Genomic DNA, 90,531 nt, shown 5'->3' on the forward strand with positions numbered 1-90,531 from the left:
CCACCTTGACGACGGTGTCGGAGAGGGTCTTGCCGGCCAGTTCCTCGGGGTTGAAGGCCTCGGCCGTGGGCACGCCCGCCCCGGCCCAGCCGTAGAACGCCGGGTACTCCCAGGCGGCGATCGCGTTGATGGTCCCGCCGACGGCCCGCGCGTAGTCCACCGCCCAACGCAGCGCCTGCTCCGAGGCGGGCGAGCCGTCCACGCCGACGACGATCCGGGGGTTGGCACTCATGGCGTCACTCCTTAGCGCTCTGTTCCTGCTCGGACTCCTACTCGGTCCCGACACCCCGAACATAGATCAAATCGGCTGTGCAGCCGGTATTTGCCACGCCGCGATCGCATTTCACATTCGGATCGAGCGCAGCAGGCCCGTTCGGTCTGAGGTTCTTCGAGAATGCAGGTTCTTCGAGAATGCCCGGATGCCGGGCAAGCCGCGCCGCCGTACCGGCGGATTCGCCGACCTCCTCGCCGCCCGCCACCCCGGGAGCGCGCGGGCGACGGCCGGGTGCTGCGCCACGTCGACACCTTCTGCTGACTCAACTCCGGTACGCGGCCCAGGAGTCGGACATCCGCTGGACCTGCCCGGGGGTGAACTGGGTCATGCAGGAGTCATAGCTGTAGTCCATGAAGTTGTGGATCGGGTCCAGTCCGGGACCGGTGCAGGTGTGGCGGCCCTCGGGGCAGCCGAAGGCGGCGGTGCGCTCGGGCGTGGTGTCGTCCACGTAGTCCCCCGGGGGCAGGCAGCCGCCCTGGAAGGTGTGGAAGAGGCCGAGCCAGTGGCCGATCTCGTGGGTGGCGGTGTTGCCCTCGTTGTAGTGGGTGGCGGAGCCGCCCGGCAGCGAGGCGTCGAGGAGGACCACGCCGTCGTCCGCGGGGTTCGAACGGTAGGCGCTCGGGAAGGTCGACCAGCCGAGCAAGGACTGGCCGAGCTTGGCGGTGTAGAGGTTGAGGGTGCCCGCCGCGCCCCTGCGCAGCACGCTCTTCATCGCCTGCTCGGCCGAGGAACCGGGGGTGATGCCGTTGTACCAGGAGGCGTTGTCGGTGTAGTCGGTGCCGGCCAGCTCGAAGTGGAACCGGCTGGGGGTGTTGCCGTCGCCCTGGCCCCCGTAGGCGGCGTTGAGACGGCCGATCTGGGCGGCGACGACGCCCCCGTCGAGCCGGCCGGTGTCTCCGGCGTGGATCACGTGGACGAAGACCGGGACGGTCGTCGGGGCACCGATCCGGGCGTGGGCGGAGGAGAGCTGGGCGAGCCGGTGGTCGAGGTCCGCCTGCATCGCGCGGGCCTCGGCGGCGGTGACGGCGTTCGGGTCCCGCCCGGCCTGGCTGCCGGCCGGCTTGCGGGCGGCGGCGTCGGAGCCGGCGTCGGAGTCGGACCCTGCGCAGGCCGCGGTGGCGGCGGCGGTCGCGGCGGCGGAGTGCGGGGGCGGGGCGGCGAGCTGGCCGAGGCCTGCGGCCGCGACCAGCGCGGCGGCACAGGGGAACAGGCGGGGGGCACGCGAACGCGCCCGGGCAGTACGGCGCATCTGCGCTCCTGACAGGGGAGTTGAGGGAGTGTCGGCCGCGCCCCGCCCGAGGACGTCCGCCGGGCCCGCCCGGCTCGGCGCGGATTCGCCGAGACTACGACGCGACGAAGACGATCTCCCGTAGGGCGCGCGCGGCGGCCCGGTCGAGTACCACCGCCGACGCACACCCGTCCGGCGGCCCCTCCGCCGCCGTGAGCCCGCGCCGCAGCCGGTCGACGGCGGCCCGGTGCCGGGCGAAGGCGTAGCCGGAGACGCTCTGGCCCCGGCTCTGCTGGCCCTCCCGCGCCTCGGCCGGGTCGACGTCCAGCAGCAGCAGGTGGACCCGGCGGCCCTGCCGGGCGGCGGTACGGGTCAGCCAGGCCCGCACCCAGGGCAGCGAGCCGCAGTCGTGCACCGCGAGCGGCCCGCCGGCCAGCACCGCGCGCCGCAGCCGCCGGTAGTGCGCGATCCGCGCCAGCGGGCGGTACCAGGCGTACGGGAGGCGGCCGGGCAGTCTGGCCGCGTACTCCTCGCGGACCAGCTGGGAGTCGACCAGCGGGGCGCGCACACAGCGGCGCATCAGGGTGCTCTTGCCGCCGCCGGGGAGCCCGGAGACGATCAGCAGGTCGCCGGCCGGGTAGTGCAGCGCCGCCGGGGCGGGGCCGGGCCGCAGGTCGTGCAGGCCGGGCTGCACCCGCACGGCCCGCTCCACCGGCTCGATCCGTGCGGCCCGCTCAACACGCTCGGCCCGTACCGCCTGCTCGGCCTGCTCGGCGGCGGCGCGAGGCGGCGGCACCCGTGGTGCCGCCGCCTCCACCGTTCTCGTCCTGGCCACCGGTCCTCCCCCCGTCGTTCCTCCCCTTGGAGCATTACGCATTCCCAAGGGCGAGTAAAGACCGCTGGTCGCCGGGTACGGACCGCCGCGGCGGGAACCCGGTCGGTCAGCCGAGCTGCGGGGCGACCCGGGAGGCGATGAGCTCCAGGTGGTCGAGGTCGTCCAGGTCCAGGATCTGCAGGTAGATCCGCTCGCTGCCGACCGCCGCGTACCGGCCGATCCTCTCGGCGACCTCCTCCGGGGTGCCGGCCAGGCCGTTGGCCTTCAGCTCGTCGACGTCCCGGCCGATCACGGCCGCCCGGCGGGCCACCTCGGCGTCGTCCCGGCCGACGCAGGCGACCAGCGCGTTGGAGTACACCAGGTCCTCGGCCGAACGCCCGGCCTGCTCGACAGCGGCCCTGACGCGGCCGAACTGGGCGGCGCTGTCCTCGACCGAGGCGAACGGCAGGTTGAACTCGTCGGCGAAGCGGGCGGCCAGCGCCGGGGTCCGCTTCGGGCCGAGCCCGCCGACCAGCACCGGGATCCGGTCCTGGGCCGGCTTGGGCAGCGCGGGCGAGTCGGTCAGCGTGTAGTACTCCCCGGCGAAGTCGAAGGTCTCGCCGAACTTGGTGTTCCACAGGCCGGTGATGATCGCCAGCTGCTCCTCCAGCCGACCGAACTTCTCCTTCGGGAAGGGGATGCCGTAGGCGGCGTGCTCGGCCTCGTACCAGCCGGCGCCGAGGCCGAACTCGACCCGGCCGCCGCTCATCGCGTCCACCTGGGCGACCTGGATCGCGGTGACGCCGGGGAGGCGGAAGGTGGCGGCGGTCATCAGGGTACCGAGGCGGATGGTGCGGGTTTCGCGGGCGAGGCCGGCCAGGGTGATCCAGGCGTCGGTCGGCCCGGGCAGGCCGTCGGCGTCGCCCATCTTCAGGTAGTGGTCGGAGCGGAAGAACGCGCTGAAGGCACCCAGGTCCTCGGCGGCGCGGGCGACCGTCAGAAGGGTGTCGTAGCTCGCGCCCTGCTGCGGTTCGGTGAAGATGCGGAGATCCATACGGGCCATTCTGGTACAGACCACCCGGTGATCGGCGCAGAGATCCGGCCAAGCCGCCGAACCTGCCGAAGGTGGCCAAGGTCTCAGCACGGAACCGTCACAGCCCGCCGGTCCCGCCGCCCTGCTCGCCTACGGTGGACGGATGTTCGCCACCCCCGACGAGTCCTTCCGGCGCTCCCCCGACGAGCCGGCCGGCTGCCCGCTGCCCGGCATCGTCGCCGCGTTCACGCCCCGGCTGGCCGAGTTCGCCTTCGAACCCGGCTTCGTCGCGGCGGTCGACCAGCACGCCGCGATGCTGCGGGAACTGCTGTACGCGCAGGGGCCGGAGCTGACGCCCCGGCCCCTGGACCGTGAGGAACTGTCGGACTACGCGCTGGGCTTCCTCGACGCGCTCACCGAGATCGGCTGGCGGGAGCCGGTGGGGTACGACTACGCGGTGATCCGGCTGACCGCGGTCTGCTGGCTGGTGCGCGAGGACGGCCTGCTGCGGGCCTGACCCGCCGGGCCGCCGGGTCGGTCAGCTCGGCTGGTCGCCCGGGCGACCCGGATCGATGCCCGGCGCGGGCGGGGTGGCCTGGGTGGTCGGCCGAACCGGCTGGTTGGCCAGGGCGTCCGCCCGGCCCGCCTGGTAGGCGCTGCCGCGCAGCTTGGCGCTCTCCTGCTCGGCGTTGTCCAGCCAGCGCTCCCAGCGCTGGCGCATCGGCATGATCAGACCGCCGCCGACGCCGACCACCAGCACGCCGGTGATCGTGGCGAGCGCCGCGATCAGCACCGGACCGGTGATCGCGGTGGCGATCCCGGCCTGGCCGAGCGCCGCGATGACACCGAGCGCGACGATGAACGCCCAGGCGATCCGGGAGACCGCCCGGCCGTACGAGGCGCCGGAGAGCGCGTTGCCCACGATGTCCCGCACGCCGTTGGCGATGGCCATCGCGACCACCACGATCACGACCGCCACGATGCCCTTGGGCAGCCAGGCCACGATGCTGTGGATCATCACGCTGATCGGGTTGGGACCGAAGACCCCGAACGCCAGCTGCAACGCCATCAGCAGGACCACGTAGTAGACGATCTTGCAGATGATGCCGGTCATGTCGTACTTCGACCCGCTCAGATAGCGAGTCATCCCGGCCCGCTCGGCGACCTTCTCCGAGCCGACCCGGCGCAGCACCCGGTCCAGCACCTTGGCGACGGCCTTCGCCACGAACCAGCCGATGACCAGGATCGCCAGGAAGGCGATGAACTGCGGGATGAATTTCGCGATCTTGGACCAGGCGTCGGTGAAACCCGACCCGAAGTCCACGGAGAGTGCGAGCTGCTGAGCCACGGAGTCCTCCACTCGGTGACACGGCGCCACGAGCGGCGCGCGCTGCCCCCCACCCTTCGTGGATAGCAGCCCCCCGCCCGGCCCGCGCGCGCCTGGTCCCCGGGCTGCTCCCCTCGGGCGAACGGCCCCGTCGACACCACGCGTAAAGTGGCGGTCAAGGGGGCGGGACGGGGTGGGACAGGACGGTGCGGGTGTGAGCGGCGAAACGGTGGACGGCGGTACGGCGACCGGCAGCGCGGCGACCGCGCACCCGGCCCTGCGCTGGCGGGTGCGGCCCGAGGCGCCGCGCGCCGCCGTCCTGGTGCTGCACGGCGGCGAGGAGCACAATTTCTCCCGGCCCGGGCCGATCAACCTGCCGCTGCTGCGGATGCACGGCTTCCTGCGCTCCCTGTCCAGGGACACCGCCGGCGCCGACGTGGCCGTCGGTACCGTCCGCTACCGCCACCGGGGCTGGAACGGGCAGCGCGCCGACGCCGCCCAGGACGCCCTCGCCGCACTCGACGAGCTGGCCCGGGAGCTGGGCGGGGTGCCGACCGTCCTGGTCGGGCACTCGATGGGCGGGCGCGCGGCCCTGCGGGCCGGCGGGCACCCGGCCGTCACCGGCCTGGTCGCGCTCGCCCCCTGGTGCCCGCCCGAGGACCCCTGCGAGCACCTGGCCGACCGGGACGTCCTGCTGCTGCACGGCGACCGCGACAAGGTCACCCCGCCCGCCGAGACCCGCGCCTTCGCCGCCCGCAGCCGGGCCGCCGGCGCTCGCGTCTGCGGCTACACCGTCACCGGCAGCGGCCACGCCATGCTCCAGCGCATCCCCGACTGGCACCGCGCCACCACCCACCTCGCCACCGCCCTCCTCGGCCTGCGCCCCCTCCCCGCCGAGACCGCCTCCGCGCTCGCCCTCCCGCCCACCTCCCCCGAGGCCCTCACCCTCCCCCTCCCCCGCCAGCCGCGCAGCTGACGTGCGGTCGCGGGGGCCGAGACGGGGTGGACGGGGTGGGGGTCAGCGGGCGAGGCGGGCGAGGAGAGCGGAGGCTGCGGTGATGCCGAGGACGGTGGCCCCGGTGAGAACGGCGAAGTCCAGCGGGAGGTTGGCGCGGGTGCCGATCAGGAGGCCGCGGAGGGCGTCGACCTGGTAGCTGAGGGGGTTGGCGCGGCTGACGGCCTGGAGCCAGCCGGGCATCAGGTCCACCGGGTAGAGGGCGTTGGAACCGAAGAAGAGCGGCATGGTGATGGCCTGGCCGATGCCCATCAGGCGGTCGCGGGTGAGCACGATGCCGGCGATGGTCATCGAGAGGCAGGAGAAGAAGGCCGAGCCGAGCAGCACCGCGACCACGACGCCGAGCAGCCGCAGCGGGTTCCAGGTCATCGCGACCCCGAGCAGGGCGGCGATCACCACCACGACGACGGCCTGGATCACCGCCTTCACCCCGGCGGCGAAGGCCTTGCCGGTCACCAGTGCGGCGCGCGGGGTCGGGGTGACCAGCAGTTTGGTGAGCACCCCGGAGTCCCGCTCCCAGATGATCATGATGCCGTAGAAGATCGCGATGAACATCGCGGACTGGGCGATGATCCCGGGGGCCAGGTAGTCCAGGTAGGGGATGCCGCCGGTCGGGATGGCCTTGAGCCGGGTGAAGGTCTCGCCGAAGATCAGCAGCCACAGCGCCGGCTGCACGGCCCGGGTGTAGAGCTCGGTGCGGTCGTGGCGCAGCTTCTGCAGCTCGACCGTGCACATCGCCAGCACCCGGGCCGGCACCAGCCGCCAGCCGGTGCGGGCGCGCGGCGGGACGAGCAGCAGGCCGAGGTCGGGGCGGACGGCGGTCGCGGTCGCGGCACCGGCACCGGTGCCGGTGCCGGTGCCGGTGCGGACGGCGGGGCCCGGGGGCTCAGCGGACGCGGGAGGCGGTGCGGCGGGTGCGGCGGACATCGCTGAACTCTCCTTCCGAGGACTCGTTGCGGGCCAGGTCGCGGCCCGCGAAGTGGCGGAACACATCGTCCAGGCTGGGGGCGGTCTGCTGCGGGTCCTGCTCGCGGACCTGGGCCTTGAGCTCCTCCGGGGTGCCGAGCGCGCGGATCCGGCCGTGGTCCATGAGGGCGAGCCGGTCGCAGTACCAGTCGGCCTCGTCCATGTAGTGGGTGGTGACCAGTACGGTCATCCCGGTCGCCCGCCGGACCGCGTCGACGCACTCCCACACGCCGGTGCGGGCGATCGGGTCCAGGCCGATGGTGGGCTCGTCCATGACCAGCAGGCGCGGGGCGCTGACCAGGGCCTGGGCGAGTTCCAGGCGGCGCACCATGCCGCCGGAGTAGGTGCCGGCCATCCGGTCGGCCGCGTCGGTGAGGTCCACGGCGGCCAGCGCCTGGGAGACCCGCTCGCGGCGCTCGGCGTGCGGCACGTCGAAGACGCGGGCGAACAGCGCGACGTTCTCGCGGCCGGTCAGTCCGGAGTCCGCGGAGAGCTGCTGCGGCACGTAGCCGAGCAGTCGTCGGACCTCCATGCGCTGCCGGGCCGGGTCGTGGCCGAAGACCCGCACCATGCCGGCGCGGACCGGGAGCAGCGTGGTGATCGCGCGGATCGCGGTGGTCTTGCCCGCGCCGTTGGGGCCCAGCAGGCCGAAGACCTCGCCGGTGTGCACGGTCAGGTCGACGCCGTCGACGGCCCTGGTGCTCGCGCCCTTTCCGCGCCCGTGGTGGAAGGTGTACTCCAGACCCCGGCAGACCACCGCCTCGCCGACGCCGTTCTCGGCGGACGTCATCGTTTCTCCTCTCCCGGCGGGTTGCGCAGGCCCGCCGCCACCCCACGCAGGGCGGGCAGCGCGGCCGCCAGCGCCGCCCGGTCCTCGGCGGGCAGCCCGGCCACCACCTCCCCGACCAGTGCGGTGCGGCGGGCCCGCCAGACGTCGAGGCGTTCGACGGCCTCACCGGTCGCGTACAGCAGGGCGGCCCGGCGGTCGGCCGGGTCCACCTCGCGGCGCAGCAGCCCCAGCGAGACCAGCTGGTTGACCAGCGTGGAGACGGAGTTGCCGGCCAGGCACAGTTCCTCGGCCGCGTCGGACACCCGCAGCCCCGGCGCGTCGATGACCAGGCGCAGCAGTTCGACCTGCGCCCCGCGCAGCCTCGGCTCGGTCAGGCCCTGTCGCAGCCGGCGCCGGACCAGGCGCTGGATCCCGACCAGCAGGGCGGAGAGTTCGTCGGTCGCACCGGGGTCGTCGACCGGGCGGAGGTCGGGGGCCGGTGCAGAAGTGAGCGTTTCCGGTGTCGCACCCATACCTCCGATGTTAGCTCTCAGTGAGAGCTATTCGTCCAGGGGTCGGACGGGACGGATCGGCGGACTGCCGGGCCGGGCGCGGCTGTGCGGATCTCGGGTGACCGCGTACAGACCGGCCGCCGGCCACCACCGGCTCCGACTCGGCGGCCAGCGACTGGGCGCCCGGCTCCGACAAGGGGCAGTGCGCCTCGAACGAGTACGTCGCGGGTGTCGCCTTCACCTGGCGCCGGCTGCACGCCGGAGTCCCGGACGCGCTGCTCTGCCGCCCGTCGTCCTGACCTCCCGCCGCCGGGGCCTGCCGCCTCTGGGGCCTCCCCCGCAGGCCCCAGCGGCGGCGGCGGTTCAGCCCAGCGAGGCCTGCGACTCCACGACCACGCCGTACAGGTCGCCGATCGTCGCGAGGGCGCCGGCGTGGAGCTGGGCGGCGCTCACCTGGGCGTCCGTCGAGGGGAGCGGGCGGGTCGCGCAGGCGTCGGCGACGACGGTCGGACGGTTGCCGCGCAGGAAGGCGCCCGCCGTGGTGAAGGCCACGCACATGTGGGTCATGAAGCCGGCGACCACGACGTCCTTGTGGCCGGCCTCGTCGAGCAGGGCGCCCAGGTCGGTGCCGACGAAGGCGTCCGGGGCCTGCTTGACGACGACGGGCTCGCCCTCGGCCGCCGCCACGGCGGGGTGGATCTGCCCGATCTCGGCACGGATGTCGTACGGGGTGCCCGCGCCGCCGTCGTTGATCACGTGGATGACCTCGGCGCCCGCCTCGCGTGCCCGGGCCAGCAGGGCCGCGGCCGCGTCGAGCGCCTCCCGCCAACCCTCCAGCTCCATCACGCCGCGCGTGTAGGTGTTCTGGTAGTCGATCAGGATCAGCGTGGACGCGGCGAGCACGGCGGGCGTCTCGTCGAGGCCGTTCAGGGCGCGCAGGGTCGTCGCGGGCATGGGGGCACCACCTTCGGTTCGGTACGGGGAACGGGGCGGGCGGCGGCTGCGAGGGCTGCGGCGGCCCGCCTCCGGAACGCTACGGCCGCTCGCCGGATGTCGGCAATGCCGTCTAACATGCAGATTCCGACATCGAGGGCCGACGGGGGTCGGCCAGAGCTGGTGGGGGCCGTGGACGCCGCGCAACGCCTGATCGTCATCGTCCTGTTCGAGGGCGTCGACCTGCTCGACGTCACCGGGCCGCCCGAGGTGTTCTCCCTGGTCCGGCGGGAGACCGACGACGCGACCGGCTACCGCGTCGTCCTCGCCGCCGCGACGGCGGACCCGGTCACCACCGCCGCCGGCGTGCGGATCCTGCCCGACCTCACCTTCGACGAGGCCGCCGCGGGCGGCATCGACACCCTGCTGGTGCCCGGCGCCGTCGAGGTGGACGACCTGCGCCGCGTCCACCCGCTCACCGACCCGGCCGTGGTCGACTGGGTGCGCACGCTCGCCGGGCGCTCACGCCGGGTCGCCTCGGTCTGCGTCGGCGCGCACCTGCTCGCCGCCGCCGGACTCCTCGACGGCAAGCGCGCCACCACCCACTGGTCGACCGCGGCGCAACTCGCCGCCGAGTACCCGGAGATCCAGGTCGACGCCGACCCGATCTTCATCCGCGAGGGCGACGTCTGGACGGGCGCGGGCATCAGCTCCTGCCTCGACCTCTCCCTCGCCCTGGTCACCGAGGACTTCGGCGAGGCCCTCGCCCTGCGCGTCGCCCGCCAGCTCGTGATGTACCTCAAACGCCCCAGCGGCCAGAGCCAGTTCAGCGTCCCGCTGGAACCCGTCTCCACCACCCGGCGGGTCGAGGAGCTGCGCCACCACATCCTGCGCAACCTCACCGGCCGGCTCACCGTCCCCGACCTCGCCGCCCACGCCCACGTCAGCGAGCGGCAGTTGACCCGGATCTTCAAGACCGAGCTGGGCGCCACCCCGAGCGCCTACATCGAGTCGGCGCGGGTCGAACTCGCCCGCCACCAGCTCGAATCCACCGACGCCACGCTCGACCGCATCGCCACCGACTGCGGGTTCGGCACCCCGGACACCCTGGTCCGCGCCTTCCGCCGCCGCCTCGACACCACCCCGACCGAGTACCGCCACCGCTTCCGCACCACCGCGCCCGAAGCGCCGCGGCCCGGGGTCAGATCGGCAGCCGGACCGTGAACACGGTGCGACCCGGCCGGCTGGCCGCGTCCACCTCGCCGCCGTGCGCCCGGACCACCGCCCGCACGATCGACAGGCCGAGTCCGGTCGACCCGGTCGAGCGCGAGCGCGCCCGGTCCCCCCGGACGAACCGCTCGAACATCCGCTCCGCCAGCTCCGGCGCGATCCCCGGGCCGTCGTCGGCGACGGCCAGTCGCACCTCCTGCCCCGCGCGCTCCAGGCTCAGCTCGACCTCGGTACCGGGCGGGGTGTGGGTACGGGCGTTCGCCAGCAGGTTGACCACCACCTGGCTCAGCCGGTGCTCGTCCCCGCGGACCAGCACCGGCTCCTCGGGCAGTGCCAGGCGCCACCGGTGCTCGGGCCCGGCCGCCCGCGCGTCGGCCACCGCGCTCAGCGCGATCCGGGTCAGGTCCACCTCTGCGGCGGCCAGCGGCCGACCGGCGTCCAAGCGGGCGAGCAGCAGCAGGTCCTCGACGATCGCCCCCATCCGCACCGCCTCGGCGTCGATCCGCTCCAGCGAGTGCCGCACCGGCCCGGGCACCGCACCGGGGTGGCGCAGCGCGAGTTCGGCGTGGCCGCGGACCGCCGCGACGGGGGTGCGCAACTCGTGGCTGGCGTCGGCGGCGAACGCCCGCAGCCGCTCCTCGACCGCGTGCCGACGGGCCAGGGCGTCGCCGACGTGGCCGAGCATCCGGTTGAGCGCCGCGCCGACCCGGCCGACCTCTGTGCGCGGGTCGTCGTCCGGCACCCGCTCGATCAGCGTGACGGCGCCGCTGGCGAGCGGCAGCGCGGCGACCCGCTCGGCCGTACCCACCACCCGCCCCAGCGGGCGCAGCGACCAGCGGACCCAGATCGCGCCGGCCGCCCAGGCGCCGGCCACGGCGATCGCGAAGACGGTCAGCTCCAGGGTCGCCAGCCGTTCCACGGTGTCCTCGGCCGGGCGCAGCGGCAGACCGCTGACCAGCACGTCACCGTCCCGGCCGGCCACCGCGCGCACCCGGTAGTGGCCCTGTACCCGGCCCAGGTCGACGCTGCGGGCCGGCCCGCCGACCGGCAGTGCGGCCAGCGCCTGCTGCGCGGCCGGTGAGAGCGTCACCCGGTCGTCGGCGTTGGGCCAGTCCGCATCGTCGGCGTCCCCGTCGACCACGCCCGCCGCGGTGGCCCGGCCGTCGAGCAGCCGGACGCCCAGGGTGCCCGGGGTCTGCGCCCGGGTGTCGGTGCCGCCGCCCTGGCCGGCGTGTTCCAGGCTGGCGGCGTAGCGGCCGCCGGAGTCGGCGAGCTGCTGGTCCAGGCGGTCCACCAGGAAGTGGTGCAGCGCCGCCGTGGTGGCGAGGCCGACCGCGGCGCAGGTGACCACCAGCAGCACCAGCAGGCCGGCGATCAGCCGGGCCCGCAGCGTACGCGGCAGCAGCCGGGCGGCCCGGGCCCGCGGCGTGCGCGCGACCGGGCCGCCGCTCACGGGGCCGCCGTTCACGGGGCCGCCTTGATCAGGTAGCCGGCACCGCGCACCGTGTGGATCATCGGCGTCCGGCCCGCGTCCAGCTTCTTGCGCAGATAGCTGATGTACAGCTCGACCACGTGCGCCTGCCCGCCGAAGTCGTACGACCAGACGGCGTCCAGGATCTGCGCCTTGCTGAGCACCTGCCGCGGGTGGTGCATGAGGTGGGCGAGCAGCGCGTACTCGGTCGGGCTGAGGTCGATCACCTCGCCGCCCCGGGTGACCTCGCGGGCCTGGTCGTCGAGGACGAGGTCGCCGAGCACCAGGGCGTGCGCGGGCGGCTGCCGCGACGCCCCCGGCGGGGCGGCGCGGCGCAGCAGTCCGCGCAGCCGGACCACCACCTCGGCCAGGCTGAACGGCTTGGTCACGTAGTCGTCGCCGCCCGCCGCGATGCCTGCGATCCGGTCCTCGACGGCGTCCCGGGCGGTGAGGAAGAGCACCCGGACCTCGGGCTGCTCGGCATGGATGCGGCGCAGCACCTCCATGCCGTCGAGGTCGGGAAGCATCATGTCGAGCACCACGGCGTGCGGGCGCCAGGCCGCCGCGGCCCGTACGGCGGCCAGGCCGGTGGTCTCGCCCACCGCCTGCCAGCCCTCGTAGCGGACCGCGCCGCAGACCACCTCCACCAGGTCCGGTTCGTCATCGACGACGAGGACCCGCCAGTCCCGCCGGTCGGCGCTGTCGTCCATGGTGCTCCCTCGGTGCGCGTGGTCGGCCGGGTTCATCCTGCCCGTCCCTGATGAGAAGGCCGTGAGACCCCGGGCCGCCCGTGGCGGCCGTCACAGCCACGCTGACCTGCGACGACGTGCCCGAGAGGGGTGAAGGCGGCGGGCCCGGTTCAGAGCCGGTTCAGAGGTTCGGCTGCGATCGTGGTGCGCCCCGGCGGTGCTCGCCCGCCGGGCCCGAAGGAGGATACCGATGGCCACCGCCGCCCCGCCGAGACCCGCCGCCCGCACGCACCGGGCGGCTCCCCGCCGCCCGGCCGCCGCCCGGCCGGCCGCAGTGCTGTGCCTGATCGTCGCCGGCGCGCTCGGCGTCCTCGCGCTGTGGTGGTCCGACACCCCGGTGGTCGCCGGCGCGGCCGCCTGGCTGACCGGGGCGGGCCGGATCACCGGTCTGCTCGCCGGGTACGCGGCGCCGGTGCTGCTCCTGCTGATGGCGCGGCTCCCGCTGCTGGAGCGCGGCGTCGGCGCCGACCGGCTGGCCCGCTGGCACGCCTTCGGCGGACGCTGGCTGGTGGCCCTGGTGACGGTGCACGTGCTGTCGATCGTCTGGGGGTACGCGCTGACGGACGGTCGCGGCCTGCTCGGCGAGGGCGTCGAGCTCGTCTTCCACTACCCCGAGATGCTCAAGGCCTCGCTGGCCACCCTGCTGATGCTGGGCACCGGCGCGGTGTCCGCCCGGGCCGCCCGGCGCCGCTTCTCGTACGAGGCCTGGTACTACCTGCACCTGGCCACCTACCTCGCGGTGGCGCTGGCCTTCGGCCACCAGCTGGCCACCGGCGCCGACCTCGGCGACGGCCCGGCCCGCGCCGCCTGGTACGCCCTCTACCTCGGCACCGCCGCCCTGCTCGGCTGGTACCGGCTGGCGCGGCCGTGGCTGCTCGACCGCCGGCACCGCCTGCGGGTGGCCGAGGTCCGTCCGGAGGGGCCGGGCGTGGTGTCGCTCTTCCTGACCGGCCGGCGGCTGGACGAACTCCGGGCCGAGCCGGGCCAGTTCTTCCGCCTGCAGTTCCAGGCGCCCGGCCTGCGGTGGGCCGCCAACCCGTACTCGCTGTCCGCGCCGCCGCGCCCGGACTTCCTGCGCTTCACGGTCAAGGACCTCGGCGGACACAGCGCCGCCGTGGCAGCGCTGCGCCCTGGCACCCCGGTGCGCGCCGAGGGCCCGTACGGGGCGTTCACCGGGCGGCTGCAGCGGCGGCGCCGGGTGCTGCTGCTCGGGGCGGGGGTGGGGATCACCCCGCTGCGGGCGCTGTTCGAGACGCTGCCGGGCGAGCTGACCCTGGTCCAGCGGGCCGGGCGCCCGGAGGACGTGCTGTTCCGGGCCGAGCTGGCGGAGGTCGCCCGGCGGCGGGGCGCCGTGGTGCACGAACTGGTCGGCCCGCGGGAGCGGATCGGCGACCTCGGCACCGCGCTCGCCCGGCTCGTCCCCGACCTCGCCGAGCACGAGGTCTACCTGTGCGGGCCGGACCCGCTGGCCGAGGAGGCCGTCCGCTCGCTGCGGGCCGCCGGAGTACGGGCGGGGCGCATCCACCGCGAGTCCTTCGTGCTCTGAACCCGCCGGGACCGCCCAATCCGCCCGCCCGATCCGCCCGCCTGATCCGCCCGCCCCTCCGGACCCCGAGGAGTCCCCCATGCGCCGAGCCGTCGTCACCAGCGCCGCCACCGCTGCCGGAGTCGTCCTGCTGCTCTCCCTCAAACCGCACGACGCCGCCGGGCCCGCGCCGGTGATCAGCTCCACCGGCGGGTCCGGCAGTTCGTCAGGCGCTGTCACAGGCTCCTCCGGGGCCGCCTCGGGAGCCTCCGACGCCTCCGCGGCGCCGTCGGGCTCCGCCTCCGCACCCGCCGCGTCCGGTGCGGGCGGTGCGTCCGGTGCGGGCGGCACCCGGAAGGTCGCCGGCGACGCCGTGAACACCCGCTACGGGCCGGTCCAGGTCGAGGTCACCCTCGCCGGCAGCCGGATCACCGCCGTCGACGTCGTCAAGTACCCCACCGAGGACCGCCGGGACCGCGCGATCAACAGCACCGCGCTGCCGCTGCTCAACCAGGAGGCGATAGCCGCGCAGAGCGCCCAGGTCGACGTGGTCAGCGGCGCGACCTTCACCAGCGACGGCTACGTCCGGTCCCTGCAGAGCGCGCTCGACCGCGCCGGGCGGTGAGGCGTGGTGCTCCGCCACGCCGAGCCCGTCATGGGCACCGTCTTCTCGATCGCCGTCCGCGATCCCGGCCCGGACACGCCGGCCGTCCTGCGCCGGATCGCCGACCGGCTGCACCGGATCGACGCGGTGTTCTCGCCCTACCGGCCGGACAGCGACATCAGCCGCCTCGACCGCGGCGAACTCGCCCTCTCCGCCTGCGATCCCGAGGTCCACACCGTCCTGGCGGCCTGTCGCGAGGTCGCCGCGCAGACCGACGGCTACTTCACCGCGCGGCCCGGCGACCGGCTCGACCCCAGCGGCTGGGTGAAGGGCTGGGCGGTCGAGGAAGCGGCCGCTCTGCTGCGCGCCGCCGGGGCGCGGCAGTACTGCGTCAGCGGCGGCGGGGACGTGCAGACCGCCGGCGGGCCCTGGCGGATCGGCGTCGCCCACCCGCTGCGGCCGGACTCGCTCGCCGCCGTCCTGGGCGGCGACGACCTCGCGGTGGCCACCTCCGGCACCGCCGAGCGCGGTGCGCACATCCTCGACCCGCACACCGGCCGCCCGGCGCTCGGCCTCGCCTCGCTGACCCTGGTCGGCGCCCCCGGCACCGGCATCGCCCACACCGACGCCTGGGCCACCGCCGCCTTCGCCATGGGCCCCGACCGCGCGCTCGCATGGGCCGCCCGACGCCCCGGCGTCGAGGCCCTCGCCGTCCTGCCCGACGGCTCCAAGCGCTGGACGCCCGGTCTGCCCCGGCACCTCCCACCGGCCGGCCCCGCCGACTGGCAGCCGACCGCCCCGGCGTCCTGACCTGGGCCCTTACGCCAACTGCCGTCTAAGCCCCGTCAGTTCACTCCATCAGGTGAAGAACGCGATCATGACTCGTCCGCCCCGACCCCGGTGACCGATAGTGGGACACCGATCGGACGCGGACCATCCGCTCCCACCCGAACGCGTGAACGCACGGAAAGAGGCAGTGGCGCATGCTCATTGAGGCCACCCGGCGGATCGACCTCGTCTTCGCCCTGTTCGACGCCAACCGCAACGGCGTCATCGAGGCCGACGACTTCGACCTGATGACGGACCGCGTGGTCGCGGCCGCCGCCGACTCGGACGAGGCCGCGAAGACCGCGATCCGCGCCGCCTTCCAGCGCTACTGGGTCACCCTGGCCACCGAGTTGGACACCAACGGCGACGGCGTGATCAGCCGCGAGGAGTTCAGCGGCTTCGTGCTCTCGCCCGAGCGCTTCGCCCCCACCGCCGGCGAGTTCGCCGACGCGCTCGCCGCACTCGGCGACCCTGACGGCGACGGCCTCATCGAGCGCCCCCGGTTCGTGGCACTGATGACCGCGATCGGCTTCGAACGCGCCAACATCGACGCCCTCTTCGACGCCTTCGGCCCCACCCCCGAGGACCGCGTCACGGTCGCCGCCTGGGCCGCCGAGATCCGTGACTTCTACGCCCCGGACAAGGGCGGCATCCCCGCCGACCTCCTGGTCGGCATCCCCGCCGCCTGACCCGGGCCTCGCCCGCAACCGCAACCGCGGACCGGACGCACCAGCGAAGGAGCAAGGTGAAACCTGTTGTCGCACTCGCCGTGGGCAGGGGAACGGGCGCGGAACTCTCGACCGTCTTCGAACGGACCCTGAGCCGGATCGCGGGCCTGTACGACACCGGGATCGAGCTCGTCCGCTCCCCTCGGACCTACCACTCCTACGTGTCGCTCAAGGAGGAGGTGACGGACACCGAGCAGATCCGGCGACTCACCGAGGAGGACGCCGCGCACTACGAACGGTTCTGCCGGGAGCAGGCCCGGCGCGGCACACCGGCCGTCTTCCGCACGGCCATGAACGCCCAGTCGCTCTACCTGGTGCGCCAACGCCTGCAGGCCGTCAAGGTCGAGCCGATCGCCGCCGGCGACGCCGCCCTGCTGCTGATCCGGGACGAGGCCCAGGGCTTCTACACCGGGGAGAACCTGCACTCCCCCGGCGTGGTCACCCGCACCATGGAGTTCAGCCGGGAGATCACCGCGAAGGTCCTCGAATTCGCCCTCCGGCGCGCCCGGCGGGAGTGGCCCGACGACGGACCGGCCCAGATCGTCATGGCCTACAAGTTCCACCTGCTGGACGGCGCCCTGGACCGCTGGGTCTCCGAGATCTCCCGCCGACTCGGCATGGAGGTACGGCTGTTCCAGCCCGACACGGTGAACCGCAACCTGATCACGCACGGCCTCGCCGACCGCACGGTGATCGTGGCGGGCAACGAGTGGGCCGACATCATGCACGTCGTCCTGCTCGACCGGTTCGGCGCCGAGCGGCAGGAGAACCGCTGCACGGAGAACGTCCATCTCCACCCGGAGCTACGGGAGTTGGTCGAGTACCAGACCGTGCACGGATCCGCCGACGACCTCGCCGGGAAGGACACCGTCAACCCCACCGCCACCCTGCGCGCCGCCGCTCTGATCGCCCAACGACACGCGGGCTGCCCGGGTGCCGTGGCCGCCGTCGAGCAGGCACTGCACGCCGCCGAGGAGAAGGGCATCCGCACGCCCGACCTCGGCGGACGGCACTCCACCACCGCCGTGGTCGACGCGGTGCTCGCCGCACTCGACGGCCGGGCCCCCGACACCGCGCCGACGGCCCGGCCGTGAGCGCCACGACGGACCGGCCGGCAACGGACCAGCAGGGAACGGACCAGCAGGCAACGGACCAGCCGGCAACGGACCAGCCGGCGACGAACCGCGACGCGACGGCCGGCGCCGCCACGGACCGCACCGCGACGGACCGGACCGCGCTGGTCGTCGTCGACCTGCAGAACGACTTCTGCGCCGGCCCTGTCGCCGCCGCCCGCTACCCCGGCGACCCGGCGCGGCTCGCCACCGTGGCGGCGAACACCGCCCGCGCCGTCAAGGCCGCCCGGGCACACGGCATCGAGGTCCTCCACGTCCGCTTCCTCGGCGACCCCGAGCACCAGGGCGCCAGTTGGCGCCACCGCGACGCGGCCCTCGGCAAGCGCCCCAAGTGCCTGGACGGCAGCTGGGGCGCCCAGTTCCACGCCGTGGCGCCCGTGCCCGGCGAGGCCGTCTTCACCAAGCTCGCCTGCTTCGACGCCTTCCTCAGCGACGGCTTCGAGGCCCACCTCGCCCGCCGCGACGTCCACCACCTGGTGTTCACGGGCGTGTTCGCCGACGTCTGCGTCGACAGCTCCGCGCGCACCGCCTTCCAGAAGGGCTTCCACGTGACGGTGCTCAGCGACTGCACCGCCGCCCTGCACCTGTCCGACGACACCGTCCTGCGGTTCATGCGCCGGGTCTACGGCGCCCGCGTCACCACCCACGACCGATCCGCCGTCTGGTCACGGCTTCCCGAAGTCTCCGAACAGCAGGAGGGACCATGGCCGCCGCGGCCCGAACCCGTACCGGCGTCGACGAGGGCGTCGGACTGACCGCCCTGATGGTCGCCGCCGCCCGGGCGATCGAGACCCACCGTTCCGACGCCCTCACCCGGGACGACTACGCCGAGCACTTCGTCCGCGCCGTCCCGGCGACCGCGGACTGGCCGCTCCACCCCCGGGACGTCCCGGACGGCGAGGCCGACCCGCTCTGGGGGCGGCTCGGCCGCTACCTCGCCCTGCGGACCAGGGCGTTGGACGACCAGCTGCTCTGGTCCGCCCACCTCGGCGCCCGCCAGGTGGTCCTGCTCGGCGCCGGCCTGGACTCCCGGGCCTTCCGGCTCGACTGGCCGCCCGGCCTGGCCGTCTTCGAACTCGACCGGCCCGAGGTCCTCGCGTTCAAGCAGCGCGTCCTCGACCGGCTCGACGCCCGGCCCACGGCGCGCCGCGTACCCGTGGCCGTCGACCTGCGCCTCGACTGGGCCGACGCCCTCACCTCGGCCGGCTTCGACCCCGCCGAGTCGACCGCCTGGCTCGCCGAGGGCCTGCTGCGCTACCTGCCCGGCGCCGCCGAGCGGCGGCTCGTCGCCACCCTCGACCGCCTCAGTGCCGCCACCAGCACCCTGGCGTACGAGGCCGTGATCGGGCCGGAGCCCGCGGCGGTCCGCGACAACCCCGTCTACACCGCCGCCCGTGAGCGGATCGGCGTCGACCTGCTCGCCCTGTTCGACGCCGACCCCCGCCCCGACACCGCCGCCGATCTCACCGCCCGCGGCTGGTCCACCACCGCCCACACCCCGTTCGAGTTCACCCGCCACTACGGTCGCGGCCCCCGCCCCGAACCCCACGACGCCCTCGCCGCCAACCGCTGGGTCTTCGCCACCAGGTGACGCCCCGCCCGACGGGGCCACACCTACTTTTCGTCATCTTGACGAGATCCGATCGGCACCTTTATCGTCTTCATGACGAGAAGAGGTGCCGATCCCATGGCCGACATCACCCGACGCTTCGGACTGCGCCACCTGCGCGCCGCCCCCACCGCCCACATCCGCCACCTGCACCGCGGCAAGGCCGCCCACGACGGCACCGGACTGGCCTTCTGGTTCCGCCCGCTCCCCGCCGCCCTCTCCGAGGTGCCGGTGGACGACCGCGAGCTCGCCATGCTCTTCCACGCCCGCACCTCCGACTTCCAGGACGTCACCGTCCAGGCCACGCTCACCTACCGGATCACCGAGCCCGCCATCGCGGCGAACCGGGTGGACTTCGGCATCGACCCGGACACCGGCGCCTGGCGCTCGGCCCCGCTGGACCAGCTCGCCACCCTGCTCACCGAGACCGCCCAGCAGCACGCGCTCGGCCTGCTCGCCCGCACCCCGCTGGCCACCGCCCTGGTCGACGGCGTCAGCGCCGTGCGCGAGCGGATGGCCACCGGTCTCGCCGCCGAAGCCCGGATCACCGAGACCGGGCTCGCGGTGATCGCCGCGCGGGTCGTCGCGCTGCGCCCCGAGCCCGAGGTGGAGCGGGCGCTGCGCACGCCCGCCCGGGAACTGGTCCAGCAGGAGGCGGACCGGGCCACCTTCGAGCGGCGCGCCGTCGCCGTCGAGCACGAACGCGGGATCGCCGAGAACGAGCTCGCCAACCGGATCGAACTCGCGCGCCGGGAAGAGCAGTTGCTCGCCCAGCAGGGTGCCAACAGCCGGCTCCAGGCCGAGGAGCAGGCGGTCGCCGACCGGGTCCGCACCGAGGCCGAAGCCGAGCGCCGCACCCGGCTGGCCGCCGCCGAGGCGGACGCCGCCCGCGCCCTCGGCGACGCCCGCGCCGCCGCCGAGGCGGCCTGGCTCACCGCCCACCAGCAGGCCGACCCGGCCGTCCTGCGGGCCCTCGCCCTGATGCGGCTCGCCGAGCACCTGCCGCACATCGACAGCATCACCCTCACCCCTGACGTGCTGACCGGACTGCTGGCGAAGCTCGGTGCCCCGACCGGCGGGGCCGAGCGGTGAGCCTCGCCCCGCGGGCGGTCCTGGTGCACCGCCGCACCGAGTACGAGGAGTTGCTCGCCCACCACGGCACACCCGGGCAGGCGGCGTTCTTCCTGTCCTCCCGCGGCCGCTCGGTCGACGAGGTGGAGCAGCGCCACCACCGGCAGGCCGCGGCCCTGGCCCGGGCCGCGGCCGCCGTACCGCTGGACTGGCGGCGCACCCGGGTCGAACGGACCGACCTGCCGCGCTTCCCGTTCGAGCCGGAGGACGTGGTGGTCGTGGTCGGCCAGGACGGACTGGTCGCCAACGCCGCCAAGTACCTGGACGGGCAGCCGGTGATCGGCGTCGACGCCGACCCGGGCCGCAACCCCGGCATCCTGGTCCGGCACCGCGCCTCCGCGCTCGCCGTCCTGCCGCCCGCCACCGTCGCCCGCGGCGCGGACCGGCACGTCGAGGAGCGCACCATGGTGGAGGCGGTCGCGGACGACACCCAGCGGCTGCTCGCGCTCAACGAGGTGTACGTCGGCCAGGCCGGCCACCAGACCGCCCGCTACCGGCTGGCGGTCACCGGGGACCCGGTGCTCACCGGGGAGGGGGCCGAGCCGCAGGCCTCGTCGGGCGTCCTGGTCGGCACCGGCACCGGCGCGACCGGCTGGTGCCGCTCCGCCTGGCTGGAACGCGGCGGCCCGCTCGCCCTGCCGGAGGCCGCGGCACCGGCGCTCGCCTGGTTCGTCCGCGAGGCCTGGCCCTCCCCCACCACCGGCACCAGCCGGGTGCACGGCGTGCTGGACGCCGGCCACCGGCTGGTGCTGACCGTCGAGTCCGAGCGGCTGGTCGCCTTCGGCGACGGCATCGAGGCGGACGCGCTGGAACTGACCTGGGGCCAGAGCGTCCGGATCGGCGTGGCCCAGAACCGGCTGCGCCTGGTGGTCTAGCACGAACCGCGAACCGGGGCCCGGACAGGCCCTGGCGGCGGTCCCCGCCACGGGAGTTGCGCACCCGGCCTGCGCGATGAGCCGTTCTGCGCAGGGATCGTGTTCGCGCGGCTGGCGGTGGGCACACTCTAGACTTCCGCCATGCTCAAAGCCGACCGCACCGCCCGGATCCTGTCGCACATCACCGAGGCGGGCAGCGCCGACGTACACGAGTTGGCCGGGCTCCTGGAGGTGTCGCCGGCCACCGTCCGCCGCGACCTGCAGGAACTGCACGACCAGGGACTGCTGCACCGCACCCGGGGCGGGGCGGTCACCGGTGCCGTGAATCTCGAACTGCCGCTGCGCCACAAGCACGGGAAGCGGCAGGCGGAGAAGCGGCGGATCGCCCTCGCGGCCGAGCGCCTGGTGCCGGACGGCGCCGTGGTGGGTCTGACGGGCGGCACGACGACGAGCGAGCTGGCCCGGGTGCTGGCCGAGCGTAGCGGGATCACCATCGTGACCAACGCCGTCAACATCGCGGCCGACCTCATCGTCCGGCCGGAGATCCGCCTGGTGGTGGTCGGCGGCATCGCCCGGACGACCAGTTACGAGCTGGTCGGGCCGGCCGCCGACCGGATGCTCGCCCAGTACCACCTGGACATCGCGTTCATCGGCGTGGACGGCCTGACCGCCCAGGAGGGCTGCACGACGCACGACGAGATGGAGGCGCAGACCGACCGCGCGTTCATGCGCAGCAGCGCACGGTCGGTCGTCCTGGCGGACAGCACCAAGATCGACCGGGTCACCTTCGCCAAGATCTGCCCGCTCGACGAGGTGCACGACCTCGTCACCGACGACGAGGCGACGGTGTCCCAGGAGCAGGCGATCGCCGCCTGCGGGGTGCGGGTTTCGCGCGTCTGACCTGTTCACACGGGGCGCCCGGCCGGATTCTCCCGGCCGGGCGTTCTGTTGTGCCGCCAGTTGGCATGCAACGGTCCGATAACGACATCCGGACGACACCTCGACCCGCCGGTCCGCCTCGTGAATACTGCCCGACGCAGCAAGCTCTTTCGAATCTGCTCAGAACCAGCTCTTTTCAAGCATTTTGGATCAAGCGGCGTGCAAAGGCGGTAACTGCGGTGAACAAGCGTGTACGTGCCCTCTCGACGATGTGTGCCGCCGGCGCCCTCGCCCTCACGGCGTGCGGCGGCGGCAGTGGCAGTGACAGTGACGGCGGCAGCGCCGCGGGCGGCAGTGTGACGCTCAAGCTCGTCGCCGCCGACTACGGCGAGAAGGAGTCCAACAGCTCGAAGACCTACTGGAACGGCGTCGCCACCGCGTTCACCGCGGCCAACCCCGGCATCAAGGTCGACGTCCAGGTGGTCAACTGGAACGACATCGACACCCAGGTCAAGACGATGATCCAGAGCGGCAACGTGCCGGACGTCCTGCAGACCGGCGGCTACGCGGACAAGGTCGCCGACGACCTCCTCTACAAGGCCGAGGACGTGCTGTCGGCCGACACCCGGGCCGACTTCATCCAGACCTTCGCCCAGGCCGGGCAGGTCAACGGCGTGCAGTACGGCATCCCGTTCGTCTCCTCCGCCCGCGCCCTGTTCTACAACAAGGCCGTCTTCCAGCAGGCCGGCATCACCCAGCCGCCCGCCACCTGGGACGAGGTGCGCAAGGACGCCGAGCTCATCAAGGCCAAGGCCCCCGGGGTCACCCCGTACGCGCTGCCGCTGGGCCCGGAGGAGGCCCAGGGCGAGAGCATGATCTGGGAGCTCGGCAACGGCGGCGGCCCCACCGGCAAGGACGGCGGGTACACCCTCGACAGCCCGGCCAACGTCGACACCTTCCGCTGGCTCAAGGCCAACCTCGTCGACCCCGGCCTGACCTACGCCAACCCGGCCACCACCGACCGCAAGACCGCGTTCGCCGACTTCGCCGCGGGCAAGGCGGGCATGCTCAACGGCCACCCCTCGCTGATCCAGATGGCCAAGGACGGCAAGGTCGACTACGGCGTCGCGCCCATCCCGGGCAAGTCGGCCCCGCTCGCCGCCACCCTCGGCGTCGCGGACTGGACGATGGCCTTCAAGAAGAACGGCCACCGCGACCAGATCAGGAAGTTCCTCGACTTCGCGTACTCCAAGGAGAACACGCTCGCGTTCGACGAGACCTACAACCTGATGCCGGTCACCCAGAGCACGCTGCACGAGATGACCGCCAGCGGCAAGCACCAGGACCTCGAACCGTTCTTCGCCCTCCTGCCGCAGGCCGCCTTCTACCCGCTCGGCGACACCACCTGGGACGCGGTCTCGGCCGAACTGAAGAAGAGCATCGGCACCGCCGTCACCGGTGACCCGGCCAAGGTGCTCGGCGACCTGCAGAAGAAGGCCAAGGACGCCGTCGCGAACAAGTAGCCCGCGCCCCGGCACCGGCCGTCCCGGCGCGCCCAGCCGTCCCGGCAGGCGATCCCGCCGCGCCCGGACGGCACCCTCCGCGCTCCGCCCGAAAGGCACCCTGCGTTGTCCCTCAACTCCCCCGCCCGCAAGGCCTCCAGGCCCGGCCGGCGCGCATCGACGGGTTCGCGCCCGGGCAGGCTCGGACCGCTGCCGTGGATCGCCCCCGCCGTCCTGCTGATCCTGTGCGTCGTCCTGTGGCCCGTCTACGAGATGGTCCGAACCTCGTTCCTGCGGATCAGCACCAGCGGGTTCGTCCGAGGCTCCGCCGGGCTGGACAAGTACCGCAAGCTGTTCGGCGAGGCCGACCTCGGCCACGTGCTGATCTCGACGGTGGTCTGGACGCTCGCCGTCGTCGGCCTGACGATGCTGCTCTCGCTCGGCCTGGCCCAGCTGTTCAACCAGCGGTTCCCGGGGCGGCGGTTCGCCCGCTGGGCCCTGATCGCCCCCTGGGCCGCGTCCGTCCTGATGACCGCCATCGGCTTCCGGTGGATGCTCAACCAGACCGCCGGGGTGCTCAACACCGCGCTGACCGACCTCGGCCTGGTCGACGGCCCCCGGGACTGGCTCGGCGATCCCTCGACCGCCTGGCCCTGGATGGTCTTCGTCGCCGTCTTCGTCTCGCTGCCGTTCACCACCTACACCCTGCTCGCCGGGCTGCAGACCGTCCCCGGCGAGGTGTACGAGGCGGCCAGGGTGGACGGCGCCTCCCCGTGGCAGGCGTACCTGCGGATCACCCTGCCGCTGCTGCGCCCGGCCTTCCTGGTCGGCGTCGTGATCAACCTGATCAACGTCTTCAACTCCTTCCCCGTCATCTGGGGCATGACCCAGGGCGGCCCGGGCAGTGCGACGGCCACCACCACGGTGTTCATGTACCAGCTCAAGACCACCGACATCGGCGAGTCCGCGGCCATGTCGGTGGTCAACTTCGCCTTGGTGGTGCTGATGGTGCTGGTCTTCCTCAAGGTCAGCCGCTGGAACGGGGAGGAGCGTTGACGGCCCGCCCGCCCGGGCGGCGGATCCGGCCGCGCACCCTGGTCGTGGCGGCGGTGGCCTGGCTGCTGGCGGCGGTCTTCCTGCTGCCGTACCTGGAGATGGCTGTCACCGCGCTGCGCCCGGCCGACGAACTGCGCGACGCGACGTACCTGCCACGGCACTTCGCCTGGTCCAACTTCGTCGACGTCTGGCGCGACTCGACCCTCGGCGACAACCTGAAGGTCACCCTGCTGGTCGCCGGCGGCTCCACCGTGCTGGCGCTGCTGGTCGCGCTGCCCGCCGCGTACTACACCGCCCGGATCAGGTACCGGGGCCGCAAGCTCTTCCTGCTCCTCGTCCTGGTCACCCAGATGTTCCAGCCGACCTCGCTGCTGGTGGGCCTCTACCGCGAGTTCTACCAGCTGGACATGCTCAACTCGGTCTGGACGCTGATCCTCTGCAACGCCGCCTTCAACCTGGCCTTCGCCGTCTGGATCCTCACCGCCTACATCGGCTCCATCCCGGTCGAGTTGGAGGAGGCCGCGATGATCGACGGCCTCGGCCAGCTCGGGACGCTGCGCCGGGTGGTCCTGCCGCTGGCCCTGCCCGGCGTCGTCACCGCGCTGATCTTCACCTTCATCTCCGCCTGGAACGAGTTCGTGATGGGCCTGACCCTGTCGACGGCCCCGAAGAGCCAGCCCCTCACCGTCGGCATCAACGGCTTCATCGGCAACTACACCGTGGAGTGGAACTACCTGTTCGCCGGGTCGGTCGTCGCGATCGTGCCGGTCGTAGTGCTGTTCGCCGTCATCGAGCGGCACGTGGTCTCCGGACTGACCGCCGGATCGGTCAAGTAGCCCGAGCCGCCTCCAGCCTGGCATCCCCTCCGAAGGAGTCGCTCATGACCTCCACCACGCCCTCCCACACCTCCGCCGAGATCGCCTCGCAGCCCGCGTGCTGGCGCCGGGCCGCCGAGTCCCTGCCCCGGTACGCCCCCGCGCTGCCGCGCCGGGGCGAGCGGGTCGCCGTCACCGGCTGCGGCACCTCCTGGTTCATGGCCCAGGCCTACGCGGCGCTGCGCGAGAGCGGCGGCCACGGGGTGACGGACGCGTTCGCCGCCTCGGAGTTCCCGCCCGGACGCGGCTACGACCGGATCCTGGCCATCTCCCGCTCCGGCACCACGACCGAGGTGCTGGACCTGCTCGACCGGGCCCGCGCCGCCGGAGTGCCCACCTCCGCCATCACGGCCGATCCCGCCACCCCGGTGATGGCGGTGGCCGACACCGTCGCCGTCCTGCACTTCGCCGACGAGCGGTCGGTGGTGCAGACCCGCTTCGCCACCACCGTGCTCGCCCTGCTCCGGGCCCACCTGGAGGCCGAGGGCGCCCTGCCGGACGGGGTCCGCCCGCTGGCCCGGGCGGTGCAGGACGCCGAGCGGGCCGTCGCGGCACCCCTGGCCGCCGAGGTGCGCGGCGCCGAGCAGTTCACCTTCCTGGGCCGCGGCTGGACGTACGGGCTGGCGCTGGAGGCCGGGCTGAAGATGCGCGAGGCGGCCGGCGCCTGGACCGAGGCGTACCCGGCCATGGAGTACCGGCACGGGCCGATCAGCATCACCGCGCCGGGCCGGGTGGCCTGGGCGTTCGGCCCGCTGCCCGCCGGGCTGACCGAGGACATCACCCGGGTCGGCGGCCTCCTGGTCGCCGAATCCGGCGACGCCACGGCCGACCTGGACCCGCTGGCGGACCTCGTCCGGGCCCAGCGGCTGGCCGTCGCGGTCGCCGAGGCGCGCGGCTTCGACCCGGACCGGCCGCGCCACCTCACCCGGTCCGTCGTCCTGCGGGACCACCCCGCGTAACCACCCCGTGCAACCCCCTGCGTGACCACCGGGACGCCGGCGGGCGCGGGCCCGACGTGCCGTCAAGGACCGCACCGCCATTGACATGCACCGGCAGTCGCTGTGAATGTTGCTTGAAAATCCCCTAGTTCAAGCAGATTCGCGCAGTAAGTGAACATCTCTTGCTCATTGAACGGGAGAACACACCGTGCGCTTGGTTCGACATCGCCTCCGCCGGGCCGCCCTCACCGTGGCCCTGACCAGCATCGCCGCCGCGGCCGGGCCCACCCTTCCGGCCCGGGCCGCCACCCCCGGCTCCGCCGTCCTCGACCAGGGCCACCAGAGCGTGACCTGGCAGAGCCCCCAGTACGCCAAGGGGGCCCTCGGCGGCGCCACCGCCTGCCCGTCCGCCGCCCAGGACCCGGGCGGCGCGGTCTGCGACCACTTCGACCTCACCGTCAACGTCCCGGCCGGCTACTGGGCCGACAACCCCGAGGGCGGCGTCCCGGTCTCCGTCCAGTGGCAGAACGCCACCGACGACTTCGACCTCTACATCTACGACGCCAACGGCAAGGAGGTCGCCGAGAGCGCGGGCACCGCCGACCCCGAGGCCACCGTGATCCCGCAGGCCTCCGGCACCTACCACGTGCTGGTCGTCCCCTACGACGTGCACGGCGGCTCCTACACCAGCCGGGCCTACCTGCCGCAGACCGCCGACGCGGGCGACCTGACGGCCTTCTCCGGATCCCAGGGCAGCTACGACATCGCCGCCGGCACCCTCAAGGCCAAGGTCGACTTCCTCGCCGACGACCAACTCCGCCTCCAGGCCGCCCCGGACGGCGTCCTCACCGACCCGGCCGGCCGCACCATCATCCGCAAGCAGCCCGAACCCCAGCGCGACACCAGCACCTTCGACGCCGGCGCCTACTACGGCATCCGCGCCAAGGACGTGGTCCTGCGGGTCTACAAGCACCCCCTGCGGTTCGGCCTGTACCGGGCCGACGACCGCACCGCCGTCTGGCAGGAGGACGCCCCGCTGCGCTGGAGCACCAGCGGGCTGCGGCAGAGCCTCACCCGCGGCGCCGACGAGCAGTTCTTCGGCGGCGGCGAGCAGAACGGCAGCTTCTCCCACCGCGACCAGACGATCCACGTCGCCAACAGCACCAACTGGAACGAGGGCGGCTACAACAACTCGCAGCCCTTCTACGTCTCCAGCGCCGGCTACGGGGTCTTCCGCAACACCTTCGCACCGGGCCTCTACGACTTCGGCTCGCCCGTCCGCACCGGGCAGCAGGAACGGCGCCTGGACGCCTACTACTTCACCGGCGACGTCAAGTCGGTGATCGGCCAGTACACCGCGCTGGTCGGCAAGCCCTTCATGCCACCCGTCTACGGCCTGGAGCCCGGCGACTCCGACTGCTACCTGCACAACGCCAACCGCGGCGAGCGCCACACCCTCGACGCGGTGAAGGTCGCCGACGGCTACGTCCAGAACCAGATGCCGCTGGGCTGGATGCTGGTCAACGACGGCTACGGCTGCGGCTACGAGAACCTGCCGCAGACCGGCGAGGGCCTGCGCAAGGACCACGCCCAGCTCGGGCTCTGGACCCAGAACGGCCTGCCCAACCAGGCCGAGGAGGTCAAGGCCGGCGTCCGGGTGCGCAAGCTCGACGTCGCCTGGGTCGGCAACGGCTACGACTTCGCGCTGAACGCCTGCGACCAGGCCAAGTCCGGCATCGAGGACAACAGCGACGCCCGCGGCTTCGTCTGGCTGCCCGTCTCCTGGGCCGGCGCCCAGCGCTGCGGCGTGCTCTGGAGCGGCGACCAGAGCCTGTCCTGGGACTACATCCGCTGGCAGATCCCCACCTACGCCGGCGCGACCATGTCCGGCATCGCCTACGACACCGGCGACGTCGGCTCCATCTTCCGGCGCGACCCGAAGATGTACACCCGCGACCTGCAGTGGAAGGCCTTCCTCCCGGCCATCATGACCATGGACGGCTGGGCCAAGGACATGGCCGGCAAGGAGCAGCGCGACCAGCAGCCCTGGCTGGACGGCGAGCCCTACACCTCGATCAACCGCAAGTACCTGCAGCTGAAGGAGCGGCTGCTGCCGTACATGTACACCCTGTCCGCGGAGGCCACCAGGACCGGCATCGGCGCGGTGCGCCCGCTTGCCCTGGAGTACCCGGACGACCCGGCCGCCCTCGGCCCGAACGCGAAGTACGAGTTCCTGGCCGGACCGGACTTCCTGGTCGCGCCGGTCTACTCGGACACCACCACGCGCGACGGCATCTACCTGCCCGAGGGCACCTGGACCGACTACTGGACCGGGCGCACCTACCAGGGCCCCACCACGATCAACGGCTACTCCGCCCCGCTCGACACCCTGCCGCTGTTCGTCAAGGGCGGCTCGATCGTCCCGATGTGGCCCAAGGGCACGCTGTCCTGGGAGAACCGGGACCGCGGCGAGCTCGACTACGACCTCTACCCGCAGGGCGACTCGTCCTACACCCTGTACGAGGACGACGGTGTCACCCGGCAGTTCAACGCCGGGTCCTCGGCCACCCAGCGCGTGGACGTCCACGCCAACCGCGCCGTCACCACCGTCACGGTCGGTGCCAGCGTGGGCAGTTACACCGGCAAGCCGGCCAGCCGGGGGTACCGCTTCAGCGTGCACGGCCAGCCCGCCCCGCAACTGGTGGTCACCCAGGGCGGACCGCTGCCCCGGCTGGACTCGGCGGCCGCGCTCGACTCGGCCTCCTCGGGCTGGTACTACGACGCCGCGACCGGCGTCACGCAGATCAGGACGCCCGCCGTCTCCACCGACCGCGCCTTCTCCGTCAACCTGATCCACGGCGGCCACTGACCGTCCGCCACCGCCCACCCGGCACCTGGGGCTCCCTCGCGACGCGTCGCGAGGGAGCCCTCCGCCGTCGGTGCGTGTTCCTGCTACGGGAGCGAGCTACTGGCCCACCCGGCCGTCGACGCATTCGCGCAGCAGGTCGGCGTGGCCGCAGTGGCGGGCGTACTCCTCGATCCGGTGGACCCACAGCTCGCGGACGGAGTTGCCGTCGTGCCCCACCCGCGCGCCGAGATCCGGATACTCCGCCAGCGCCGCGTCGGTGGCCGCCTGTTCGCGGGCGAGGTCGGCGAATGCGCCCTCGACCAGCTCCTGCTCCGCGGCGGCTCCCTCGAAGTCGCCGTCATCCGCGCCGTACAGCGTCGGTGCCGGCTCTCCCGGCAGGACCCAGTTGCGCCAGTCCCGCTCCACCTCGGCGAGATGGCGGACCAGCCCGAGCAGGGACATCGTCGACGGCGGGACCGACCGGCGCGCCAGCTGCTCCGGGTCCAGCCCCTCGCACTTCATCCGCAGCGTCAGCCGATAGCTCGTCAGGAAGTCCTGCAGCGTCGCCAACTCACCGTCCGGACCGGCGCCGTCATTGTTGCGGGGGTCCTCCCCCGGGTCCGCCCACATGTCGGGGTAGACGCTGGCCTGACTCCACCGCTCGGGTTTGTCGCTCATCGTCCGCATGCTCCTCAGCAGCGGTCCGACGCGCAAGTGGTTATTCAGGCGGACCCTGTCACCGGATCCGGTGTCGCCCGTGCGCGGCCGCCGTCCCCCGCTGCCGTAGGTCCCCGGTCCGCCTCGCCGAGCAGGGCGTGGAAGGCCGCCGCCACGGCGGCCGGCCGCTCCTGCATGGCGACGTGGCCCACGCCGGGCAGGGTGAGGAGGCGGACGTCGTGGAAGGCCGCGTAGGCGCGCCGTGCCGTGCGGAAGGGGACGAGCCGGTCATCCCGCCCGTAGACGAGCAGGGTGGGCGCGGTGACCCGGCGCGCCTGCCGCCACGCCGACGCCTCCCCCCGCCGCAGGAAGGCGCGGACCAGCGCGCGGGCCCCTTCGCCGAGCATGTCCTGCGCGTACGGCAGCTCCGCCCGGCGGCGGCGCTCGCGTTCCTCGACCGCCCGCTGCTCGGCGCCGACGAGCGCGGGGTCCGCGTAGATCAGCCGGTACAGCTCGTCCAGTTGGCTGTCGGGGCTCTGCGCCGCCAGGCGCCGGGAGTAGAGCCGCGGGACGCCCGGCAGCCCGAGCAGCGCCACCTGGAGGGCCCGGTACGGCGGGACGACCGGCAGCGCGGGCGAGATCAGCGTCAGCGTGCGGACCAGGTCCGGCCGGTACGCGCCGAGGCGCAGGGCGATCAGGCCGCCCAGGGAGTTGCCGACCAGGTGCACGCGGCGGTGCCCGGCGCGGTCGAGGAAGCGGGCCACGGCCGCGGCCTGTCGCTCGACGGTGATGTCCCCGTCGAGCGGGGGCGCCGAGCGGCCGAAGCCCGGGAGGTCGACGGCCAGGCAGTGCACCGACGTCCGCACGAGGTCGATCAGCCCGGCCCAGTTGTGGGTCCACCCGCCCAGGCCGTGCAGGAACACGGCGGTGTCGGTCAGCGGGTCGGCGCTGCGGACGTGCTCGACCGCGAGGGTCGGCTGCACGGTCGGCTGCATGGAGATCTGCTCCTTCGGGAGTTGTCCGAACCGGTCGTCGTCCGAACCGGTCGTCGCCTGCGCCGGTCGCCGTCTGCGCCGGTCGTCGTCTGCGCACCGGCTCACTCGTGGCGCTGCCGGGCCGTCTCGGCGATGGCGAGCCGGTAGTGCCCGACGAGTTGGTCGCCGACCGCCGCCCAGCTGCGTTCCGCCACGGCGGCACGCCCGGCCCTCCCCAGCGTCGCGCGCAGTTCGCTGTTCCGGGCGAGCCGTTCCACGGCCGCCCGGAACGCCTCCCCCGAACCGGGCGGGACGAGGTAGCCGGTCCGCCCCGGCCGTACGAGGTCCAGCGGGCCGCCGGCGGCCGGGGCAACCACGGGCAGCCCGCTCGCCATGGCCTCCTGGACCGTCTGCCCGAAGGTCTCGAACGGCCCCGCGTGGGCGAACACGTCGAACGAGGCGTAGAGCCGCGCCAGTTCGTGTCCGGTCCGGTTGCCCAGGAAGACCGCGTCCACGAGTCCGGTCTCCAGCCGCGGCCGGCAGGGCCCGTCACCGACGACCACCAGCCGTACGCCCGGGATCCGGGACACCTCCGCCAGCCGGTCGACCTGCTTCTCCGGCGCCAGTCGCCCGACGTATCCGACCAGCACCTCGCCGCCGGGCCCGAGTCGACGGCGCAACGCCTCGTCGCGGTGCCGGGGATCGAACCGCACGGAGTCCACACCTCGGGGCCACAGGTGGACCCGTGGCACGCCGTGCGCCGCCAGGGCGCGGCACGACGCCTCGGCCGGGGCCAGCGTCCGCGAGGCCGTCGCGTGGATGCGCCGGATCTGCCGCCAGGCCAGCCGCTCCCAGACGCCTCCGGCCACCGGCAGGTAGGTCCGGGCGTAGGCGGCCATGTCGGTCTGGAACACGGCGACCACCGGAATCCCGGCCCGGCCGGCCGCCGACCGCCCCGCCGCGCCCAGCACGAACGGCCCGGCCAGGTGGACCACATGGGGGCGGTACAGCTCGATCGCGTCGGCCACCTGCCGCCCCGGGAGCGCGATCCGCACGTCCGGATAGCCGGGCAGCGCGACGGACGGGACCCGGACGACCCGGTAGCCGTAGCCCGAGTCCGGGATGTCACTGCCACGCCGGCGGTCGGCCACCGCCGGCGCGACGACGATCGGGGTGTGCCCCCGGGACACGAGGTGGTCGGCCGTCCTGAGCACGCTGTGGGCCACCCCGTTGACCTGCGGCGCGAAGGACTCGGCGACGACCACGACACGGAGCCGCTCAGCGCCGCGCACCGGAGCCTCCGCAACGGGCGGCCGCTCGGAAGGGGCCCTGGTCACCGGGCGCCCTCGGTCCGCCGGGACGGCCGTACGGACCGATCCGCCGTGGCGGCGCGGCCCACCGAGCGCAGATCCCGCAGGATCTCCCGGAACGACTCGACGAGGCCGGCCTCGCAGTACTCCAGGCCGATCTCGGCGCAGTAGCCGCGCACGATGCGCGAGGCGGACCGAAGCGCCACCACCGGCATGGCGGGGAAGAGGTGGTGCTCGATCTGGTAGCCGAGGCCGCCGAACAGGAAGTGGACGAAGCGGCCCGCCCGGAGGTTGCGGGAGGGGAGCACCTGCCGGCGGAGGAAGTCCGTGCGCTCCGCGTCGCGGCCGGTCATCGGCATGCCCTTGTGGTTCGGCGCGAAGATGCATCCCAGGTAGACGCCGAAGACGGCGCCGAACAGCACGACGAAGGCCAGGGCCTGGAGCGGTGTGAGGACGACGACCACCAGGGCCGCTGCCAGGAGGTAGTGCAGCGCGGCGAGCGTCCGTTCCAGGGTCCGGTACCGGACCGAACCCCGGGTCAGGGTCAGCCAGGTGGCGACGGCGAGGCCGAGCGCCTGCAACGAGAGCAGCGGAAGGAACAGCTCCGCCTGGTGCCTGGCGACGAACCGTCGCATACCCGTGGTCCGGCCGGCCTGTTCGGCGGTCCTGACGAACAGGATCGAGTCGGCGGCGGGGTCGTGCCCCTCGCGGTTCGGCTGCGCGTGGTGGCGGTTGTGGTCGCTCACCCACCACCCGTAGCTCATCCCGACGACGAGGTTCCCCAGGAGGATCCCCATCAGATCGGTCGACCGGCGGCCGGCGCGCACCGCGCGGTGCGCGACGTCGTGGCCGAGCAGGGCCAACTGACCGAGCACGAAGGCGAAGAGGGGGGCGAGGAGCAGCTGGCGCCAGGTCGCGCCGAGTGCGGCGAACGCCGCCAGGAGCAGGCCCAGGGCGACGATCAGGGCCGAACTCCTGCCCAGGTAGTACAGCGGCCGCCTTCGCAGCAGGCCGGCATCCGAGACGCGCCGGTACAACTCGGTGAAATCGTCGCGCCTGGCCGTGCCGGCCCCCGCGGTCTCCGGAACTGTCATGCCACCGTCGCCTCTTCGGAATGCCCCGGTCGACCGTGACCGCCACACCGCACGACCCCGGACCGGAGGGCACCACCCTTCCGCAGACCTCGCACGGTGTCCCGCTACCACGCAGCGATTCCCCAGAACGAGTCACCCCGAGCCCGCTGCCGGCGCCGGGGCCGTCCTCGACCCCGATCGTCAGGGGGCGGGCGGCACGGCACCGGTACCGGTACCCGCGAACGCCGACCGCCCGGCCGCCGGCTCAGGTGTGCCGGCGACCGGGCGGTCGGCGCCCGGGTGTTCGCGCCTTCGCGCGCCCGGGTGTTCGCGCGTTCGGGTCAGACGGTGACCCGCTCGGCCGTGACGGCGGAGGCCTCCTCGGGGGCGGCGGGCGCGTTCTCCCGGGGCGCGGGGAGCACGGCCATGATCACGCCGGAGATCACGATGGTCGCCGCCCAGGCGAGCCCGTACTCACCGATGGGCGTGCCGGAGAACGGGCCGGAGAACCAGTCGCACTTGGTGAAGGCGAGGCCGAGCAGCAGCGCGACCACCCAGGACACCATCGCCTGCCAGCAGAAGCCGCCCACGTACCAGTACCGGCTGCTCCGGCCGGTGTCCATCAGCGCGGCGGCGTCGTAGCGCACGGCACGCGACCGCCGCCGCCACATGTCCACCGCGTAGACCCCGATCCAGGCCGAGAAGGAGACGGCGAGCAGGATCAGGAAGGTGATGAAGGAGCCCAGGAAGCTCTTGGCCACCAGCATCAGCATCAGACCACCGATCAGCGAGATCACGGCGTTGATGCTCACGGCCGTGGCGCGCGGCAGTTTCACGCCCATGGTCTGGGCGGTGAAGCCGGCCGAGTACATCGAGAGGCTGTTGATCAGCATCATGCCCACGATCGCGGTCAGCAGGTACGGCACGGCCAGCCAGGTCGGCAGCAGGTCGCCGAGGAAGGCGACCGGGTCCGAGGCCTCCGCCAGACCGGGCGAGGCCACCGCCATCACCCCGCCCATCAGCACCATCGGCACCATCACCAGCGCGGCGCCCGAAACCGTCACACCGGCGATCTTCCGACCGGAGGTGGCGTGCGGCAGGTAGCGCGTGAAGTCCGGGCCGGTGGGGACCCAGCTGATGCCGCCGGCGGCGATGGTCCCGATGCCCGCGATCATCATCGCGGTGGTGCCCGCGGGCTTGGAGAAGACCTCGCTCCAGTGCACGGTCGCGATCAGGTAGCCCAGCACCAGGACGCTGAAGACGCCGAAGAGGTACGTCGACCAGGTGTTGCAGACGCTCAGCGCCTTCCGGCCCATCCCGGAGACCAGGAACGTACAGGCGACGAAGCCCACGAGCGTGACGACGATCAGCGCGGTGTTGCTCTTGACGCCGAAGAGCAGGTCGAGAACGGTCAGCACGGCGTAGGCACCGGTGACGGCGTTGATCGTCTCCCAACCGAACCGGGCGATCCAGAGGATCGCGCCGGGGAACAGGTTGCCGCGCACCCCGAAGGTGGCCCGTGAGAGCGTCGCGCCCGGCGCCCCGCCCCACTTCCCGGAGACGGACAACAAGCCGACCATGCCGAACGAGGCGACCGCGGCGCACGCCGCGACGATCAGGACCTGCCAGAAGTTCAGCTTGTTGAACACCACCAGGGCCGCACCCATGGTGAGCAGCAGGACGCTGATGTTCGCCGCGACCCAGGTCGGGAAGAGCTCGCGGACCCTGCCCCGGCGCTCGTGGTCCGGGACGGGTTCGATACCGCGGGTCTCTATCGCGCCGTCGTCGGTGGCGGCGGTGGACAGGTTGTCCATGAGGGTGGCTCCGTGCGTGTGAAGCGGGAGGTAAAATCGGACATTTTCCATATTCATGGAAGTCTTCGCGCGTAGCGCGCGAGTCCAGCCATCCTACTTTGACCCGTTGATATCCATTGCTCCCCTCAGCGCTCGGACACCGCCGGCCGGTGGCGGTCGCGCTGCGCTCCTCCGGCGCCGCCTCCTGGCAGGCCCGGCGCAGCATCTGCTCGCTCTGCGTGACCACGCACACCGGGGGCAACTCACTCCCGGTCACGCCCCTCGCCGGGAAGGCCGGCAAACAGGGCAACTCCGTGGGCGCGTACACGTGCAGCGACCTCGCCTGCTCGCTCTACGTGCGCGGCGAGAAGGACGTCGGCACGTGGCTGCACGAGTCGCTCACCGTGGAGGAGAAGATCGGGCGGACCGTGGCGAATCTCACCGCCTTCGCCGCCAAGGTCACCGCCTGACCGACGACGACGGCGGCCCGGCCGACGGCTCGGGCCTCCCGTCTCAGCCTGTGACCTGGGGTCACAGGATCACCGCCTGTCTGGCTGGCCGCGGGGGTCGTCCGCAGGATGACCGCATCGGACTCCCGTCATCCACCGCGGCCGCTTCCGCCTGCCGTCCGAGGGCCCGGCCGCGCCCTCGCACGACAAGGTGGTGATCGCTGTGAGCAGCATCTCCGACCCGCCCCTGCCCGACCGGACCGAGGACGTCCCGCCCCTGGCACCGTCGGCACAGACCTTCGACCGGTGGCGCTACGCCGGAGTGTTCGTCCTGTTGTTCCTGTTCGGCACGGAGACCTTCCTGGTGTCGCCGTTGCTGCCGACCATCGCGGACTCGATCCACACCAGCGAGGCGGCCGCCGCCTCCAGCGTCACCGCCTACGTGCTGGTGTACGCCGTGGCGGCGCCCTTCCTCGGGCTGCTGAGTGACCGGTTCGGCCGCCGCCGCACCCTCGTCGCCGGCACCCTGTTGTTCGTCCTGTCGAACGCGGCGGCTGCCCTCTCCACCGACCTGACCCTGCTGGTCGTCTCCCGCGCGGTGGCCGGACTGGCGGCGGCCGCGGCCGGGCCGGCGATCTGGGCGCACATCGCGGAGACCGCGCCGGACGCGGTGCGCGGCCGGGCGCTCGGCCTGGGCATGGCGCTGTTCTCCTGCGGGCAGGTGATCGGCGTGCCGCTCGGCGGCTTCCTCGCCGGGCTGGCCGGCTGGCGGTCGGCGTTCTGGGCGCTGACCATCGGCACCGCCGCGGCCGTGCCGCTGCTGCTGCGCCAGGTCCAGGGCCGTACGGCGCAGGCGGCCGCGCCGCAGGTGGGGGCGGTCCGGGCGATCCTGGCGGGCTGGGCCGACCCGGCGCTGCGCCGCGCCCTGCTGGTCAACACGGTGTTCCACACGGCCAACCTGGGCGCGTACACCTTCCTCGGCGCGGTGCTGGTGCAGCGCTTCGACCTCTCGGTGGAGGCGCTCGGCCTGGTGGGCGTGCTGGTCGGTGCGGGCAGTCTGGTCGGCTCGCTGCTGGGCGGCCGGCTCGGTGACCGGGCCAGGACCGCCGGGCGCTCCGACCTGCCGCTGCTCCCGCTGTGGGGCGTCCTGCTGGCGGTCGGCATCGCGGTGGCGGCCAAGGGGCCGGGCCTGGTCCTCGCCCTGGCCGGGGTGGTGCTGTGGTTCCTGGCCTCGGGCGGCTTCGTGACGGACCAGCAGACGCTGGCCGGCACCATCGCCCCGGAGCTGCGTGCGACCTCCAGCGCCTGGCTGACCTCGACCATGTACGCGGGCACCGGCCTCGGCGCCTGGGCGGTCGGCGCGTTCGGCAGTGTCTCGGACGGAACCCTGCTGGTGGGCACCGGGCTCGCGGTGGTGGCCGCGCTCGGCGCGCTGGCGGTCAGCATCGGCCTGCGCCGGACCACCGCCCCGGACGCCTGACGCCGGGGCGCGGGGAGCTCCACGCCCCGCAGCCCCGTCCGGCCGACGGCTCAGCCGACCCGGCGCTCCTCCTCCGCGCCGCCGACCGCGCGCAACGGATGCTCGACCAGTTCGGACATCCGGGCCCGGTCGGCGGCGTCGGCCGGAGTGAACAGCAGCACCATCGCGGTCGGGTCGTCCACCGGGTGGAAGGACGACAGGGTCAGCCGGACCGGACCGAGTCCGGCCGGCTCGACGGTGACGGTACGGACGGTCAGCTCCGCCACCGAGTGGCACCCCCACCAGTGGCGGAGCTCCGGTGCGTCCTCGTCCAGGTGCCGGTACACCTCGCCGGTGCGGGGATCGGCCAGGGCCGGGCCGGCCTGGGCCCGGAAGTGCTGGAAGACGTTCATCGCGAGCGGTTCCCAGTCGTGGAACACCGCGCGCAGCCGCCGGTCGGCGGCCATCACCCACATCAGGTTGCGCCGGTCGGCGGGGACGCACTCGGGCGAGCCCCAGAGCGCGGCCCAGGCGGCGTTCCACCCGAGCAGGTCGAAGTGGCGGTCGAGCAGGACGGCCGGGCTGGTGGGCCAGGAGTCCAGGACCGGCCGGATGACCTCGGCGAGCCGGCCGGTGTTCTTCGCGGCGACGGCCGGTGTCGGCTCGTGGTAGCCGGCCAGGCGCATGGCGTGCCGCAGTCCGGCCGCGTCCAGCCGCAGCACGCGGGCGATCGCCTCCAGCACCTGCCGGGAGGCGGTGACCCGCCCCTGCTCCACCCAGGTGTACCAGGCCAGGCCGACGCCGGAGAGCGAGGCGACCTCCTCGCGGCGCAGGCCGGGGGTGCGGCGGCGGGTGGTGGCGGTGAGGCCGACGTCGGAGGGCTTGAGGAGTTCGCGGTGGGCGCGCAGGAAGGCGCCGAGTTCCCGTCCGGCGGGGGGAGTTGACACGGTTGGAGCTCCTCGGCCGTGGTCGGTGCTGTCGGGTTCGGGCGTGCGGGTCGGGGCTTGTCCGAGAGGTCGCTTCGCATCGACGCACGGGGTGCCGGACAAGCCCTGGCACCAGCGTAGGCGTAGCCCGCCGTTCACCCCAGGGGTGAGCGGCGGGCTACACATGCTGTTAACGAGACGTCAGCTCCCAGAGCCGGACCGGCATGTGGCTGACGTGGCCGCGCTCCTGCTGCCGGCGCCAGGCGCTCTCGCCGACGGAACGGAAGAAGGCCGCTCGCTGGTCCGCCGGAACCAGGCGGCTGTAGTAGTCGCCGAAGGTGGCGGCGTGGAAGTGCTCGTACCGGGCGGCGCCGTCGACGGTGACGACGGCGTCGCGCTCCAGGTGGCCGGCGACCTCGAGGTGCGGGCCGAGCACCGCCGTGAGGTCCTCGACGGTCCTGGTCCGGGTCGCGATCGGCAGCACCCCGCCGCGTTCGAGGACGCCGGGAACCTCGTCGTACGGGGTGCCGAGGGCGACCAGGGCGTCGCGGACCAGCTCGTCCTCGCCGCCGAGGCCGTGCTCGTCCCGGGCCGGGTGGTAGGTGGTGAGCAGGAACCGGCCGCCGGGGGCCAGGTGCGCGGCGGCCCAGGCGAAGATCCGCGCCTCGTCCGGGTACAGCCAGTGCAGCACCGAGGTCTGGGTGATCACCTCGGCCCGGAACGGCAGCGGCTCGGGCACGGTGAGGTCGGCCCGGTGCAGGGCGACCCGGTCGCCGTACGGCCGGAGCCGGGCGGCGGCCTCGGCGATGCGGTGTTCGGAGCGCTCCAGGCCGACGGCGCGCCGCAGGGAGGGGAAGCGTTCCAGCGCGGACTGCAGCAACTGGCCGATCCCGCTGCCGAGGTCGATCAGGGACTCGGGGGCACCGGTGACCTGGTCGAGCACCCAGTCGCGGTCCTGGACCTGGCGCAGCCGGCTGGCGTCGGCGTACCCCGCGAGGGTACGGGCCTGGATCTCGACGGCGGACGTGCTCACGGCTGCTTCTCCTCGACGGTGGCGGGCTGTGCGGTGGACGGCTGTGCGGTGGCGGACTGTTGTGCGGCGGGCTGGTGTGCCGCGGGCTGCTCCGCGGCGGTCCCGTCGACCAGCTGCAGCAGCCGCTCGCGGGCGGCGCTCTGGTCGTAGCGCTTGAAGATGTTGATCCGGTTGCGGGCCAGGTCGCCCCGGTGCACGTACTCGTAGAGGTCCTGGCGCTGCCCGAAGCCGTCGCCGGTCAGCTCCCAGGCGATCCGGAACAGCCGGGACTTGCGTTCGGCGTCGATGTCCCGGCCGCGCATGTAGCGGTCCAGGTGCGGGCGCAGCCGGGGGTTGGCGAGGTCGCCGGCGGTGGGCTGGATGAGCAGCCCCGAGGCGCCGATCCGGCGGACGATCTCGACCGCGCTGCCGGCCACCTCGGCCGACCAGACCCGGGAGGCCGCCGTGTCGCCGGGGGCGAACAGACCGCCGTCGGTGACGCCGCCGCGGGCTTCGGCGGCGTCCAGGAAGTACTCGGTCAGCTCGGCGTACCCGGCGAGCCGCCCGAGGTCCTCCTGGATGTTGCGGAAGCCGTCGACGCCGATCGACTCGGCGACCAGGGTGGCGCCGGCGAGCAGGGTCCGCAGCCGTTCGCGGTAGCGGATGTGGCCGACGTAGGCGCTCCAGGCGTTGATCCGGCCGAGGCCGGTCCGCGCCAGGTCCGCGTTGCGCAGCAGGAAGACGCGGTCCCAGGGCACCAGGACGTCGTCGAAGAAGAGCATCGCGTCCTGCTCGTCGAACCGCGCGCCGAGCGGGTGGGCGTGGCCCCAGGAGGCGCTGCCGAGCGGTTCGCGGGCGAGGGTGATCAGTCCGGGGGTGTTGAGCGGCAGCGCGAACCAGACCACGAACTCCTCGCCCCGGCCCTCGGTGAACGAGGCCGAGAGGTAGACCAGCACCTCGTGGGCGAGCGGGGCGAGCGTGGTGAGCTGTTTGGCGCCGCGCACCACGATGCCCTTGTCGTTCTCCGCCAGGACGCGCAGGGCGAGGTCGGGGTCGTCCAGCGGGTTGGCGGAGCGGTCGATCTGGGGGTCGCCGAGGGCGTGCGACAGGACCAGGTCGTTGGTGGCGCAGTGGCGGTACCACGCCTCGGCGTTGGCGCCGAAGCGCGGGTCGGCCTCGGCCAGCCGGTGCCGGAAGTCGTAGACGCCGACGGCGATCGAGGCCATGAAGGCGGGCGAGCGGCCCTGCTGTCCGAGCGCCTCGGCGTGCCACAACTCGGCGCTCCGGCGCTGGACCCGGAGGTCCTCCAGGGTGCGCGGGGGCTGGTAGGCACGGGCCAGCCGCAGGCCGCTGTCCGGGTCCTCCCAGGTCAGCAGGGAGCGGTGGGCGGGGTCGTGCTGGAGGTCGAGCAGGCGGGCCAGCTCGTCCACGGCCGGGCGGAACGCGGGGTGCTCGGCGGGGTTCGCGATGCGCTGACCGTCGAGGTAGAGCTCGCGGCCGTCGTCCAGTTCGGCCCGGTACCGGTCGCCGGTCAGCAGGCCGCGGGCGGTGGCGGGCGCGCCGCGACCGGGGATGGTGTCCAGCAGTGTCATGCGCCAACTCCGGTTGTGTTCAAGGGGGTCGGGGCCAGTACGCGGTACTGGCCGTCGTGGTAGAGCAGGGGGTCGCCGGCACCTCGGTCCGCCGCGGCGACCCGGCCGACCAGGATGGTGTGGTCGCCGCCGGGGAGGGTGCCGTGCAGCCCGCAGTCGAACCAGGCCAGGGCGTCCTCGACGAGCGGGGCGCCGGTGGCCACGGTCCGCATCGGCACCGCGGTGAACCCGCCGAGCGCACGCCCCGCCCCGGGGGTGGCGAACCGCCGGGCCACACTCGGCTGACGGTCCGTCAACACCGAGAGGCCGAACCGTCCGGAGGCGCGGACCGCGGCCACGAGCGGGCTGCGCCGACTGACCGCGACGGTGACCAGCAGCGGGTCGAGGGAGAGGGTGCTGAAGGAGGAGACCGTCTTGGCGAAGACCTCCTCGCCCGCGCGGGTGGTGACCACCGCGACCCCGGTGGTCCAGCCGCGGGAGGCGGCCCGGAAGGCCTCCTCGGCGGCCTGCGCGGTGGCCTTCGCCGTGGTCGCGGTCGGGGCGGAGCCGCTCATCGCAGCGCCACCCGGTAGGCGCGCAGCCACTCGTCGACCTGGACCAGGTGGTCGAGGCCGCCGACCGGGTTCGGCGCGGTGCGCGGGCTGGGCAACGGCCGGCCCTCGGCGAGCAGTCTGCGGACCGACTCCCGGTCCACCAGCTCGAAGACCGGCGCGTTCGGGTCGGCCAGCAGCTCGTTCGCCCGGGCCGTGAGCACCTCCGTGTAGCGGACGGCCGGGGTGGACGGGTAGCCGCTCTTGGGCCGGTCGGTGACCTGCGGCGGGAGCAGGTCCCGGACGGCGTCCCGGAGCAGTCCCTTGGCCCGCCCCTCAGGCGCCTTGAGCGCCCACGGGACGTTCCAGAGGTACTCCACCAGGCGGTGGTCGCAGAACGGCACCCGGACCTCCAGGCCGACCGACATCGACACCCGGTCCACCCGGTCCAGCAGCGGCGGGAGCCAGCGGGTGAGCGCGAGGTGGAAGACCTCGCGGATCCGCGCGTCGCCGGCCGGCTCGCCGGGCAGGCGCGACACCTCGCCGAGCGAGCGGTGGTACGCGGCGGCGGTGTACTCCTCGGGGCGCACCTCGGCCCGGACGTCCGGGCGCAGCAGGTCCGCCGGCGTGGCCTTGCCGTGCAGCCACGGGAAGGTCGGCGCGTGGACGGCGGCCGCGTCGTGGAAGTACGGGTAGCCGCCGAAGATCTCGTCCGCGGCCTCCCCGGAGAGCGCGACCGTGGAGCGCCGCCGCACCTCGCGGAAGAGCAGGTGCAGCGAGGCGTCCATCTCGCCCCAGCCGGGCCGGTCCCGGGCGCGCAGGACCGCGTCCCGGGCGTCCAGCAGGTCGTCGTCGGGCACCAGCACGGTGGTGTGCAGGGTGCCGATGTGCTCGGCGGCGGCGGCCACGTAGGGGGCGTCGCGGGTGGTCCGCCAGGCGTCCGGGGTGCGGTCGGCGCTGCCGGGGAAGTCCACCGAGAAGCTGGCGATCTTCCCCTGGCCGGCGCGCTCGCGGGCGGTCGCGGCCAGTGCGGTGACCGCACTCGAGTCGACGCCGCCGGAGAGCAGGGTGCACAGCGGCACGTCGCTGATCAGCTGCCGCTCGACGGCGTCCGCGAGCAGCTCCCGGACGGTCCGGCGGGTGGTCCCGGCGTCGTCCCGGTGCTCGGCCGGCTCCAGCCGCCAGTACCGGAACTCACGGGTGGCGCCACGACCGACGACCACCAGGTGACCGGGCCGGACCTCGTGGAGTCCGCGGAAGATCCCGTGGCCGGCGCTCGGCGCGGCGGGCAGCGCGAACAGCTCGGCGATGCCCTCGGCGTCCAGTTCGGCGCGGAACAGCGGATTGGCGAGCACCGCCTTCGGCTCGGAGCCGAACAGCACCCCGGTGGGGTGGGCGTGCCAGTACAGCGGCTTGATGCCGAGGTGGTCGCGGACCAGCAGCAGCTCCTCGTACCGGGCGTCCCACAGGGCGTAGGCGAAGATGCCGTTGAACCTGGTCGGCGCGTCCTTGCCCCACTGGAGGTGGGCCCGCAGGACCACCTCGGTGTCCGAGCGGGTCCGGAAGACGTGCCCGAGGGCCTCCAACTGCGCGCGCAGCTCCCGGTGGTTGTAGAGCTCGCCGTTGTAGCAGAGGACGGCGCCGGCGTCCGGCCCCGGGCCGTCCGCGAGCGGCTGGGCGCCGCCGTCCAGGTCGATCACGGACAGCCGGCGGTGGCCGAACGCGGCGTGCCGGGAGAGCCAGACGCCGTCCGCGTCCGGGCCGCGGCAGGCCAGGGTGGCGGTCATCTCCCGGACCGTCTGCGCCTGGTGGCGCAGATCGGTGTCCCAGTCGATCCAGCCGGTGACGCCGCACATGTCAGGACTCCCCGGGTTCGTCGGTGGCGGCGGCGGGCTCGGCCACGGCGCTGGACTCCCAGCGGCAGCCGTGGCCGGTCGGGCCGCTGGTCAGGCGGTGCGCGGGCCGGTAGCCCTTGGCGCGGATGTTCGCGGAGAGCGCGTCGGTGCAGTACGTGCAGGGCGACGCGAGGGTCAGCTGGACGCCCGTACGACGGGCCTTCTCGCGGTAGTCCCAGATCGCGCAGTGCGTGATGGTGAGCGCCGCGCGCTCGGCGCCGGGCGGCGTGTCCTCGTCGAACTCGTAGTCCGAGCCGTACAGTTCGGCCTGCCGGGCGATCCGGTGGATCGGGTCGGCGGCGCCCCGGCCGCGGTCGGGTTCGACCTCGCGGTGCACCTCGGCATTGGACCGGGCCCAGTCCCCGAGCACCTCCTCGCCGTAGCGGAGCACGAGGAAACGTTCCATCAGAGCCTGGCCCCGGAAGAACACCCGCTGCCACTCGACCGCCCGGGCGTCCGGTCCGGGCAGGTCGGCGAAGAGCTCGGACTGCAGCACGAACCAGTCGGTGAGGTGGAGTTCGTTCCCGCGTGACACCAGGTACCGCGTCAACCCGGCCTCGGCCTCGTGCAGCCGCTGCCGCCAGAGCGCGGACCGCTCGGCGTCCGCCATCGCGCGGTACGGGGACCTCGGCTGCTCCGCGCCGGAGTTCCGGTCGTTCCCGGCGGCCAGCACCGCCGTGCGCGGGCCGGCCTCGGCACCCGCCGCACCTCCGGAGCCGATCGGATCGCCGACCCTGTCGGACACACCCCCCATCGGGCCTTCTCCCTTCGGCTGAACGGTCCGTCGGACCGTCGTGTCGTCGTCGTTCCCGCCACGCTACGGAGCGGGGCGTGCGCCCCGGTAGCCCCGAACGGCGCCGCTCAGGCCCCCGATCGTCGCCTCGCGGATGCTCCGAAGGTCACCCCCGCAAGGGCGCCGGGACACGCCGGAGGGCGGGCCCCGCGTGCCGCGGGACCCGCCCTCCGGCGGTGCGTGGGGACCTGTCTTCGGCCGGACAGGCTCTAGCCGGCGAGGCCGTGCCGGTGCGCGTAGAGCGCGGCGCGCAACCGGTCGGGCTGCCCGATCTTGCGCATGGCCTGGGTGAGGTGCTTCTTCACGGTGGCCTCGGCCAGGGCGAGTTCACGCCCTATCTCGGCGTTGCTCAGCCCGAGCCCGAGTTTGACCAGCACCTCGCGCTCACGCTCGGTCAGCCCGGCCCGGGCCGGGGGCAGTTCGCCGACGTGCTGCGCGGGGGCCGTCGCGTGGGCCCGGGCCGGCGGTGGCGCCGGCAGGAACACCGAGCCACCGGCCGCCGCGAGTTGGACCGCGCCGATGATCCGGTCCTCGGCCAGGTCGAGCGGGAAGCACCCGCTGGCCCCGGCCAGCAGCATCCGGCTCGCCTCGGCGGTCGACTCGGCCCGGCGCAGCAGCAGCACCCGGGCGGCGGGCGCCGCGTCCGGGCCTCGTAACGCCACCACGGCGGCGAGATCCTCCTCCAGGCTCGCGCCGCGGCCGAGCAGGATGACGTCCGGTGCGATGCGGCCCACGGCCGCCACCGCGCGCAGCCGGTCACCGGTGGACCCGACCACCGCCAGTCCGGGCACCGTGGCCAGCACGCTGCGCAGCCCGGCGCTGGCCACCGAGTGCCGCTCGACCAGGAACACCCGGGCGGCCTCGGTGCGGCCGCGGCGCTCCTCCACGCACATCGGATGGCCGCACCCGCACCCGGCCGCGGCCAGCCCGGCCGACCGCGGCGGGGCCGTCTCGGCCAGCAACTGGTGACCGGCGATCAGGTCGAGCGGATTGTCGATCTCGGTGTGCAACCGGGACGCGCCCGCGGCGGGTGCGTCCACCGGGGTGGCGCCACCGCAGGCCCCGCGCCGGGCGGGGAGCCGGCGGCCGCGCGGGCCGGCCGGAACGGCGAGTTTGCTCACTGCTGCCATCCGGCACCTCCGGAGGAGGAGGCAGGACGTCTGAGGTACGGCATGGCGATTCGGTCCCCTTGCTGGTGGCGGGCCGGCCCCATGGGCACGGTGTGCTGCGGCGAGGATCCCCCGAGGACGCGGACGGGCGTCGGCCGCGGAATCCGGGACTGGGGAGAAGCGCCGACCGCGGCGGCTTGAACCGGGGCGGTCAGCGCGTTGCGCGCGGTCGACAGAGCTCGTCGAAACACCTTCGGTGCCACGAGCCGCCGATCCCGACCAGGGTGATGTCGGTCCGCCGAATAGCCATGCGGGGAACCCTAGGTCCGGTTCCTTGTGCAGGTCAAGGATGGGACCGGGCCTCGGCGTCCTGGGCAGCGGCGGTCCTGGTACCGCGGATGCTGTGACCGGAAGTAACAGCATCAAGTGCTGACTGGCTGTCCGGGCCACCCGTCCGCAACCCTCCTTCCAGCGGCTGCAGCTGCCGGAGCGTCATCGACGCCCCACGGAGCGCCCGACCGGGGCCCGTACCCGAGGCCCCGCACCCGGGGCCCGCAACCCGAGTCGCCCGAACACGGCCACCGCCCCACGGCGAACGGCCTCCCCGGGCCCGGTGCGGCGGCCCGGCACCGCGGGTGCCGCCGGTCGCAGCCCCGACGACCCGATCCGAACCGCCCTCCCCCGGAAGGACCACCAGAACCATGCCCGCCCCGCCCAGCCGGCCCGCCGCCGGCCAGTCCGGCGCCTCGCCCCGGAGGGCCGGCGGGTGACCCGATTCCTACTGCGCCGGCTCCTGCTGGCCGTGCCGACACTGCTCGGCGTCACCGCCGTCGTCTTCGCGACGGTCGCGCTGGTCCCCGGCGACCCGGTCGCCGCCTTCCTCGGCCCGGGCGCACCGCCCGAGGCCCGCCGCGAACTCACCGAACGGCTCGGCCTGGAGCAGCCGTTGCCCGTCCGCTACGCCGACTGGCTCGGACACGCGCTCACCGGCGACCTCGGCACCTCCATCTCCGGTCAGCGCCCGGTAGCCGACCTCCTGCTCCCCGCGCTCGGCCAGACCCTGACCCTGACCGCGGCCGCGTTCCTGCTGGTGCTGGCCGGCGGGGTGGCGCTCGGCGCCCTCGGCGCGCTGCGCCCGCGCAGCGCCGGCGGGCGGATCTCCGGCGCGCTGTCCGCCCTCGCGGTCTCCGCCCCGCAGTACTCGGTGGCCCTGCTGCTGATCGCCGTCTTCGCCGTCGGCCTGCGCTGGCTGCCGGCCGGCGGCACGCACGACGTGTTCGGCGACGGCGGCCCGATCGACCTGGCCCGCCACCTGATCCTGCCGGCCGTCGCCGCCGCGCTCGTCCCGCTCGGGCTCACCGCGCGGGTGTTCCGGGCCGCGCTGGGCGGCGTGCTGGCCGGCGAACTGGCCGACTCGCTGCGCGCCCGCGGCCTGCGCCCGGCCGCCGTGCTGCGGCACTGCGTGCACAACGCCTCGCCGGCGCTGCTGACCATCGGCGGCCTGCAACTCGCCTACCTCCTGGAGGGGGTGATCTTCGTGGAGACCCTGTTCGCCTGGCCCGGCATCGGCCGGCTGCTCTACGACGCTCTCACCGCCCGCGACCTGCCCCTGGTGCAGGGCGGGGTGCTGATGGTGGCGGTCGCGTTCGTCGGCGTCAACATCCTGGTGGACGCGGCGCACGCGGTGATCGACCCGCGAGTAAGGAACTGATGTGACGTCACGTGTCCTCGGCCGAGCCAACCTCGGTCTGACCTTCCCCGCCGCCCTCGCGGCGCTCCTGCTCCTGCTCGCGCTCGCCGCGCCTCTGGTGGCCCCGGACGACCCGGCCGCCGGACGGCTGGCGGACCGGCTGCTCGACCCCGGCAGCCCCGGCCACCCGCTCGGCACCGACGGCCAGGGCCGCGACCTGCTCAGTCGGCTCATCTGGGCCGGGCGCGCCTCGCTCACCGGCGGGTTCGTGCCGGTCGCGGTGGCCGCCGTCGCCGGCACGCTGCTCGGGGTGGTGGCCGGGCTCGGCGGCCGGACCACCGAGCAGGCCCTGCTGCGCCTGCTGGACGTGCTCTACGCCTTCCCCGGGGTGCTGCTGGCGATCGCCGTCGCCTCGCTGCTCACCCCCGGCCTGGGCGCGACCGTGCTCGCGCTCTCGGTGGTGCTCACCCCCGCGGTGGCGCGGGTCGCGTTCACCGAGACCCGGCGGGTCCGGAGCGCCGAGTACCTGGCGGCCGCCCGGGTCAGCGGCGCCGGCTGGGGGGCGCTGGTCCTCCGACAGGTCGCCCCGGTGGTGGCCCCGGTGGTCCTGGTGTACGCGTCCTCGCTGGTCGGGCTCGCCATCATGTACGCCGCCGGGCTGTCCTTCCTCGGGCTCGGGGTCGCCCCGCCCACCGCCGAGTGGGGCGCGATGCTGGAGGAACTGCGACCGTCCCTGCTCACCCACCCCTGGGTGGCGGTGCAGCCGGCCCTCGTCATCCTCGTCGTCTCGGTCGTCTTCAACACCCTCGGCGAGGCGTTGCGCACCCGCATCGGCGACACCGCCGCCCAACTGCCGCCGTCGGCCCCCGCGATGGCGGGCCGGCTCCCCCGGCCGATCGCCGCGAAGCGGGTGGGCGTATGAGCGCGCTGCTGGAGGTCGACGGCCTGACCGTCGAGTACCCCGGCGGGGCCCAGGCCGTCGACGGCGTGTCCCTCGCCCTTCCCGCCGGCCAGGCCCTGGTCCTGCTCGGCGAGTCCGGCAGCGGGAAGACGACCGTCGCCCGCACGGTGCTCGGGCTGCCCGGGCACGGCGCCGCCGTCACCGGAGCCGTCCGGCTGGCCGGGACCGACCTGCGGGCGCTCGGCGAACGCGAGCTGGCCGACGTCCGCGGCCGGCGGATCGGCTACGTGCCGCAGGACCCGACCGCCTCCCTCGACCCGCTGCGCCGGATCGGCCCGCAGCTCGCCGAGGTGCTGCGCCGGCACGGGATCGCGAGCGGCCGCCGGGCCGCCCGTGAGGCCGTCCCCGGGCTGCTCGCCACCGCCGGCGTACCCGACCCGGAGCGGGTCGCCCGGGCGTACCCGCACGAACTCTCCGGCGGCCTGCGCCAGCGCGCCGCGATCGCCCTCGCGATCTGCTGCGGACCGGAACTGCTGATCGCCGACGAGCCGACCACCGCGCTCGACGCGCTGGTCCGCGGCCGGATCCTGGACCTGTTCACCACCCTGCGCGCCGACTGCGGCATCGCGCTGGTGCTGGTCACCCACGACCTCACGGTGGCCCGCCGGATCGGCGGCACCGTCGCGGTCATGCGGGCCGGCCGGATCGTCGAGCTCGGCCCCGCCGACCGGGTGCTCGGGGAACCCGAACACGCCTTCACCGCCGCTCTGGTGGCCGCCGAACCGGGAGCCCGCCGATGAACACCCACGCCCGAGCAGAGGCCCACGCCCACGCACAGACCCACGCCCAAACACAGGCCCACGCCCCGGCACAGACCCACGTCCACGCCCAAACACAGACCAACGTCCACGCCCAAGCCCGTGGGCACGCCCGCGCCCTGCCGGTTGCGGCTCGGACCTCGCCCGACCCGGCCCCCGCCCTGCTCGTCGTCGACGCCGTCACCAAGCGCTACGGTGACCGGAGCGCCCTGGACGGCGTCAGCCTCTGCGTCGCGCCGGGCGAGACCGTCGGCCTGGTCGGCGAGTCGGGCTCCGGAAAGTCCACCCTGGCCCGCCTCGCCCTCGGTCTGCTGTCCCCCGACTCCGGCAGCGTCCGCTTCGCCGGCCGCGATCCGTACCGGCTGCGCGGCCGCGCCGACCGCGCGCTGCGGGGCCGGCTGCAGTTCGTCCCGCAGAACCCGCGCGGATCGCTCAACCCGAGCCTGCGGGCCGGGGAGGCGGTCGCCTTCGCGCTCCGGCTGCACGGCACGCCACGCGCCGAGCGCGCCGCGGCCGTCGCCCGGCTCTTCGCGCAGGTCGGCCTGGAGCCCGCGCTCGCCGCCCGCTACCCGCGCGAGCTGTCCGGCGGGCAGCTCCAGCGGGTGGCCGTCGCCCGGGCCCTGGCCACCGAGCCGGACCTGGTGGTCTGCGACGAGCCGACCTCCGCCCTGGACCGGAGCGTGCAGGCCCGCCTGCTCGATCTGCTGACCGACCTGCAGGAACGCACGGGCCTGGCCTACTTGTTCATCTCCCACGACCTCGCCGTCGTCCGGCACCTCGCCCACCGGGTGCTGGTGCTGCGGCACGGCCGGGTGGTCGAGGAGGGCCCCACCGATCTCCTCTGGGACTCCCCCGCGCACCCGTACACCCGGGCCCTGCTGGAGGCCGCCGGCGGCGGTTCCGGAGCGCCGTAGCGCGCTTCCCGCTCGGTACCGCCGGAGCTCCGTACCACCGGAGCTCCGTACCGCCGAAATCCCGTACCGCTCGAACCCCGCACCACTGAAACCCCGCACCACCGAACCGACGAGGAATCGCCATGACGCGCACCGCCCGGATCCGCACCAGAGCCGTCGCCCTGCCGGCCGCCGCCGTCCTGCTCACGGCGGCAGCCGGCTGCGCCGGGTCCAGCGGCGGCTCCGCGGGAGCGGGCGGCGGCAACGGCCACGGCGGCACCCTGGTCATCGGGGCCACCGGCAAACTCCCCAACCCCGACACCGTGATCGGCGGCGCCGGCTTCGAGGGCAAGCGGCTGGTCTCCTTCCAGCTCTACGAGGGCCTCACCCGGTACGAGCTGCTCAAGGACACCGACAAGCCGCCGGTCGTCACCGGCGCCCTGGCCACCGACTGGCAGGTCGCCGCCGACGCCAGGACCTGGACCTTCACCCTCCGCAAGGGCGTCACGTTCCAGGACGGCACCCCGTTCGACGCCGACGCCGTGATCTTCAACCTGGCCCGCTACCTCGACAAGAAGAGCCCCGAGTACACCGACGCCCTCGGCGCCGCCGCCGCCGAGTACGCGGGCGACATCGCCTCGTACCGCAAGACCGACGCCGACCACGTCGAACTGGTCACCAAGGACCCCAACGGCCACTTCCCCGAGGACCTCGCGCACGTCCTGATCGCGAGCCCCACCGCCGTCCGCGGCACCGGTTCGGCGCACTTCTCCCAGCACCCGGTCGGCACCGGCCCGTTCTCCTTCGTCTCGCAGACCGAGGGCCAGCAGATCGAGCTGGCCGCCAACAAGGACTACTGGCGCGGCGCCCCCAAGCTCGACCGGCTCGTGATCAAGGCCCTGCCGGACGCCGCGGCCCGCACCGCGGCCCTGCGCTCCGGCGGCGTGAACTGGATCGAGTACCCGAACCCGGACGACATCGACAGCCTCAAGGCCGACGGCGTGCAGATCGCCACGAACAGCTACGACCACCTCTGGTACTGGATCCTGGACACCTCGAAGGCGCCCTGGAACAACCCGCTGGTCCGCAAGGCCGCCAACTACGCGATCGACCGCAAGGCGATCGCCGAGAAGCTGCTGCACGGCACCGCCGACCCCGCCTACCAGACCGCGCCGCGCGCCACCGCCGCCTATGACCCCGCCGAGGACGTCTACTCCTACGACCCGGCCAAGGCACGGCAGTTGCTCACCGAGGCCGGCGTCCCGAACGGGTTCAGCACCTCCGTCACCGTGCCCACCGGCGGCAGCGGCAACCTGCTGCCGGTGCCGATCGCCGAGGCGCTCCAGCGGGACCTCGCCGCCGTCGGCATCAAGGTCGAGCTGCGCACGACCGACTGGACCACGCTGATCGGCGCCGAGGCCAAGGGCGAGGTGGCGCTCGGCTCCGACGCCGTCGCCCAGTCCACCACGCTGTTCCAGTCCGAGGCGCTGCTTCCGCTGTTCCTCGGGTCCAAGAGCCCGTTCTGGACCGGCCACTACGCCAACCCGCAGGTCGACGAGCTGCTCGCCTCCTCGGCCGCCAACGCCGACCAGGCCGCCCGGCAGGCCGGGTACCGCACGGCGCTCTCGCTGGTCACCCAGGACGCACCCTGGCTGTTCGTGGTCAACGACCGCAATCCACGGGCCCTCTCGCCGAAGGTCCAGGGGCTGGTTCAGCCGCAGTCCTGGTTCCTCGACCTGACCACGGTGTGGGTCCGCTGACCCCGGGCACCACCCCCGCTAACCCCGTACACTCCCTCCGCGCACCGAGCACCACAGGAAGGACGGCCATCCCGATGACCGCCCCGCACCGGCCCCACCACCACACCGGGATCGTCCCGCCCGACGCCCCGCACGGCACCGGGCCCGCCGCGCCGCCCAAGTGGGGCATCACCCTCCCCCTGCCCGGCCTCACCATCGACCGGCACCGGTTCCTGGTCGAGCGGCTTCCCGACCTCGGCTACACCGACGTGTGGAGCGCCGAGGGCGGCGGCACCGACGCGTTCACCCCGCTGGCCGCCACCGCGGCCTGGTCCCCGACGCTGCGGATCGGCACCGGCATCGTTCCGGTGCACACCCGCGGCCCGGCCGTGCTCGCCCAGACCGCCGCGACGCTCGCCCAACTCGCCCCGGGCCGGCTCCTGCTGGGCATCGGCGCCTCCGTCCCCGCACACGTCACCGACATCAACGGCATCCCGTTCGACGAGCCGTTCAAGCGCACCCGGGACGTGCTGCGGTTCGTCACCCGGGCGCTGCGCGGCGAGTACGTCTCGGGCGGGTTCGACACCTTCGACATCACCGGCTACCGGCTGCCGCACCCTCCGGCCGAACCGGTCAAGGTGATCCTGGGCGCGCTGCGGCCCAACATGCTCCGGCTCGGCTTCAACGAGGGCGACGGCGCCATCACCAACCTGCTGTTCCCGCACGACGTGCCGAAGATCCTGGACGCCGTCGGTCCGCAGCCGCCCGGGAAGGAACTGGTGGTCAAGGTCTTCGTCTGCCCCACCGAGGACACCGACTACGCCCACCGCGCCACCCGCCCGTTCCTGGCCTGGATCCTCAACCGCGAGCCGTACCGCAAGTTCCACGAGTGGCTGGGCCACGGCGACCTGCTCGCCGAGACCCACCGTCTCTGGGCCGCCGGCGACCCGGAGGGCGCCCAGAAGGCGCTGCCCGACGAGGTCGTCGACGGACTGTTCGTCAGCGGCTCGCCGGAGGAGTGCCGGGAGCGCATCCTCGCCTACCACCGCCCCGGCGTCACCACGATCCAGCTGTACGTGTCGCTGCCGCCCGAGGTGTTCGTCAGCCGGGCCAAGCTGCTCGACACCCTGGCCCGGCTCGGCCCGGCCGCCCACTGACCGTCGCCCTGCACCGCATCCGTCCTGCACCCCATTCGTCCTCACCGCATCCGTCCTCACAGCCCGAGGAGAGCCGTGCCCCTCGAAATCCGCGGCGGGGTTCGCGCCGCACCCGTACCCGGCCGCACCCCGCAGGAGCGCCAGGCGCTGCGCTGGGCCCCCGACGGCCGCGACCGCACCGCCGACCCCGAGCACGTCGCCCGCACCGCGCGGGAGAACGAGGAGGACGGGCTGGACAGCGCCCTGGTGGTGCAGTCCAGCTCGTGGCCCGACCCGTGGCTGGTCGCCTCGTGGGCCCTCGCCGCCACCAAACGGCTCCGCATCGCGGTCGCCCACCGCGTCGGCACCACCGCGCCGACCGTGGCCGCCCGCTCCCTGGCGACCCTGGACCGGCTCTCCGGCGGGCGGGCGGCGGCCCACGTCATCATCGGCTCCAGCGACCACGACACGGCCCGCGACGGCGATCTCCTGGACAAGCAGGACCGCTACCGCAGGGCCGACGAGTACCTCGACCTGTTCACCCGCTACCTGGCCGCCGACCAGGACATCGCCCACAAGGGCGAGTTCTACACCGTGGCCGCCGCCCGCCCCGGCCTGCACCCGAGACCGGGCGGCGAGCTGGTCTCCTTCGGCGGCTCGTCACCACAGGGCCTCGACCTGGCGGCCCGCTACGCGGAGGTGTACGCCGTCAGCCCGCTGCCCCTGCCGGACACCCGCCGGCGGATCGCCCAGGTCCGCGCCGCAGCCGCCGCACACGGCCGTACCCTGCGGATCTGGCGGCACGTCACCCTCGTCCTCGCCGACACCGACGAGGCGGCCCGCGACCGCGTCCGCCAGCTGCGCCGCGACGCCCTGCGCCTCACCGCCGGTGGCGGCGGCGGGCGCTGGGCGGAAGCCGTCCAGCTCGACCGGGACCGCGAGCGCGGCCGCTCCGACCCGTCCCGCGGCGACGAGCAGGTGGCCGCCTACGTCCGCCGCTCCCTCACCGCCGCCTACGCCGGCTCCCCCGCCACCGTCGCCGCCCGCATCGGCCTCCTCCGCTCGGCGGGCGTGGACATCGTCCAACTCGACCTCCCCGTCGAAACCGACCACGACCGCGACCTCCGCCGCACCCTCATCCGCCACCTCCGCACCGGCCGCGGCACCCCCGCCGACCGCCGCATCTGGTAACCCGCGCCCTTGCCCCGGGCGCCCCCGCCGTTCTCGCCTCCGCCCACCGTCCGCCCCTCAGGCCGCGGTACCGGGCGTACGAGGCCTCGGGGGCGCGCACCGGCGCGGTTGCTGAGGGGCACCACGGGACGGGCCCGCACCGACAGCCCGGGCCCGCACCGACAGTCCGGCAGGGAAGCCAGGACATCGCATCGGCACGGGCCCGGTCGGGTCAGGGGAGGTGGCCCCTGGTGGAGGTCTACTGCCAGGCGTCGTTGACCGTGGCCGCGTAGCGGTCGTTGTTCGTCAGCGGGTTGAGGCCGAGTGCGCCGTCGATGGTGCGCAGCAGGCCGTACTGGTCGGTGCGCTGGTTCGACTGGTAGCCGGTCTTGACGGTGTTCTGCGAGCCGAGCAGCAGGGTCGGGGTCCGGTTGGGGTAGCTCGGGCCGTAGGCCTTGGTCGCGCCCTCGTCCCAGGTCAGGATCAGCAGCGAGCGCTGGGTGGTCCACGCGGGCGAGTTGAGGATGGTCGGCAGGGTCTGCTTGAGCCAGTTGTCGCCGGAGGTGACGCCGCAGGCCTCCATGTCGGTGCAGTCGTCGGCGGCGAACCAGGCGAAGTTCGGGGTGGTCGCCGTGGATCGCAGGTCGGCGGTCATCTGGGTGAGCGGCTGCATGTGCGCCTGGCAGTAGGCGGCGTTGCTCTTCATGTTCTGGAAGTAGTAGAACGGGGCGTCGTCCGGCGCGTAGTAGCCGTGGCTCGACGTGTCGCAGTTGCCGTTCGCGCCGTCCAGGTACTCCTTCCAGGTCTTGCCGGCCTGTTCCACCGAGTTGCCCAGGTGCGGGGCGTTGATGGTGGTGGTCGAGACGCTGTTGTCGGTCAGCCCGTACAGGCCGCCTCCGGCCAGTGCGACGTAGTTCGGGTCGCTCGGGTGGGTGGTGGCGAACGACTTGGTCAACGACGTCGCCTGCGGGAGCAGGCTGTTGATGTACGGGGCCTGCGAGGTGTTGCCGATGATGTTCTCGTAGTCCTGGTTCTCCATGTAGACCAGGAAGACGTGGTCATAGCCGGGAACCGAGTTGACCGGAGCGGTCAGTACCGGGGTCGGCACCGCCGTGGTCAGGGTGAGCGAGAGGTTGTCGGCGTATCCGTCGGTGGTGTTGCCGGCCGTCCAGGTGAAGGCCAGGTCGACCTTGATCGAGCGGGTGCCGGCCGGGACCGTGCCGGTGGCCGTACGCTGCAGGAGCGCGGTGGCCAGGCCTCGGTCGGTGCTGGTCACCGGGGCGATCTGGGCGGTGGAGAGGGTGGCGCCGCCGGCGTTCAGGAAGGTGGCGGTCAGGCCGACCCGGTCGTTCTGTGCGGCGTAGCCGCCGAGCCAGCCGGAGAGGTTGTAGCCGACGGTGCCGGTGTCGATCGACTGCGCGGCCGCCGAGACGTCGACGCTCTGGGAGAGACCGGAGTTGCCGGTGGCGCCACCGGCGAAGAACGCGGCCCCGCGGCCGGTCGGGCCCGGGGTGCTCGCGTCGGGGTAGCCGCTGGCGCCGTAGCAGACCAGGTTCGGCATGCCGCTGGTGATCGTCCAGCCCGGGACGGTCATGCCGTCCAGGCCGTTGGGCGAGCAGATCGCGACGGACTCGGCACCGGGGTCGACCAGCAGGTTGTCGCTGGTGATGGAGCCGACGGCCGCGCCGGCCCACTGCTGGTTGGCCTGACCGCTGCCACAGGCCCACAGATCGACCCGGGTGCCATCGGTGGAGCTGCCGCCGAAGACGTCCAGGCAGAGGCCGGAGACCGGGTTGACCAGCGCGGTCCCCCGCACCGCCCACTGCTGGCGGGCCTGGCCGTTGCAGGTGTACAGGTCGGCGTAGGTGCCCGCGGCGGTGCCGCCGGCGGTGGCGTCCAGGCACTTGCCGAGCGTACGGATGGTGCCGTCACCCGGCAGGGTCCAGGTCTGGTTGTCGGCGCCGGTGCAGTGCCACAGGATGATCTGGTTGCCGTCGGCGGTGCCGGCACCGGAGTCGTCCAGGCACTTGCCGGCCAGGCCGGTGATCGGGCTCGACACGGCGGCGGCCTGCGCGGCCGGAGCCGCCACGAAGGCGCCGACCAGGGCGACCAGACAGGAGATGACCGCCGTCAGGGCTGTGGCGCGAACGCGCCCGGGAAGTCTGTGCAGTGGCATGGCGAAGCCTCTCGACACATGGGTTCTGGGAGCACGGAACAGAGTGGTGCGAGGGTGGGGCGGAGACATGCTGGGGAGCACACCTGTATAGCCAACATCGCCGAGGCAGCCCTAGTATGACGATCAGGCGGACTTTGGGGGCGAAGTTGTCCGAACAAGTACCCCGCCGCCACGGCCGGGCCCGCGCGGCCTCCGCGCTCCTTCCCGCCACACGCCCCCGACCCGCACCCCCGGATGTCGCACCACCCCGCACGGCCCCGATCACGACGCGCCGACCACCACCCGTACAACGCCCGTTGGACCGCGCCCCGGGGGAGTCTCCGGCCTCGTCCGCCCGCCTCAGTCGACGGCGGTCACAGAGCCGCCAGGGCTGCCTCCAGGTCGTCCAGGCCCAGGGAGCCCTGGCGCAGGGCCTCCATGTGCCAGCGCTTGAGGTCGACAATGCCCTCCGTCAGCGTGGCCCGGTAACCGTCCAGCGCGGCGGGCAGGTTGCGCAGTCGGCCCAGGACCGGGGCCCAGTCGTCGTCCTCGGCGGCGGGCATCATCGTGAAGATGCTCCGGAGCTGGTGCACCGGCGTGTGCAGGTTCCGCACGGCACGGAAGCTCTCGGCGGCGCTGCGCCGCGAAGTCGACGCGGACCAGACCGAAGCGCTGACTGACCCCCTCGGCCCGTCGAACAGGCTGTCATCCTATCCGTGACGGTGGTCCGCCAGGTCGTCGAGGAGAAGGTCGGCGACCACCTCCTCGACCACTGCGGTGCGCAGTTCGGCCATGGAGTCGACGAGCGCCCGGTCCCACGGTGCGGGCGTGAGGCGGCCCGGATCGGGGCCCGAGGGAACCCGGGGCACGGCGGCTCGGTAGTCGTCGATTGCCATTCGCCAGGGGGCGGCTCCGGTCTTGGCGAGGACGTGGGCCGCGATGCGGATGCCCTCGCCGTCGAAGTCACCGTGGTAGCGCAGGGAGGCACCATCGTCGGCGAGACGGCGCAGCAGATGGATCACGGCGGTGTTGGGCCAGCCGGACGTGCAGACGAGCGGCGGGCACTGCCGGCCGAAGCGTCGTAGGGCGAGGGCGAGCACACTGGGGTTCTCGGTGACGCACACCGGTCCTGCGGGACCGGTGAATTCGCCGGGTGAGCGCAGTTGGGCGAGGGTGAGGCTGACGGGGTGACCGGATGCGGCGCAGATCCGGGAGATCCCGGCGACCGGGCCTTCTCCCTCGGGGCGGAGACCGACGGCGAGCACGGTGGCGGACAGTTCGTCGTCGGCCACACCGGCTCGGCTCCAGAGTGCGCGTCGTCCCTCTGCGGCGTCGGGCATGTCGGTGCCGTACAGCACCGCCAGTGCGCGCAGGACGAGGGAGGACAGCCGTGTCCCGTCGTCGAGGGCGTGGGAGTCGCCGTCGAGGAGGCGGGCGGCGAGGACCGGTAGTGGCTCGCCGTCGGCCGGGAGTGCGTGAAGGACGGTCAGCGCGGCGGTCAGCAGACGCCGGGTCCGGTCGGGCGAGCCGCCTGCGAGGCCGTTGGCCCGCAGGTGGCCGACCCACTCCAGCAGAACGGGCTGGGCGGTGACCACGTCGTGGCCGGCCAGCCACCGCCACAAGGCGTCGCGTTGGCCGGTCTTGCGTTCGCGCTCGGCAGCCTGGTCGTGGACTGGGCCGAGGATCGCGGCCACCACGTCCCGGACGGGTCGGCCGCAGGCCTCCAGCACGGCGCGGTCGAGTCCGGCAAGCGGGATCGCCGGCTCGGCGCCGGGGAGCCGGTCGAGTCCGAGGAGGTCGGCCAACGCCTCGCGACCGGCGTCGTCGAGCGGTCCGGACCGCACCCGGCTGACGGGGCGGCCCGTCGACAGGCGATCGTGGACGGCCGACCAGAGGGGGCGGAGTTCGGGGACGTCGAGAGGGTGGCTGCCCGTCATGCCGATCCGTCCGGATCGGCTTCGGCGGGCAGCAGGTCGGTGCCCGTCCAGGTGAAGCGGGCGCTGGTGACGGCGTCGTCGCCGTCACCTCCGGTGATCAGCTGGTGGACGGCGATGCCGGAGAGCTCCCGGTAGGTGCACCACTCGTGGTCGGAGGTGAGCACCAGGTCGAGGTCGAGCGCCGCGAGGAGGGCGAAGACCTGCCCGCGGTTGACGGTGTCGACGCCGACGAAGACCTCGTCGAGCAGGATCAGCCGCGGGGACAGCGGCACCGCCTCGTAGTGGGCGGCCACCGCGGCGAAGAGCGGCAGGTGGAGGGCGATGGCCTTCTCGCCGCCCGACAGCGCGCCGTGGAGCTTCTTGGTGAGCAGTTGCCACCCGACGCCGTTGGCGCGGTCCAGCTTGACGACGAACTGGTGCCAGGCCGTGTAGTCGAGGACCTCCGCGAGCTGTTCCTCCCAAGTCGCCGCCGTGTTGCGGGTCTTGGCCTCCTCGATGCGGCCCCGGAAGAACGCGTGCAGGGCCTCTCGGTCGGCTTCGGTGATCCGGGCCGGGTCCTTGAGCAACAGCTCACGCGCCGTCCTGGTACCGGCGGGCAGGTCGGGGTGGATCTGCCACACCAGACGGACCGCCACCCGTGAGGCGGTGCGGACCCGTTCGAGGTGGCCGTTCATCCGCTCGACGAGTTCACCGGCCTGACGGATACGGGAGGCGAGGTGACGGCGGGTGTCGCCGGTGAGGGTCCGATCGAAGAGCCCGCGTTCGGCGGCGGTGATGTCGTCCTGGCTGCGGTCACGGTCGCCGGTGAGGATGGAGAGGAGGCCGGTCGCACCGACCCGGATGCCGTCGACGGTGGCCGTGAGGACGTGGATGTCCTCTTCGGCTTCGAGTTCGAGGTCTGCACGACTGCTGAGGCTCTGGCGAGCGCGGTGGACGGCCTCGGAGAGACGGTTGAGGGAGTCGCCGAGGTTCCTCGTGCCGTGCGGCAGGTTGGGCCAGGTGGCGGCGGTCTCACGCGCCGCTTCGAGGGTGGCGCGGGTGCCGTCCTCGGAGGTGAGGACGAGGCTGAGGCCCGCGTCCTCGGGAAATCCGAGGACACAGAGGCGCCGGAAGCTGCGGGCGGCCTCGTTGCGGGCCGCCACGGCGTCGTCGTGCCGGGTCGCGTCCTGGGCCATGGTGGCGCTCAATGAGCCGATCCGGCCTTCGAGAGCGAGGAGCTCCCGGGTGTTGTCGTCGATCTCACGGCGGGTCCGGTCGAGCGACTTCCGGAAGTCGCTGAGCCTGGCGGCCACTTGGCGGTAGTCCTCGCCGACGGTGCTCTCGACGGCCTGGAGCGCGGCTCGGAGTCCTCGGGCGGCGGCCTCCGCGTCCTCGGCTTCGCCCAGGCTCTCAGCCGCTGCGCCCTGGGACGCCTCGGCGTGGCTGCGGGCGGTGTCCCAGGCGTGCTGGGCGGCCGCCCAGGCGAGGTGGGAGTCGAGCCAGACGTCGGCCTGTTCACGCAGCGTGTCGACCGCCGTGGCGGTCGTGTCCAGCGCGGCGCGTTCGGTCGGCAGGGCGCGCTCGGCCGATGCGACGGCGAGTGCGCGCAGCGCGGCCGCGACCGTGCCCTCCTGCCGCGCGAGCCGCTCGACGGCCTCGCGTACGGTGTCCTCGCGAGCGCCCACCTCGGACTCGGACCGCTCCCAGTCACGCTTGGCCCGGTCCACCTCCCGGTGGTGCGGCCGGGAGCGGAGATCGGCACCGAGGCGGGCCCGGCGGTCGGCGAGGGTGCGCAACTGCGCGTCGAACCTTGTGACGGTGGCGTTGGCCTCGGCCAGTTCGGCGGTGAGGTGTGCGATCCGCCGCTGCCTGGCGCGTTCCCGGGCCGCGGCTCCGATATGGCTGGATTCCTCCTTGGCCCAGGAGCCGACCGCCGTCGCCAGCCGCCAGCTTCCGTCGGCCGCCACGGCGGCCGGGTGACCCGCGGGGAGTGCGGGGCCGTAGGCGATGCCGGCGAGCAGCCGCCGTACTTGGCCGACCGGCACCGGGCCGTCGGGTTCGGGAGACAGGACATCAAGCAGTGAGGGGCCCGATGCGGGCACGGCCGATGCCGGGTCAGCCAGGGTGTCGTGGCCGACGACAGCGATGCCGCCGTCGGGGGTCATCCAGGCGTCCAGCAGACCGGCCGCTTCCAGGGCCGCTTCGATGCCGGCCTGGTCGGCGGGCGGCACGCCCGGCCGGAACGCCAGCAGTTGCCACAGCGGTGCGCCCGGCAGGACGGACCGGTCGGCGGTGCGGGTGCGTGGTGGGACCGGCGGGAGGTCGGCCGCGGTCGCGGTGCGTTCCAGCTCTTCGGCGAGCCGGTCACGCCGGGCGCGGGCCTCGTCCCGGTCGGCTCGGGCGGTCGTCTCGTCGGCGGTGATGGCGCTCTCCGCCACCCGGGCGGCGGCCTCGACCAGCGCGAGGACGTCGGTCTCGACGGCAGCGCGGGAGGCGAGTTCCTCGGCGTCGCCGATCGGCAGCTCGGTGCAGTCGGCCGTCGCCCATCGGCGCAGGAGGTCGGCGTGGGCGTCGACGGCGGTCTCGTACGAGCGGGCGTTCCCGTCGCGCCGCGCGGTCGCCTCGGCCAGCCGCTCGCGCTCCGCGTCGAGGTGGTGCTCCGCCGTCGTCCGGTCCGCGACGGAACGCTCGTGGCGTTCGATGGCGGCCCGGACCTGGGCGATCTGGCCGTGCCGGGCGGCGACCGCGCCGCGCAGGAGACGACGTGCCGTACGCCCCTGCTCCCCCGTGTCCCAGGACGGACCCGGTGCGGTACCGAGCACCGTCTGCACCTCGGTGCAGACGGACTCCATGGCCGCGCGCCGCGCAGCGCCCCGGGTGTCCTCCCGGGCGGCGTGGGTGTGCGCGGCCCGTTGCTCGGAGCGCAGCCGCGCATCGTCGGCGCGCTCGGCGTCCTCGCCGGCCGCGCGGGCCTTCCTGTCCGCGACGGCCCGGAGGCGGGCGGAGGTCGCGGCGGCGTGGTCGGCCCTGCGGCGGAGCTGGTCGAGTTCCTGGCCCTGCCGGTAGACCTCGGAGTCGAGCAGCCCCCCGATGGCGCCGTCGATCTCCTGTCGTCGGTGTTCGAGCTCCTCCTTCGCTCCCCTGCTCCCGTCGCGCTGGCGTAGGGCTTCGGCGTGTGCCTCCTCGCTGTCCCGGGCGATGCGGGCGAGGTTGTCCATCTCGGTCGTCGCGGAGACGAGCGCGGCCGCCCCGGCGCGTAGGACGCGCTGGGCGTAGCCGCGTTGCTGGTTCGCGACGGCGGTGGCCGCGGCCACTTCGTCGTCCAGGGTCTTCAGGTATTCGCGCTGGCGGTCGAGGCGTTCGAAGCCCTCGGCCAGTTCGGTGATCTCGCCCTGGCCGAGCGGGGGCAGGGCCCGTGAGAGCAGGGAGGACAGCAGCGAGGGATCCAGGCGTTCGGAGAGTTTCGGGGTGCGGAGCTGGAGCAGCGCGGTGATCAGGGCGTCGTAACGCTGCTCGCTCAGCCCGGGAAAGAGCGTGCTCCGGACCGTGTTGCGGTAGTCGGTCGGTGATCCGTGCAGCTCGCCCTGGCCTTGCAGGGCTTCGGCCAGGGCGGCTCGCGTGAGCGGCTGACCCGCGTCGTTGACCAGGGAAAGACCACCGGGGCGGTCGATCCGCGCGCCGGTGGTGAAGTAGTCGGCGGTGACACCGGTGGTGTGCACGCTGGCCTGGAGCCTGGCCCCGCAGGTGAACCAGCCGGGACCGGCGTCGTCTTCTCCGTCGTCGCGGACGAACTCCAGCCACACGTATCCGACGCGGGTCTTGCCCGAGGCGCCTTCGCCCATCAGGTTCCAGTGCATGGTGCGCTCGGAGCCGCCGAAGGTGGACAGCCGGTTGGGGCGCAGGCTGGCGTCGAGCAGGAACGGCAGGAGCACCTCCAGCGCCTTGGACTTGCCCGTGCCGTTCTGCCCCCGCAGGAGCAGTCGGCCCTCGTGGAAGGTGAAGGTCTCGTCGTAGTAGCGCCAGACGTTGAGGATGCCGGCCCTGGAGGGCTGCCACCGCGCTGCCGCGGCCGCCGCCGGAAACGTGGAGGGCTGCGGGAGCTGTGTCACGGTCATCGGAAGTCCTCCCTGGTCAGGTTGTGGGACCGTCGGTCACGGTGGCCCGGTACCGGAACGCCGCGGGCCGGGGAACGGTACGGTCGCCGATCCGGCGGGCCAGGCCGAAGTCGGTGAGGACACGGACGGCGTCGACCGTGAGGCGCTGGGCGCCGTCCTCCGACTGGTAGCTCTTCGCCCACCGGGGGAAGCGCCGCAGCAGTTCGTTCGCCTCGACCGTGAGCTGTTCCGGCGTCAGCCCGCTCTCAGCGGCCGTCAGCGGTTCCAGCAGGAGCAGGGCGGCGACCCGGGCCGTCGCGGAATCGTCCGGGAAGCGGCTGTCGGTGGCGATCCCGTCCGGATCGACGAGCAGCAGGCCGTCGGCCCGTTCTTCCAGCACGAAGCCGCCCTGTTCGGCTGCGCGCCGGACGATCTGGCGTCCTGTCGGCGAGGTGAGGTAGCCCAGTTCGTCGGCGCCGAGCTCGTCATGATGGAGGACGGGATCGTCGAAGAGCCGGCGCAGCACCGAGTGCCGCAGCCTGAGGTTGCGTTGCGCGTCGGAGGCGTCGGCACCGCCGTACCGGCTCTCGCGCACAGTGCTCCGCAGGAGTTCCTCGAAGCGCAGCGGTACGTCCTCCGCCGGCACGGCCAGTCGGGACGGCCCGACGGGTGCGGCGAGCAGGCGCATCAGCACGGTGGCATCCACCCGGTAGAGCACCTTGGCCCCCGCCGAGTCGACGAAGCTCTCCGTGACGCCGTCCACGGTGAGGATCGCACCGTACGCCTCCAGTAGCTTGAGGACGTCCACGAAGGCCATGCGCTCGGGCTTGCTCGCCGTGTCGAAGGGCGGCAGCGCCTCGTCGGCCGCACAGGCCTGGACGACGCGGTCGGCGAGCAGGCCGACCGTCGTCACCGGGACCGGAAGCAGCTCGGCCGCGACGACACACAGCAGGGTGTAGCGACGGCGGTCGAACGGCGCCTTACCGGACCGCAGTCGGCGGGCGGGGCGCGATGCGTCGGGCACGGTCCGGATCTTGAGCAGACGCGCGTATCCCAGGCGCGGCTCGACCACCAGCTGCCAGCCGCAGTGGTAGTCGAACCACTTCGTCAGCGGGTCCTGACGACGGCGGACCAGCTCGAAGGCGGACGGGTCTGCGCGTTCGGTGATCAGCGGCCGGCCGAGGAGCAGTCTGATGCCCCGGGCGACGTCCTCCCGCTCGGCCAGCACCAGCTGGTTGGCAAGGGTGCTCATCCCGTCTCCTTCACGACGGACGAGAGCGGGCTGCCGGGGCTGCGGATCTCCACCAGGTAGTCGGGCCCCTCCAGCGTCCCACGAGACGTCCGCAGGACGGCCCGTCCGGCATCGGGCAGCGGCCGGAGGACGATCTCGACCCGGCCGTCCGAGGTGACCGCCCGGCGCACGCCGCTGCCGTCCGGCCGTACCGCCAGCGCCTTGCCGAGGAGGTCGAGCAGCCGCTCGAAGACGGCGTGGTCAAGCATGCCGAAGCCGGAGAGCCGCACCGGGCCGTCGGTGCCCAGGACGTCCCAGGCCGCTTCGAGTTCGGCACGCTCCTTACGGGCCCGCTCGGCCCGGGCCGCCTTGATACCGCCGATGTCGCGCACCTTGCCGGTGCGCGTGAACCTCTCGGTGCGGCCGCTGGTGCGCAGCAGGGCCGACACCTCCACCGGCGGGGCCTCGGCCCAGCTGCCCGAGGAGGGCACCAACTCGGGGTCGGGGTGCGCGAGATAGGCGTGGCGGGCAGGGCCGAGGCCGAAGGCGGCCGACCACAGGCGGTGCAGGTCGTCCTCGGTGGGGGCCGCGGCGAACCAGCGGGCCAGTTCCCGGAAGTCCTGCACGGCGCTGGAGGAGCGGCGCCGCGACTCGGTGATCCGGTCGAGGACCTGGAGGAGCGTCACGATCGCGCGGCGCGCCACGTCGTGCAGCTGTTCCACTCGGGGTCGTGCCCCGTCCGCCGGCCGGAACCAGGCTCGAAGCCCATCCCAGCGCGCCCGGCGCCGCTCCAACCACGCCGGCGCGGGATCGCCGTCGGCAACCGGCGGCAGCTCGGCCCCCCGCAGCGCCCGCTCGTGCAGCAGGCTCACCCCCCGCCCCTCGACCCGCTCCACTGCGGAGACGACCGCCTGTCCCCGCTGGTCAAGGTTGACGAGGAACTCCTGGAGATAGGCGACCGTCGCGGCCTTCACCTCGCGGAAGGTCGCCAGGTCCGCGCCCTCGGCCCGCAGCAGGCGCTGCAACTCGCCGTTGAACGCCTTGGTGTTGGCCAGCAGCGCCTCCAGATGGCCCTCCAGCTCCTGCAGCGTGCTGAAGACCCGCCGGTCCGAGGACGCGGAGTCCTCCAGCAGGACATACAGCTCGTCGAGCCGGTCCGTGATCGCCTCCAGCACCGCCGTCTGGAGCGCACCGGTCGATGCGAGGACGGACAGGGCGTGTTCGACCCCGGCGAACGCTGCCTCTCCGCGCCGGGTCAGCGAGTACTGGAGGTTGCGGCGCTCGTACTCCTCGGCGGTGCGGTAGTTCTCCGCGTGGTTCTGCACGACGTCCAGCAGCTGCCACTCCCTGAGCTTCCGCAGCGCCTCCTGAAGATCGTCGTCGTGCACCGCGTCCAGCCAGCCGACCGTCCGCAACCTGGCGCGGACTTCGTCCAACCCGAGCGCGGTCTCCAACCGCTCATTGGCCGCACCGAAGGCCTGGAGGATCGCACCGTAGAAATCGGCCTTCTCCCCCGTCGTGAACCGGAACATCTCCGGCGGCACCCTGCGCAACGGTTCCCCTCCCCTCCTCCGGGCACCACAGTACGCGGACGCACTGTCACCCCGACGGGAACCCTTGACATCGCATCCGCGCAGCCCCCGTGTGCTACACGGTGACAGCCCACGTGCATCCGGATGCACTGGAAGACGGGGCAGCTGGCCCACGGGGACTGGACCCCCGCGCCACCATGCACGGCCGCGACGAGATCCACCGCTTCAAGGCCGCCGCCCTCACCGGTCTCCGCCGGAGCGCGCTGTTCCGACGGCATCCGGCAGGTCCCCAGCGAGGCCAACGGCCCTGCTGCGCATTCGGTCCGCCGGGCCATCGCGCCCTTGACCCCGCTCGCGAGCCCGAAGCGCCGGCGGTAGCCCTCGGCCCGTCGAACACCCTGTCATCGTCAAGGGATCAACCCACGACCCCCTGCGGGCCCGACCGGACCCGAGCCCTACCATGACCGCCATGGACACAGGGGGGCCGAACAGCCGGCTCATCGATGGTCGCTTCGAACTCCTGGAGCGACTCGGCGGCGGCGGCATGGGGCTGGTGTGGCGGGCACGCGACATCGCGTTGCACCGCGAGGTCGCGCTGAAGGAGGTACGTCCGCCCGACCCGGCGCCGCTCGACGGCGACCCGAAGACCGCTCGGATCGTGCGCGAGCGGGTGCTTCGCGAGGCCCGTTCGCTGGCCCGGCTCGACAACCCGCACGTGGTGACGATCTATCACATCGTCGACCTGCCCGAGTTCCCGTATCCCTGGCTGGTCATGGAGTTGGTGACCGGCGGCTCGCTGCATGACCGGCTGGTGCGGGGCCCGATGTCGCCGGCCGAGGCCGCCCGGCTCGGCCGAGGTGTGCTGTCCGCACTGAGCGCCGCTCACGCGGCCGGTATCCAGCATCGCGATGTCAAGCCCGGGAACGTCCTGCTGCGCCCCGACGGCACACCGGTGCTCACCGACTTCGGCATCGCCGCGCTGCGGGAGTCGACCAGTCTGACCACCACCGGCGGGCTGATCGGCTCACCCGAGTACATCGCCCCCGAGCGGATCCGCGGCGAGGAGGGCAACCCGGCCTCGGACCTCTGGTCGTTGGGGATGATGCTCTACGTCGCCGTCGAGGGCCGGAACCCGCTGCGACGCGCCACCAACTTCGCCACGCTCGTCGCCGTGCTCGACGAGCCGATCCCCCCGCCCGTGCAGTCCGGGCCGCTGGGCACCGTACTCGCCGCCCTGCTGGTCCGGGACGCCGCGGCCCGGCCGGACGCCGAACAACTCGACCGGCTGCTCGCTGCGGCCGAAGCAGGGGCGGAGCCGACGGCCGAGGCCGTACGGGCCTCGATGGACACCGCACGGTTGAACTCGACGAACACCCTGCGGTTGAGTACGCGAACCGACGCGCCCTCCCCCACGCGCCTTGAGGACGAACGCCCACAACGCCTTGAGGACGAACGCCCGCAGGCGGACCGGCCCCAGCCGGTCCGCGGCCCTGCCAGGCGCACGGCGATCTGGTCCAGTTGGCTGGCCGCCGCCGTTCTGGCCACCGCCATCGGGTGGACGGTGAACCACCGCTCTTCGGAGGCCGACCCGTCGGACTACAGGCCGGCCGCCGCCTCCCCCGAGCACCCGGGCCTGATCACCCCGGAGGGCGCGCGCTCGGTGATCCAGGCGATGGGCCCGAAGATGGGAGGCACCCAGGTCGTGGAGTTCTGGCTCGCCGCGGACAACGCGTACAGTCGCGCGCCCGCCCCGGGGGACCCAAGGCTCTACGACAAGTTCAGCTACCGGGACGGCAAGCCCTCCCGGGATCCGAACGGTGGCGGCACCATGTCCAGCAGGGACAAGGCAGTGGACCTCAACGCCGTCGACTGGAACAAGCTCCCCGGGCTCCTGCAGCGGGCCTACACCACCCTCGGCATCGCCCACCCGACCGACGAGTACGTCGTCGTGCAGTACGACACCTTCAACCCGGGGCCCGCGGTGCTGGTCTACGTCAAGGACGCATCCGGCAGTGCCTACCTGTCGGCGGACTTCCAGGGCACCGTGCAGAGGACCCAGGTACGCCCCCAGTAGGGGATCCGGCCGGCGACCGCTCCGCCACACCACCGGTGCGGGACCCCGAGCCCTTCGCCGGCGGTCGCCGTCGGCCGTTCCATCCTTCGGGTCACCCAAATTCTCCTTATGGAACGGAATGTGTCACACCCGGGACCCTGGGTAACCACCGCCCTGCCCGCGGTCACCCCACAGCTGCACCACCGGTCCATAAGTGCCGTTTGGTGAGAGGCTTATGAATCGTCGTTAGACAGGGCAGCACGTTCGGCTCGATGTTGGCCGCATGACGTCTCCCACCGCGTCCGGCGCGGTCGCCGCCCGGGTCACGACACGGATCGACGACCTCGTCGTCGGCATCCGCGAGGTCATCCAGCGCGCCCAGTCGCCGGAGTTGACGGCCCATCTGGTCGGCGAGCTGCTCGCTCCCGTGCTCGGCACCGCGGATCTGCTCACCGCCGCACAGTGCGAGGGCGACCCCGACAGCTACCGGCAGCACCTGCTGCACGCCGAGCCGGACGGCAGTTTCTCGATCGTCACGCTGGTCTGGCTGCCGGGCCAGCAGACCCAGATCCACGACCACGTCTCCTGGTGCGTCACCGGCGTGCACGAGGGCCAGGAGCGCGAGCGCCGCTACCGGCTGACGACCGACGGGCGGACGTCCCGGCTGATCCCGACCGAGGACGTGGTGAACCCCACCGGCGCGATCGCCGCCTTCGCGCCGCCCGGCGACATCCACCGGGTGCGCAACTCCTGTTCGACCAAGGCGATCTCGATCCACGTCTACGGCGCGGACATCGCTCGGCTGGGCACCAGCATCCGCCGAATCTACCGCGCGCCCGAGGGCGAGCAGTGAATTCTTCTCCGGCGGCGGACAGCCGCCCGGAAAGGACAGTCTCCCCGTGAACCACAGCAGTACCACTCACGACATCGCCGTGGTGGGCGCGGGAGCCGCCGGCACCCTGACGGCGCTGCGCCTGCTCCACCACGCGGCCGCCGGCCGGCCGGCACCGGCCCGGATCTGGCTCATCGACCCCGAACCCGCAGGCGCGGGACTGGCGTTCGGCACCGACGCACCGCACCACTTGCTGAACGTCCCGGCCGGCCGGATGAGCGCCCACCGGGACGACCCCGGCCACTTCGTGCGCTGGCTCGGCAGCTACGGCGGCGAACACGACTTCGTACCCCGCCGCCTGTTCGGCCAGTACCTCGCCGAGAGCCTTCAGACGGCGAGCGACCACCGCGACACCCCCGACCTGGTCCGGGTGCCCGACCGCGTCGTCGCCATCACCCACCAACCCCGCACGGCCGCCCGGCCGCTGAGCCTGCGCCTGCGCGACGGGCAGTCACTCGAGGTCGACGCCGCGGTACTGGCCCTGGGCAACTTCGCACCCGGCCTGGCCTGGGCGCCACCGGCACTGCGCGACTCGGCGGTGTTCCTGGCCGACCCCTGGGTACCCGGCGCCCTGACGAAGGTCCCCGCAGACCGCGACGTCCTGCTCGTCGGTACCGGCCTGACCATGGTCGACATGGCACTCAGCCTGCAGCACCCCGGACGCATCGTCCACGCCGTGTCACGGCACGGCCTGATCCCCCAACCACACGCCACCACCCCGCTCATCGCCCCGAAAGCCCCGGCCACCCCGCAGCTCGACGCCCGCTCAGGACTGGCCGCACTGCGCCGCGCAGTGCTGCGCCAGATCGCCCACTGCCGCCGCGTCCACGGCGACTGGCGCGTGGGAGTCGACAGCCTCCGCCCCCTCACCAGCGCCCTGTGGCAGCAGCTGCCACCCACCGACCAGGCCCAACTGCTGGCCCAGGACCTCCGACTCTGGGAGACCCACCGCCACCGCATCCCGCCCGTCAGCGCCCAGGCCCTGCACGCCGCCATCGACGCAGGCCTGGTCAGCATCGGCCAGGGCACCGTGACCGACGCCGAGACCACTGCGGACATGCCCGGCGACGTGATCGAGGTCCAGTTGGACGACGGCCGCCGACTACGCGTGGGCGCAGTACTGAACTGCACCGGCTCCGAAACCCACCTCACCCGGACCGACGACCCCCTGGTCACCAACCTGCTCACCACCGGCCTCGGCTCACCCGCCCCCACCGGCGGCGGCTTCGACACCACCGCCCACGGCCGGCTGCGCCCCACCGAGAACCGGGCACCGGCACCGCTGTGGACGCTGGGCTCGCTGCGGCGCGGCAACCTGCTGGAGACCACCGCCATCCCGGAGATCCGCTGCCAGGCCGACGACCTCGCCCTGCTGCTGCTCGACCGCAGCACGGTCGAAACGCGGAGCGAGCCGGCACCGGCCCACTGAGCCGGCGGGTCCGTCGGCGATCAGGCGGGGCGTTCTGGTCGCAACGGTCCGCCAGGGCGGCGGCGCGGCCCCGCCGCGCCCGGTCGCCGCGCTCCCGCGCCGGATCGGGCGCCGGATCGGGCGCCGGATCGGGCGCCGGCGCCTGCGGGGTACGCCGTCGCCCTGACCAGTACGGTTACCCGCGCCCCACGGAGACGGTCGCCAGCTCGTCGAGCAGCGCGGCGACCGCGGCGTCGGTCAGCCGGTAACCGTCGGCGGCGAAGTACACGCCGATGTCGGGGTACTCCCACATGTCGATCCAGAACCGGCTGCCGAACTCGCCGCCGAGCGACTGCGGCCGCGTCCGCCCGGCACCCCGGATCCCGGTGATCTCGATGTAATCGTCGGCCCAGGAGGTCGGCTCTGCCATGGGGAAGCAGGCCCGGGTCGGAGTACCACCGTTGTGCGCGGTCATCAGCGCGAGGTAGGAGTCGGGCAGCCGGTATCCGCCGAGTTCCTCCTCCAACGACGCGATCGACTCCCGCGAGGGCGGCGCCTCCTCCACGTACTGCTCCAGCGCGTACGCCGAGTCGTCCCAGAAGCCGCCGACGTCGAAGCCCTCGAAGGGTTCCACTGCACCCTCCCGCACCTGCCCGTCCGGCGATTGTACGTTCGGCGCCCGGACGCGATCGCGGCTGCTCTCGGGTTCAGACGGATGCCGCCTCAACCTCGGATCGCCAACTACCGCCCGTGCGCGGCACGGTGGGCGGCGATCAGGTCGCGGTACCAGGCGTACGAGGCCTTCGGGGTGCGGCGCTGCGGCGCGAAGTCGACGTGGACGAGGCCGTCCCAAGCTCGGCCGACCAGGTGCCCAACGGCTGGGCGGCGCACATCGATCTGCGGCCCTGTCCCTGAGCGCGAATCGGACCGCGCGGCCGGGAGGCGTTCAGCGGGCCGCGGTGGGAGGTGGCAGGCGCAGGTCCGCCAGGTCCGGGGGCACGGCGGAGTCGGGGCGGAAGAACGGGGCGGACTCCCCGTCGGTCGCGGTGGCTGGTGCGTCGGTGAGCCGGAAGCGGTCCCGCAGGCGGCCGTAGAAGTCGGTGGGCTGGAGGCGGATGAGCCGCACGCGTTGCGGTGCACGGTAGACGCCGATCCAGTCGCCCGGGCCGAGGACTCCCCGGAGCTGGCCGTCGATGCTGACCGCGGCACGGCCGGAGTGCGGCAGGATGCGCAGCGCGACCGGTTCGTCGGGGGCTGCGACGACGGTGCGGTTGAAGGTCATGTGGGCTGCGATCGGGGTGAACACGACCGCGTCCATGTGCGGGGACAGCACGGGGCCGCCGGCGGCGAAGCTGTAGGCGGTCGAGCCGGTGGGCGTGGCGACGACGAGGGCGTCGGCCGAGTAGGCGGCGAGCAGCCTGCCGGAGATGTAGACGCCTGCGCTGAGCTGGTGGTCACGGGCGAGCTTCTCCAGCACCACGTCGTTGAGGGCGTTGACGTCCAGGGCCAGGCCCCAGCCGGCGCCCGCGGTGCTCTCCGGCCGCACCTGCAGTGGCGGCAGGGCGGGGCCGCGCCCGTAGCAGAGGAAGGCCTCCATCTCCGCGGGCACCTCCGGTGGCCTGGAGGCGCGCATGGTCAGCGTCATGCGCTCCTCGACCGGGGCGTGGCCGGTGTGGACGGCGTCGAGGCCGGCGGTGAGGTCGCAGACCGGCACCTCGGTGAGGAAGCCGACCTTTCCCAGGTCGACGCCGAGCACGCTGGCTCCGGTCTTCATGGCGATCCGGGCGCCGCGCAGGAAGGTCCCGTCCCCGCCGAGGGTGACGACCAGGTCCGGGTTCCCGGCGGCGTAGGCTTCCTCGCGTCCGGAGCGGCGCTGGTGGTCCTCCGACCAGACATCGATCTCGGTGCAGGGGACGTCGTGCGCCTCACACCAGGCGTGCACGGCGCGCGCGCCGTCCCGCGCGGCGGCGCGGCCCTGATGGACGACCAGTCCGACGCGGTGCACGGGCATGGAGGACCTTGTCTTGTTGCCGCGGTGCCACGGCTCTGCCCGCCGGGGTGCGGGGCCGCGCGCTCTTTCCTGACCCATGGTGGGGCCTCGGCGTGCAATCGGCTCGCCGGGATGGGGCCGTCAGCGGCTGGCCGGGCTTGCGAGCCGCTGCGGGAGGTGGTGTAGACGGTCAGGAAGAAGGCGCCCAGACCGAGGATCCAGGCGAAGACGCTGCCGATCACCACGTCGTCTGCGCGGCCGCGCCGGCCGAGCCCCCCGATCAGCAGGCCCACCCCGATGGTCGCGGCGAACAGCCCGAGCCGCAGGTCGTAGCCTCCGGCCAGAGCCGTCGGGCTTGATCAGGGCGACCTGGTTGGCGGGGTCGAGCGCGGCGATGATGTTGTCGCCGCCGCCGATGAAGGTGAGGTCGTCGATGCCCCCGATGTTGGCCTTGACCTGCGAGGTACCGGGGGTGCCGCAGCGCTGGATCGGGATGCGCGGCAGGACGGTAGCGGTGGATCGTGGTACGGGGGTTCGGCTGGGAACGGCAGCCCGGCCGGCGGCTCTCGTCGGCTCGGACGCACGTCGCAGGTGCGGGTACGGCGGGTCAGCGGTCCTCGGGGAAGGTGTCGCCGTACATCGGCAGGCCGCTGGCGGACTGCTCGCGGGTGGCCTCGTCCTCGATCACGTCCCAGTGCTCCGCGAGGAGGCCGTTCTCGACGCGGACGAAGTCGACGGCGATCCACGGGGCGGGCAGGCCGTGTCCGGTGAACCGGCCGCGCACGATGACCATGTCGCCTTGCGCGGCGATCAGTTCGGCCTCGTGCCCGAACCCGGCGGGCAAGCTCTTGATCAGGCCGAACAGGCCGTCGCGGCCGGGCGGGATGTGGGCGCTGTGCTGGATGTAGTCGGGGGACCAGAAGCGTTCGGCCGCGGCGTAGTCGCGCTGGTTGAACAGCGTGTCGAACGCCTCGCGGACGAGGTCCTCGTTCTGCTCCTCGGTACTCATGGTCGGTCACCTGCTCCTTGGTGAATCGGGGTGGGGTCTACTGCTTCCGGTGCGGCGGGATCAGCAGCGCGGGTCGGCGAAGTCCAGGACGAGGCGTCCGCGTACCCCGCCTGCGGCCCCACGACGACGAGCTGCCCGCCCGGGGGCAGGGCGAGCGCGTCGAGGGACAGCCGCGCGGTGACCGCGTTCAGCAGCAGCGTGGCGGCTTCGGGGAAGGTGGCCTTCGCGGGAGCGGGCACCACGGACTCCTGGGCGACGATCAACTGCTCGGCACAGGTGCCGCCGTGCGGGCCGAACGGGATGACATAGGCGACCACGCGGTCCCCGACGGCCAGGCGGCCGTCGGTGCCGGGGCCGAGCTCGTCGACCACGCCGGACACGTCCATGCCAGGCACGAACGGCGCGGTGCGCTGGGCGAGTTGCTCGACCCGGCCGCCGGTGCGGAAGGTGATGTCGGTGGGGTTGACCGCGGCCGCGTGCACGCGGATGCGCACCTCGCCGGGGCCGGGCTCGGGTTCGGGCAGGTCCACGACCTGCAGCACCTCCGGGCCGCCGAACCGCGTCAGTCCGATCGCTTTCGTGATCCGTTCACCCCTTCGTGCTGTGGTGGGTCCGGTCAGAGCTGCGTGGCCATGTAGGTGTTGAGCTCGTTGACGTAGGCGTGCTCGCCCGGTCCGGCGTTGTCCCGGTAGATCCGGGCCTGCTCGACGACGATCTCCTCGCTGTCGCCGGCCAGGGCCTCGATGGTCTGGGCGATGAACTCGTCCAGGGGCATGGCCCGCGGGTCGTCGTCGGTGCCGACCAGGCCGGTCGCGACCCACGGCGGAGTGATCTCCTGCACGCGGACCGTGGTGTCGCGCAGCGCGAAGCGCTGGGACATGGCGTAGGAGTGCAGGGCCGCCTTGGTCGCGGAGTAGACGGCGAACGAGGCGAGCGGGGTGAAGGCCAGCGTGGAGCTGTTGTAGAGGATCGTGGCGCTGGGCCGGGTCTTGAGGTGCTCGATGAAGGCGGAGGTCGTCCGCAGGGTGCCGAGCAGGTTGGTGGTGACCTCGGCGGCCACGACGTCCTCGTCCAGCGGGGCGGCCGGGTCGTCGGCGAGCATGATGCCCGCGTTGTTGACCAGGACGTTCAGGTCAGGGTGGTCGGCCAGGACCCGCTTCGCGGCCCGGGCGATGCTGTCGGGGTCGGCGATGTCGAGCTCGGCGGTGTGCATGCCGGGGTTGTCGGCGGCGACCTCGTCGAGGAGAGCGCGGCGTCGTCCGGCGACGATGACGGTGTTGCCCAGGCGGTGCAGGGCCTCGGCCAGGCCGCGGCCGATGCCACTGGTGCCGCCGGTGACCAGGACGGTGTTTCCGGTGAGCCTCATGGGGTTGTCTCCTTCGGGGTGGGTCAGCTCTGGACGGGGGCCGGGGCGAGGGCCAGGTCGCGGGTGGGAAGGGCGGGATAGTCCGTGTATCCGGCGGGGCCGGCGGCGTAGACGGTGCTCCAGTCGACGTCCGCGAGCGGGTCGCCGGCGGCCAGGCGGGCCGGCAGGTCGGGGTTGGCGATGAACGGGCGGCCGAACGCGATGACGTCGGCCAGGCCGGTCTCGATCAGGCGGGCGCCGCGTTCGCCGGTCATGCCGGTGTTGGCGATCAGCGTCCCGTCGAAGAGCGGGCGGAAGTGGGCGAACATGCCGTCACCGGACAGCGCCTCCAACGGGGTGCCGGTGAAGTCGGTCTGGGCGCCCATCAGCAGCAGGTGCGACAGGCCCGTCAGACGGGAGATGACGTACTCGGCCGCGGGCAGGGTCTCGTCGTTGGCCTGGAACGGACCGGATTCGTGCATCGGGCTCAGCTTGATCCCGGTGCGCTGCGGGCCGACCGCGGAGGCGACCGCGTCGACGATCTCCAGGGTGAGTCGGGCCCGGCCCTCGATCGACCCGCCGTAGGCGTCGGTACGCTGGTTGGTCGCCTTGTTGAGGAACTGCGCCGGCAGGTACAGGAAGTTCGCCAGGATCTGCACGCCGTCGAACCCCGCCGCGATCGCGTTGCGGGCGGCCGTCGCGTAGTCGGCCACGGTCTGGCGGATCTCGGCCACGGACATCGCCCTCGGGGTGACCGTCGGCACCCGGCCGGCCGCGGTGACGCTGCGCTGCACGGGGTCGACGGCCGAGGCGGACACCGGCAGCGCCCCGGCGCGCAGGTCCGGGTGCGAGATGGAGCCGGTGTGCCACAGCTGGGCGATCATCCGGCCGCCCGCGCCGTGCACGGCCTCCGTCACCCGCCGCCAGCCGGCCACCTGCTCCGCGCTCCACAGGCCGGGCGTGTCGTGCCAGCCGAAGCCGTCCGGGCTGACCGCGGTGGCCTCTCCCACGATCACGCCCGCCGCGGCCCGCTGGGCGTAGTACGCCGCCTGCAGATCGGTCGGCACGTGGCTGGGGTTGTCGGCGCGCATCCGGGTCAGCGGGGCCATCGCGATCCGGTTCGGCAGCTCCAGGTCGCCCATGCGGACCGGGGTGAACAACGGCGCGGGATTCATGGGGGTCTCCTTCCATCGGCCATCACAATGTCGATTGACATCGTTCTACGCCCGCCACCGAGCTTTGTCAATGTCGATCGACATCGTCTAGGGTGGGAGGACAGAAGGAGGTGCCCGCATGGGGGTGTCCAGGGAGAAGGCGGCCCAGAACCGCAAGGCGATCGTCGAGGCCTCGGAGACGCTGTTCCGCGAGCGCGGCGTCGAGGCTGTCGGGCTGGTCGAGCTGATGGCGGCCGCAGGCATGACCCGCGGCGGCTTCTACAACCACTTCGCCTCCAAGGCGGCCCTCGTGGACGAGGTCGTCGCCAGATCCATGGCCAAGGGGGAGGAAAACCTCGCCGCTCTCCTGGAGCACTCCCGGCAGCAGGGCCACGACCTGCTGCACGGCCAGATCAACTGGTACCTGTCCCCCGAGCACCGCGCCGACGTCGACCACGGCTGCCCCAACGCCGGATTCCTCGGCGACGCCCCCCGGCTCCACGACGAAGCCCGCACCGACTACACCACCGGGCTGACCGCAAACATGCGGCTCTTCGCCCGAGCCGTCGAGGAAGCCACCGGCCTGAGCGAAGAGGACGCCTGGCAGCGCGCGCTCGCCCTGTTCAGCCAGATGGCGGGCGCACTCCTCCTCGCCCGTGCGGTCGCCTCCACCGACCCGGACCTCTCCGACCAGATCCTCGCCGCCGCCCGCCAGGACCTCCACGCCCGCGCCCACCAGGACTGACATCCGGCACCGCTGCGTGTCGGCACCATGGACGACAGCACAGGTCATGGATGCGCTCAACCGGAACACGACCGACGTCCTGGCGGCCGAAGCCGCCCGTCACATGCAGTCCACGCCGTCCGGCCCCGTGGGGCTCCTGGAGCCGGCACCGCAATGATCACCAGACGCTGGTCCCGTCCGGTATCAACGGCTTGACCGGATGCCCCAGCGACCGGGGGACCAGATCCTGCCGGGTAGGACCAGCGCCAGCGGCCAATTGCTCCCCCTTCAAAACGTGAGGGAAGCTCATGTCAGCCCCGCGCCCCGGAAACGCCAGAGGCAACCAGCCGTCATCACAACGGCGTTGTTCCGTGCCTGGCTTCGGTCGACCGATCACGCGTTGGAAAGCGCCCCGCATCGACCGTCATGCGCCACATCACCTCGGGCGGCGGCCGCCGCCTCGGAGCGCACGACTGCTCATCTGCCCGGCAGCGGTGACGGCCGCCCCGGTCGGGCCGGCCTCCCCGCTCGGCCCCGCGCTCCTGACCGGGCGGGGACCCGGCCACGGCTGACGGGCCGTCCGGAGCGGACGGCCCGTCGGTTCGCGACGTGTCGGTCACGAGGCCAGGTCGTCCGGCCTCCGCCAGCTCACCAGGTGGGCCCCGTCCGGCGGGAGGTCCACGACCACCTGTCCGAAGACCCGGTTGATCGAGCTGCCCCCGTTCAGCGAGATGTCGGCGCCGTAGACGTGCAGGGAGACCGCGCGACCGGTGCCGCCGTTCGACACCCGGTGGATGTCCTCGTCGGGCGGCACCAGGAGCTGCACCCGGCCGGGAGAGCAGGTGGTCCGGCCGGACGGCACCAGCACCCTGCGACCGGATCTGGGCAGCCGCCACAGCCGGAACCCCTCGTCCACCTCGACGCCCTCCACCACGCCTGACACGCACCAGGAGACATGGTCGTGGATCGGGGTGGACTGCCCGGGCAGCCAGGTCAGGGCCACCACGGAGTGCGTCCGTCCGGCATGCAGCAGCCGCTGCGAGTAGCCGTCCGTGTCACCGGCGCACAGGTCGTCGGGAACGATCAGCCCGGCCCGCAGGTACTTGCGCAGGGTGTCCGCGGTGAGCTGGGCGGTCAGGACGTCCGCGGCGGCGTAGCGCGCGAGGTCGGCAAGGAACTCGTCGAGGTTGGAGCCTGGTTCCACGGTCTACCGCCCCACCCCGGTGAGCGCGCGGACCTCGAGCTCCTCGAAGCTGCGCCGGTCCGACTCCTCGTCGCGACGGCGGCGGCTGCCGACCAGGGACCCGAGGACCGCGGCCGCGAACCCGATCGGGATCGAGATGACGCCCGGATTCTGCAGCGGGATCGGTGCGGTGGTGGTGCAGGAGATCAGCGCCGTGGCGTTGCCGACCTGCTTGCTGGACGCCTCCACCCCGCAGTCCTTCGCCTGGGCGGCCGTCAGCTTCACGGCGTGGACCGTGCCGGTCGCGCCGCCCCAGCAGATCGGGGAGAGCAGCACCAGGCCGATCGAGCTGACCAGGCCCGCGTAGATGCCGCACTTGGCGCCGACCGTGGTGAAGCGCTTCCAGAACAGGGTCAGCAGGATCGCCGGCAGGTTGGCCGAGGCCGCGATGGCGAAGGCCAGCGCCACCAGGAACGCCACGTTGAGGTCCCTCGCGAAGATCGACAGGGCGACCGCGACCGCGCCGATGACCACGGCGGCGATCTTCGCCGTGACCAGCTCCTGCCGCTCCGTGGCCCTGCCCTTGCGGATGACGCTGGCGTACAGGTCATGGGCGAACGACGACGACGAGGTCAGGGTGAGCCCGGCGACGACCGCGAGGATGGTGGCGAACGCCACCGCCGCGATGAAGGCGAGCATCAGGGAGCCGCCGGTGGTGCCCGCGCCACCGCCGAGGTGCTCGGCCAGCAGGGTGGCGGCGGTGTTGCCGGACGGATCCTTCTCCTTGATCGTCGCCGTGCCGACCAGCGCGGCCGCGCCGAAGCCGAGCACCAGGGTCATCAGGTAGAAGACCCCGATGATGCCGATCGCCCAGTTCACCGACTTTCGCGCGTCGCGGCCGGTCGGGACGGTGTAGAAGCGGACCAGCACATGCGGAAGCGCCGCGGTGCCCAGCACCAGGGCGACGCCGAGGCTGACCAGGTCGAGCTTCGACCAGCCGTCGGTCGACCCGTACTTCAGGCCGGGCTGGAGGAAGGCGTCGCCCTTCTTGGACGCCGTGGCGGCGTCCCCGAGCAGGTGGCTGAGGTCGAACCCGTACTTCGCCAGCACCCACAGGGTCATCACGGCCGCGCCGGCGATCAGCAGCACCGCCTTGACGATCTGCACCCAGGTGGTGCCCTTCATCCCGCCGACCACGACGTAGACGATCATCAGGGCACCGACCCCGACGATGGTCCAGATCTGCGCGGAGGCGCCCTTGACGTCGAGCAGCTGCCCCACGATCGTCGCCGCGCCGACCATCTGCGCGATCAGGTAGAAGATCGAGACCACGATGGTCGACACGCCCGCGGCGGTCCGCATCGGTCCGCTGCGCAGCCGCGCGGCCAGCACGTCGGCCATGGTGAACCGCCCGGTGTTGCGCAGCAGTTCGGCGACCATCAGCAGCGCGACCAGCCAGGCGACCAGAAAGCCGATCGAGTAGAGGAAGCCGTCGTACCCGGAGAGCGCGATGATCCCGGCGATGCCGAGGAAGGAGGCCGCGGACAGGTAGTCGCCCGAGATCGCGATCCCGTTCTGCAGCGCGGAGAACTGGCCGCCGCCGGTGTAGAAGCCGCCGGTGCCCTGGGTGCTCCGCCGGGCCCAGAGGGTGATGCCGAGGGTCAGCGCCACCAGGGCGACGAACAGGCCGATGGTCAGACCCTTGTTCGATGCCGACTGCGCCGTTGCCGCGGCGAGCGGAAGGTGCTGTGTCATGCCTGGTTCTCCGTCAGTTCCTGGTCGCCGCCGCGGCCGGCCGGGGCCGGGGCGATCGGATGGGACGCCGCCACACTCCGCAGGGCCGCGGCCAGCGGGTCCAGCCGCCGAGCGGCGAACCGGCCGTAGGCCAGGGCGATGCCGAACGTCGAGGCGAACTGCAGCAGTCCGAAGACCAGGGCCACGTTGACGCTCCCGACGACCTTGGTCGCCATGAAGTCGCGGGCATAGGCCGAGCAGAGTACGTACGCCAGGAACCAGAGCAGGAACGCCGCCGTCACCGGGAACACGAACCTGCGGTAGGCGGCGCGCAACTCGGTGAATCGCGGATCGTCGCCGATCCAGGGTGTGTCACCGCGCGACGACGCGGCCGGGTCGATCATGGGAATCCTTCTGAGCAGTGCGGAACTTGCCGAAGGCCTGACCGTAGGAGTCCGTGGTAGACAAGCGATCAACGCGCGCGCGGCGACGGTCCCGGCCCGCTCAACGGGCTCTCATCAGCCGTGGATCCGCTCCGTCCAGGACCGCGGACGGCTGGGCGCCCCGGCTCCTACCCAAGGAGAACATCCATGACACACCGGCTTCCCACGCCGCCGGGGCGGCGGCGCGCTTCGTGGTGGACCGGCGGGCCCGGCCTGTCGCCCGCCGGTCCACGGTGCGCCGTCCGGCCCCGGCGGGCTCTCCGGCGCGTGTCCGGGAGCACACCCGGCGGTAGGGGTCGGGCGGCGCCCGGGCCGCACGGCAGCTCGCGAGTCAGGTGAGGTTCTGCTCCAGGGCCGCGAGGTAGTTGCGCATGAAGTGGTCGCGCACGCCGTCGCCGGCGGGGGCGAACGCGTCGGCGGTCAGGCCTTTGGCCCGGTCGCCGAGGCCGCCGAGCACGCTCATGGAGTCGCGTACCTTACCCGCGGAGTCGATGTACTTGAGCGCGTCGACGTGGGTGTAGGCGGGCTCGGGCGGCAGCTGCGGGACGATGTCGTTGTTGTTGACGAAGCGGTACATCCTCTCCTTGAAGCCCTTGTTGTAGGCGGCGGCGAGGGTGCGGTCGCAGGTGCGGGGCTGGCCGAAGGTGTAGACGCCGTCCGCCCGCAGCCGCGGCTCCTCCAGGTACATGCGCGCTCCGACGAGCATGGCGAGGGCGCCGCCGAGGCTGTGGCCGGTGAACCAGACGCTCTGGTCCCCCGTGCGCAGCTCGGCGAGGGTGTCCCGGACATCGGGGAAGACGGATGTGAGGGCCTCGGCGAAGCCGTAGTGGACGTAGCCGGTTCCGGCGGGGCCGGGCCAGGGCGGGGTGGTGGCGTCCGAGAGCCAGTCGCGGATCTCCTTCGGCTCGGTGCCGCGGAACGCGGTGACGATCATGTCGTCGCCGGCCATGGTGTAGGCCTGGGTGTCCTGGAGCGGGAAGGGCGGTGTGAAGCGGGTCCGGTGGTGGCGCACCGTGGTGAACCCCCAGGCGCGGGCCTGCTCGTCGATGGTGTCCTCGTCCTTGTAGGCGAGGTCGGCGGCTCTGGCCAGCCAGTAGGCGTGGGCGAGGCTGTAGTCCTTGGCCTGGTGGTCGAACGCGGTGGGCAGGGGCACGGCGCGGCTCCTTCTCGAATTCCGGTCGGCCTCACGCGAAGCCGGCCGCCGGTACGGGTGTCGCCCCATGTCGTACCGGCCCGGGCCGAGGGAGTGCGGACACCGCGCCCGCACCTCACCCGAACGACGGCAGGGCGAAGGCCGAGGTGTAGAAGGTGGCGGCGTGGTTCGGGTCGGCGCTCGTCGCCTGGCCGTCGGCGGTCAGGTGCTCCAGGCCGACGTGGTCGATCCACTGGCCGGCGGCGGGCCCGGCGACGACTCCCGTCAGCGGGGGCCGCTCGTCCTGACGCGGCCGGCCGGCCCGGGGAAGTCCCCGGGCCGGCCGGCCGGTTGGTGCGTTGCGGTGTGTTCGGGCCCGGGTGGGCTCAGTAGCGGGTCTTGATCTCGGTCCGGCCGTACGGCACCGTCCAGTAGTGCGCCTGCCAGACGCCGACGGTGATGCTCACCCCCCTGCTGCCCCGTCGGTTGTTCGCCTGCTCGACCGCCTTGCCGAAGTTCTTGAGCAGGAAGCCGAGGACCTTGAGGATGCCGCCGATGATCTTCGCCGCGTAGTGCGGGAAGAGGCCGACGATCAGGCCGATGATCGAGCTGATGCTGCCGGCCTTCTTCATCTTCTTGGCGAGCCGGGCCGCACTCGCCTTGCTCAGCTTGGCGGTCCAACTCTTCAGCCAGCGCAGGCCGTCGAGGTCGTCCATGGTGATCGGGTCGACCGGGTAGCCGTAGGCGTTCGGCGAGCCCTTCAGGACCGGGTCGGTCTGCAGGAAGCGGCCGGTGGTCGGGTCGTAGACCCGCACCCCCATGAGGACCAGGCCGCTGAGCGAGTCGCCGGCCCGCAGCTGGCCGCCGTGCCAGCCGTACTCGGTGGTGCCGGTGGCGTCGACGACGTTGCCGTACTCGTCGTAGTGGTAGACGGCGAGGTCCTGGGTGCCGTCGGGCGACATCTGGACCGAGGCGTCGCCGTGCAGGTTGGTCAGGACCAGGATCGCGCCGCCGTCGGTACCGGTGGCGGCCACGAGCTGGCCGCCGAGGTCGGTGACGTTGCGGGTGAGCTTGCCGTTGACCTCGCGGGACCACGTGGGCTTGTCGTCGGGGCCGTCGTAGTGGTTGGTGGAGCGGGCGGTGATCGTCCAGGTGCCGTCCTCGCCCTTGGTCTCCGTGGTGGCCGTCGCGAGGCGCCCGGCGGAGTCCAGGTCCCAGGTCTTGCGGGTGTCGCCGAGGGTCTCGCCGCGAACCAGGTCGTTGGCGTAGTAGCTCAGCTGGGTGCCCCGGGGCAGCGTCGTGGTGCGGCCGTAGGCGTCGTACGCGTAGCCGGCGTCGGTGATCCGGTCGGCGGCGTCGTACGTGTGGTTCTCGGTGGCAGTGACGGAGTCGGCGGTGGCCGGGTCGCAGTCGTCGCTGACCGTGGTGCGGTTGGTGCGGTTGCTGCTGCGGTCGAAGGCGTAGCCGCGGGTGGCGCACTCCAGGCCGTTGCCGGAGACCGTCTTCAGCAGCCGGCCGGTGGCGTCGTAGGTGTAGTCGTCGGTGGTGCTGTTGCCGTCGGTCTGGGTGCGGCCGGCCTGCTGCCCGTGGACGGTGTAGCTCGCGGTGTCGGCGAGCAGGACGGTGCCGGCCTGGTCGGCGTACGTCTTGCCGGTCTGGATGCCCCGGCTGTCGTAGCTGCCGGTGAGGGTGTTGCCGCCGGGCAGCGTCTGGGAGACCAGGCGGCCCTCGACATCGTAGCCGGCGATGAAGGTGCCCGCGACCGAGTCGGTCATGGTGGTGGGCAGGCCGCGCGGGTCCTTGGCGGTGTCGTAGCCGTAGGTGACGGTGGAGGGCACCGAGTCGGACTTCTTCACCACCCGGTCGAGCCGGTCGTACTCGGTGGTGGTGACGCTGCCGGCGCCGTCGTCGTAGGAGACGGGGCGGCCGAGCCGGTCGTAGCCCTGGGTGATGGTCGCGGTGCCGTTGCCGACGGTCGACGTCTGGCCGGTGGCCGGGTCGTAGCCGTACACGGTGTCGGCCACGGCGGTGCCGGTGCCGCCCGTCACGGAGACCTTGGTCTGGCGCCCGGCGGCGTCGTAGCCGTGGGTGGTGGTGCGGGTGACGCCGTTGGCGACCTCGGTGAGGACCGTGACGTTGCCCCAGCGGTCGTACTGGTAGGTCTTGGTCGGCAGCTGCGCCGGGGCGCTGCCGCCGGCGACGGCCGCAGCCGGTGCGGTGGAGCAGACGAGCCCGGCCCACTCCGGGTGGCCGGCGCACGCACCGGTGCCGCCCGTGCCGTAGTACGCGGTGACGGTGGTGCCCGCGTCCGAGCCGTTGGAGTTCGGGCGGGACTGCGAGACCACGCGACCGGCGGCGTCGTAGCCGGTGGCGGTGGTGATCTTCAGGCCGGCCGGGTCCTGGACGGACCGGATGGGCAGGCCCTGGGCCCAGTCGTAGGCGGTGGCGGTGGTGCGCACGTCCGCGTCGACGGCGTAGCCGTCGATCCGGGCGCCGACCGCGACCGAGGTCTCCCGGTCGCTGGCCGCGGCGTCCGCCGGGCGGTTCTCGTCGTAGGCGGTGACGGTGTGGGCGCGGGCCGCGACCTCGTCACCGGCCGCGAGGGCCGGGCTGGTGCCGGAGGCCGCCAGGTCGTGCTCCAGGGTGACGAGTTGCAGCGGGTCGTACTGCTCGACCAGCCGCTTGCCGTCCGCCGAGTACACCGACAGCGAGGACAGCACCTGGGCGCGGTCGGCGGTGGAACGGCCGGCGATGCCCAGGGCGCGCAGCTTGTTCAGGCCCTCACCGGTGGTGGCCAGGGCGAGGATGCGGTTCTCCGCTGAGAGGGTGCGCACCGGGCTGCCGTGGGCGTTGTACTCGGTGGTGGTGATGCCGCCGCCGGGGATGGCGATGTTCACCTCGCGCCCGGAGGCGTTGGTGTAGGTCACCGAGGCGCGGGCGTAGGCAGCGGTGCCGAGGGCCTTGCCGTCGTGGCCGGCCGGGACGGCGTCGGGCGGCAGCACGGCGGTGGCGTCGGTCGGGGCGTCGGTCTGGCCCCAGGCGGCGACGTCGGAAGGGGCCAGCGGGTACGGGGCGTTGGCGCCCGACAGCGGCACGTCGTAGACCACCGAGGTGGTCGCGGTGCCGTCGGTGACGTCCTTGCTGCCCTGCTTGAGGGTCGCCCGGGAGGCGGCCAGCAGCATGCCCTCGCCGGCGGTGGCGGCGGTGCCGGCCTTGCCGTACTCCAGCGTCCAGGGCAGCTCGCCGGGCTCGGTCACGGTGGTGACCCGACCGGCGGCGTCGTAGACGTAGGCGGTCTTCAGCGCGGGGCTGATCCGCGGGTCCCACACCTCGCGCAGGCGGCCCTGCTCGTCGTAGGCGTACTGGGAGACGGCGACGGGGATGGCGCTGCCCGCACCGGGGTCGGTGGACCACAGGCGGATCTGCTTCACCTGGCCGGCGACGTCGCCCAGGGCCGCCGGGGTGGCGGTGGTCGCGGTGGCGTAGACGTACTCCAGGACGCGGCAGCCGGCGGTGGCGGGCACGGCGGCGCAGTCGGCGGAGGCGGTCCCGGTGGTCGGCGCGATGACGTACTTCGGGCGGGCCAGCGTCTTGCCGCCGACCACGACCTTCTCCGAGACCACGGACGTGGTGGAGTCGGCGCTGGGCAGCGAGGAGCCGGTGGCCTGCCAGGTGGTGGCCGCCGGGTCGACCTTGCCGAAGGTGACGGTGGTGCCGGCGGTGTCCTTCAGCGTGAACGAGCCGGTCAACGCACCGCTCAGGGTCAGGTCCTCGGCACCCGGTTCGGGCTTCCAGCCGCCCGCGCCGGTCGCGGTGAAGCCGATCTCGCCGCCGTCCGAGGAGACCACCGACAGCGAGGTCGGGGAGGTCTGGCGGACGTAGGTATAGGCGGTCTCGGTGAGTTCGGCGGTGGTGCCGGCGCTCCACTGCGGGCCGAAGATCGCCGCCTGGCCCTCCTGGGCCGAGCCGTTCAGCGGCCGGCGGGAGGAGAAGGCGCGCTCGGCGCTGAGGCCGAAGCCCTGGGCGTCGGTGGCGGCGAGCGTGAGGTCACCGGTGAGGGTGTTGACCTGGCCGGGGCCGATCGGCGTCTCCGGCGCGTCGCCGGCGTTGCGGTCGACCGTGATGGTGGTCGGCTCGGTGGCGTCGGTGGCGGTGCCGTCGGTGAACACCGCGCGCACCTCCACCGGACCGTTCTCGGTGAGGGTGTCGGTGATATTCCAGGTCAGCGCGGCCGGCTTGCCGCCCGGGGCGGCGAACGGCCAGGCGGCCACCGACTTTCCGTCGGTGGTGGCGACGTTGGCCAGCGGCACGTCCTTCCACGCGTCGGTCTCACCGCGGCGGTACTGGTAGCGCACGCCGGTGTAGGTGCTGTTGCCCTCCGCCTGGAGCGAGGTGCGGCGGGCCGGACGCTCGCCCGGGCCCGGGGCCACCAGCGCGGAGCCCTTGCCCGCGTAGAAGGTGTAGGTCTTGTCGGCGGAGACGTTGCCCGCCGCGTCGCGGGTGTGCGCGGTCACCGTGTGCGCGCCCGCCTTGAAGGTGAGCTTGGCCGAGACCGGCGCACCGGTCGTCGCCGCGGTCACCCAGGTGCCGCCGTCCAGCCGGTACTGGACGTCCTTCACGTCGCTGGTCGGCGGGGTGAAGGTGAAGGTCCCGCTATAGTCGCCGTTCCCGTCCGGGGAGCCCGCCCACTGGCCGGCCGGGAAGTCCCCGGAGGAGACGGTGGTCACGCCCGGCGCCGTGGTGTCCACGGTGAAGGTGCGGAAGGCCGACCACGCGCTGTTGGCGGTGCCGTCCCAGGAGCGCGAGCGCCACTTGTAGGCGCCCGGCGCCAGCGCGGTGCCCGGGGTCCAGTTGAACGTCGAGCCCGAGGCGGCGAGGCCGGTCCGGCCGGACTGGAGGGCGGCGGTGCTGGTGGACGTCCAGACCTCGAAGTCCAGGGCGAGGTTCCCGCCGTCCGGGTCGGTCGCCTTGGCGGACAGCGTCGGCCTGGCCTCGTTGATCAGCGCGGCGTTCGCCGGGGAGACCAGGGTGGAGACCGCCGGCGGGGTGTTGTACGTCACCGACAGGTACGGGGTGTTGGACGACGCGTTGCCGGAGTTGAACTTCTTCCAGCCGTACGGGTCGGTCTCGTCGGTGGCCCGGATGCCCAGGGTGTTGTTGGTGTTGCCGTTGGCGGCCCAGGCCTTGACCAGCGCGGTGATGTCCTGGTTCACCCAGCCGTCGTTGCAGGAACTGGAGTAGCCCTTGGTCGCGGTGGAGGTGGCCCACTTGCGGTTCCAGTTGGGCTGCGCGGTCCAGCGGGTGGCGGTGGTGGCGGTGCCGGTGTCCCAGACCTCCCAGCTCTTCGCGGTGCAGGACCAGCTGTGGAAGTTCCACAGGTTGAGCTTGCCGCCGGTGATCTGCTTCCCGCTGATCTTCGCCATCGGGAACTGCAGGAAGGAGCGGGCGACCTGGCCGGAACCGTTGTTGCCCAGCTTCAGCTCGGTCTGCGAGGAGACGTCGGTGCCGTAGCCCTGCTGCACGAAGGTGTCGAAGCCCACGCCGATGTTGACCGCGGGGTCGACGGTCACCGGGTACGTGGTCTTCGGGTCGTTCAGGAAGGCCGCGTCCGGGGTGAGCGTCAGGTCTATCGCGTCGCCGTTCTGGGTGACCTTGAGCCCGACCGGCGCGGTGCGGGTGTGCTCGCCGCTGCGCTCGTCGACCTGCGCGTCCCACATCACCGGCGCCGGGAGCTGACCGGCCTCCTGACCGGTCTTCGGGTCGATGAACGACACCGAGCCGTCCGGGTTCTGCCGGGCCTGGAGGCCGGCCGCGTCGAGGGTGAGCGTCACGCTGCCGTTGGCGGCCACCGCCGAGCGGTCCTTGAGCTCCAGGAACTGCTCGAAGCCGGTCCGGGTGGACTCGATGACCAGGTCGGTGGCGGTGAGCGCGTTCGCGTACCGGGCCCGGGCGCCGTCCACCGTGGGGGCGGGCAGGGTGCCGCGCCAGGACAGCGACATGGCGGTGCCGTTGCCGTTGTCCAGCGAGACCAGCGGCGTGCTCGGGGCCTTCTCGTCCCCGGCCGGGGCGCCGGCGGCCTTGAACTTCGACGCGGCGGCGGGCGGGGTGGCGCCGGCCAGGGTGAGGTCGAGCGGGTGGCCCTTGGCCTTGACGCTGCCGTCCGACTGCTGGGCGAGGTCGACGTCGATCGGCTGGAGGCGACCGGACTTGTCCTTGTAGCGGACCGGTCCGGAGGCGACGTCCAGCGTGGTGGTGCCGTCCGGGTTGATCCAGGTGGTGGTGGACTCGGTGCGCTCGTCCAGCAGCTCGATCCGGCGGTTCTCCAGCCGCGCCTTGAGGTGGGCGGTGGCGAGGTCCTTGGCCTCGGCCGGGCCCAGGGCCTGGACGGGCTTCGGGGCCTGCTCCCGGGTGACGGCGACGGCCTGACCGGTCGCCATGATGACGACGGCCGACTCCGCGGCGAGCACCACGGCCAGGGCGACGGCGGTGTTGCGCAGCGCGGTGCGGCGGCGTGCCGGGGCGGGGGGCGGCGAGCCGGCTTCGGCCCGGGGCCGTGGCAGGTCGCCGGTGGGGCGTGACATGGAACTCCTCGACGGTCTGTTCGGAAAGGGGGTTGTTCGGGAAAGGCGCTCTGTTCGGGAAAGGCGGTTTGTTCGGAAAGGGGGAAGACCGACTTGTCGCATTCGTGTCAGTCATGCCCGGGTAAAGCGATCGCAATGAATCAGCCAATCTCCGGAGCGGTCGGGATCGGTCGAAAACCGCCCGGAAGATCGGAAACCATTCGGGCCGCGGCCAGGACCTGTCCAGCCCTATCGGCGGTCGAACGGGTACCGGCCCATGGCCACCAGGGCCCGGGTCAGCAGGCTCCGCGCCCTCGACCGGGCCGCCGTCCCGTCGGGGGCGCGGACGTAGATCACCAGGCCGACGCCGTCGGACGCGGCGCGTGCGCACACGTGCTCCAGGCCGTCACCCGGACCGGCGCACGACCACAGAGCGGCCTGGACCTCCGCGGCCGCCACCTCGCCCGACGGCGACGCGACACCGGCCGGCAGAGTCAGATGGACCGAGAACACCAGAGGTCAGGCCCGCCCGACGGCGCCGGCGGCCAGCGGGGCGTCCCAGCCGATCGACCCGGCGGAGGGGGTATCCCAGCCGATCGACCCGGCGGAGGGGGTATCCCAGCCGATCGACCCGGCGGAGGGGGCATCCCAGCCGATCGACCCGCCGGCGGCGGACGGCGCGGCCGCGGGGGCGGTCGACCCGGCGGCGAAGGCCGGTGCGAGGGAGACGGCGAGGACGAGGGTCACGAGGATGGCGGCGAGCGGACGGACGGACACGACGGAGTCCTGTTCTGTACGGGAACCACGGTGGGGGAGGGTCGAGTTCGGGGTGTCCGGGCTTTCGGGAGAGTGCGCGCACGGCGCATCCTCCCCGTCCGCGGCCTGCCGCGGGAAGCGAATCCGGGGGCAGGATCAGGTCAGGCAGCTTGCTGCAAGATCGGCCCCGGCGGCCGGGGCGGGGCGTTGACCGGATCACGCCTTGTGAGGGCGTTCCATCCGGAGGAAAGATCGACAGCGGCCGACCGGGCATGTGAAATCGTCCACGGATCAGGGGTCGTGAAGTGCTGGAACTGCTGGGGCTGGACGCCATCGCGGAAGCCGTCTACCGGGAGATGCTCACCGACCCCGAGGGCGGGGTCACCGAACTCCGCGACCGGCTCGCGCTCCCCGAGGCCACCGTGCGCGCCGCCCTCGACCGGCTCGCCGACCTCACCCTGCTACGGGCCTCCCGCGAACAGCCCGGCACCCTGCGACCGGTCAGCCCGGAGCGCGGACTGGATCTCCTGCTGCGCCGACAGGAGGAGAAACTCGCGCGCCGCCAACAGGAGTTGGCCGCTTCCAAGGCCGCCGTCGCGCGCGCCCTGGCGGGGTACGCGACGCTTCGCGCCGACACCCCGACGGGCGGCCACGAGCGGCTGGTCGGTCTGGACGCCATCCAGGACAAGCTTGAGGAGCTGGCCGCCCGACTGACCGCCGAGGTCCTGGCGGTGACGCCCGGCGGCGCACAGTCCGCCGCCAGCCTGGCCGCCTCCCGCCCGCTGGACGAGGACGCCCTGCTGCGCGGGGTCCGCCTGCGCACCATCTACCAGGACAGCGTCCACGACGACCCGGAGACCCTCGGCTACGCCCGCTGGATGGTCGGCCTCGGCGGAGAGGTGCGGACCGCTCCCGTGCTGCCGCCGAGGATGCTGGTCTTCGACCGGAGCACCGCGGTGGTGCCGATCGACCCGGAGAACACCCGGGCCGGCGCGCTGTGCACCAGGGAACCGGGCATCGTCGCCTCGCTGATCGCCCTGTTCGAGCAGACCTGGGAGACCGCCGTCCCGATCGCCGACGACCGGGCCGCGGGCGAGGAGACGGGCCTGAGCGCCGGCGAGCGCGAGCTGCTGCGGCTGCTGTCCACCGGCCTCACCGACGACGCGGCGGCCAAGCGGCTCGGCGTCTCGGTGCGCACCGTCCGACGGCAGATGGCGGCCCTGATGGAGCGTCTGGAGGCGGCGAGCCGCTTCGAGGCCGGTCTGAAGACCGCCCGGCGCGGCTGGCTCTAGCCGCCGCTTCCCCCTCCCCCGTCGTGACGGCCGCGTCAGAACGGCGGCGAGTCCGGACGCGCCGCCGGCGAACCCACAGAAGGCGAGTACGCCATTCGGAACCTGCCTCACAGGAATGCACGTGGTTGTCACGCACGGCGGGCGAGTCAGTCGCGGTCCGACTCTCCGGGAGGTGCGGGCACGGACCGGCCTGCGCGGCGGGGCCGGTCGACGCCGGCGCCCTGGTCCACGAGTCGGGACGCCAGTTGCTCCGCCAGCCGTGCGGCGGGGCCGCGGCGGCGGCGGGAGAGGGCCAGGCCCAGGTGGCGGCGCGGGCTCGGCTCGGCCAGCGGAAGCGCGACCAGCTCCGGGTGCCCGGCCAGGCCGATCTCGGGGATGAGTGCGATGCCGACGCCGGCGTGGGCGAGCGACTGGGCGAAGTCGTAGTCCGTCGCCGTGCACGCGATCCGCAGCTGGACGCCGGCCAGGTCGGCGTGGTGGGCGAACTGGGCCGCGGACTTGCGGCAGCCCAGGATCCACCGCTCGTCGGCGAGTTCGGCCAGCTGCGGCGGCTGGGACCGGTCCCGGTAGCGGGCCGCGGCCGGGTGGTGGCGTGGCACCACGAGCCGCAGCGGGTCGACCCCGAGGGACGTCCAGTCCAGGCCGGAACGGTCGCCGGGCCGCGCGGGCGGCGGGCCGTCGAAGTGGTAGGCGAGGGCGAGGTCGGCCCGTCCCTCGCGGACGGCGGGCAGGCTCTCCTCCGGTTCCGCTTCCAGGATCGTCAGTTCCACGTCCGGGTGGTCGGAGACGAACCCGGCCAGGGCGGCGGGCAGCAACCGCCGTCCGGCACTGGCGAAGGTGGCGACGGTGAGCACGGTGCGCTCGGCGGCCAGCCGGTCGATGCGCTGCTGGGTGTCGGCCAGTTCGGCGGCGATCGCGTCCGCGGCCTCCACCAGCAGGTGGCCCGCCTCCGTCAGCGTGACGCCGCGGGTGGAGCGTTCGACCGCGGGCGCACCGAGGCTCCGCTCCAGCGCGGCGATCTGCTGCGAGACGGCCGAGGGCGTGCAGTGCAGCGCCAGGGCTGCCTGGTTGAAGCTGCCGTGGCGGGCGACCTCGCGCAGCACGGCCAGCCGCTGGACGTCGATCAACAGTTCTCCTAATGACGAGGTAGCGCGATCGACACTACCGCTACTGATCACTGCCGAGCAGACTGAACGCCGAGGACGCCAAGGGACGGACCGGGAAAGGGGCCGCGGCATGGACGTGTGCGTGATCGGGGGAAGCCGCCATTTCGGGCGGCGGCTGGTCGAGGAACTGGCGGACGCGGGTGCGGCGGTGACCGTCGTCAACCGCGGATCGACGCCCGCACCACCGGGTGTGACCCACCTGTGCGCCGACCGCGACGACGAGGCCGCGCTACGCGTCGCGCTCGCCGACCGGTGCTTCGACGTCGTGGTCGACCAGGTCTGCTACTCGCCACTCCAAGCGGCCGTCGCCGCCCGGGTCTTCGCAGGCCGCACCCGGCGCTACGTGCTGACCTCGACGGTCGAGGTCTACGCCGAGCTCGGCCGGCCGGGCGGGGCGGCCCTCACGGAAGAGGCCGTCGACCCGTCTGTCTGGCCGGTGGACCTGGAACTGCCCTGGGAGGACGAGCGGTTCCGGGCGGACCACTACGGCGAGGGCAAGCGTCAGGCGGAGGCACTGCTCACCCGACAGGCGCCCTTCGACGTCGCAGCCGTCCGCACCGCGCACGTCCTGGGCGGCGCGGACTTCACCGGGCGCCTGGCCCACTACGTCGAGCGGGTCGAGCGCAGCCTGCCGGTGGCGGTCCACGCCGCGCCGCAGCCCGCGTCCTTCGTCCACGAGCCGGAGATCGCCCGCTTCCTGGCCTGGGCCGCGACGGCGGACTTCACCGGGCCCGTCAACGCGGCCTCCCACGGAACGTTGGACGCACGGGAGTTGTGCGCGGCGATCGGCAGCGTGACCGGCATCGAGCCGACACTGCACGTCGGGACGGACGGGCCGCACTCGCCGTTCTCCTTCGACCGCTGCTACACCATGGACACCGGCCGGGCGGCCGGCCTGGGGTTCCGGTTCTCCTCGGTCTCCGACTGGCTGCCGCTGGTCGTCGAGGAGGCCCGGGGATGACGGGGACCACGACTGCGCACACCGCCGCACGCACCGTCGGCGGCATCGCGGTGGGCGCCATCGGCCTCGGCGCGATGCCGCTCTCCGTCGAAGGGCGCCCCGACGAGGAGCAGGCCGTCGCCACGATCCACGCCGCGCTCGACGCGGGCGTGCGGCTGATCGACACCGCCGACAGCTACCACTGGCACGCCGGCGAACTCGGCCACAACGAACGGCTGATCGCCCGCGCACTGGCGGCCTACGGCAACGGGGCGGACGACGTGCTGGTGGCGAGCAAGGGCGGCCGGGGCCGCCCCGGCGACGGATCGTGGACGGTCGACGGCCACCCGCGCCACCTGCGTCGCGCGGCCGAGGCCTCGGCGAGCCGGCTCGGCGTGGAGGCGATCGGCCTCTACCAGCTGCACAAGCCGGACCCGGCCGTCCCCTTCGCCGACTCGGTCGGCGCGCTGCGGGACCTGGCCGAGGCCGGCACGATCCGGATGGTCGGCCTCTCCAACGTGGACCGCGAGCAGATCCGCACCGCGCGGGAGATCCTCGGCCCACGCCTGGTCTCGGTGCAGAACCGCTTCTCCCCCGCACACCCCGCCACCCGGGACACCCTCGACCTCTGCACCGAACTCGGCCTGGCCTTCCTGCCCTGGAGCCCGCTCGGCGGGATCTCGCTCAGCGCCGTCGACGATCCGGGAAGCACCGCGCCGACGCCGCACACGCCCTTCCACGCGCTCGCCCGCGCGCACGGCGTCAGCCCGCAACAGGTCTGCCTGGCCTGGCACCTGGCCCAGGCACCCGTCGTGATCCCGATCCCCGGCGCACGCCGGCCGGCCTCCGTCCGCGACTCGGCCGCGGCGGCCGGACTCGCGCTGTCGACGGCCGAGCTGGCGGGGCTGCGCCTCGACCGGGAGGACGGCCTGGAGCTGCGCGGGTAGCCCGGGGCGTGGGGGGGCGGCCCCCGCCGGGGGGGCCCCCCCCCCCCCCCCCCCCCCCCCCCCCCCCCCCCCCCCCCCCCACCCCCCCCCACCCCCCCCCCCCC

The 90,531-nt window shown here is 73.4% G+C and carries 78 protein-coding genes and 1 pseudogene (1 of these 79 cut by a window edge); 34 read left to right on the forward strand and 45 right to left on the reverse strand.

What is annotated here, in order from left to right; genetic code table 11:
• The 5 genes from P3T27_RS23105 to P3T27_RS23125 form a co-directional block, all read right to left on the reverse strand.
• On the reverse strand, positions 1-232 hold the 5' portion of the coding sequence (locus P3T27_RS23105) for a universal stress protein (protein WP_280681429.1). The gene continues 224 nt to the left of window position 1, outside the view; 232 of the gene's 456 nt are visible here — the first part of the coding sequence; its start codon is at positions 230-232; the stop codon falls past the left edge of the window.
• A gap of 37 nt (positions 233-269) precedes the next feature.
• Entirely contained in the window at positions 270-479 is a 210-nt protein-coding gene (locus tag P3T27_RS23110; protein WP_280681431.1) for a hypothetical protein, read from the reverse strand.
• A 57-nt stretch (positions 480-536) separates the two neighbouring features.
• Entirely contained in the window at positions 537-1,523 is a 987-nt protein-coding gene (locus P3T27_RS23115) for a zinc metalloprotease (RefSeq protein WP_280681432.1), read from the reverse strand.
• A 94-nt stretch (positions 1,524-1,617) separates the two neighbouring features.
• Complete coding sequence (locus tag P3T27_RS23120) at positions 1,618-2,337, reverse strand: AAA family ATPase (protein ID WP_280681433.1); 720 nt, start codon at positions 2,335-2,337, stop codon at positions 1,618-1,620.
• A 106-nt stretch (positions 2,338-2,443) separates the two neighbouring features.
• Positions 2,444-3,370, reverse strand: a complete 927-nt coding sequence (locus tag P3T27_RS23125) for an LLM class F420-dependent oxidoreductase (protein WP_280681435.1) — start codon at positions 3,368-3,370, stop codon at positions 2,444-2,446.
• A gap of 142 nt (positions 3,371-3,512) precedes the next feature.
• Between P3T27_RS23125 and P3T27_RS23130 the strand changes: the two genes are divergently transcribed.
• Positions 3,513-3,866 (forward strand): DUF6401 family natural product biosynthesis protein, encoded by a 354-nt coding sequence (locus tag P3T27_RS23130; RefSeq protein ID WP_280681437.1) that lies wholly within the window; start codon positions 3,513-3,515, stop codon positions 3,864-3,866.
• A gap of 21 nt (positions 3,867-3,887) precedes the next feature.
• On the opposite strand, the gene P3T27_RS23135 is transcribed toward P3T27_RS23130, so the two are convergent.
• On the reverse strand, positions 3,888-4,697 hold the full coding sequence (locus P3T27_RS23135) for a hypothetical protein (protein ID WP_280681440.1): 810 nt from the start codon (positions 4,695-4,697) through the stop codon (positions 3,888-3,890).
• A gap of 193 nt (positions 4,698-4,890) precedes the next feature.
• Here P3T27_RS23135 and P3T27_RS23140 point away from each other — a divergent pair, with 193 nt between their 5' ends.
• Positions 4,891-5,652, forward strand: a complete 762-nt coding sequence (locus tag P3T27_RS23140; RefSeq protein ID WP_280681442.1) for an alpha/beta fold hydrolase — start codon at positions 4,891-4,893, stop codon at positions 5,650-5,652.
• Positions 5,653-5,694: 42 nt separating this feature from the next.
• Here P3T27_RS23140 and P3T27_RS23145 read toward each other — a convergent pair whose 3' ends face one another.
• The 4 genes from P3T27_RS23145 to P3T27_RS23160 form a co-directional block, all read right to left on the reverse strand.
• Entirely contained in the window at positions 5,695-6,618 is a 924-nt protein-coding gene (locus P3T27_RS23145; protein ID WP_280681444.1) for an ABC transporter permease, read from the reverse strand.
• Positions 6,578-7,447 (reverse strand): ATP-binding cassette domain-containing protein, encoded by an 870-nt coding sequence (locus P3T27_RS23150; protein WP_280681446.1) that lies wholly within the window; start codon positions 7,445-7,447, stop codon positions 6,578-6,580. Before P3T27_RS23150 ends, P3T27_RS23145 begins: the two co-directional genes overlap by 41 nt.
• Complete coding sequence (locus tag P3T27_RS23155) at positions 7,444-7,959, reverse strand: MarR family transcriptional regulator (RefSeq protein WP_280681448.1); 516 nt, start codon at positions 7,957-7,959, stop codon at positions 7,444-7,446. The genes P3T27_RS23150 and P3T27_RS23155 overlap by 4 nt, the downstream gene beginning before the upstream one ends.
• A gap of 342 nt (positions 7,960-8,301) precedes the next feature.
• On the reverse strand, positions 8,302-8,892 hold the full coding sequence (locus P3T27_RS23160) for an isochorismatase family protein (protein ID WP_280681450.1): 591 nt from the start codon (positions 8,890-8,892) through the stop codon (positions 8,302-8,304).
• Between the two features lie 171 nt (positions 8,893-9,063).
• Between P3T27_RS23160 and P3T27_RS23165 the strand changes: the two genes are divergently transcribed.
• Positions 9,064-10,095 (forward strand): DJ-1/PfpI family protein, encoded by a 1,032-nt coding sequence (locus P3T27_RS23165; RefSeq protein ID WP_280681452.1) that lies wholly within the window; start codon positions 9,064-9,066, stop codon positions 10,093-10,095.
• On the opposite strand, the gene P3T27_RS23170 is transcribed toward P3T27_RS23165, so the two are convergent.
• On the reverse strand, positions 10,073-11,569 hold the full coding sequence (locus tag P3T27_RS23170; protein WP_280681458.1) for a HAMP domain-containing sensor histidine kinase: 1,497 nt from the start codon (positions 11,567-11,569) through the stop codon (positions 10,073-10,075). The genes P3T27_RS23165 and P3T27_RS23170 overlap by 23 nt on opposite strands.
• Positions 11,566-12,282 carry a response regulator transcription factor gene (locus P3T27_RS23175; RefSeq protein ID WP_280681464.1) on the reverse strand — a complete coding sequence of 239 codons (717 nt, stop codon included), beginning with the start codon at positions 12,280-12,282 and terminating at the stop codon, positions 11,566-11,568. Before P3T27_RS23175 ends, P3T27_RS23170 begins: the two co-directional genes overlap by 4 nt.
• Positions 12,283-12,511: 229 nt before the next feature.
• Here P3T27_RS23175 and P3T27_RS23180 point away from each other — a divergent pair, with 229 nt between their 5' ends.
• The 15 genes from P3T27_RS23180 (at position 12,512) to P3T27_RS23250 (ending at position 28,873) form a co-directional block, all read left to right on the forward strand.
• On the forward strand, positions 12,512-13,867 hold the full coding sequence (locus tag P3T27_RS23180; RefSeq protein ID WP_280681465.1) for a ferredoxin reductase family protein: 1,356 nt from the start codon (positions 12,512-12,514) through the stop codon (positions 13,865-13,867).
• A gap of 79 nt (positions 13,868-13,946) precedes the next feature.
• A complete protein-coding gene (locus tag P3T27_RS23185; RefSeq protein WP_280681467.1) occupies positions 13,947-14,471 on the forward strand; it encodes an FMN-binding protein in 525 nt (174 codons plus the stop codon).
• A gap of 3 nt (positions 14,472-14,474) precedes the next feature.
• On the forward strand, positions 14,475-15,260 hold the full coding sequence (locus P3T27_RS23190) for an FAD:protein FMN transferase (protein ID WP_348534124.1): 786 nt from the start codon (positions 14,475-14,477) through the stop codon (positions 15,258-15,260).
• Positions 15,261-15,433: 173 nt separating this feature from the next.
• Positions 15,434-15,967 carry an EF-hand domain-containing protein gene (locus tag P3T27_RS23195; RefSeq protein WP_280681469.1) on the forward strand — a complete coding sequence of 178 codons (534 nt, stop codon included), beginning with the start codon at positions 15,434-15,436 and terminating at the stop codon, positions 15,965-15,967.
• Between the two features lie 56 nt (positions 15,968-16,023).
• Entirely contained in the window at positions 16,024-17,100 is a 1,077-nt protein-coding gene (locus P3T27_RS23200; RefSeq protein ID WP_280681475.1) for an isocitrate/isopropylmalate family dehydrogenase, read from the forward strand.
• Positions 17,101-17,243: 143 nt separating this feature from the next.
• Positions 17,244-17,894: a cysteine hydrolase family protein gene (locus P3T27_RS23205; RefSeq protein ID WP_280681601.1), complete on the forward strand. Its 651-nt coding sequence runs from the start codon at positions 17,244-17,246 to the stop codon at positions 17,892-17,894.
• Positions 17,843-18,730 carry an SAM-dependent methyltransferase gene (locus tag P3T27_RS23210; protein WP_280681476.1) on the forward strand — a complete coding sequence of 296 codons (888 nt, stop codon included), beginning with the start codon at positions 17,843-17,845 and terminating at the stop codon, positions 18,728-18,730. Before P3T27_RS23205 ends, P3T27_RS23210 begins: the two co-directional genes overlap by 52 nt.
• A 96-nt stretch (positions 18,731-18,826) precedes the next feature.
• A complete protein-coding gene (locus P3T27_RS23215) occupies positions 18,827-19,840 on the forward strand; it encodes an SPFH domain-containing protein (RefSeq protein WP_280681478.1) in 1,014 nt (337 codons plus the stop codon).
• Entirely contained in the window at positions 19,837-20,754 is a 918-nt protein-coding gene (locus tag P3T27_RS23220; RefSeq protein ID WP_280681481.1) for a hypothetical protein, read from the forward strand. Before P3T27_RS23215 ends, P3T27_RS23220 begins: the two co-directional genes overlap by 4 nt.
• Positions 20,755-20,895: 141 nt before the next feature.
• Positions 20,896-21,654 (forward strand): DeoR/GlpR family DNA-binding transcription regulator, encoded by a 759-nt coding sequence (locus P3T27_RS23225; protein ID WP_280681483.1) that lies wholly within the window; start codon positions 20,896-20,898, stop codon positions 21,652-21,654.
• A gap of 248 nt (positions 21,655-21,902) precedes the next feature.
• Complete coding sequence (locus P3T27_RS23230; RefSeq protein WP_280681488.1) at positions 21,903-23,156, forward strand: extracellular solute-binding protein; 1,254 nt, start codon at positions 21,903-21,905, stop codon at positions 23,154-23,156.
• 105 nt (positions 23,157-23,261) lie between these two features.
• Positions 23,262-24,191, forward strand: coding sequence for a sugar ABC transporter permease (locus P3T27_RS23235; protein ID WP_280681491.1), 930 nt, complete (start codon positions 23,262-23,264; stop codon positions 24,189-24,191).
• Positions 24,188-25,027: a carbohydrate ABC transporter permease gene (locus tag P3T27_RS23240; protein WP_280681493.1), complete on the forward strand. Its 840-nt coding sequence runs from the start codon at positions 24,188-24,190 to the stop codon at positions 25,025-25,027. Before P3T27_RS23235 ends, P3T27_RS23240 begins: the two co-directional genes overlap by 4 nt.
• 44 nt (positions 25,028-25,071) lie before the next feature.
• Entirely contained in the window at positions 25,072-26,025 is a 954-nt protein-coding gene (locus tag P3T27_RS23245; RefSeq protein ID WP_280681495.1) for an SIS domain-containing protein, read from the forward strand.
• Positions 26,026-26,731: 706 nt separating this feature from the next.
• Entirely contained in the window at positions 26,732-28,873 is a 2,142-nt protein-coding gene (locus P3T27_RS23250) for a TIM-barrel domain-containing protein (RefSeq protein ID WP_348534125.1), read from the forward strand.
• A 96-nt stretch (positions 28,874-28,969) separates the two neighbouring features.
• Here P3T27_RS23250 and P3T27_RS23255 read toward each other — a convergent pair whose 3' ends face one another.
• From P3T27_RS23255 to P3T27_RS23275, 5 genes are all read right to left on the reverse strand, one after another.
• Complete coding sequence (locus P3T27_RS23255) at positions 28,970-29,530, reverse strand: DinB family protein (RefSeq protein ID WP_280681497.1); 561 nt, start codon at positions 29,528-29,530, stop codon at positions 28,970-28,972.
• Positions 29,531-29,574: 44 nt separating this feature from the next.
• A complete protein-coding gene (locus P3T27_RS23260; protein WP_280681500.1) occupies positions 29,575-30,504 on the reverse strand; it encodes an alpha/beta hydrolase in 930 nt (309 codons plus the stop codon).
• A gap of 101 nt (positions 30,505-30,605) precedes the next feature.
• Positions 30,606-31,775: a glycosyltransferase family 1 protein gene (locus P3T27_RS23265; protein WP_280681502.1), complete on the reverse strand. Its 1,170-nt coding sequence runs from the start codon at positions 31,773-31,775 to the stop codon at positions 30,606-30,608.
• 41 nt (positions 31,776-31,816) lie between these two features.
• Positions 31,817-32,887, reverse strand: a complete 1,071-nt coding sequence (locus P3T27_RS23270; RefSeq protein ID WP_280681504.1) for an acyl-CoA desaturase — start codon at positions 32,885-32,887, stop codon at positions 31,817-31,819.
• Between the two features lie 320 nt (positions 32,888-33,207).
• Entirely contained in the window at positions 33,208-34,680 is a 1,473-nt protein-coding gene (locus P3T27_RS23275; RefSeq protein WP_280681507.1) for a cytosine permease, read from the reverse strand.
• Between the two features lie 143 nt (positions 34,681-34,823).
• On the opposite strand from P3T27_RS23275, the pseudogene P3T27_RS23280 reads away from it, so the two are divergent.
• A pseudogene (locus P3T27_RS23280) lies at positions 34,824-35,129 on the forward strand (FBP domain-containing protein); the annotation flags it as partial.
• Between the two features lie 202 nt (positions 35,130-35,331).
• A complete protein-coding gene (locus P3T27_RS23285) occupies positions 35,332-36,588 on the forward strand; it encodes an MFS transporter (protein WP_280681509.1) in 1,257 nt (418 codons plus the stop codon).
• A gap of 50 nt (positions 36,589-36,638) precedes the next feature.
• Here P3T27_RS23285 and P3T27_RS23290 read toward each other — a convergent pair whose 3' ends face one another.
• From P3T27_RS23290 to P3T27_RS23320, 7 genes are all read right to left on the reverse strand, one after another.
• The gene (locus P3T27_RS23290; protein WP_280681510.1) at positions 36,639-37,514 is read right to left on the reverse strand and encodes a helix-turn-helix domain-containing protein; all 876 of its coding nucleotides are present in this window, start codon (positions 37,512-37,514) and stop codon (positions 36,639-36,641) included.
• A gap of 169 nt (positions 37,515-37,683) precedes the next feature.
• Positions 37,684-38,526 carry a class I SAM-dependent methyltransferase gene (locus P3T27_RS23295; RefSeq protein WP_280681512.1) on the reverse strand — a complete coding sequence of 281 codons (843 nt, stop codon included), beginning with the start codon at positions 38,524-38,526 and terminating at the stop codon, positions 37,684-37,686.
• The gene (locus tag P3T27_RS23300; protein ID WP_280681514.1) at positions 38,523-40,097 is read right to left on the reverse strand and encodes a 4-hydroxyphenylacetate 3-hydroxylase N-terminal domain-containing protein; all 1,575 of its coding nucleotides are present in this window, start codon (positions 40,095-40,097) and stop codon (positions 38,523-38,525) included. Before P3T27_RS23300 ends, P3T27_RS23295 begins: the two co-directional genes overlap by 4 nt.
• Complete coding sequence (locus tag P3T27_RS23305) at positions 40,094-40,651, reverse strand: flavin reductase family protein (RefSeq protein ID WP_280681516.1); 558 nt, start codon at positions 40,649-40,651, stop codon at positions 40,094-40,096. Before P3T27_RS23305 ends, P3T27_RS23300 begins: the two co-directional genes overlap by 4 nt.
• Positions 40,648-42,483, reverse strand: coding sequence for an asparagine synthase (glutamine-hydrolyzing) (asnB, locus tag P3T27_RS23310; protein WP_280681519.1), 1,836 nt, complete (start codon positions 42,481-42,483; stop codon positions 40,648-40,650). The genes P3T27_RS23305 and asnB overlap by 4 nt, the downstream gene beginning before the upstream one ends.
• 1 nt (position 42,484) lies before the next feature.
• A complete protein-coding gene (locus tag P3T27_RS23315) occupies positions 42,485-43,276 on the reverse strand; it encodes a hypothetical protein (protein ID WP_280681521.1) in 792 nt (263 codons plus the stop codon).
• Positions 43,277-43,524: 248 nt separating this feature from the next.
• On the reverse strand, positions 43,525-44,445 hold the full coding sequence (locus tag P3T27_RS23320; protein ID WP_280681526.1) for a response regulator transcription factor: 921 nt from the start codon (positions 44,443-44,445) through the stop codon (positions 43,525-43,527).
• A gap of 745 nt (positions 44,446-45,190) precedes the next feature.
• Between P3T27_RS23320 and P3T27_RS23325 the strand changes: the two genes are divergently transcribed.
• The 7 genes from P3T27_RS23325 (at position 45,191) to P3T27_RS23355 (ending at position 52,792) form a co-directional block, all read left to right on the forward strand.
• Positions 45,191-46,135, forward strand: a complete 945-nt coding sequence (locus P3T27_RS23325) for an ABC transporter permease (RefSeq protein ID WP_280681530.1) — start codon at positions 45,191-45,193, stop codon at positions 46,133-46,135.
• A 1-nt stretch (position 46,136) separates the two neighbouring features.
• Positions 46,137-47,036 (forward strand): ABC transporter permease, encoded by a 900-nt coding sequence (locus P3T27_RS23330; protein WP_280681531.1) that lies wholly within the window; start codon positions 46,137-46,139, stop codon positions 47,034-47,036.
• Positions 47,033-47,815, forward strand: a complete 783-nt coding sequence (locus tag P3T27_RS23335) for an ABC transporter ATP-binding protein (RefSeq protein ID WP_280681532.1) — start codon at positions 47,033-47,035, stop codon at positions 47,813-47,815. Before P3T27_RS23330 ends, P3T27_RS23335 begins: the two co-directional genes overlap by 4 nt.
• The gene (locus tag P3T27_RS23340; RefSeq protein WP_280681534.1) at positions 47,812-48,747 is read left to right on the forward strand and encodes an ABC transporter ATP-binding protein; all 936 of its coding nucleotides are present in this window, start codon (positions 47,812-47,814) and stop codon (positions 48,745-48,747) included. Before P3T27_RS23335 ends, P3T27_RS23340 begins: the two co-directional genes overlap by 4 nt.
• 122 nt (positions 48,748-48,869) lie before the next feature.
• Complete coding sequence (locus P3T27_RS23345; protein ID WP_280681537.1) at positions 48,870-50,486, forward strand: ABC transporter substrate-binding protein; 1,617 nt, start codon at positions 48,870-48,872, stop codon at positions 50,484-50,486.
• Between the two features lie 74 nt (positions 50,487-50,560).
• A complete protein-coding gene (locus P3T27_RS23350) occupies positions 50,561-51,622 on the forward strand; it encodes an LLM class F420-dependent oxidoreductase (RefSeq protein WP_280681538.1) in 1,062 nt (353 codons plus the stop codon).
• 75 nt (positions 51,623-51,697) lie between these two features.
• A complete protein-coding gene (locus P3T27_RS23355) occupies positions 51,698-52,792 on the forward strand; it encodes an LLM class flavin-dependent oxidoreductase (protein ID WP_280681540.1) in 1,095 nt (364 codons plus the stop codon).
• A gap of 238 nt (positions 52,793-53,030) precedes the next feature.
• On the opposite strand, the gene P3T27_RS23360 is transcribed toward P3T27_RS23355, so the two are convergent.
• The 6 genes from P3T27_RS23360 to P3T27_RS23385 form a co-directional block, all read right to left on the reverse strand.
• Positions 53,031-54,947: a ricin-type beta-trefoil lectin domain protein gene (locus P3T27_RS23360; protein ID WP_280681542.1), complete on the reverse strand. Its 1,917-nt coding sequence runs from the start codon at positions 54,945-54,947 to the stop codon at positions 53,031-53,033.
• A gap of 353 nt (positions 54,948-55,300) precedes the next feature.
• Positions 55,301-55,627 carry a DUF885 family protein gene (locus tag P3T27_RS23365; protein WP_280681604.1) on the reverse strand — a complete coding sequence of 109 codons (327 nt, stop codon included), beginning with the start codon at positions 55,625-55,627 and terminating at the stop codon, positions 55,301-55,303.
• A 9-nt stretch (positions 55,628-55,636) separates the two neighbouring features.
• Positions 55,637-56,863: a TIGR02679 family protein gene (locus P3T27_RS23370; protein WP_280681544.1), complete on the reverse strand. Its 1,227-nt coding sequence runs from the start codon at positions 56,861-56,863 to the stop codon at positions 55,637-55,639.
• On the reverse strand, positions 56,860-60,957 hold the full coding sequence (locus tag P3T27_RS23375) for a TIGR02680 family protein (protein ID WP_280681546.1): 4,098 nt from the start codon (positions 60,955-60,957) through the stop codon (positions 56,860-56,862). Before P3T27_RS23375 ends, P3T27_RS23370 begins: the two co-directional genes overlap by 4 nt.
• A gap of 16 nt (positions 60,958-60,973) precedes the next feature.
• Positions 60,974-62,188: a TIGR02678 family protein gene (locus P3T27_RS23380; protein ID WP_280681548.1), complete on the reverse strand. Its 1,215-nt coding sequence runs from the start codon at positions 62,186-62,188 to the stop codon at positions 60,974-60,976.
• Positions 62,185-63,699, reverse strand: a complete 1,515-nt coding sequence (locus tag P3T27_RS23385; protein WP_280681550.1) for a TIGR02677 family protein — start codon at positions 63,697-63,699, stop codon at positions 62,185-62,187. Before P3T27_RS23385 ends, P3T27_RS23380 begins: the two co-directional genes overlap by 4 nt.
• A gap of 469 nt (positions 63,700-64,168) precedes the next feature.
• On the opposite strand from P3T27_RS23385, the gene P3T27_RS23390 reads away from it, so the two are divergent.
• From P3T27_RS23390 to P3T27_RS23400, 3 genes are all read left to right on the forward strand, one after another.
• Positions 64,169-65,773, forward strand: coding sequence for a serine/threonine-protein kinase (locus tag P3T27_RS23390; RefSeq protein WP_280681552.1), 1,605 nt, complete (start codon positions 64,169-64,171; stop codon positions 65,771-65,773).
• 262 nt (positions 65,774-66,035) lie between these two features.
• Complete coding sequence (locus P3T27_RS23395; RefSeq protein ID WP_280681554.1) at positions 66,036-66,605, forward strand: cysteine dioxygenase family protein; 570 nt, start codon at positions 66,036-66,038, stop codon at positions 66,603-66,605.
• A gap of 46 nt (positions 66,606-66,651) precedes the next feature.
• Positions 66,652-68,073, forward strand: coding sequence for an FAD/NAD(P)-binding protein (locus P3T27_RS23400; RefSeq protein WP_280681556.1), 1,422 nt, complete (start codon positions 66,652-66,654; stop codon positions 68,071-68,073).
• A gap of 175 nt (positions 68,074-68,248) precedes the next feature.
• Here P3T27_RS23400 and P3T27_RS23405 read toward each other — a convergent pair whose 3' ends face one another.
• The 7 genes from P3T27_RS23405 to P3T27_RS23435 all read right to left on the reverse strand — a co-directional run bounded on the left by P3T27_RS23405 (position 68,249) and on the right by P3T27_RS23435 (position 73,571).
• On the reverse strand, positions 68,249-68,686 hold the full coding sequence (locus tag P3T27_RS23405; RefSeq protein WP_280681558.1) for an SMI1/KNR4 family protein: 438 nt from the start codon (positions 68,684-68,686) through the stop codon (positions 68,249-68,251).
• Positions 68,687-68,793: 107 nt separating this feature from the next.
• On the reverse strand, positions 68,794-68,943 hold the full coding sequence (locus tag P3T27_RS23410; RefSeq protein ID WP_280681608.1) for a hypothetical protein: 150 nt from the start codon (positions 68,941-68,943) through the stop codon (positions 68,794-68,796).
• 55 nt (positions 68,944-68,998) lie between these two features.
• Positions 68,999-70,063 carry an NAD(+)/NADH kinase gene (locus P3T27_RS23415; RefSeq protein ID WP_280681559.1) on the reverse strand — a complete coding sequence of 355 codons (1,065 nt, stop codon included), beginning with the start codon at positions 70,061-70,063 and terminating at the stop codon, positions 68,999-69,001.
• 586 nt (positions 70,064-70,649) lie between these two features.
• A complete protein-coding gene (locus P3T27_RS23420; protein WP_280681561.1) occupies positions 70,650-71,051 on the reverse strand; it encodes an ester cyclase in 402 nt (133 codons plus the stop codon).
• Complete coding sequence (locus tag P3T27_RS23425) at positions 71,048-71,581, reverse strand: alcohol dehydrogenase catalytic domain-containing protein (RefSeq protein ID WP_280681563.1); 534 nt, start codon at positions 71,579-71,581, stop codon at positions 71,048-71,050. The genes P3T27_RS23420 and P3T27_RS23425 overlap by 4 nt, the downstream gene beginning before the upstream one ends.
• Before the next feature lie 86 nt (positions 71,582-71,667).
• The gene (locus P3T27_RS23430) at positions 71,668-72,417 is read right to left on the reverse strand and encodes an SDR family NAD(P)-dependent oxidoreductase (RefSeq protein WP_280681565.1); all 750 of its coding nucleotides are present in this window, start codon (positions 72,415-72,417) and stop codon (positions 71,668-71,670) included.
• 23 nt (positions 72,418-72,440) lie between these two features.
• Positions 72,441-73,571: an alkene reductase gene (locus P3T27_RS23435; protein WP_280681566.1), complete on the reverse strand. Its 1,131-nt coding sequence runs from the start codon at positions 73,569-73,571 to the stop codon at positions 72,441-72,443.
• A 118-nt stretch (positions 73,572-73,689) separates the two neighbouring features.
• On the opposite strand from P3T27_RS23435, the gene P3T27_RS23440 reads away from it, so the two are divergent.
• A complete protein-coding gene (locus P3T27_RS23440; RefSeq protein WP_280681568.1) occupies positions 73,690-74,295 on the forward strand; it encodes a TetR/AcrR family transcriptional regulator in 606 nt (201 codons plus the stop codon).
• Positions 74,296-74,890: 595 nt separating this feature from the next.
• On the opposite strand, the gene P3T27_RS23445 is transcribed toward P3T27_RS23440, so the two are convergent.
• From P3T27_RS23445 to P3T27_RS23475, 7 genes are all read right to left on the reverse strand, one after another.
• Complete coding sequence (locus tag P3T27_RS23445; protein ID WP_280681570.1) at positions 74,891-75,478, reverse strand: cysteine dioxygenase family protein; 588 nt, start codon at positions 75,476-75,478, stop codon at positions 74,891-74,893.
• Positions 75,479-75,481: 3 nt separating this feature from the next.
• The gene (locus tag P3T27_RS23450) at positions 75,482-77,212 is read right to left on the reverse strand and encodes a cation acetate symporter (protein ID WP_280681572.1); all 1,731 of its coding nucleotides are present in this window, start codon (positions 77,210-77,212) and stop codon (positions 75,482-75,484) included.
• A complete protein-coding gene (locus tag P3T27_RS23455; protein WP_280681574.1) occupies positions 77,209-77,595 on the reverse strand; it encodes a DUF485 domain-containing protein in 387 nt (128 codons plus the stop codon). Before P3T27_RS23455 ends, P3T27_RS23450 begins: the two co-directional genes overlap by 4 nt.
• Before the next feature lie 370 nt (positions 77,596-77,965).
• Positions 77,966-78,787: a lipase family protein gene (locus P3T27_RS23460; RefSeq protein ID WP_280681575.1), complete on the reverse strand. Its 822-nt coding sequence runs from the start codon at positions 78,785-78,787 to the stop codon at positions 77,966-77,968.
• Between the two features lie 365 nt (positions 78,788-79,152).
• Entirely contained in the window at positions 79,153-85,347 is a 6,195-nt protein-coding gene (locus tag P3T27_RS23465; protein ID WP_280681577.1) for a DNRLRE domain-containing protein, read from the reverse strand.
• 228 nt (positions 85,348-85,575) lie between these two features.
• A complete protein-coding gene (locus tag P3T27_RS23470; RefSeq protein ID WP_280681579.1) occupies positions 85,576-85,839 on the reverse strand; it encodes a hypothetical protein in 264 nt (87 codons plus the stop codon).
• Positions 85,840-85,845: 6 nt separating this feature from the next.
• A complete protein-coding gene (locus P3T27_RS23475) occupies positions 85,846-86,103 on the reverse strand; it encodes a hypothetical protein (RefSeq protein ID WP_280681580.1) in 258 nt (85 codons plus the stop codon).
• Positions 86,104-86,387: 284 nt separating this feature from the next.
• On the opposite strand from P3T27_RS23475, the gene P3T27_RS23480 reads away from it, so the two are divergent.
• Positions 86,388-87,374, forward strand: a complete 987-nt coding sequence (locus P3T27_RS23480) for a LuxR C-terminal-related transcriptional regulator (protein WP_280681581.1) — start codon at positions 86,388-86,390, stop codon at positions 87,372-87,374.
• A 146-nt stretch (positions 87,375-87,520) separates the two neighbouring features.
• Here the strand turns inward: P3T27_RS23480 and P3T27_RS23485 are convergent, their stop codons facing one another.
• Positions 87,521-88,501: a LysR family transcriptional regulator gene (locus P3T27_RS23485; RefSeq protein WP_280681582.1), complete on the reverse strand. Its 981-nt coding sequence runs from the start codon at positions 88,499-88,501 to the stop codon at positions 87,521-87,523.
• Positions 88,502-88,610: 109 nt separating this feature from the next.
• Here P3T27_RS23485 and P3T27_RS23490 point away from each other — a divergent pair, with 109 nt between their 5' ends.
• Together P3T27_RS23490 and P3T27_RS23495 are read left to right on the forward strand one after the other, a co-directional pair.
• Positions 88,611-89,501, forward strand: coding sequence for an NAD-dependent epimerase/dehydratase family protein (locus P3T27_RS23490; protein WP_280681583.1), 891 nt, complete (start codon positions 88,611-88,613; stop codon positions 89,499-89,501).
• A complete protein-coding gene (locus tag P3T27_RS23495) occupies positions 89,498-90,427 on the forward strand; it encodes an aldo/keto reductase (protein WP_280681585.1) in 930 nt (309 codons plus the stop codon). Before P3T27_RS23490 ends, P3T27_RS23495 begins: the two co-directional genes overlap by 4 nt.
• Positions 90,428-90,531: the final 104 nt, after the last annotated feature.

The organism is Kitasatospora sp. MAA19 (genome assembly GCF_029894125.1).
In the GTDB taxonomy this organism is placed as follows: domain Bacteria; phylum Actinomycetota; class Actinomycetes; order Streptomycetales; family Streptomycetaceae; genus Kitasatospora.

Bases quoted from the DNA above. Each gene is read 5' to 3' on its own strand.
- P3T27_RS23430 (WP_280681565.1), bottom strand. From the start codon at position 72,417: ATGAGGCTCACCGGAAACACCGTCCTGGTCACCGGCGGCACCAGTGGC.
- P3T27_RS23115 (WP_280681432.1), bottom strand. From the start codon at position 1,523: ATGCGCCGTACTGCCCGGGCGCGTTCGCGTGCCCCCCGCCTGTTCCCC.
- P3T27_RS23375 (WP_280681546.1), bottom strand. From the start codon at position 60,957: ATGACCGTGACACAGCTCCCGCAGCCCTCCACGTTTCCGGCGGCGGCC.
- P3T27_RS23215 (WP_280681478.1), top strand. From the start codon at position 18,827: ATGGCCGACATCACCCGACGCTTCGGACTGCGCCACCTGCGCGCCGCC.
- P3T27_RS23145 (WP_280681444.1), bottom strand. From the start codon at position 6,618: ATGTCCGCCGCACCCGCCGCACCGCCTCCCGCGTCCGCTGAGCCCCCG.
- P3T27_RS23180 (WP_280681465.1), top strand. From the start codon at position 12,512: ATGGCCACCGCCGCCCCGCCGAGACCCGCCGCCCGCACGCACCGGGCG.
- P3T27_RS23315 (WP_280681521.1), bottom strand. From the start codon at position 43,276: ATGGGGGGTGTGTCCGACAGGGTCGGCGATCCGATCGGCTCCGGAGGT.
- P3T27_RS23350 (WP_280681538.1), top strand. From the start codon at position 50,561: ATGACCGCCCCGCACCGGCCCCACCACCACACCGGGATCGTCCCGCCC.
- P3T27_RS23225 (WP_280681483.1), top strand. From the start codon at position 20,896: ATGCTCAAAGCCGACCGCACCGCCCGGATCCTGTCGCACATCACCGAG.
- P3T27_RS23255 (WP_280681497.1), bottom strand. From the start codon at position 29,530: ATGAGCGACAAACCCGAGCGGTGGAGTCAGGCCAGCGTCTACCCCGAC.
- P3T27_RS23385 (WP_280681550.1), bottom strand. From the start codon at position 63,699: ATGTTCCGGTTCACGACGGGGGAGAAGGCCGATTTCTACGGTGCGATC.
- P3T27_RS23155 (WP_280681448.1), bottom strand. From the start codon at position 7,959: ATGGGTGCGACACCGGAAACGCTCACTTCTGCACCGGCCCCCGACCTC.
- P3T27_RS23440 (WP_280681568.1), top strand. From the start codon at position 73,690: ATGGGGGTGTCCAGGGAGAAGGCGGCCCAGAACCGCAAGGCGATCGTC.
- P3T27_RS23415 (WP_280681559.1), bottom strand. From the start codon at position 70,063: ATGCCCGTGCACCGCGTCGGACTGGTCGTCCATCAGGGCCGCGCCGCC.
- P3T27_RS23360 (WP_280681542.1), bottom strand. From the start codon at position 54,947: ATGCCACTGCACAGACTTCCCGGGCGCGTTCGCGCCACAGCCCTGACG.
- P3T27_RS23455 (WP_280681574.1), bottom strand. From the start codon at position 77,595: ATGATCGACCCGGCCGCGTCGTCGCGCGGTGACACACCCTGGATCGGC.
- P3T27_RS23435 (WP_280681566.1), bottom strand. From the start codon at position 73,571: ATGAATCCCGCGCCGTTGTTCACCCCGGTCCGCATGGGCGACCTGGAG.
- P3T27_RS23495 (WP_280681585.1), top strand. From the start codon at position 89,498: ATGACGGGGACCACGACTGCGCACACCGCCGCACGCACCGTCGGCGGC.
- P3T27_RS23185 (WP_280681467.1), top strand. From the start codon at position 13,947: ATGCGCCGAGCCGTCGTCACCAGCGCCGCCACCGCTGCCGGAGTCGTC.
- P3T27_RS23260 (WP_280681500.1), bottom strand. From the start codon at position 30,504: ATGCAGCCGACCGTGCAGCCGACCCTCGCGGTCGAGCACGTCCGCAGC.
- P3T27_RS23195 (WP_280681469.1), top strand. From the start codon at position 15,434: ATGCTCATTGAGGCCACCCGGCGGATCGACCTCGTCTTCGCCCTGTTC.
- P3T27_RS23465 (WP_280681577.1), bottom strand. From the start codon at position 85,347: ATGTCACGCCCCACCGGCGACCTGCCACGGCCCCGGGCCGAAGCCGGC.
- P3T27_RS23345 (WP_280681537.1), top strand. From the start codon at position 48,870: ATGACGCGCACCGCCCGGATCCGCACCAGAGCCGTCGCCCTGCCGGCC.
- asnB (WP_280681519.1), bottom strand. From the start codon at position 42,483: ATGTGCGGCGTCACCGGCTGGATCGACTGGGACACCGATCTGCGCCAC.
- P3T27_RS23335 (WP_280681532.1), top strand. From the start codon at position 47,033: ATGAGCGCGCTGCTGGAGGTCGACGGCCTGACCGTCGAGTACCCCGGC.
- P3T27_RS23130 (WP_280681437.1), top strand. From the start codon at position 3,513: ATGTTCGCCACCCCCGACGAGTCCTTCCGGCGCTCCCCCGACGAGCCG.
- P3T27_RS23275 (WP_280681507.1), bottom strand. From the start codon at position 34,680: ATGGACAACCTGTCCACCGCCGCCACCGACGACGGCGCGATAGAGACC.
- P3T27_RS23150 (WP_280681446.1), bottom strand. From the start codon at position 7,447: ATGACGTCCGCCGAGAACGGCGTCGGCGAGGCGGTGGTCTGCCGGGGT.
- P3T27_RS23340 (WP_280681534.1), top strand. From the start codon at position 47,812: ATGAACACCCACGCCCGAGCAGAGGCCCACGCCCACGCACAGACCCAC.
- P3T27_RS23420 (WP_280681561.1), bottom strand. From the start codon at position 71,051: ATGAGTACCGAGGAGCAGAACGAGGACCTCGTCCGCGAGGCGTTCGAC.
- P3T27_RS23245 (WP_280681495.1), top strand. From the start codon at position 25,072: ATGACCTCCACCACGCCCTCCCACACCTCCGCCGAGATCGCCTCGCAG.
- P3T27_RS23230 (WP_280681488.1), top strand. From the start codon at position 21,903: ATGTGTGCCGCCGGCGCCCTCGCCCTCACGGCGTGCGGCGGCGGCAGT.
- P3T27_RS23395 (WP_280681554.1), top strand. From the start codon at position 66,036: ATGACGTCTCCCACCGCGTCCGGCGCGGTCGCCGCCCGGGTCACGACA.
- P3T27_RS23305 (WP_280681516.1), bottom strand. From the start codon at position 40,651: ATGAGCGGCTCCGCCCCGACCGCGACCACGGCGAAGGCCACCGCGCAG.
- P3T27_RS23380 (WP_280681548.1), bottom strand. From the start codon at position 62,188: ATGAGCACCCTTGCCAACCAGCTGGTGCTGGCCGAGCGGGAGGACGTC.
- P3T27_RS23270 (WP_280681504.1), bottom strand. From the start codon at position 32,887: ATGACAGTTCCGGAGACCGCGGGGGCCGGCACGGCCAGGCGCGACGAT.
- P3T27_RS23160 (WP_280681450.1), bottom strand. From the start codon at position 8,892: ATGCCCGCGACGACCCTGCGCGCCCTGAACGGCCTCGACGAGACGCCC.
- P3T27_RS23210 (WP_280681476.1), top strand. From the start codon at position 17,843: ATGGCCGCCGCGGCCCGAACCCGTACCGGCGTCGACGAGGGCGTCGGA.
- P3T27_RS23490 (WP_280681583.1), top strand. From the start codon at position 88,611: ATGGACGTGTGCGTGATCGGGGGAAGCCGCCATTTCGGGCGGCGGCTG.
- P3T27_RS23390 (WP_280681552.1), top strand. From the start codon at position 64,169: ATGGACACAGGGGGGCCGAACAGCCGGCTCATCGATGGTCGCTTCGAA.
- P3T27_RS23450 (WP_280681572.1), bottom strand. From the start codon at position 77,212: ATGACACAGCACCTTCCGCTCGCCGCGGCAACGGCGCAGTCGGCATCG.
- P3T27_RS23320 (WP_280681526.1), bottom strand. From the start codon at position 44,445: ATGGCAGCAGTGAGCAAACTCGCCGTTCCGGCCGGCCCGCGCGGCCGC.
- P3T27_RS23300 (WP_280681514.1), bottom strand. From the start codon at position 40,097: ATGACACTGCTGGACACCATCCCCGGTCGCGGCGCGCCCGCCACCGCC.
- P3T27_RS23175 (WP_280681464.1), bottom strand. From the start codon at position 12,282: ATGGACGACAGCGCCGACCGGCGGGACTGGCGGGTCCTCGTCGTCGAT.
- P3T27_RS23125 (WP_280681435.1), bottom strand. From the start codon at position 3,370: ATGGATCTCCGCATCTTCACCGAACCGCAGCAGGGCGCGAGCTACGAC.
- P3T27_RS23370 (WP_280681544.1), bottom strand. From the start codon at position 56,863: ATGACGGGCAGCCACCCTCTCGACGTCCCCGAACTCCGCCCCCTCTGG.